This is a genomic window from Lysobacter sp. P5_C4 (genome assembly GCF_054049695.1).
The window spans coordinates 1-112,243 of record NZ_JBFULX010000006.1 but is presented as its reverse complement, the minus strand read 5'-3'; the positions used below and the strand labels follow the sequence as shown (position 1 = coordinate 112,243).

Annotated in this window: 110 protein-coding genes, 5 tRNA genes and 2 pseudogenes (1 of these 117 cut by a window edge); 51 read left to right on the top strand and 66 right to left on the bottom strand. The window is 66.7% G+C overall.

The features are described from left to right. Window positions 1–386: the beginning of a transglycosylase SLT domain-containing protein gene (locus ACXJJ8_RS14345; protein ID WP_499031352.1), read on the bottom strand. 1,168 nt of this gene lie to the left of the window's left edge; only the first 386 of its 1,554 coding nucleotides appear in the window; it begins with the start codon at window positions 384–386; the stop codon falls past the left edge of the window. Window positions 387–555: 169 nt separating this feature from the next. Here ACXJJ8_RS14345 and ACXJJ8_RS14340 point away from each other — a divergent pair, with 169 nt between their 5' ends. The 3 genes from ACXJJ8_RS14340 to ACXJJ8_RS14330 are packed head-to-tail and all read left to right on the top strand — an operon-like array spanning window position 556 to window position 3,835. Next, complete coding sequence (locus tag ACXJJ8_RS14340; protein ID WP_499031349.1) at window positions 556–2,082, top strand: helicase HerA-like domain-containing protein; 1,527 nt, start codon at window positions 556–558, stop codon at window positions 2,080–2,082. Between the two features lie 47 nt (window positions 2,083–2,129). Next, window positions 2,130–2,585, top strand: a complete 456-nt coding sequence (locus ACXJJ8_RS14335) for a hypothetical protein (protein WP_499031346.1) — start codon at window positions 2,130–2,132, stop codon at window positions 2,583–2,585. Next, window positions 2,582–3,835, top strand: coding sequence for a hypothetical protein (locus ACXJJ8_RS14330; RefSeq protein WP_499031344.1), 1,254 nt, complete (start codon window positions 2,582–2,584; stop codon window positions 3,833–3,835). Before ACXJJ8_RS14335 ends, ACXJJ8_RS14330 begins: the two co-directional genes overlap by 4 nt. A gap of 19 nt (window positions 3,836–3,854) precedes the next feature. On the opposite strand, the gene ACXJJ8_RS14325 is transcribed toward ACXJJ8_RS14330, so the two are convergent. Next, a complete protein-coding gene (locus ACXJJ8_RS14325) occupies window positions 3,855–5,321 on the bottom strand; it encodes a rhomboid family intramembrane serine protease (RefSeq protein WP_499031342.1) in 1,467 nt (488 codons plus the stop codon). Window positions 5,322–5,394: 73 nt separating this feature from the next. Here ACXJJ8_RS14325 and greB point away from each other — a divergent pair, with 73 nt between their 5' ends. Next, the gene (greB, locus tag ACXJJ8_RS14320; protein WP_499031339.1) at window positions 5,395–5,892 is read left to right on the top strand and encodes a transcription elongation factor GreB; all 498 of its coding nucleotides are present in this window, start codon (window positions 5,395–5,397) and stop codon (window positions 5,890–5,892) included. On the opposite strand, the gene rimO is transcribed toward greB, so the two are convergent. Next, a complete protein-coding gene (gene rimO, locus ACXJJ8_RS14315) occupies window positions 5,889–7,250 on the bottom strand; it encodes a 30S ribosomal protein S12 methylthiotransferase RimO (RefSeq protein ID WP_499031336.1) in 1,362 nt (453 codons plus the stop codon). The genes greB and rimO overlap by 4 nt on opposite strands. Before the next feature lie 149 nt (window positions 7,251–7,399). Between rimO and ACXJJ8_RS14310 the strand changes: the two genes are divergently transcribed. Genes ACXJJ8_RS14310 through ACXJJ8_RS14300 form a run of 3 tightly spaced genes read left to right on the top strand, consistent with a single transcriptional unit; the run spans window position 7,400 to window position 8,795 of the window. After that, window positions 7,400–8,068, top strand: coding sequence for a dienelactone hydrolase family protein (locus ACXJJ8_RS14310; protein ID WP_499031334.1), 669 nt, complete (start codon window positions 7,400–7,402; stop codon window positions 8,066–8,068). Beyond that, window positions 8,065–8,484: an HIT domain-containing protein gene (locus ACXJJ8_RS14305; RefSeq protein WP_499031332.1), complete on the top strand. Its 420-nt coding sequence runs from the start codon at window positions 8,065–8,067 to the stop codon at window positions 8,482–8,484. Before ACXJJ8_RS14310 ends, ACXJJ8_RS14305 begins: the two co-directional genes overlap by 4 nt. A gap of 20 nt (window positions 8,485–8,504) precedes the next feature. Beyond that, window positions 8,505–8,795, top strand: coding sequence for a hypothetical protein (locus ACXJJ8_RS14300; RefSeq protein ID WP_499031329.1), 291 nt, complete (start codon window positions 8,505–8,507; stop codon window positions 8,793–8,795). 43 nt (window positions 8,796–8,838) lie between these two features. On the opposite strand, the gene ACXJJ8_RS14295 is transcribed toward ACXJJ8_RS14300, so the two are convergent. The 3 genes from ACXJJ8_RS14295 to apbC are packed head-to-tail and all read right to left on the bottom strand — an operon-like array spanning window position 8,839 to window position 11,051. Then, a complete protein-coding gene (locus tag ACXJJ8_RS14295) occupies window positions 8,839–9,330 on the bottom strand; it encodes an RDD family protein (protein ID WP_499031326.1) in 492 nt (163 codons plus the stop codon). Window positions 9,331–9,368: 38 nt separating this feature from the next. Further along, the gene (gene dcd, locus ACXJJ8_RS14290) at window positions 9,369–9,938 is read right to left on the bottom strand and encodes a dCTP deaminase (protein WP_499031323.1); all 570 of its coding nucleotides are present in this window, start codon (window positions 9,936–9,938) and stop codon (window positions 9,369–9,371) included. Between the two features lie 42 nt (window positions 9,939–9,980). Next, window positions 9,981–11,051, bottom strand: coding sequence for an iron-sulfur cluster carrier protein ApbC (gene apbC / locus ACXJJ8_RS14285; protein ID WP_499031321.1), 1,071 nt, complete (start codon window positions 11,049–11,051; stop codon window positions 9,981–9,983). A 140-nt stretch (window positions 11,052–11,191) separates the two neighbouring features. Here apbC and ACXJJ8_RS14280 point away from each other — a divergent pair, with 140 nt between their 5' ends. The 3 genes from ACXJJ8_RS14280 (at window position 11,192) to rnfB (ending at window position 14,200) form a co-directional block, all read left to right on the top strand. Further along, window positions 11,192–11,635, top strand: coding sequence for a DUF2147 domain-containing protein (locus tag ACXJJ8_RS14280; RefSeq protein ID WP_499031318.1), 444 nt, complete (start codon window positions 11,192–11,194; stop codon window positions 11,633–11,635). Window positions 11,636–11,727: 92 nt separating this feature from the next. After that, entirely contained in the window at window positions 11,728–13,776 is a 2,049-nt protein-coding gene (gene metG, locus ACXJJ8_RS14275) for a methionine--tRNA ligase (RefSeq protein ID WP_499031316.1), read from the top strand. 10 nt (window positions 13,777–13,786) lie between these two features. Beyond that, window positions 13,787–14,200 (top strand): Rnf electron transport complex subunit RnfB, encoded by a 414-nt coding sequence (gene rnfB / locus ACXJJ8_RS14270; protein WP_499031313.1) that lies wholly within the window; start codon window positions 13,787–13,789, stop codon window positions 14,198–14,200. A gap of 36 nt (window positions 14,201–14,236) precedes the next feature. Here rnfB and ACXJJ8_RS14265 read toward each other — a convergent pair whose 3' ends face one another. The 8 genes and pseudogenes from ACXJJ8_RS14265 to ACXJJ8_RS14230 form a co-directional block, all read right to left on the bottom strand. Further along, the gene (locus ACXJJ8_RS14265; RefSeq protein WP_499031311.1) at window positions 14,237–14,584 is read right to left on the bottom strand and encodes a VOC family protein; all 348 of its coding nucleotides are present in this window, start codon (window positions 14,582–14,584) and stop codon (window positions 14,237–14,239) included. Next, entirely contained in the window at window positions 14,572–15,006 is a 435-nt protein-coding gene (locus ACXJJ8_RS14260) for a TraB/GumN family protein (protein ID WP_499031500.1), read from the bottom strand. Before ACXJJ8_RS14260 ends, ACXJJ8_RS14265 begins: the two co-directional genes overlap by 13 nt. A gap of 106 nt (window positions 15,007–15,112) precedes the next feature. Beyond that, window positions 15,113–15,358, bottom strand: a pseudogene (locus tag ACXJJ8_RS14255) (TraB/GumN family protein); the annotation flags it as partial. A 176-nt stretch (window positions 15,359–15,534) separates the two neighbouring features. Next, window positions 15,535–16,479, bottom strand: coding sequence for a DUF1684 domain-containing protein (locus ACXJJ8_RS14250; RefSeq protein WP_499031309.1), 945 nt, complete (start codon window positions 16,477–16,479; stop codon window positions 15,535–15,537). Window positions 16,480–16,482: 3 nt separating this feature from the next. After that, entirely contained in the window at window positions 16,483–18,273 is a 1,791-nt protein-coding gene (gene mutL, locus ACXJJ8_RS14245) for a DNA mismatch repair endonuclease MutL (RefSeq protein WP_499031306.1), read from the bottom strand. 40 nt (window positions 18,274–18,313) lie between these two features. Next, window positions 18,314–19,786 carry an N-acetylmuramoyl-L-alanine amidase gene (locus tag ACXJJ8_RS14240; protein WP_499031304.1) on the bottom strand — a complete coding sequence of 491 codons (1,473 nt, stop codon included), beginning with the start codon at window positions 19,784–19,786 and terminating at the stop codon, window positions 18,314–18,316. A 78-nt stretch (window positions 19,787–19,864) separates the two neighbouring features. Further along, on the bottom strand, window positions 19,865–20,350 hold the full coding sequence (gene tsaE, locus ACXJJ8_RS14235) for a tRNA (adenosine(37)-N6)-threonylcarbamoyltransferase complex ATPase subunit type 1 TsaE (protein WP_499031302.1): 486 nt from the start codon (window positions 20,348–20,350) through the stop codon (window positions 19,865–19,867). Then, complete coding sequence (locus ACXJJ8_RS14230) at window positions 20,347–21,840, bottom strand: NAD(P)H-hydrate dehydratase (protein WP_499031299.1); 1,494 nt, start codon at window positions 21,838–21,840, stop codon at window positions 20,347–20,349. Before ACXJJ8_RS14230 ends, tsaE begins: the two co-directional genes overlap by 4 nt. Before the next feature lie 31 nt (window positions 21,841–21,871). Between ACXJJ8_RS14230 and queG the strand changes: the two genes are divergently transcribed. Then, window positions 21,872–22,942, top strand: coding sequence for a tRNA epoxyqueuosine(34) reductase QueG (gene queG, locus ACXJJ8_RS14225; protein ID WP_499031296.1), 1,071 nt, complete (start codon window positions 21,872–21,874; stop codon window positions 22,940–22,942). Here queG and pgi read toward each other — a convergent pair. From pgi to pcnB, 6 genes are all read right to left on the bottom strand, one after another. Beyond that, window positions 22,939–24,459, bottom strand: a complete 1,521-nt coding sequence (pgi, locus tag ACXJJ8_RS14220) for a glucose-6-phosphate isomerase (RefSeq protein ID WP_499031293.1) — start codon at window positions 24,457–24,459, stop codon at window positions 22,939–22,941. The two genes, queG and pgi, sit on opposite strands and share 4 nt — an antisense overlap. Window positions 24,460–24,470: 11 nt before the next feature. After that, window positions 24,471–24,851 (bottom strand): aspartate 1-decarboxylase, encoded by a 381-nt coding sequence (gene panD / locus ACXJJ8_RS14215; RefSeq protein WP_499031290.1) that lies wholly within the window; start codon window positions 24,849–24,851, stop codon window positions 24,471–24,473. A gap of 104 nt (window positions 24,852–24,955) precedes the next feature. Then, on the bottom strand, window positions 24,956–25,798 hold the full coding sequence (gene panC, locus ACXJJ8_RS14210) for a pantoate--beta-alanine ligase (RefSeq protein ID WP_499031287.1): 843 nt from the start codon (window positions 25,796–25,798) through the stop codon (window positions 24,956–24,958). Next, on the bottom strand, window positions 25,795–26,610 hold the full coding sequence (panB, locus tag ACXJJ8_RS14205) for a 3-methyl-2-oxobutanoate hydroxymethyltransferase (protein ID WP_499031285.1): 816 nt from the start codon (window positions 26,608–26,610) through the stop codon (window positions 25,795–25,797). Before panB ends, panC begins: the two co-directional genes overlap by 4 nt. Before the next feature lie 82 nt (window positions 26,611–26,692). Then, window positions 26,693–27,190, bottom strand: a complete 498-nt coding sequence (gene folK / locus ACXJJ8_RS14200) for a 2-amino-4-hydroxy-6-hydroxymethyldihydropteridine diphosphokinase (RefSeq protein ID WP_499031283.1) — start codon at window positions 27,188–27,190, stop codon at window positions 26,693–26,695. Then, window positions 27,187–28,536 carry a polynucleotide adenylyltransferase PcnB gene (pcnB, locus tag ACXJJ8_RS14195; RefSeq protein ID WP_499031280.1) on the bottom strand — a complete coding sequence of 450 codons (1,350 nt, stop codon included), beginning with the start codon at window positions 28,534–28,536 and terminating at the stop codon, window positions 27,187–27,189. The genes folK and pcnB overlap by 4 nt, the downstream gene beginning before the upstream one ends. 112 nt (window positions 28,537–28,648) lie before the next feature. On the opposite strand from pcnB, the gene ACXJJ8_RS14190 reads away from it, so the two are divergent. Continuing rightward, window positions 28,649–28,724: transfer RNA gene (locus ACXJJ8_RS14190), tRNA-Glu, on the top strand. Between the two features lie 141 nt (window positions 28,725–28,865). Here ACXJJ8_RS14190 and ACXJJ8_RS14185 read toward each other — a convergent pair. Then, window positions 28,866–29,033, bottom strand: a complete 168-nt coding sequence (locus ACXJJ8_RS14185) for a hypothetical protein (RefSeq protein WP_499031277.1) — start codon at window positions 29,031–29,033, stop codon at window positions 28,866–28,868. A 143-nt stretch (window positions 29,034–29,176) separates the two neighbouring features. On the opposite strand from ACXJJ8_RS14185, the gene fdxA reads away from it, so the two are divergent. Then, window positions 29,177–29,500, top strand: coding sequence for a ferredoxin FdxA (gene fdxA, locus ACXJJ8_RS14180; RefSeq protein ID WP_499031274.1), 324 nt, complete (start codon window positions 29,177–29,179; stop codon window positions 29,498–29,500). A gap of 63 nt (window positions 29,501–29,563) precedes the next feature. On the opposite strand, the gene ACXJJ8_RS14175 is transcribed toward fdxA, so the two are convergent. Beyond that, window positions 29,564–30,067, bottom strand: a complete 504-nt coding sequence (locus tag ACXJJ8_RS14175) for a hypothetical protein (RefSeq protein ID WP_499031271.1) — start codon at window positions 30,065–30,067, stop codon at window positions 29,564–29,566. A 12-nt stretch (window positions 30,068–30,079) separates the two neighbouring features. Then, on the bottom strand, window positions 30,080–30,985 hold the full coding sequence (dapA, locus tag ACXJJ8_RS14170) for a 4-hydroxy-tetrahydrodipicolinate synthase (RefSeq protein ID WP_499031269.1): 906 nt from the start codon (window positions 30,983–30,985) through the stop codon (window positions 30,080–30,082). Between the two features lie 196 nt (window positions 30,986–31,181). On the opposite strand from dapA, the gene ACXJJ8_RS14165 reads away from it, so the two are divergent. The 12 genes from ACXJJ8_RS14165 (at window position 31,182) to ACXJJ8_RS14110 (ending at window position 41,401) form a co-directional block, all read left to right on the top strand. Then, complete coding sequence (locus ACXJJ8_RS14165; protein WP_156642655.1) at window positions 31,182–31,742, top strand: glycine cleavage system transcriptional repressor; 561 nt, start codon at window positions 31,182–31,184, stop codon at window positions 31,740–31,742. Beyond that, window positions 31,742–32,245, top strand: a complete 504-nt coding sequence (locus ACXJJ8_RS14160; RefSeq protein ID WP_499031267.1) for a peroxiredoxin — start codon at window positions 31,742–31,744, stop codon at window positions 32,243–32,245. The genes ACXJJ8_RS14165 and ACXJJ8_RS14160 overlap by 1 nt, the downstream gene beginning before the upstream one ends. After that, the gene (locus tag ACXJJ8_RS14155; RefSeq protein WP_499031264.1) at window positions 32,245–33,642 is read left to right on the top strand and encodes a PhoH family protein; all 1,398 of its coding nucleotides are present in this window, start codon (window positions 32,245–32,247) and stop codon (window positions 33,640–33,642) included. The genes ACXJJ8_RS14160 and ACXJJ8_RS14155 overlap by 1 nt, the downstream gene beginning before the upstream one ends. After that, window positions 33,639–34,433 (top strand): bifunctional hydroxymethylpyrimidine kinase/phosphomethylpyrimidine kinase, encoded by a 795-nt coding sequence (thiD, locus tag ACXJJ8_RS14150; RefSeq protein WP_499031262.1) that lies wholly within the window; start codon window positions 33,639–33,641, stop codon window positions 34,431–34,433. Before ACXJJ8_RS14155 ends, thiD begins: the two co-directional genes overlap by 4 nt. Continuing rightward, on the top strand, window positions 34,430–35,266 hold the full coding sequence (locus tag ACXJJ8_RS14145; RefSeq protein ID WP_499031260.1) for an alpha/beta hydrolase family protein: 837 nt from the start codon (window positions 34,430–34,432) through the stop codon (window positions 35,264–35,266). Before thiD ends, ACXJJ8_RS14145 begins: the two co-directional genes overlap by 4 nt. Window positions 35,267–35,389: 123 nt before the next feature. Beyond that, complete coding sequence (locus ACXJJ8_RS14140) at window positions 35,390–35,935, top strand: sigma-70 family RNA polymerase sigma factor (protein ID WP_499031498.1); 546 nt, start codon at window positions 35,390–35,392, stop codon at window positions 35,933–35,935. Next, complete coding sequence (locus tag ACXJJ8_RS14135) at window positions 35,932–36,690, top strand: anti-sigma factor (RefSeq protein ID WP_499031257.1); 759 nt, start codon at window positions 35,932–35,934, stop codon at window positions 36,688–36,690. Before ACXJJ8_RS14140 ends, ACXJJ8_RS14135 begins: the two co-directional genes overlap by 4 nt. Before the next feature lie 43 nt (window positions 36,691–36,733). Then, window positions 36,734–36,807: transfer RNA gene (locus tag ACXJJ8_RS14130), tRNA-Arg, on the top strand. A 21-nt stretch (window positions 36,808–36,828) separates the two neighbouring features. Further along, window positions 36,829–38,364 (top strand): L-piperidine-6-carboxylate dehydrogenase, encoded by a 1,536-nt coding sequence (gene amaB, locus ACXJJ8_RS14125; protein WP_499031255.1) that lies wholly within the window; start codon window positions 36,829–36,831, stop codon window positions 38,362–38,364. A 19-nt stretch (window positions 38,365–38,383) separates the two neighbouring features. Next, window positions 38,384–39,439 (top strand): quinone-dependent dihydroorotate dehydrogenase, encoded by a 1,056-nt coding sequence (locus ACXJJ8_RS14120; protein ID WP_499031252.1) that lies wholly within the window; start codon window positions 38,384–38,386, stop codon window positions 39,437–39,439. Beyond that, window positions 39,432–40,484, top strand: coding sequence for a UDP-N-acetylmuramate dehydrogenase (murB, locus tag ACXJJ8_RS14115; RefSeq protein WP_499031249.1), 1,053 nt, complete (start codon window positions 39,432–39,434; stop codon window positions 40,482–40,484). The genes ACXJJ8_RS14120 and murB overlap by 8 nt, the downstream gene beginning before the upstream one ends. A gap of 47 nt (window positions 40,485–40,531) precedes the next feature. After that, window positions 40,532–41,401, top strand: coding sequence for a DMT family transporter (locus ACXJJ8_RS14110; protein ID WP_499031495.1), 870 nt, complete (start codon window positions 40,532–40,534; stop codon window positions 41,399–41,401). A gap of 167 nt (window positions 41,402–41,568) precedes the next feature. Here ACXJJ8_RS14110 and ACXJJ8_RS14105 read toward each other — a convergent pair. The 8 genes from ACXJJ8_RS14105 to ACXJJ8_RS14070 form a co-directional block, all read right to left on the bottom strand. After that, window positions 41,569–41,645, bottom strand: a tRNA-Arg gene (locus ACXJJ8_RS14105). Between the two features lie 84 nt (window positions 41,646–41,729). Then, window positions 41,730–41,822, bottom strand: a tRNA-Ser gene (locus ACXJJ8_RS14100). Window positions 41,823–41,845: 23 nt separating this feature from the next. Then, window positions 41,846–42,055, bottom strand: a complete 210-nt coding sequence (gene csrA, locus ACXJJ8_RS14095) for a carbon storage regulator CsrA (protein WP_499031245.1) — start codon at window positions 42,053–42,055, stop codon at window positions 41,846–41,848. Between the two features lie 169 nt (window positions 42,056–42,224). Continuing rightward, entirely contained in the window at window positions 42,225–44,891 is a 2,667-nt protein-coding gene (gene alaS, locus ACXJJ8_RS14090; protein ID WP_499031242.1) for an alanine--tRNA ligase, read from the bottom strand. Between the two features lie 188 nt (window positions 44,892–45,079). After that, window positions 45,080–45,601 (bottom strand): regulatory protein RecX, encoded by a 522-nt coding sequence (locus ACXJJ8_RS14085; protein WP_499031492.1) that lies wholly within the window; start codon window positions 45,599–45,601, stop codon window positions 45,080–45,082. A 73-nt stretch (window positions 45,602–45,674) separates the two neighbouring features. Beyond that, window positions 45,675–46,712 (bottom strand): recombinase RecA, encoded by a 1,038-nt coding sequence (gene recA, locus ACXJJ8_RS14080; RefSeq protein WP_499031239.1) that lies wholly within the window; start codon window positions 46,710–46,712, stop codon window positions 45,675–45,677. Window positions 46,713–46,887: 175 nt separating this feature from the next. Further along, complete coding sequence (gene lexA / locus ACXJJ8_RS14075) at window positions 46,888–47,520, bottom strand: transcriptional repressor LexA (RefSeq protein ID WP_499031236.1); 633 nt, start codon at window positions 47,518–47,520, stop codon at window positions 46,888–46,890. 45 nt (window positions 47,521–47,565) lie between these two features. After that, the gene (locus tag ACXJJ8_RS14070; RefSeq protein ID WP_499031234.1) at window positions 47,566–48,063 is read right to left on the bottom strand and encodes a CinA family protein; all 498 of its coding nucleotides are present in this window, start codon (window positions 48,061–48,063) and stop codon (window positions 47,566–47,568) included. Between the two features lie 193 nt (window positions 48,064–48,256). Here ACXJJ8_RS14070 and mutS point away from each other — a divergent pair, with 193 nt between their 5' ends. Further along, window positions 48,257–50,794: a DNA mismatch repair protein MutS gene (gene mutS, locus ACXJJ8_RS14065; RefSeq protein WP_499031489.1), complete on the top strand. Its 2,538-nt coding sequence runs from the start codon at window positions 48,257–48,259 to the stop codon at window positions 50,792–50,794. Between the two features lie 2 nt (window positions 50,795–50,796). Here mutS and ACXJJ8_RS14060 read toward each other — a convergent pair whose 3' ends face one another. From ACXJJ8_RS14060 to ffh, 6 genes are all read right to left on the bottom strand, one after another. Beyond that, window positions 50,797–51,213 (bottom strand): RNA-binding S4 domain-containing protein, encoded by a 417-nt coding sequence (locus tag ACXJJ8_RS14060; protein ID WP_499031231.1) that lies wholly within the window; start codon window positions 51,211–51,213, stop codon window positions 50,797–50,799. A 63-nt stretch (window positions 51,214–51,276) separates the two neighbouring features. After that, entirely contained in the window at window positions 51,277–51,690 is a 414-nt protein-coding gene (gene rplS / locus ACXJJ8_RS14055; RefSeq protein ID WP_499031228.1) for a 50S ribosomal protein L19, read from the bottom strand. Window positions 51,691–51,836: 146 nt separating this feature from the next. After that, window positions 51,837–52,604, bottom strand: coding sequence for a tRNA (guanosine(37)-N1)-methyltransferase TrmD (gene trmD / locus ACXJJ8_RS14050; protein ID WP_499031225.1), 768 nt, complete (start codon window positions 52,602–52,604; stop codon window positions 51,837–51,839). A gap of 2 nt (window positions 52,605–52,606) precedes the next feature. Beyond that, window positions 52,607–53,146, bottom strand: coding sequence for a ribosome maturation factor RimM (rimM, locus tag ACXJJ8_RS14045; RefSeq protein WP_499031222.1), 540 nt, complete (start codon window positions 53,144–53,146; stop codon window positions 52,607–52,609). A 35-nt stretch (window positions 53,147–53,181) separates the two neighbouring features. Continuing rightward, complete coding sequence (rpsP, locus tag ACXJJ8_RS14040; protein WP_498961820.1) at window positions 53,182–53,439, bottom strand: 30S ribosomal protein S16; 258 nt, start codon at window positions 53,437–53,439, stop codon at window positions 53,182–53,184. Between the two features lie 90 nt (window positions 53,440–53,529). Then, window positions 53,530–54,894: a signal recognition particle protein gene (gene ffh, locus ACXJJ8_RS14035; RefSeq protein ID WP_499031219.1), complete on the bottom strand. Its 1,365-nt coding sequence runs from the start codon at window positions 54,892–54,894 to the stop codon at window positions 53,530–53,532. Window positions 54,895–54,965: 71 nt separating this feature from the next. Between ffh and ACXJJ8_RS14030 the strand changes: the two genes are divergently transcribed. The 5 genes from ACXJJ8_RS14030 (at window position 54,966) to ACXJJ8_RS14010 (ending at window position 60,518) form a co-directional block, all read left to right on the top strand. Beyond that, window positions 54,966–55,748, top strand: coding sequence for a cytochrome C assembly family protein (locus tag ACXJJ8_RS14030; protein ID WP_499031216.1), 783 nt, complete (start codon window positions 54,966–54,968; stop codon window positions 55,746–55,748). Window positions 55,749–55,827: 79 nt separating this feature from the next. After that, complete coding sequence (locus tag ACXJJ8_RS14025) at window positions 55,828–56,274, top strand: MarR family winged helix-turn-helix transcriptional regulator (protein ID WP_499031214.1); 447 nt, start codon at window positions 55,828–55,830, stop codon at window positions 56,272–56,274. Between the two features lies 1 nt (window position 56,275). Continuing rightward, complete coding sequence (locus ACXJJ8_RS14020; RefSeq protein ID WP_499031211.1) at window positions 56,276–57,733, top strand: efflux transporter outer membrane subunit; 1,458 nt, start codon at window positions 56,276–56,278, stop codon at window positions 57,731–57,733. A 31-nt stretch (window positions 57,734–57,764) separates the two neighbouring features. Continuing rightward, entirely contained in the window at window positions 57,765–58,946 is a 1,182-nt protein-coding gene (locus ACXJJ8_RS14015; protein WP_499031209.1) for an HlyD family secretion protein, read from the top strand. 9 nt (window positions 58,947–58,955) lie between these two features. Further along, window positions 58,956–60,518, top strand: coding sequence for a DHA2 family efflux MFS transporter permease subunit (locus tag ACXJJ8_RS14010; RefSeq protein ID WP_499031207.1), 1,563 nt, complete (start codon window positions 58,956–58,958; stop codon window positions 60,516–60,518). An 18-nt stretch (window positions 60,519–60,536) separates the two neighbouring features. Here ACXJJ8_RS14010 and radA read toward each other — a convergent pair whose 3' ends face one another. From radA to murJ, 20 genes are all read right to left on the bottom strand, one after another. After that, the gene (gene radA / locus ACXJJ8_RS14005; protein ID WP_499031205.1) at window positions 60,537–61,934 is read right to left on the bottom strand and encodes a DNA repair protein RadA; all 1,398 of its coding nucleotides are present in this window, start codon (window positions 61,932–61,934) and stop codon (window positions 60,537–60,539) included. 261 nt (window positions 61,935–62,195) lie between these two features. Then, window positions 62,196–63,269 (bottom strand): polysaccharide biosynthesis/export family protein, encoded by a 1,074-nt coding sequence (locus ACXJJ8_RS14000; protein ID WP_499031202.1) that lies wholly within the window; start codon window positions 63,267–63,269, stop codon window positions 62,196–62,198. A 178-nt stretch (window positions 63,270–63,447) separates the two neighbouring features. Next, window positions 63,448–64,215 (bottom strand): YdcF family protein, encoded by a 768-nt coding sequence (locus tag ACXJJ8_RS13995; protein WP_499031200.1) that lies wholly within the window; start codon window positions 64,213–64,215, stop codon window positions 63,448–63,450. A 1-nt stretch (window position 64,216) separates the two neighbouring features. Next, window positions 64,217–65,377, bottom strand: coding sequence for a glycosyltransferase family 4 protein (locus ACXJJ8_RS13990; protein WP_499031198.1), 1,161 nt, complete (start codon window positions 65,375–65,377; stop codon window positions 64,217–64,219). After that, window positions 65,374–66,552: a hypothetical protein gene (locus tag ACXJJ8_RS13985; protein WP_499031196.1), complete on the bottom strand. Its 1,179-nt coding sequence runs from the start codon at window positions 66,550–66,552 to the stop codon at window positions 65,374–65,376. The genes ACXJJ8_RS13990 and ACXJJ8_RS13985 overlap by 4 nt, the downstream gene beginning before the upstream one ends. A 35-nt stretch (window positions 66,553–66,587) precedes the next feature. Next, a complete protein-coding gene (locus ACXJJ8_RS13980) occupies window positions 66,588–67,940 on the bottom strand; it encodes a lipopolysaccharide biosynthesis protein (protein ID WP_499031194.1) in 1,353 nt (450 codons plus the stop codon). A gap of 177 nt (window positions 67,941–68,117) precedes the next feature. After that, window positions 68,118–69,269, bottom strand: a complete 1,152-nt coding sequence (locus ACXJJ8_RS13975) for a glycosyl hydrolase family 28-related protein (protein WP_499031191.1) — start codon at window positions 69,267–69,269, stop codon at window positions 68,118–68,120. A 211-nt stretch (window positions 69,270–69,480) separates the two neighbouring features. Continuing rightward, a complete protein-coding gene (locus ACXJJ8_RS13970; protein ID WP_499031187.1) occupies window positions 69,481–70,599 on the bottom strand; it encodes a right-handed parallel beta-helix repeat-containing protein in 1,119 nt (372 codons plus the stop codon). Further along, a complete protein-coding gene (locus ACXJJ8_RS13965; RefSeq protein ID WP_499031186.1) occupies window positions 70,596–71,918 on the bottom strand; it encodes an asparagine synthase-related protein in 1,323 nt (440 codons plus the stop codon). Before ACXJJ8_RS13965 ends, ACXJJ8_RS13970 begins: the two co-directional genes overlap by 4 nt. Before the next feature lie 80 nt (window positions 71,919–71,998). Next, complete coding sequence (locus tag ACXJJ8_RS13960) at window positions 71,999–73,477, bottom strand: asparagine synthase-related protein (protein ID WP_499031183.1); 1,479 nt, start codon at window positions 73,475–73,477, stop codon at window positions 71,999–72,001. Window positions 73,478–73,481: 4 nt separating this feature from the next. Beyond that, window positions 73,482–75,743: a polysaccharide biosynthesis tyrosine autokinase gene (locus ACXJJ8_RS13955; protein ID WP_499031180.1), complete on the bottom strand. Its 2,262-nt coding sequence runs from the start codon at window positions 75,741–75,743 to the stop codon at window positions 73,482–73,484. A gap of 137 nt (window positions 75,744–75,880) precedes the next feature. Further along, window positions 75,881–78,202: a UDP-N-acetylglucosamine 2-epimerase gene (locus ACXJJ8_RS13950; protein ID WP_499031179.1), complete on the bottom strand. Its 2,322-nt coding sequence runs from the start codon at window positions 78,200–78,202 to the stop codon at window positions 75,881–75,883. A 245-nt stretch (window positions 78,203–78,447) separates the two neighbouring features. Beyond that, window positions 78,448–78,885, bottom strand: a complete 438-nt coding sequence (locus ACXJJ8_RS13945) for a low molecular weight protein-tyrosine-phosphatase (RefSeq protein ID WP_499031178.1) — start codon at window positions 78,883–78,885, stop codon at window positions 78,448–78,450. A gap of 10 nt (window positions 78,886–78,895) precedes the next feature. Beyond that, window positions 78,896–79,165, bottom strand: coding sequence for a hypothetical protein (locus tag ACXJJ8_RS13940; RefSeq protein WP_499031177.1), 270 nt, complete (start codon window positions 79,163–79,165; stop codon window positions 78,896–78,898). A gap of 111 nt (window positions 79,166–79,276) precedes the next feature. Then, window positions 79,277–79,352, bottom strand: a tRNA-Thr gene (locus tag ACXJJ8_RS13935). 42 nt (window positions 79,353–79,394) lie between these two features. Further along, window positions 79,395–80,348 (bottom strand): 4-hydroxy-3-methylbut-2-enyl diphosphate reductase, encoded by a 954-nt coding sequence (gene ispH / locus ACXJJ8_RS13930; RefSeq protein ID WP_499031175.1) that lies wholly within the window; start codon window positions 80,346–80,348, stop codon window positions 79,395–79,397. Window positions 80,349–80,356: 8 nt separating this feature from the next. Continuing rightward, the gene (gene lspA, locus ACXJJ8_RS13925; protein ID WP_499031173.1) at window positions 80,357–80,854 is read right to left on the bottom strand and encodes a signal peptidase II; all 498 of its coding nucleotides are present in this window, start codon (window positions 80,852–80,854) and stop codon (window positions 80,357–80,359) included. Then, window positions 80,854–83,709 (bottom strand): isoleucine--tRNA ligase, encoded by a 2,856-nt coding sequence (gene ileS, locus ACXJJ8_RS13920; protein ID WP_499031172.1) that lies wholly within the window; start codon window positions 83,707–83,709, stop codon window positions 80,854–80,856. The genes lspA and ileS overlap by 1 nt, the downstream gene beginning before the upstream one ends. Beyond that, a complete protein-coding gene (locus ACXJJ8_RS13915; RefSeq protein ID WP_499031170.1) occupies window positions 83,706–84,647 on the bottom strand; it encodes a bifunctional riboflavin kinase/FAD synthetase in 942 nt (313 codons plus the stop codon). Before ACXJJ8_RS13915 ends, ileS begins: the two co-directional genes overlap by 4 nt. A 55-nt stretch (window positions 84,648–84,702) precedes the next feature. Beyond that, window positions 84,703–86,295, bottom strand: coding sequence for a murein biosynthesis integral membrane protein MurJ (gene murJ, locus ACXJJ8_RS13910; protein WP_499031169.1), 1,593 nt, complete (start codon window positions 86,293–86,295; stop codon window positions 84,703–84,705). A 170-nt stretch (window positions 86,296–86,465) separates the two neighbouring features. Between murJ and rpsT the strand changes: the two genes are divergently transcribed. After that, window positions 86,466–86,735: a 30S ribosomal protein S20 gene (gene rpsT / locus ACXJJ8_RS13905; protein WP_232897862.1), complete on the top strand. Its 270-nt coding sequence runs from the start codon at window positions 86,466–86,468 to the stop codon at window positions 86,733–86,735. Between the two features lie 109 nt (window positions 86,736–86,844). Here the strand turns inward: rpsT and obgE are convergent, their stop codons facing one another. The 3 genes from obgE to rplU form a co-directional block, all read right to left on the bottom strand. Then, the gene (gene obgE, locus ACXJJ8_RS13900; protein WP_499031167.1) at window positions 86,845–87,897 is read right to left on the bottom strand and encodes a GTPase ObgE; all 1,053 of its coding nucleotides are present in this window, start codon (window positions 87,895–87,897) and stop codon (window positions 86,845–86,847) included. Window positions 87,898–87,970: 73 nt separating this feature from the next. After that, a complete protein-coding gene (rpmA, locus tag ACXJJ8_RS13895) occupies window positions 87,971–88,225 on the bottom strand; it encodes a 50S ribosomal protein L27 (RefSeq protein WP_498961733.1) in 255 nt (84 codons plus the stop codon). Between the two features lie 12 nt (window positions 88,226–88,237). After that, entirely contained in the window at window positions 88,238–88,558 is a 321-nt protein-coding gene (rplU, locus tag ACXJJ8_RS13890; RefSeq protein ID WP_499031165.1) for a 50S ribosomal protein L21, read from the bottom strand. Window positions 88,559–88,840: 282 nt separating this feature from the next. On the opposite strand from rplU, the gene uvrA reads away from it, so the two are divergent. Continuing rightward, complete coding sequence (uvrA, locus tag ACXJJ8_RS13885; RefSeq protein WP_499031164.1) at window positions 88,841–91,816, top strand: excinuclease ABC subunit UvrA; 2,976 nt, start codon at window positions 88,841–88,843, stop codon at window positions 91,814–91,816. After that, window positions 91,813–92,226 (top strand): acyl-CoA thioesterase, encoded by a 414-nt coding sequence (locus ACXJJ8_RS13880; protein ID WP_499031163.1) that lies wholly within the window; start codon window positions 91,813–91,815, stop codon window positions 92,224–92,226. The genes uvrA and ACXJJ8_RS13880 overlap by 4 nt, the downstream gene beginning before the upstream one ends. Window positions 92,227–92,229: 3 nt before the next feature. Here ACXJJ8_RS13880 and ACXJJ8_RS13875 read toward each other — a convergent pair whose 3' ends face one another. Beyond that, window positions 92,230–92,682 carry a copper chaperone PCu(A)C gene (locus ACXJJ8_RS13875; RefSeq protein WP_499031160.1) on the bottom strand — a complete coding sequence of 151 codons (453 nt, stop codon included), beginning with the start codon at window positions 92,680–92,682 and terminating at the stop codon, window positions 92,230–92,232. A gap of 42 nt (window positions 92,683–92,724) precedes the next feature. Here ACXJJ8_RS13875 and ACXJJ8_RS13870 point away from each other — a divergent pair, with 42 nt between their 5' ends. Continuing rightward, window positions 92,725–93,480 carry an enoyl-CoA hydratase/isomerase family protein gene (locus ACXJJ8_RS13870; protein ID WP_499031158.1) on the top strand — a complete coding sequence of 252 codons (756 nt, stop codon included), beginning with the start codon at window positions 92,725–92,727 and terminating at the stop codon, window positions 93,478–93,480. Here ACXJJ8_RS13870 and ACXJJ8_RS13865 read toward each other — a convergent pair whose 3' ends face one another. The 3 genes and pseudogenes from ACXJJ8_RS13865 to ACXJJ8_RS13855 all read right to left on the bottom strand — a co-directional run bounded on the left by ACXJJ8_RS13865 (window position 93,481) and on the right by ACXJJ8_RS13855 (window position 95,983). Next, a complete protein-coding gene (locus ACXJJ8_RS13865; RefSeq protein ID WP_499031156.1) occupies window positions 93,481–94,326 on the bottom strand; it encodes a sulfurtransferase in 846 nt (281 codons plus the stop codon). 43 nt (window positions 94,327–94,369) lie between these two features. Beyond that, window positions 94,370–95,205: pseudogene (locus tag ACXJJ8_RS13860) on the bottom strand (NUDIX hydrolase). Window positions 95,206–95,287: 82 nt separating this feature from the next. Continuing rightward, window positions 95,288–95,983: an FKBP-type peptidyl-prolyl cis-trans isomerase gene (locus tag ACXJJ8_RS13855; RefSeq protein WP_499031155.1), complete on the bottom strand. Its 696-nt coding sequence runs from the start codon at window positions 95,981–95,983 to the stop codon at window positions 95,288–95,290. A 176-nt stretch (window positions 95,984–96,159) separates the two neighbouring features. Between ACXJJ8_RS13855 and ACXJJ8_RS13850 the strand changes: the two genes are divergently transcribed. From ACXJJ8_RS13850 to rnt, 13 genes are all read left to right on the top strand, one after another. Further along, window positions 96,160–96,942 (top strand): enoyl-CoA hydratase/isomerase family protein, encoded by a 783-nt coding sequence (locus ACXJJ8_RS13850; RefSeq protein WP_499031154.1) that lies wholly within the window; start codon window positions 96,160–96,162, stop codon window positions 96,940–96,942. Then, complete coding sequence (locus ACXJJ8_RS13845; protein WP_499031152.1) at window positions 96,942–97,307, top strand: hypothetical protein; 366 nt, start codon at window positions 96,942–96,944, stop codon at window positions 97,305–97,307. Before ACXJJ8_RS13850 ends, ACXJJ8_RS13845 begins: the two co-directional genes overlap by 1 nt. A 3-nt stretch (window positions 97,308–97,310) precedes the next feature. Then, entirely contained in the window at window positions 97,311–98,027 is a 717-nt protein-coding gene (gene nth, locus ACXJJ8_RS13840; protein WP_499031150.1) for an endonuclease III, read from the top strand. Between the two features lie 61 nt (window positions 98,028–98,088). After that, window positions 98,089–99,369: an OprO/OprP family phosphate-selective porin gene (locus ACXJJ8_RS13835; RefSeq protein ID WP_499031149.1), complete on the top strand. Its 1,281-nt coding sequence runs from the start codon at window positions 98,089–98,091 to the stop codon at window positions 99,367–99,369. 437 nt (window positions 99,370–99,806) lie between these two features. Next, complete coding sequence (gene pstS / locus ACXJJ8_RS13830; protein ID WP_499031148.1) at window positions 99,807–100,943, top strand: phosphate ABC transporter substrate-binding protein PstS; 1,137 nt, start codon at window positions 99,807–99,809, stop codon at window positions 100,941–100,943. A gap of 113 nt (window positions 100,944–101,056) precedes the next feature. After that, window positions 101,057–102,028, top strand: coding sequence for a phosphate ABC transporter permease subunit PstC (gene pstC / locus ACXJJ8_RS13825; protein WP_499031146.1), 972 nt, complete (start codon window positions 101,057–101,059; stop codon window positions 102,026–102,028). After that, on the top strand, window positions 102,028–102,894 hold the full coding sequence (gene pstA, locus ACXJJ8_RS13820) for a phosphate ABC transporter permease PstA (protein WP_499031144.1): 867 nt from the start codon (window positions 102,028–102,030) through the stop codon (window positions 102,892–102,894). The genes pstC and pstA overlap by 1 nt, the downstream gene beginning before the upstream one ends. 37 nt (window positions 102,895–102,931) lie before the next feature. After that, a complete protein-coding gene (gene pstB / locus ACXJJ8_RS13815) occupies window positions 102,932–103,747 on the top strand; it encodes a phosphate ABC transporter ATP-binding protein PstB (protein ID WP_499031142.1) in 816 nt (271 codons plus the stop codon). Next, a complete protein-coding gene (gene phoU / locus ACXJJ8_RS13810) occupies window positions 103,744–104,439 on the top strand; it encodes a phosphate signaling complex protein PhoU (protein WP_499031139.1) in 696 nt (231 codons plus the stop codon). The genes pstB and phoU overlap by 4 nt, the downstream gene beginning before the upstream one ends. A gap of 116 nt (window positions 104,440–104,555) precedes the next feature. Further along, window positions 104,556–104,990, top strand: a complete 435-nt coding sequence (locus tag ACXJJ8_RS13805; protein WP_499031136.1) for an EF-hand domain-containing protein — start codon at window positions 104,556–104,558, stop codon at window positions 104,988–104,990. 7 nt (window positions 104,991–104,997) lie between these two features. Next, window positions 104,998–105,816, top strand: coding sequence for an HvfB family MNIO-type RiPP peptide maturase (locus tag ACXJJ8_RS13800; RefSeq protein ID WP_499031134.1), 819 nt, complete (start codon window positions 104,998–105,000; stop codon window positions 105,814–105,816). Next, window positions 105,809–106,543 carry an HvfC family RiPP maturation protein gene (locus tag ACXJJ8_RS13795; protein WP_499031131.1) on the top strand — a complete coding sequence of 245 codons (735 nt, stop codon included), beginning with the start codon at window positions 105,809–105,811 and terminating at the stop codon, window positions 106,541–106,543. Before ACXJJ8_RS13800 ends, ACXJJ8_RS13795 begins: the two co-directional genes overlap by 8 nt. Window positions 106,544–106,552: 9 nt before the next feature. Then, complete coding sequence (gene rnt / locus ACXJJ8_RS13790) at window positions 106,553–107,278, top strand: ribonuclease T (protein ID WP_499031129.1); 726 nt, start codon at window positions 106,553–106,555, stop codon at window positions 107,276–107,278. 155 nt (window positions 107,279–107,433) lie between these two features. On the opposite strand, the gene ACXJJ8_RS13785 is transcribed toward rnt, so the two are convergent. Together ACXJJ8_RS13785 and rlmB are read right to left on the bottom strand one after the other, a co-directional pair. Beyond that, window positions 107,434–107,697, bottom strand: a complete 264-nt coding sequence (locus tag ACXJJ8_RS13785) for a CBU_0592 family membrane protein (protein ID WP_499031127.1) — start codon at window positions 107,695–107,697, stop codon at window positions 107,434–107,436. Further along, on the bottom strand, window positions 107,694–108,437 hold the full coding sequence (rlmB, locus tag ACXJJ8_RS13780; protein WP_499031124.1) for a 23S rRNA (guanosine(2251)-2'-O)-methyltransferase RlmB: 744 nt from the start codon (window positions 108,435–108,437) through the stop codon (window positions 107,694–107,696). Before rlmB ends, ACXJJ8_RS13785 begins: the two co-directional genes overlap by 4 nt. A 170-nt stretch (window positions 108,438–108,607) precedes the next feature. Here rlmB and ACXJJ8_RS13775 point away from each other — a divergent pair, with 170 nt between their 5' ends. The 3 genes from ACXJJ8_RS13775 (at window position 108,608) to ACXJJ8_RS13765 (ending at window position 111,873) form a co-directional block, all read left to right on the top strand. Further along, a complete protein-coding gene (locus tag ACXJJ8_RS13775; protein ID WP_499031122.1) occupies window positions 108,608–110,317 on the top strand; it encodes a hypothetical protein in 1,710 nt (569 codons plus the stop codon). A gap of 538 nt (window positions 110,318–110,855) precedes the next feature. Next, window positions 110,856–111,326 (top strand): hypothetical protein, encoded by a 471-nt coding sequence (locus tag ACXJJ8_RS13770; RefSeq protein ID WP_499031119.1) that lies wholly within the window; start codon window positions 110,856–110,858, stop codon window positions 111,324–111,326. A 253-nt stretch (window positions 111,327–111,579) separates the two neighbouring features. After that, window positions 111,580–111,873 carry an XAC0095 family protein gene (locus ACXJJ8_RS13765; protein WP_499031117.1) on the top strand — a complete coding sequence of 98 codons (294 nt, stop codon included), beginning with the start codon at window positions 111,580–111,582 and terminating at the stop codon, window positions 111,871–111,873. The last annotated feature ends 370 nt before the right edge of the window (window positions 111,874–112,243 follow it).

The window sequence follows — 112,243 nt, the reverse complement described above, 5'->3', positions numbered from 1 at the left end:
ATCGCATGGTCGTCGCCCTCGTCGTCGGCGGCGACATCGTCGTCCGCGGACTGGGCTTCGCCGTCGGCCTTCGACTTCAGCAGCCGCTTGTAGGTGGCGAGCATCGTCGGCACGGAGCAACCCTTTTGCTGCATGCAGGCGGCGATGACGTCCTCCATGTCCTCCAGCGCCGCGTCGCTCTCCGCCGTGCCCGAAGGGTCGGCGTTGCCGATCCGCACCAACGCCCCGCGATACCGCTGTTCGGCCGCGCCCATGCGCGCGTTCAACGCCTCGACGGCGGCCTGGTCGCGCTTGGACGCGGCGTGCGCGGGCGAAACGACGGCGGCCAGCGCCACGGCGGTGGCGAAGCAAAGTGCGGCAAGGCGCGGCGAAGCGGAATCGGACATGCGAAATGGCACAAGTTGAGCGAAAGTGCGGTCGAAGGTATCGGCGTGCGTGCTGCACTGCAACCCATCTGCGACGTGAAACTGCGGACCCGTTCGTGGAATGCCCTTCGGTGGCCGACGCACGGCTAGAATCGGCCGACCTACCGACCGACACTGAACAGGCGCTCCCATGGACCCCATCCTCGTCGGCAAGTCGGTCACCACGCCCCAGGGCGGCCCGGTGTTGCTCGATCCCAGGTACGGCAACCGCCATGGCCTCGTCGCCGGCGCCACGGGCACCGGCAAGACGGTCACCCTGATGACGCTCGCCGAAGGCTTCTCGCGCATCGGCGTCCCGGTGTTCCTCGCGGATGTCAAAGGCGACGTCGCGGGGCTTGCGCTGGCCGGCAATCCGGACCAGAAGGTCATCGATCGCGCCGCGCAAATCGGCGTGGCGAATTACGCGCCCGCCGCGAACCCCGTCATCTTCTGGGACCTGTTCGGCAAACTCGGCCACCCGGTGCGCACGACCGCCAGCGAGATGGGCCCCACCCTGCTCGCGCGCATCCTGGAGCTCAACGACACGCAGTCGGGCGTGCTCGACATCGTCTTCAAGCTCGCCGACGACCGCGGCCTGTTGCTGCTGGACCTGGAAGACCTGCGCGCATTGCTCGGCGTGGTCGCCGACGAACGCAAGGACATCTCCACGTCCTACGGCCTGGTCAGCGCGCAATCGATCGGCGCGATCCAGCGCGCACTGCTTCGCCTGGAACAGGACGGCGCCGACCAGTTCTTCGGCGAGCCGGCGCTCGCGCTGTCCGACCTGATGCGCACCACGCCCGAGGGCCGCGGCGTGATCGGCATCCTCGCCGCCGCGCAGCTCGTGCTCAAGCCGCGGCTGTACTCGAGCTTCCTGTTGTGGCTGTTGTCGGAGTTGTTCGAGACGCTGCCGGAAGTGGGCGACCTCGACAAACCCAAGCTCGTGTTCGTCTTCGACGAAGCGCACCTGTTGTTCGACGATGCCCCGCCCGCGTTGCGCCAGCGTGTCGAACAGGTCGTGCGCCTGATCCGTTCGAAGGGCGTCGGCGTGTATTTCTGTTCGCAATTCCCCGACGACGTGCCCGACGAAATCCTCGGCCAGCTCGGCAATCGCGTGCAGCACGCCTTGCGCGCGTTCACGCCGCGCGACCAGAAGGCCGTGCGCACTGCGGCGGAAACTTTCGTCGCCAATCCGAACCTCGACGTGAGCAAGGCGATTTCCGCGCTCGGCGTCGGCGAAGCACTCGTTTCCACGCTGCACGACATCGACGGCGCGCGCGCCGTGCCGATGCCGGTCGAACGCACGCTCATCGCGCCGCCGCATTGCCGCATGGGCGCGATCACCGACGCCGAACGCGCGCCGGTGCGCGCCGGCAGCCCGGTCGGCGCGAAGTACGACACGCGCATCGACCGCGAGTCGGCGGCGGAAAAACTCGCCGCGCATGCGCAGGCCGCTGCAGAACGCGTCGATGCACCGAAGGCGAAGTCGCGCGAGGACGACGAACGCGACGAACCCGGCGTCGGGCAAGCGGTGAAGGACGCCGTGTTCGGCACCAAGCGGCGGCAAGGCATGGTCGAAACCATGGCGAAACAGACCGCACGCACCGTCGGCAGCCAGATCGGGCGGCAGATCCTGCGCGGCGTGCTCGGCAGCATCTTCGGCGGCTCGCGCCGCTGATTCCAGACAGAACGAAAACGCACAGTCCAATCTTCGGGGGAATTTCCATGCGCAAGTCCGTCTCGCTCCTGTTGCCCACCCTGGCCCTGCTCGCGTTGTCCGCGTGCAAGCGCGAGGACAGCGCGCCGGTCGCGCCGGCCGCCACCGCCGTGTCGCCGTCGACGATGCACGCACCCGCGCCGGTCACGGTCGCAACCGCGGTGGGCGTTTCGGAATCCGCGGCGCCGGGCGAACACACGACCTTCGATGCGAAGGCATTCGCCGGATCGTTCTCCGACGATGCGGTCGAAGTGCGATTCGCCGCCGACGGCACTTACGCGATGAGCACGCACGCAGCGGATGCGAGCACCGGCACGTGGTCGCTCGAACCCGATGCGCGCCACGTCCGCCTGGACCCGAACGCGAAGTCCGAAGACGACCGCGTCTACGAACTGGTCGACAACGACCACCTCAAGGCGGCGAACGGCACGCAGGTGCTGCGCCGCGCAGGCAGCGCGCAATGAATTCCGCGCCGCACGCGGCGATGTCGCCGGAACCGTTCTGGCAACGCATTCCCGCGATCATCCTGTATCCGCTGCGCGGCGCCGCGCTCGTCACGCTGGTGATGCTCGCGATCCTCGCGATCGCGCGCGTGATCCCCTTCATCGGGTTCCTGGTCGGCCTGGCGATGTGGCTGGCCGCCTACAAGTACGCCTTCGAAATCCTGCGGCGCTCCGCCGATGGCGACATGGAGCCGCCGGAAGTGATCCTCACCGTCGACAGCGGCGTGGTGTGGCGCTTCCTCGTGCTGCAGATCGTGCTCGGTGCATTGGTGCTCGCGCTGATCCTCACCAAGAGCAAGCTGCTGGTGTTCGGCGGCATCGCGCTGCTGGTGTTCCTGCAGCCCGCGCTCACGATGACCCTGGCGATGACCGGCAGCCTGTCGAGCGCGCTGAATCCGGCGACGGCGTTTTCGATCGTCGGCCGCGTGGGCTGGCCGTACCTGGCGGTGGTCGGCCTGTTGTTCGTCATCCAGGTCAGTGCGGTGACCGCCGGCGCGTGGCTGGGCCACGTGATGCCGTCGTTCGCCGCGAACTGGCTGGCGACGGTGCTCGGGTTCTGGGGCCTGTTTTCCGCATTCCATCTAATGGGCTACCTGATCTACCAGGCGCACGACGCACTCGGCTACGAGCCGGCCTCGCTGCAGGCCGATGCCATGCGCCCGATCGGCGCGGTCGCGGGCGAAGCCGTCATCGCGCAAGCCGAGCCGCTGATTCGCGAAGGCCGCATGGCCGAGGCGATCGCGCTGCTGCGCACGGAAGTACGCACGCGTGCGGTGTCGACCGAAGTGCACGAACTGTATCGCCGCCTGTTGCAGAAGGCCGGCGACGTGCACGCGGTGCAGGAACACGCGCGCCAGTTCCTGCACCAGCTGATGATGGAAAAGCAGGACCGCAAGGCACTGGGTTTGCTGCGCGAAGGCCTCGACACCGATCCCGCATTCGTCCCGCTGTTGCCCGAACACGGCACGCGGCTCGCCGAACAGGCGCGCCTGGGCGGCCAGGCACAACTGGCGGTCGACGCGCTGCACGCGCTGTTCAATGCGCATCCGGGGGATGCGTCGTCCGCGCAATGGGGCCTGACGGCGGCCATGATCCTGCTGGAGCGGTTCCACCGCGGCGCTGAAGCGAAGGTGTTGCTGGAACGCGCACGGACACGCACGAGCGATCCGGCGTTGCTGCAGAAGATCGACGCAGCGCTCACCTTGACCTGACGCGCAACACGGTTCGCGCTCAGGCGTTGTCGAGAAGGAAGCGCGCCTTCGCCGCCTGCGGTTGCTGCGGGTGGCGATCCGCGATCCTGCGCAGGCAGCGGACATGCGCCGCCTGCGCGCCGGCATCGCGATGGCGCAAGGCCAGGTCGAACCACAGTTGCGACTGCACGTCCGGCGCGATGTCGGCGGTGAGCGGTTGCAGGGCGCGCTCGGCGTCGTCGAGTGCGCCGCAGGCGATCGCACGTGCGGCCAAAGCCAGGCGCACGTCCGAGGCAATGGTGCTCGCCTGCGCATCCAGTTCCGCAAGCAGGTCACCCTGCGCACGCGCGCCGGCCAGGTCGGGCGCGTCGATCGACAGAACCTCCAATGCGCGAATCGTCGCCTGGTCGCTGCGTCCGCCGTTGCGCGCAACGCGATAGCGCGCGAGCTGTACGTCGACGCGCCACGGCGCCTCACGCGCGAGTTGCGACAACAGGGCATCGGCTTCGGCCAACTGCATGCGCCCGAGGTGGCGCTGCGCGCGTTCCCAGCGATCGTCGTTTTCCGGCGCGTCGGGCGCCACGTCGCGAATGAACGCCGTGCGCACCTGGCCCGTCGACGCGAGCGCGGCACCCATCAGCGCACCGCACACGAGGCCGCCGGCATGCGCCTCGAACGCGATGTTCGAATCCTCGCGCACCAGCAGGTTGAACACTTCCCACCCGAGCCACGCCGGGAACAACCACAACGCAGGGGCTCGCACGTAGTCGAACCACACGCCGATCCAGTAGAAGAACCGCACCGGCTGCGTGCCCCACACCAGGCAGAAGCACCCCATCAGCGCGGCGATCGCGCCCGAGGCACCGAGCCCGGCGGTCGCATCGCCCCAGTGGAAGGCGAGCGACGCCAGGTTCGCGCCCACCGCGCCGAGCAGGTACACGCCGAAAAACCGCCATGGCCCCAACGCGCCCTCGACGAGCAGGCCGATGATCATCAGGAACACCATGTTTCCGAACAGGTGGCCGATGTCGGCATGCAGGAAGGCGGAGCTCACCAACCGCACGGGATCGAATTCCGAACTGCGCAGCAGGTAACGCAGGGTCCGGATCGATGCGAGGCGCGCGTCGTAAGCAGGGCGCAAGCGGCGCCACTCGTCGCCCGTCGCCTGGTCGGGGAAAAAGCGGCCGGTGCGCAGCGCTGGCGCGAATTCGCGGTCGACCAGCGTGTGCTGCGCGACGAATGCGTGCCGCGCCGCGCCGTCGTCGAGCGCGCGGAAATCGGCGAGGTCCCCGGCCCGCCCACCCCGTTCGATCAGCCATCGTTCGTATGCGGGCGATTCGATCTCCGCCAGGCGCGAGGGCACGTAGCCGGCCAGGGCCTGTTCGACGCGCGCCTGGTCGCCTCCTTGCGCGCCGAAGAACACCAGCACGTTGACCAGGACCAGCAGCGCGGTGACCACGGGAAAGGTCGCGCGCGTCAGCGGGCGATGCAGCGGCAGCAGGAGCATTCGGGACCCGTTGCCCTTGATCGTTGGCCGCGAGCTTGGCATAAGCGTCGGACGTTCGGAACGAAGGAGTGCGATGGGACGCTGGCGGCCACCCGGGGAGAAAGGCACCGCGCTGATCACGCGCGAGGGCCATGCGCGCCTGAAGGCCGAGCTCGACGAGCTCTGGCGCGTGCGCCGCCCCGAAGTCGTGAAAGCCCTCGCTGCCGCGGCCGCCGAAGGCGACCGGTCCGAAAACGCCGAATACACCTATCGCAAGAAGCAGCTCGGCGAAATCGACCGCCGCGTGCGGTATCTGTCCAAGCGCCTGGAGTCGCTGCGCGTGGTCGAGACCGCACCTGCGGATCGCGAAGCCGTGTTCTTCGGCGCGCAAGTCGAAATCGAACATGCAACCACCGGCGAAACGCAACGCTATCGCATCGTCGGGCCCGACGAGACCGATGCGAAACTCGGCTGGATCAGCGTGGACTCGCCGCTGGCGCGCGCGATGTTGAAAAAGCGCGTGGACGATGAATTCGAAGCGACGCTGCCGGGCGGCGTGGCGCGGTACTTCATCGTCGCGGTGTCCTACTAGCGCTCGGCGTTGTACGCGACTTCGCCGTAAAGATCGTGCTCATCGGAACCCAGTATCTCGACGTCCACGAAATCCCCCGGCTTCAACCCCGCTTCGCGGCCATCCTGGATCTGCACCAGTCCGTCGATCTCCGGCGCGTCGAACCGCGAGCGCGCGATCGCAAGATCGCCATCGATCGCATCGACGATGCAGCGCTGCGTCGTGCCGATCTTCGCTTCCAGGCGACCGGCCGAAATCGCGGCCTGCCGCGCCATGAAACGCGCCAGGCGCGCCTGCTTCACCGCTTCGGGCACCGGATCGGGCAACGCGTTCGCCGTCGCGCCGTCGACCGGCGAATAGGCGAAGGCGCCGACGCGGTCGAGCTGCGCTTGATCGAGGAAGTCCAGCAGCGTTTCGAATTCTTCTTCCGTCTCGCCGGGGAAGCCGACGATGAAGGTCGAACGGATCGCAAGCTCCGGGCAGATCTCGCGCCACTTGTGTACGCGTTCGAGCGTCTTTTCCACCGCGCCCGGGCGCTTCATCAGCTTGAGGATGCGCGGCGCGGCGTGCTGGAACGGGATGTCGAGGTACGGCAGCAACTTGCCGTCGGCCATCAGCGGAATGATGTCGTCGACGTGCGGGTACGGATACACGTAGTGCAAGCGCGTCCAGATGCCCAGTTCCGACAGGCCTTCGCACAGCGCCTTCATGCGCGTCTGGTACGCCTTGCCGCGCCAGGTGCGCTCGGCGTACTTCACGTCGACGCCGTAGGCCGAGGTGTCCTGCGAAATCACCAGGAGTTCGCGCACGCCGCCCATCGCGAGCTTCTCGGCTTCGCGCAGCACCTCGTCGACGGGGCGCGAGACAAGGTCGCCGCGCATCGACGGGATGATGCAGAAGGTGCAACGGTGATTGCAGCCTTCGGAGATCTTGAGGTACGCGTAGTGCTTCGGCGTCAGCTTCAGACCGTAGTCGGGCACCAGATCGACGAAGGGATCGTGCGACGGCGGCAACGCCAGGTGCACCGCTTCCATCACCGACTTGTAATCCTGCGGCCCGCTGATCGACAGCACGCCGGGGTGCGCTTCGCGGATCTGTTCGGGCTTCTTGCCCAGGCAACCGGTGACGATGACCTTGCCGTTCTCGGCGATGGCCTCGCCGATGGCCTCGAGCGATTCGGTCACCGCCGAGTCGATGAAGCCGCAGGTGTTCACCACGACGATGTCGGCATCGTCGTAGGTCTGCACGATGTCGTAGCCCTCGACCTTGAGCTGGGTGAGGATGCGTTCGGAGTCGACGAGCGCCTTCGGGCACCCGAGGCTGACGAACCCGACCCTGCCTCCCTGGCTGGCGGACTTGGGCTTGGTGGCGGTGGACATCGCGGGGCGGACCGGGGGGCTGCGGAAGGCCGCGGATTATAGAGGTGCGGCAGGCCCGTACGGCCGCTTGCCGAACGATCCGCGCTTGATGATTCACGCATTTTCCAAGGAGTACGATGCGCGGAGGTCACCGCCAGGAGGCTCGCGCCATGCACGGATGGATCGATATCGAGACCCCGCACGGGCCGGTGCGGGGCTGGCGCGCGGAGCCAGCCGGGCCTTCGAAGGGCGCGGTGGTGGTGATCCAGGAGATTTTCGGCGTGAACGCGCACATCCGCAGCGTCGCCGACCGGCTGGCCGACGCCGGGTTCGTGGCGCTCGCGCCGGCCTTGTTCGACCCGATCGAGCATGGCGTCGAACTGGGCTACGACGATCAGGGGATCCAGCGTGCCCGCGCGCTGGTTTCCGCGCTGGGCACCGAGCGCGCGATGGATGTCATCAACGCCGCTGCCGAGAAACTGCAGATGGAAGGCCTGCGCGTGGGGGCGGTCGGGTTCTGCTGGGGCGGCACCCTCGCCTTCCTGTGCGCGACGCGCCTGTCCTTGCCTGCAGTCGCCTATTACGGCGCACGCAGCGTCCCCTTCCTCGACGAGAAGGCCGGCGCCGCGTTGATGTTCCACTTCGGCGCGGACGACAACAGCATTCCGCCGCACGATGTCGACCTGCATCGGCAGAAGCAGGCGCAGGCGCAAGTGTTCGTCTACGAAGGCGCGGGCCACGCGTTCAACCGCGACGTGGATCCGAAGGTGTACGACGCACGGGCCGCGCAGCTCGCAGGGCAACGCACGCGCGATTTCCTGGAAGCGCAATTGCGATGAACCTCGACGCCTGGCACCTGCATCCGCAACTGGCCGACGACACGCATCCGGTCGCGTCCTGGCCGTTGTGCGAAGTGCGGTTGATGGACGATGCCAACCATCCCTGGCTCATCCTCGTGCCGCGCGTTGCCGAAGCGACGGAGGTCATCGACCTCGCGCCACCGCAGCAGCTCGCCCTGGTCCAGGAAATCGACCGCGCATGCCGTGCGCTGCAGATGTTCCGCCCCCACAAGCTCAACGTCGCCGCACTCGGCAACCTGGTGCCGCAATTGCACGTGCACGTCATCGCCCGCTATCGCGAGGACATCGCCTGGCCGCGCCCGGTGTGGGGCATGGCCGCGGCGCAGCCGTATCCGCCGGAATTGCTGATCGAGCGGATTCAGCTGTTGCGCGCGACAATCGGCGAACGTTCCTGACCGCTCCCACGGAGTTCCGAATGCGCAAGTTGTTCCTGGCCGTTGCACTGGCCGTCCTCGTCCTGCCTGCGCATGCGGGCCTGTTCGGCAAGAAGCCCGACGACGTCGCGGCCGAAGCCGTCCGCAACAACCTGCTCGCGGTGACGATCTGGGTCGACGCGACCTGGGGGTTCCGCAACCAGGGGGCTGCGAATGCGCTCAGCAAGGCGCACCAGGCCTTCGCCATGCACGGCTACAAAGTGCAGAGCGTGGCGCCGTACATCGAGAACGGCGATCTGCAGGGGTTCTTCGTGACCTACCAGAAGCCCTGATCGCAAGCGTCCTCCGCCGCCATCGCGGCGGAGGACGGGGCCTTCAACCCTTCAACACCTGCGTGCCCGCGATCAGATCGTGGCCGCAGCGGCGGTCGGCGCGGAAGATCAGCAGGACGTCGATGAACGTGAGCACGGTCCCGAGCACCGGGATGGAACCGGCCACGTGCACCGGCAGGTAACGCTTGAGGATCAGCGTGCCGAAGGCGGGCTGCGTGCCGTCGAGCAGCGCGATGCGGATGCCCAGGACCTTCTTGCCCCAGGTTTGCGCAGACTGCGCCAGCGGCCAGCCCTGCACGATGAGGAAGACGAGGAAACCTGCGACCGCATACCCCATCAGGGCGGAAAACCCGGTCGATTCGCCGTTCTGGATGCGCGTGAAATAGCCCGTGGCGAACATCATCGGCATCATGATCGCCAGGAGAATGATGCCGTCGATGAACGCCGCGAGGAAGCGCTCCCCGCGCCCCGCGAGTGCTCCTTCGACGCTTTCTGCCACGTTGGCGCCGGGCGCCTGGTACGGATTGTCGTCCATCGTCTTCCCCTTCCCCGGGTTGGTGTGGAACTGCGTTGTTACGTCTTCGGCAGCGTGACGCCGGTCTGCCCCTGGTACTTTCCGCCGCGGTCCTTGTACGAGGTCTCGCACACCTCGTCGGACTGGAAGAACAACATCTGCGCGACGCCTTCGTTGGCGTAGATGCGCGCCGGCAACGGCGTGGTGTTGCTGAACTCCAGCGTCACGTGGCCTTCCCATTCCGGTTCCAGCGGCGTGACGTTGACGATGATGCCGCAGCGCGCGTACGTGCTCTTGCCAAGGCACACCACGAGCGTGTCGCGCGGGATTCGGAAGTATTCGATCGTCCGCGCCAGCGCGAAGGAGTTGGGCGGGATGATGCACACGTCCGATTCGATGTCGACGAAGCTGCCGGAGTCGAAATGCTTCGGGTCGACGATCGTCGAATTGATGTTCGTGAAGACCTTGAACTCGCGCGAGCAGCGCACGTCGTAGCCGTAGCTGGAGGTGCCGTAGCTGACGATGCGGTGGCCATCGGCCGCGTGCTTGACCTGCCCCGGCTCGAACGGCTCGATCATCTTCTGCTGTTCGACCATGCGGCGGATCCAGCGGTCGCTCTTGATGCTCATGCGGTCTCGTGCGGGTAAAGGTTTGCGGGATTGTAGGGCGTTCTACAGCAGCTGCGCGCCCAGCGACACCGGTGCGCGCGGCCGGCCGGCGAGTTCGGCGGCCATGCGGCGCGCGACGGCGCGGTAGGCCGCGGCGGCGGGGGAGTCGGGGGCCGCGACGACGATCGGCGTGCCGGCGTCCCCTTGCTGGCGGATGCCGATCTCCAGGGGCAAGGACCCGAGCAAGGGCGTGCCGTACTGCGCCGCGATGCGCTCGCCACCACCGTGGCCGAACACGTGCTCGACATGCCCGCAGTTCGTGCAGGTGTGCACCGCCATGTTCTCGACCAGGCCGAGCACCGGCACTTCCACCTTCTCGAACATGCGCAGCGCCTTGCGCGCGTCCAGCGTCGCCACGTCCTGCGGCGTGGTGACCACCACGGCGCCGGCGACGGGGATCTTCTGCGCAAGCGTCAGCTGGATGTCGCCCGTGCCCGGCGGGAGGTCGACGAACAGATAGTCGAGCTGGCCGTCGCCGCCCCACAAGGTTTGTTCGAGCAACTGCGTCAGCGCGGAAGTCGCCATCGGGCCGCGCCAGATCATGGGCGTGTCCTGCTCGACCATCAGCCCGATCGACATCGCTTCCACGCCGTGCGCGTGCATCGGTTCGATGGCCTTGCCGTCGGGGCTGTCGGGGCGACCGGTGAGGCCGAGCATCGTCGGGATGCTGGGGCCATAGACATCGGCGTCGAGCACGCCGACGCGCGCGCCTTCGCCTGCGAGCGCCAGTGCGAGGTTCACCGTGGTCGTCGACTTGCCAACGCCCCCCTTGCCCGATCCCACCGCGATGACGTTGCGGATGCGCGCAAGCGGCGCGAGCGTCCCCTGCGGCGCGTGCGCGTCGATGCGGGTCTGCAGTTCGAGGCTGGCGAGCTTGAGGCCTTCGGCCGCGACGGCTTCGGCGACCTGCGCACGCAGCGCCTCGTGCCAACTCGCGGCCGGATAGCCCAGCGTGACGGCGACGGCGGCATGGCCGTCGCTGACGGCGGCGCGAATGCGCGCGCCGGTTTGCGCGAGCGTGAGGCCCGCGGAAGGGTCGCGGAGGGCGGCGATCCGGGATTCGAGCGGGGTCATGGCGGGCACCGCGGGGGAAGCCACGCATTGTAGGCTGAACCGCCGCGCAGGCCCGGCTTCCGTACGCACCCGGATGCGGTATAAAGCCGCCAGTCCGCCGAAATCGCGCGGGCGATTCCAACGATCCCTGGGAGGGGACCATGCGCATCAAGTTCTTCGCGTCCGTAGTGGCGCTTCCGCTGCTCGCGGCTGTCTTCGCGACGTCGGCCCAGACCCCGGACCCGGTCCTCGGCAAGTGGAAGACCTTCGACGACGAGACCGGCAAGCCGATGTCGATCACCGAGGTGTATCGCACCAAGAACGGCGGCATCGCGGCAAAGATCGTCGAGTCGCTCAACAAGCCCAACGCCACGTGCGACGAATGCTCGGGCGACCAGAAGGGCAAGCCCGTCGCGGGCATGCTCGTGTTCTGGAACGTGATGCAGGAAGACGGCGTGTGGTCCGGCGGCAAGGGCTTCAAGCCGTCGACCGGCGACAGCTTCAAGGTCAAGACCGTCAAGGCCACGGCCGACGGCAAGCACCTGGAAGTCACCGGCTGCAAGCTCGTGTTCTGCCGCACCGGCAAGTGGGAACGCGTCGACTGACGTTCGCACGCATGCGCGATGCGAAAGCCCGGCGCAAGCCGGGCTTTTTCGTGTCCGTGCCATAATCGCCGGCCCTGTTCGAAACACGCGCCATGCCCCGCCACGTCGCCGTCTCCTGCGCCCTGCCCTACGCCAACGGCCCGCTGCACCTCGGGCACCTGGTGGGCTACATCCAGGGCGACATCTGGGTGCGCGCACGGCGCATGGCGGGCGATGCGGTGCGCTTCGTTTGCGCCGACGATACGCACGGCACCCCGATCATGCTCGCGGCCGAGAAAGCCGGCACGACGCCCGAGGCGTTCATCGCCGCGATCCAGGCGCAGCACGAACGCGACTTCGCCGCCTTCCACGTCGCGTTCGATCACTACGATTCGACGAACTCGCCGGCCAATCGCCAACTCACCGAAGCGATCTACGCCGCGCTGGATGCACGCGGCCACATCGCGCGCCGCAGCGTCGCGCAGTTCTACGATCCGGCCAAGGGCATGTTCCTGCCCGACCGCTACATCAAGGGGATCTGCCCCAATTGCGGAACGCCCGACCAGTACGGCGACAACTGCGAAAACTGCGGCGCCACGTATGCGCCGACCGACCTGAAGGAACCGCGCTCGGTGCTCAGCGGCGCCACGCCGGAGTTGCGCGATTCGGACCACTTCTTCTTCGAAGTCGGCCGCTTCAGCGACTTCCTGCGCGGCTGGCTCGCGAGCGATGTCGCGGTTCCCGGCGTGAAGGCCAAGCTGCTCGAATGGCTGGATGCCGAAGGCGGCCTGCGCGCCTGGGACATCTCGCGCGACGCGCCCTATTTCGGGTTCCAGATTCCCGGCCACCCGGGCAAGTATTTCTACGTGTGGCTCGATGCGCCGATCGGTTACCTCTCGGCGTTGCAGGTGTTGTGCGAGCGCGACGGCGCGAACTTCATGCAGTACCTGGCGCACGACAGCGAAGCGGAGCTGCACCACTTCATCGGCAAGGACATCGTCAACTTCCACGGCCTGTTCTGGCCGGCGGTGCTGCACGGCGCGGGCTTCCGCGCGCCGACGAAGCTGCACGTCAACGGTTATCTCACCGTGGACGGGGCCAAGATGTCGAAGTCGCGCGGCACCTTCGTCATGGCGCGCACGTACCTGGACGCGGGCCTGGAGCCCGAAGCGCTGCGCTACTACTTCGCCGCCAAATCCGGTGGCGGCGTCGATGATCTCGACCTCAACCTGCACGACTTCGTCGCCCGCGTGAACAGCGACCTGGTGGGCAAGTTCGTGAACCTGGCCAGCCGTTGCGCCGGTTTCATCGACAAGCGTTTCGGCGGACAGCTCGCCGATGCCTTGCCCGATGCGGCGATGTACGCGCGGTTCGTCGACGCGATCCCGCAAGTGGCCGCGGCGTACGAAGCGAACCAGCCGGCCGCCGTGTTGCGCCATGCGATGGCACTCGCCGACGAAGCGAATCGCTACATCGACGAAACCAAACCCTGGGTGCTCGCCAAGCAGGACGGCAGCGACGCGCAATTGCAGGCGGTGTGCACGCAGGGGCTGAACCTGTTCCGCGTGCTCGCCGCGATGCTCAAGCCGGTGCTGCCGTTGTTGTCGCAGCGCGCCGAAGGTTTCCTGCGCGCGCCCGTCGCGGGCTGGCAGGATCTCGCGCAGCCGCTGCTCGCACATCGCATCGACGCCTACGTCCCCTTGTTCACCCGCATCGACCCCAAGCACATCGAACACATGACCGAAGCCAGCAAGGACACCATGGCCCCTGCCGCCGTGCAGCCCGTCGCCGCCACGCAGGCCGCAGCGCCGAAGCCGGCAACCGCCGAAGCAGCGCACATCGGCATCGACGATTTCGCGAAGCTCGACCTGCGCGTGGCAACGGTGCTCGCGTGCGAATTCGTCGAGGGCTCCGACAAGCTGCTGCGTTTCGAACTCGATGCGGGCGAACTCGGCAAGCGCCAGATTTTTTCCGGCATCCGCGCGTCCTATGGCGATCCGGCGGCGCTGGTCGGTCGCAACGTCGTGTTCATCGCCAACCTGGCGCCGCGCAAGATGCGCTTCGGCGTGAGCGAAGGGATGATCCTGTCCGCCGGTGCCGACGGCGGCGGGTTGCACCTGCTCGACGCACCGGGCGCGCCCGCAGGTGCGCCGGTGAAGTGATGCTGCACGCGTGAACGTCGCGATCGATCTCGTCGAGCGTCTCGATCGCGTCCTGCCGCAGACGCAGTGCGGCCAGTGTGGTTTCGCAGGATGCCGGCCCTATGCCGAGGCGATGGCGCGCGGCGAAGCCGGTGTCGAACGCTGCCCGCCCGGCGGCGATCCGGGCGCACGCGCGCTTGCGAACATCCTCGATGTCGCGCCGGTGCCCTACGACCGCGCACGCGGCGAACACAAGCCGGCGATGCTCGCGTTCGTCGTCGAGCCCGACTGCATCGGCTGCACCAAGTGCATCCAGGCCTGCCCCGTCGATGCGATCGCCGGCGGCAGCAAGCGCATGCACACCGTCATCGAGCCCCTGTGCACCGGTTGCGAACTCTGCGTTCCTGCATGCCCGGTGGATTGCATCGTGATGATCGCGCCCTGAGGCTCAGTGGCGGCGCATCGGTTCGCCGAAGGTGAGCTAGAAGCCGTTGTTGTCGCGCAGGATGAACTCGCGCATGCCGTAGAACGTGTCGTGGGGGCTTTCGAACACGTTGATCCCGCGGGGCAGCGATTCGAAGAGCGCATCGACGCCTTCGACCTGCAGGTACAGGTCGGCATCGCGACGCGGCGCATCGCTCGCCCGGCCGCCGCAGTTGAACATGACGCGGCCGTCGCCGTAGCCGAGCAACGCCCAGGTGAGTTCGCCCTCTTCTTCCGCCGAATCGATCAACGCGAACCCGACGGAGACGTACCACGCGATCGTCGCGCGGATGTCGGGGACCTGCAGCATGGGCGTCAGCGTGGCCACGTGCGTTACTTCGCGCACGCCGAGCAAACGCGCTCGACCGTGTACCCCTGCGCCTTCATGCGCTCGACAACGCCGTCCTTCCCGAGCAGGTGCAGCGCGCCGACCACGACCAGCGTGTCGTCGGTGCCCGGCGCATCGAGGCGCTTGCGCAGCATCGGCACCCACGCCGCATTGCGATCGACGTTGATCGTCTTGTACAGCCCCGGGTACTCGTCGCGGAATTCGACGCCGAGCTTCTTCCAAAGGGTGTCGGCATTCCCGCTGCGCCACAGCCCATGCAACTGTTGCAAGGCATCCTTGCCGCCGTCACGCTCGTCGAGCGATTCGGCCATCAGTTGCAGTTGCTCGGCCTTGCTCATGCCTTCGAACATCGCGAGCTGCTTCATGCCGCCTTCGAGCCCGCTCGTGCGCTTGCCATCGGCGGTCGCCTGCTTGCCCAGGTGCGCGTCCAGACCCAGTTCGGAATCGAACCCCCGCTGCGCGCGCCTGCGCGATCGTCACCAGCAGGCTCGCGTACCACGCGTCGACCAACTGGAACATCTCCGGCATCAGGCCCATTTGCTTGAGCGCGGCATCGTTCTCGCGCAGCCACGCCGCCAGGCGCGCGCGCAGCGCGGGCGAGAGATCGTCGTCGAGCTTGCTGCCGTCGGTGCGCAGCGCGGCTTGCGTCATCGCAAGGCCCAGGTCCTTCGACAGCATTTCCCGTGGCGCGAGTTCGAACACCACTTCTTCGGCATCGGCGTAGGCCGCATCGATGTCCTTCGACAGCGGGTAGTCGTCCTTCGTCAGCATGTGGAAGGAACCGAGCAAATAGACGCTGTTGTCCTTGTCCGAGACCTTCCACAGCAGCGGCACGGGTGCGCCGGCGGATCTGGCCACCGGTGCAGTCGTGTCGGTGGCGAACGACGGGAACGCGATGGCGAGCGTGGCGGCGAGCAACCAGTTGCGACGCATGGAAGATCCTCGGGTCAATGCTTTGCGTACACGCGTTCGCCGGCTTCGACCGCAAGGTCCAGGCGGTTGGCGACCGGCGGCAACGGACAGGTGGCGAAGGCGGTGAACGCGCACGGCGGATTCTCGGCGCGGTTGAAGTCGATCGTCATCTGCTGGTTCGCGGTGGGGCGCGCGAGATCGAGATAGCGGCCGGCGGGATAACTCCCGTGTCCGCTCGTGCGATCGGCGTAGACCAGGAAGAGCGTCGGCTCGCCCTGGTCGAGCAATTCCAGGCGATGGGTCTTCCCGCCCTGTACGAACTCCACCGCGCCCGGGTTCGGCACTTGTTCGACCATGTTGACGATGTTCACGATCGGCAGCGTGGTGCCCGCCGGATGCGGGATGAAGCGCCCGTTGACCTTCCACTCGGGGCCGCCCGGCCAATACTGGATGCCGGCGAAATGCAGGCGCGCGGCGGCGTCGCTGTGCTTCACGCGTAGCGCGACGCGATCGCCGCGCTGGATGATCGTCGCCACGCCCTTGCCGTCGTCGAAGCCGATCTTGTTCGGACCACCATCGTCGGCATCGGTCTTCAGGAAGGTCGCGCCTTCCAGCGGCGCGCCGTCGAGCGTCAGCGTTGCGCTCTTGTCCGGCACGAAGCGCACGCGGCCATCGGCACCCAGATCGAACATGCCGAAGTGTTCCGGTCCCATCGCCATGCGCAGGCCGTTGCTGCCCGCGGTGCCGGCGTAATGCGAGCCGCGATCGATCCAGTGCAAACCGACGACCGACGTCCAGCCATCCGGCGCCGTCAATTCAGCCACGCGCGTGTCGCGCCAGGGCTTTTCCGATGCGGCGAATGCGCGTGCGCGCGCTTGCGCCGCCGCACGCGCGGCCGCTTCGTCGTTGCCCTTGTCGCAGGCGCCCAACGCGAGCGTGCCGGCCAGCACGGCCAGCGCGAAACCCTTCGCTTTCCACATCATTCAACGCCCTCGCAGGAACCATTTGTCGATGTCGCCCAGTGCGAAGCGCGTCCATGTCGGACGGCCGTGGTTGCATTGGCCGGAACGTTCGGTCGCTTCCATTTCGCGCAACAGCGCGTTCATTTCGGCGATGGTGAGGCGACGATTGGCGCGCACGGCGCCGTGGCAGGCCATCGTCGACAACAGTTCGTCGCGCGCGGCGGAAACGCGCCGCGATTCGCCATGTTCACGCAGGTCCGCGAGCACGTCGCGCAGCAAGGCCTCGACATCGCCATCGGCGAGCAAGGCAGGCACGCTGCGCAGCAACAGCGAACCGGGGCCGCTGCGCGTGAGTTCGAAACCGAGCGCGGCGAGCGTGTCCGCTTCGCGTTCTGCGACATCGGCCTCGCGCTCGGACACGGCGACGTTCATCGGCACCAGCAAGGGCTGCGTGCGCAAGCCTTCGCCGTCGTGCGCGCCCTTGAGTTTCTCGTAGCCGATGCGTTCGTGCGCGGCGTGCATGTCGACGACGACCAGGCCGTCCGCATTCTCGGCCAGGATGTAGATGCCGTGCAGTTGCGCGACGGCGAAGCCGAGCGGCGGCGCGGTGTCGTCGCGCGCTTCGGGCATCGGCATGGGCCGCGGCGCTTCGGCGAGGGCGACGTCGTCGTTCGCGTACAGGGCCGCGTACGCCGCACGCGCATCGCCCACGCGCAAGGACAGGCCGGACTGATCGGCGCCGGACCACGACCGACCGATCCAGGTGCGTGACGTTGTTTCGGCGGCGACGGGCATCGCCGGCTCCGCCGACAGGCCCGCGCGTGTTTCCGCGAGCGCCGCGTGCAACGTGCGATACACGAAGTCGTGCACCAGGCGCGATTCGCGGAAGCGCACCTCGTGCTTCGCCGGATGCACGTTGACATCGACAGTGCGCGGATCGAGCTCGAGGAACAACACGTACGCCGGTTGACGCCCATGGAACAGCACGTCGGCGTAGGCCTGCTTCACCGCATGCGCGACGTTGCGGTCGCGCACGCTGCGGCCGTTGACGTAGAGATACTGCTGGTCGGCGCTCGCGCGGTTGTAGACCGGCTGTGCGATCCAGCCGTGCAGGCGCAGGCCCGCGCCCGCATGTTCGACGCGCAGCGCGTGTTTCGCGAATTCTTCGCCGAGCGTTTCGAACAGGCGGTCGGTCGAGGCGAGCATGCCGTCGCCGCGATAGCGCCGCGCAGGGCGGCCATTGTGCGAGACGCGCAATTCGACATCGGGGCGTGCGAGCGCGAGAGACCGCAGCCATTCCTCGATGTGGCCGAGTTCCGTGCGCTCGGCGCGCAGAAACTTGCGCCGCGCGGGAACGTTGTAGAACAGGTCGCGCACTTCGACCGTCGTGCCGTGCGGGTGGGCCTTCGGGGAGACCTCCCCGAAGCGGCCGCCGTCGACCTGCAAGGCGGCGCCATGGTCGGCGTCGGCGCGTCGCGAAGCGAGCAGGAAGCGGCTGACGGAGGCGATCGACGGCAGCGCTTCGCCGCGGAACCCGAGCGTTGCGACCGCTTCGAGATCGTCGAGCGAGGCGATCTTGCTGGTCGCATGGCGCTGGACGGCAAGCGCGAGTTCTTCCGGCGCGATGCCGCCACCGTCGTCGCGCACGCGGATCAGGCGGATGCCGCCTTCTTCCAGATCGATTTCCACGCGCCGCGCGCCGGCGTCGAGCGCGTTTTCCACCAATTCCTTGACGACGGACGCGGGGCGTTCGACGACCTCGCCCGCGGCGATCTGGTTGATCAGGGTGTCGGGAAGTTGGCGGATGGGCACTGCGGGCGCTGCGACGGAAGAGCAGCGCCGATCATACCCGTCAGCGGCTGCCGGCCGCCGATGCCGTCGGATTCTCCGAAGCCTCCGCGCGCGCCGCATACAGCGTTCCCGGCGGCGGCTGGCGGGTGAAGTACATGTTGACCCCGTCGAGGATCGCGCGCGCCAGTTCGCCTTGGTGGCGCGGGTCGTTGAGGCGGCGTTCTTCTTCCGGATTGGTGATGAAGGCGGTCTCGACCAGCATCGACGGGACGTCCGGCGAGCGCAGCACGACGAAATTCGCGCGCTCCACGCCGGCCTTGTGCGTCCGGCCCAGTTTCTTCAGGCCGACCAGCACGTGCCCGGCGATGTCTTCGGAGGCCTTCATCGTCGCGCTCTGCGAAAGATCCAGCAGCACCGAGGCCAGCGTGTTGTCCTTGTCCTGCAGGCGCACGCCGCCGACCAGGTCGGCCGCGTTCTCCTGGTTGGCCAGCCAGCGCGCGGCCTGCGAGGAGGCGCCGCGCTGGGAAAGCACGAACACCGACGAACCACTCGCATCGGGGTTGTTGAACGCATCGGCGTGGATCGACACGAACATGTCCGCCTTCGCCGCGCGCGCCTTCTGGTAGCGCTGCGCCAGCGGGATGAACACGTCGGTATCGCGGGTGAGGTAGGCCTTCAGGCCAGGCGTGGCGTTGATCTGGCGTGCGAGTTCGCGCGCGATGGCAAGCGTCACGTCTTTCTCGCGCGTGCCCTTGCCGCCGCGTGCGCCGGGATCCTGGCCGCCGTGGCCGGCGTCGATCGCGATGACGAGCTCGCGCATGCCGCTGCCGCGCAATTGCTGCATCGACTTGGTCGCGCCCGGCGGCGGCGTGGTCGACGCGATCGGCGCGGGGACGACGGTGTAGGTCGGAAGGCGGGTCGAGGCGGCGGACGGCAGCGTGGTCGCGGGCTTGTTCGCGACGCCCTGCCCGTTCGGCAAGGTGGCGACGAGGCGCGAGGTGGCTTCGGCCGAACGTGCGGCGGTTTCCTGCGGCGTGGGTTCGGGCTTGTTTGCGAATGCGCCGATGGGATCGTTGGCGAGCGGTTGCACGACGGCAGGCTGGCTGTCGACTTCAGCGGCCGCAACGGCTTTCCCGTCGCCCGGCCATTCCAGCACCAGGCGGGTGACGCCATCGGTGGTTTCCAGGCGCGGCTTCAGGCCGACGACGGGCGAGGCAAGGTCGAACACAACCCGCACCGTGCCCGGCACCGGTTGGCCGGTGCGAACCGACTTCACGACACCGGCGCCGTCGGGCAGCGCGAAGCGGCCGAGCCGGGAGGCGGGCAGGTCCACGACCAGGCGGTCGGGGCCGGCAAGCGTGAGGGTCGAATAGCTGGCGGGGCCGTCGAGCAGGAGCTCGGCGCGGGTGCCGGTGGCGCCCTCGTCGAGGGTCAGGCCTTTGATTTCACCGGCGCGCGCGATGTTCCAGCACAGCGCAAAGATCAGCGCTGCGCCGAGTGCCCATTGCTGCACGGTGGCCCCCTTGATACGCATGGCCGGGAGTTAAGCACCGGCCGCAGCGATTTGCAACCACTTTTCCCTTAACTATCCGGCACCTGCCGATGGTTGTTCTCAGCGAGGGGGAACAAACGCATGCAAGTCGGGTAAACCGGCCAATCGGCTCAACCATTCGTCGCCCACCGACGACCCCGCGACGGCGTCGAGCGACCGCCCGTCGCCTTCCAGGGCGAGGAGCACGTCGAGGTCCGCCGGCGGCAATGCCCGCCCCCCGCGCTCGGGCCATTCCACCAGCCAGAGGGTGCCTTCGCCTGCGTCCAGGCCGAGGAATTCGAGTTCGCCGGGATCGCCGATGCGATAAAGGTCCAGGTGCAACGCATCGCCCCCGTCCGGGAGCGGATAGCGTTCGACAAGCGTGTAGGTGGGACTGCGAATCGCACCGCGCACGCCGAGCGTGCGCAACAACGCACGCGCGAACGTGGATTTTCCCGCGCCGAGATCGCCACGCAGATGCACCACCGCGCGCGGCGGACGCGTGCGTGCGAAAACGGCGGCGATGCGATCGGTATCGTCGGACGTCGGAAGGAACGCGCGCATCAACGCACCGCGTCGGGATTCGCGAGGCGACGCAAGCGCGGCAGCAGATCCGACGGCAACAGCCCGCGTTCGCCGCCGTCGCGCGCCGCTTCGTCGCCCGCGCTCGCATGCAGCAATGCACCGATGCACGCTGCGTCGAACGACGGCATGCCTTGCGCACGCAATGCCGCGATCACGCCGGTGAGCAGATCGCCCATGCCGCCGACGGCCATGCCGGGATTACCCGCACCGATCACGCCCGTGCGTCGACCGCGTTCGACCACGACGGTGCCCGCGCCCTTGAGCACGACCACCGCGTCGAATTTTTCCGCGATCGCATTCGCAGCACCGTGGCGATCGTTCTGGATTTCTGTCGTCGAAACACCAAGCAAGCGCGCCGCTTCGCCCGGGTGCGGCGTCAGGATCGTGCCCGTCGGCAATGCGACCGTGTCGCGCGTGGCCAGCAGGTTCAAGGCATCGGCGTCGAGCACGAGCGGCTTGCCCGATCCCAACGCCGCGCCGAACAACACGCGCCCCCACATGCCCTGCCCCAGCCCGGGCCCGGCTGCAACGATGTCGGCGCGTTCCAGTTGCCCCGCAAGGTCTTCGCTGCGCTCGACCGCGCGCGCCATCGCTTCGGGCCGGCGCGCGAGCAACGCGCCGACGTATTCCTCGCGCGTGGCGACATCCACCAGCCCGGCGCCCGCGCGCAAGGCGGCTTCGGCGCACAACATGATCGCGCCGCCGCTGCCGTGGTCGCCGCCCAGGCACAACACGCGCCCCGAGTCGCCCTTGTGCGCATCGCGGGGACGCGGACGCAACGCGCCTTTCAGGGCTTCGGGCAACAACAACGCCGAATGTGGATCGATGCCGTCGAACATGTGCGAAGGCATCGACAATTCGGCGAGTTCGAGACGGCCGCGCATCGTCATCGCAGGCCCGGTGTGCAAGCCGGGCTTGGGCACGATGAATTCCAGCGTGCGCGTCGCGGCGACGGCCGCGCCGGGCATCGCACCGGTGTCGGCATCGATTCCGCTGGGGACGTCGATGGACAGTCGCGGCGCCGGCTGTGCGTTGATCGCATCGATCAGGGCCTTCGCCCCGCCCTCCGGCGCGCGCGCCAGGCCGATGCCGAACAGGGCATCGATGATGAGGTCCGCCGGTGGAAGCGTGTCGACGAAGGCTTCCACGCGCCCCTGGCGCTCACGGAATTCGTCGCGCGCCCGCTGCGCGGAGGGCGTGGTCGGCGAATGCTCCGGCAGGCGCACCACGCGCACGTTGCGGCCTGCTTCCAGCGCAAGGCGCGCGAGCACGTAGCCGTCCCCGCCGTTGTTGCCCGGTCCGCAGACCACCACGATGCGTTGCGCCTGCGGCCAGTGGCGCAGCGCACAATGCCAGGCCGCGCGGCCCGCGCGACGCATCAGTTCGAAGGCGTCGCCGCCCATTTCCGCCGTCGCGCGCGCATCGAGCGCGCGCGTGGCCTTCGTGTCGTACAGCGCAAGGGTCGCAAGCATCGTCGGATTCTATACTTGGCAGGTGGCTCCCTTGACGCCGACGCCGTCGCAACCTGCACCCGAGGCCGTTGTCCTGGCGGCGCGGATTCGTGCGCTCGCCCGTGAACTGGGCTTCCAGCGCGTGGGCATCGCCGGCGTGGACCTGTCCGCCGACGAAGGCCACCTGCGCGATTGGTTGACGCAGGGCCTGTACGGCTCGATGGACTGGATGGCGCGCCACGGCGACAAGCGCTCGCGCCCCGGCGAGCTGGTGCCGGGCACGGTCCGGGTGATTTCGGTGGGGCTGGATTACGCGCAGGACGACGAGTCCGCGTGGCGCACCCTCGCCCATGGCGAACGCGCCTACGTCGCGCGCTACGCGCTGGGCCGCGACTATCACAAGCTGATGCGCAACCGTTTGCAGGTGCTGGCCGATCGCATCGCCGCGCTCGTCGGGCCCTTCGGGCATCGGGTGTTCGTCGATTCGGCGCCCGTGCTCGAACGCGCGCTCGCGCGCAACGCAGGCCTGGGGTGGATCGGGAAGAACACGTGCCTGATCGATCGTGATGCCGGCTCGTGGTTTTTCCTCGGCGAGGTGTTCGTCGACATTCCGCTGCCGGTGGATGCGCCCGCCAGCGCGCATTGCGGAACGTGCACGCGGTGCATCGACATCTGTCCGACGCAAGCCATCCTCGCGCCCAATCGGCTGGATGCACGGCGGTGCATCTCGTACCTGACGATCGAGCACGAAGGCAGCATCGACCCCGAATTGCGGCCGTTGATGGGCAATCGCATCTTCGGCTGCGACGATTGCCAGCTGATCTGCCCCTGGAACAAGTTCGCGCGCCGCACCGACGAACCGGATTTCCGCGCGCGCAACGATCTCGACACGGCGACGCTACCGACGTTGTTCGCCTGGACCGAAGACGAATTCCTCAAACGCACCGAAGGCTCGGCGATCCGACGCAGCGGTCATGCGCGATGGCTGCGCAACATCGCGGTGGCATTGGGAAATGCGCCGACGACGCCGGACGTCCTGGCTGCGTTGGAATCGCGCAGGGACATCGAAGATCCCGTCGTGCGCGAGCACGTCGCGTGGGCACTCGCCCAACATCCGCATTAGTCCCGCAGGATCTGCTCGAGCAACGCCCGTGTCACCGGATCGGCGATCTCCGCCTTCTGCCCGCGCATCGCCGGCAGCAACGTGCTCGCGACCTGTTTGCCCAATTCGACGCCGAATTGGTCGAAGGCGTTGATGCCCCACGCGACCGACTGCAGGTAGACGCTGTGTTCGTACAATGCGATCAGCGCGCCGAGCGAGCGTGGCGTCAGCGAATCGAGCAACACCATCGTGCTCGGGCGATTGCCGGCGTAACGACGATGCGGGTCGTCGTTGTCCTGCCCGTTGGCGAATGCTTCGGTCTGCGCGAGCAGGTTGGCGAACAACGCGCGATGACTTTCGCGATGCGGATGGTCGGCCTGCACGGTGCCGATGAAATCGCCCGGAATGATGTCGGTGCCCTGGTGCAATGCCTGGAAGAAGCTGTGCTGCACATCGGTGCCCGCGCCGCCCCACCACACCGGCACGGTGCGTTCTGCGACGGGCGAACCATCGAGGCGCACGGATTTGCCGAGGCTTTCCATCACCACCTGTTGCAGATGCGCCGGCAGCAACTTGAGACGGTCGTCGTACGGGAACACGCCCTGCGAGGCGAACCCCATCGCGTTGCGATTCCACACCGCCGTCAGTGCGTGCCAGTAGCCGAGGTTTTCGCGCGGCGCGGCTTGCAACACGTGCGCATCCATTTCCGCCGCGCCTGCGAGCAAGGGTTCGAACGCAGGCATGCCCAGCGCGAGGCCGATCGGCAGCCCGACCGCCGACCACAACGAATACCGGCCGCCCACCCAATCCCACATCGGCAGGATGCGCGCTTCGGGGATGCCCCATTCCGCCGCGCGCGCGACGTTGGCCGTGACCGCGAGCAGGCGCGTGTCGTCGCCAAGCCACTCGCGCACGATGCCGCCGTTGAGCAGCGTTTCCTGCGTGCCGAAGGTTTTCGACACGATCAGGGCGGCGGTGCGCTTCGGATCCAGCCCCGCGAGCACGCGTTGCACGGCGGCGCCATCGACATTCGAAATGAAATGGACGCGGAAGCGGCCGGATTTGGGCGGCGACAACGCGTCGACGACGAGCCGCGGCCCGAGATCCGACCCACCGATGCCGATGCTGACGACATCGGTGACCGGGGTGTCCTGCAGCGTGTCGGCGACGCGGCGCATGCGCGCGATCGCCGCCTGCGCTTGCTCGCGCGCCGAAACCGCAACGGGCGCTTCGCTCAACGCGCTGCGCAATGCCGTATGCAACGCGGCGCGGTCTTCGGTCGGGTTGACGCGCTTGCCGTCGAACAAATCGCGCACGCGTTCGGGGAATTGCGCCGTATCGGCGAGTGCGAACAACGCATCGATCGCCGCGTCGTCGTAACGCTGGCGCGCGAAGTTGGCGTAGAGCGGACCGACGCGCAACGCAAGGTCCGTGGCGCGGCCGGGCGCTTGCACCAGCGTCCGGATCGGGGTGTCGCCCAGGCGGGCGGCGTGCGCGCGCAGGGCGTCGAAGTGCTGCTTGAAGGGGCTGGCGTCCATGCGCCCCAGTATCACGCAGCCTGCTTCGGCATCGAGTGATTGGTGTGCGTCAGCGCGTTCTGCCGGTCCACGTAGACGCAGGTCGGCTTGTGCTTCGCCGCTTCGGCTTCGTCCATCGCGGCGTAGGCGCAGATGATCACCAGGTCGCCGGGGGACGCGCAGTGCGCGGCCGCGCCGTTGACCGAGATCACGCCCGAGCCTTCTTCGCCCCGGATCGCATACGTCACGAAGCGCATGCCGTTGTTGACGTTGTAGATGTGGATCTGTTCGTACTCGCGGATGCCACTGATGTCGAGCAGGCGGCCGTCGATCGCGCACGAGCCTTCGTAATGCAATTCGGCATGCGTGACCGAGGCGCGATGGATCTTGGCTTTGAGCAGGTTGAGCTGCATGGAACGGCTCCGCGGAAGGCCGGGCGTGGGGCCCGGGAAAGGTGCGCAGTCTAGATAGGGGTTTTGCGCGCCGCAACAAAGGGGGCCGGCGGCCCGCCCGTCGTTCAGAATTCGAGGTTGTCGATCAGGCGCGTGCGGCCCAGGCGGGCGGCGACCAGGGCCACGCGGGGGCCGGGAATGTCTTTGGGTTCAAGCAGTTCCGGCGTTCGAACGACGGCATAGTCGACATCGAAGCCCGCCGACGCCAAGGCCGCCCTTGCCTGGTCCTCGACCGCGAGACGCGGCGTTCCACCGAGCGTGGCGTCGCGCATGCGCAGCAGGGTGCCGTGGATGGTGGCCGCCACGGGGCGCTCCGTCGCCGACAGGTATTGGTTGCGCGAGCTCATCGCCAGGCCGTCGGGCTCGCGCAAGGTTTGCGCGGCCAGCAGTTCGATCGGGAAGGCGAGATCGCGCACCAGGTAGCGGATCACCGCGAGCTGCTGGTAATCCTTGCGCCCGAACGCGGCGACATCCGGCTGCACCTGCAGGAATAGCCGCGCGACCACCGTCGCCACGCCGTCGAAATGCCCCGGGCGGTGCGCGCCTTCCAGGACATCGGTGACACCGGGGACGCGAATGCGCACGGCGTTGTCCGAGCCGAAGGGATACATCGTCGCAACCTCGGGCATCCACAACACATCGCAGCCGGCGGCGGCGAGGCCCGCGGCATCGGCGTCGGGCGTGCGCGGATACCGCGCGAAGTCTTCGTTCGGCCCGAACTGCGTCGGATTCACGAACACGCTCGCGACGACGCGATCGACCTGTTGGCGCGCAAGTCGAACGAGCGAATGATGTCCCGCGTGCAGGTTGCCCATCGTCGGCACGAAGCCGATGCGCAGGCCCGCACGCTTCCACTGACCGACCTGCGCGCGCAGCGCGTCGAGCGCGGTAACGGTCGCGAGCGTCATTCGTAGGCGTGCGCGGCGTCGGGGAACGCGCCGCTGCGCACGTCGTCGGCGAAGGCCTGGATCGCGCCGGCGATCGAACCGCCCTGCGCGAGGAAATCCTTCACGAACTTCGGGCGGCGATGCCCGGTGTTCGCGCCGAGCAGGTCGTGCAGCACCAGCACCTGGCCATCGCACGCGGCGCCTGCGCCGATGCCGATGGTGGGCACCGGGCTCGCAATCGTGATCGCCGCGGCGAGCGAGGACGGCACGCATTCGAGCACGAGCAGCGTCGCGCCCGCTTTCGCGACAGCCAATGCGTCTTCGCAGATTTTCTTCGCGGCCTTGTCTTCGCGCCCCTGCACCTTGTAGCCGCCCAGGCGCAGTACCGATTGCGGCGTCAGGCCCAGGTGCGCACAGACGGGAATTTCGCGATCGACGAGGAAACGGATGACCTCGAGCTTGTGGTCGGCGCCTTCGAGCTTGACCATTGCCGCCCCCGCTTTGAGCAGTTGCAGCGAGGCATCCAGCGCACGCTCGGGCGTGGCATCCGCGCCGAACGGCAGGTCGGCGATCAGCAGCGCACGCCGCAATCCGCGCGCAACGCACGCCACGTGGTACGCGATGTCGGCGACGGTGACCGGCAGCGTGCTGTCGTGCCCCTGCACCACCATGCCGAGCGAATCGCCGACGAGGACCAGGTCGACGCCGTTGTCGTCCATGACGCGCGCGAAACCCGCGTCGTAAGCGGTGAGCATGACGAGCTTGCGGCCGTCGCGCTTGGCGTCGGCGAGCATGGGAACGGTCCAGGGCTTGGCGTCGGTGCTCGTGTACATGCCGCTAGCGTAACGCGTCAGCCCAGCGCGCGGATGTCAGGGGCGCGGATGTCAGGAGCGCGGATGTCAGGGGGCATGGATGTCAGAGGGCATGGATGTCGCCCGTCACCATCGCCGCGACGATGTCGGAGGCTCGGCCGTGGCCGGGGATCACGATGTCGGGCGCGATTTCGACCAGCGGCACGAGCGCGAAGGCACGTTCGTGGAGATGCGGATGCGGAACGCGCAGGCCGGGTTCGTCGATCACCGACGGCCCGTAGAGCAGCAGATCCAGGTCGAGCGTGCGCGCGCCCCAACGGTCGCTGCCGTCGCTGGCGCGGTCGCGGCCCCAATCGCGCTCGATCTGCAGCATCTGGTCGAGCAAGGTGCGCGCGTCGAGCGTCGTTTCGAGCACGGCGGCCGCGTTCACGAATGCCGGCTGGTCGGTCTTGCCCCAGGCCGGCGTGCGATACAGGCGCGAGGCACGCAGCAAGCGCGTGCCCGGCACTCCGTCCAGCGCCTGCAACGCGCCCTGCACCGCGGCCAGCGCATCGCCGAGGTTGGCGCCGAGGCCGACACAGGCCTGCACGGGGCCGATCACTCGGTGGCGCCGCCGCCGTTCACTGGACGCCGGCGACGACGACGGCGGCGCGGTGCTTCGCCCTCGGCCGCTTCGATCGCCTGCGCTTCGAGTTGCGCGGCGACCATTTCGCCGGGTTGGGTTTGCACGTCCGTCCAGAAGGCGATGTCTTCGGCGTGTTCCGGCGATGCGAACTGGCGCAGTTGCAGGAAGTCGAACGCGGCGCGGAACCGCGGATGCGACAACAGGCGGAACACGCGCTTGCGTTGGCGTTGCGAGAAACGCGACTGCAGCAGCCAGATTTCCTGCATCGGCAGCGAGAAGCGACGCGGCAACGCGATCGTGTTGAGTTGGTGGACGGTGACGCGGTCGGCCGCGCGCCGCTGCGCTTCGGCGGCATGCACGCCTTGCGCCTGCAATTGCATCAGGTCGCGGCAATACGCCGGCCACAACAGCACGGCGAAGAGGAAGGCCGGCGAGACCGGCTCATCGTGCTCCACGCGCAGGTCGGTGCTGCGCAGGCCTTCGATCAACATGCGACGCAACGCGCCGCTGCGGTTGGAAGCGAGCGCCTTCGCGGTTTCGGGCAGGAAGACCGGCAACAGGCCGTGGGCTTCGAGCCGCTCGAAACTCGCGACCGCATGCCCCGACAGGAACATCTTCAGCGATTCCTCGAACAGCCGCGCCGGCGCGGATTCGCGCAACAGCGGGGCGAGTGCGGGAATCGGCGCGGCGGTCGCCGCCTCGATGGTGAAGTCGAGCTTCGCGGCCAGCCGGATCGCGCGCAGCATGCGCACCGGGTCTTCGCGATATCGCGTTTCGGGATCGCCGATCAGCCGCAGCACGCGTGCTTGCACGTCTTCGTAACCGCCGACGAAATCGCGCACCGAGAAATCCTCGATCGCGTAGTACAGGGCGTTGGCGGTGAAGTCGCGGCGGATCGCGTCTTCCTCGATCGTGCCGTAGACGTTGTCGCGCAGCAGGCGCCCGCCTTCGTGCGTCTCGCGGTCGCCGCTGCCGTCGTCGGCGTTTGAGCGAAAGGTCGCGACCTCGATGATTTCGCGGCCGTAAACCACGTGCGCCAGCCGGAAGCGCCGGCCGATCAGGCGGCAATTGCGGAACAGCGCCTTGACCTGTTCGGGCGTGGCCGAGGTGGCGACGTCGAAATCCTTGGGATGCCCCCCGACGAGCAGGTCGCGCACGGCGCCGCCGACGAGGTAGGCGCCGAAGCCGCCTTCGCGCAGGCGATAAAGCACGCGCAGGGCGTTGGGGCTGATGTCCTTGCGCGAGATCGGGTGCGCATCGCGCGCGATGGCGCGCGCATGCACGGCGATGGGGGCGGGAGGAGAAACGGTGATGGTAGACATTCAGGGCCGGTGGAAGGACGTTCCGTTGCCTGGGGCCACGGCGGTCCGTATAGTAGCAAGCCTTCGCGCAGGGCCTTGTTTGCGCACGGAAAGCCGCCCTCGCACCCCCTTCGCTCCCATCGTCTAGAGGCCTAGGACACCACCCTCTCAAGGTGGACACACGGGTTCGAATCCCGTTGGGAGTACCAAAAACAAACCCCTCGAATGCTCGGCGTTCGAGGGGTTTTTCGTTCGTGCGGGCCGGTTTTCGGGGGAACAAACCCCCTACCCCCGTCCGTGGAGGCCTCGGATCCGACCGCGCGGGGCGTGCCCGCGCGATCAGCTTCCGATCAAGTCGCCAGTGCGTAGGCCAGGCCGGCGAGCATCACCGCGACCAGCGCGGCGGCCAGCATTTCCATCGGCATGCCCCTCTCGGGCTTGGCGGCGATCGACGGGTCGTGCGAACGCTCGAGCATCGCCTGCGCGAACGCGTCCGGTGAACCGGGCTCATGACTCATGGTGTTTCCCCTTGCGTGATGGCCTGCCCCCCAGGCCAAGGCCAACATACCCCGGTTGTGCACTGCGGCGTGACTGCACGCTCGACGCCCTCATCCGCGGCGAGCCGCTACACTTCCGCTTCCGTATCGCCCGCCTGTCGCCCATGCCCTTCGTCGTCACCGAAAACTGCATCAAGTGCAAATACACCGACTGCGTGGAGGTGTGCCCCGTCGATTGCTTCCGGGAAGGCCCGAACTTCCTGGTGATCGACCCCGACGAGTGCATCGACTGCACGCTGTGCGAGCCCGAGTGCCCGGTGAACGCGATCTACCCGGAGGACGACGTGCCGGCCGGGCAGGAGCAGTTCGTGCAGATCAATGCGGAGCTGTCGAAGCAGTGGCCGGCGATCACGGTGCGCAAGGACGCACCGCCGGATGCGAAGGAGTGGGAAGGGAAAACCGACAAGTTGCCGTTGCTGGAGAAATGAAAAACGGGCGCCCAGGGCGCCCGTTTTCGATTCCGGCGATGCGCGTGCGCGATGCGCGTGCGGTCAGCCGCCGAGCGCCGTCTTCAGCGAGGCCATCAGCTTCACCGGTGCTTCGCCCTCCGCGGGCAGGCCGCGCGGGTCGACCGCACTGACGTACACACCGGCGTCGGTCTTGGTCACGCGGATCAGGAACTTCGCACCTTCGAAGTCCACGTCGTAGGTGCCCAGCAGCTGCGCGCGGCTGGCGATCGTCGCGCCCGTGATGCCGCCCAGTGCGTCGCCGACCTTCGCGAACACCGCATCGCGCTCACCGGCGACGGTGAAGCCCAGCGGCGTCGCGCCCGCGCCGGCGACCGGTGCAGCGGCCGCGGCCGACGCGGTCGGCGGCATCTTCATCGCGGCATCGATGGCCGGCTTGTCGAGGTCCGGCGGCACCTCGAGCGGACGCGCGGCGACTTCGTTCTTGTACAGCTCGCTGTCCTTCTTGAACCAGTGGCAGCCACCGAGCAGGCCGACGAGCAGCGTGGCGGCGACGGCAGAACGGACGAACGTGGGGGTGAGGCGCATTGGAAACTCCTTTCAGGCCGCGAGCGCGTCGCGGATCGCGTTTTCGAGATCGAGGATGGCCGCGGCGACGACCGGCGTACGCACGGCATGTGTCGCGGAAAGAGGCAACAAGGGAAGGCGCAGCCCGTGGCCGATGCCCATGTGCGCGAGCAGCGCCTTGACGGGAATCGGGTTGGGCTCGACGCCGAGGAAATCGTTCGCTTCGCGCAATCGCGCGTCGAGTGCTTCGGCGCGCGCACGATCGCCGGCGCGGGCCAGATCGCACAGGCGGCGGAGCGCGGCGGGCAGGACATTGGACGCGACGGAGATCACGCCATCGGCGCCGGCGAGCATCGCGCGGCAGGCGGTCGGATCATCGCCGCTGAGGATCGCGAAGGACTCGCTGCGCAGCGGAAGCAGCGCGTCCATGCGTTCGGCATCGCTGCGCGCTTCCTTCAACGCGACGATGCGCGCGTGGCCGGCGAGCGCGGCGACGGTTTCCGGCAGCATGTCGCAGCCGGTGCGCCCGGGCACGTTGTACAGGACGATCGGCAGCGCGCCGTCGTCGGCGACCGCGTTGTAATGCGCGATCAAGCCCGCTTGCGTCGGGCGCACGTAGGGCGGCGTGACCACCAGCGCGGCGTCGGCGCCCAGCGCTTTCGCACGGCGGGTGACCTCGATGGTCTTCGCGGTGTTCGACTGCCCGGTGCCCGCGAGCACGGGAATGCGCCCGGCGATGCGCTCGACCGCGGTGCGCAGCAGCGCGTCGTATTCCACGTCGAACAGTGCCGCCGCTTCGCCCGTCGAACCGGCCACGACCACGGCTTGCGTGCCGTGGGAAAGCTGGAGATCGATGAGGCGACGCCAGGCGTCGAGGTCGAGTTCGCCGCTGCCGGTGAAGGGCGTGGCGAGCGCGGTGATGCTGCCGGTCGGTCGCAAGACGGTGGGCTCTGGAGGTGAAGTGGACAAAGATGCCGGAAATCCTCCGGCATTGCGCGTGTTTTGCACGGCAACGGATGAGCGGAAGCGTCGCCGCCCGTCGCGATCTTACTTGCGGCGTGAAACCAGCGGCAAGTATGCTGGCCGCGGCCCCGGAGGATCGTCGGGGTCGTCGTTCAGACCTCGGAAGGCCGCCTTGACCGAAACCCCCACCCGTCCTGCGCCGAACGAGAACCACCTGCTCATCAACGCGTACACGACGCACCCGCAGTCGCCCCTGCTCGCGGTCACCCGCCGCATTTCCGACAGCGGCTGCAATCTCGTCGACGCGCGCCTGAGCACCGTGGGGCGCGATGTCTCGGTCACGGCGCTCGCCACCGGATCGTGGGACGCCGTCGCCAAGCTCGAAACCATGCTCGGCCGCCTCGAACGCGAGGAAGGCCTGAAGCTCGTGTTCTATCGCACCGGCCCCAAGCAGGTGCAGTCCAACCTGTTGCCCTACATCGTCGAAGTGGTGGCGGCCGACAAGCCCGGCATCCTCTTCCAGCTGGCGGATTTCTTCGACCGCCAGGGCATCACCATCGAAAGCCTGCACTGCTCGCGCTACCGTGCGATGCAGACTGGCGCCGACATGTTCTCCGCGCAGGTCACCATCGGGATCCCGTCGGACATGCACATCGCGGCACTGCGCGACGACTTCCTCGAGTTCTGCGACCACCTGAACCTCGACGCCATCATGGATCCGATGAAGTTCTGATGGCGACCGCCAAGCCGCTGCCCCGCAAGGTCCTCGATGCGCCGCTCGCGCTCGCGGGCAAGGACGGCACGCGCGAGGCCACCCTGTCCGACCATGCCGGCCGCTGGCTGGTGCTGTACTTCTATCCGAAGGACAACACGCCCGGCTGTACGACCGAGGGGCGCGACTTCGCCGCGCTGCTTCCGAAATTCCGCAAGCTCGGCGCCGACATCCTCGGCGTCTCGCGCGACTCCGCGCGCTCGCACCAGAACTTCTGCGACAAGCAGGGCTTCGGTTTCGAGCTGGTGAGCGATCCCGACGAAACGCTGTGCAACGCGTTCGAAGTGATCAAGGAAAAACAGCTCTACGGCCGCAAATACATCGGTATCGAACGCAGTACGTTCCTGGTCGACCCCGAATCCCGCGTCGCGCAAAGCTGGCGCGGCGTGAAAGTCCCCGGCCACGCGCAGACCGTGCTCGATGCATTGATCCATCACTCCGACAGCGTGCACAGGAAGCCTTGATGACCCGAAGCAAGCGGATCTACGTGCTCGATACCAACGTGCTGATGCACGACCCGACCGCGCTGTTCAAGTTCGAGGAGCACGACGTGTACCTGCCGATGCAGGTCATGGAGGAGTTGGACAACGCGAAGAAAGGCACGTCCGAGCCTTCGCGCAACGCACGCCAGGTCAGCCGCTTCCTCAACGAATTGATCCAGGCGCAGGATGTCATGGACATCGCCGCGGGCATTCCGCTGGCGAACCCGAACGGCCTGCAATTGCGCGGGAAGGAAGCCGCGGGGCGCCTGCGTTTCCAGATCGCCAACTTCGACGCGGGCAAGCGTTTCGGCGCGGTGATCCCGGACAACCACATCCTCGGTGCGATCCTCGCGCTGAAGGACGAGGAACCCGATACGCCGGTGGTGTTCATCTCCAAGGACATCAACCTGCGGATCAAGGCGGCGATCGCGGGCATCGTGTCGGAGGACTACGAGAACGACCGCGCGCTCGACGATTTCAGCCTCCTCTACACTGGCGCCACCGAACTGCCGGAGGATTTCTGGTCGATCCACGGCAAGGAACTCAAGTCGTGGACGGAGAAGGGCCGCACGTTCTACGAGATCGCGCGCCGCGACGACGATGATTGGTATCCCAACCAGTTCCTCTTCCTGCCCGGTGAAGAAGAAGCGGAGATGAAGGTCGCACGGGTGAACGACGCGAAGGTCGTGCTGCAGATCGTCGACGACTACCGCCACGCCCAGCACGCCGTGTGGGGCATCGCAGCGCGCAACCGCGAGCAGATTTTCGCGCTCAACGCGCTGATGGACCCGGACATCGACTTCGTGTCCCTGCTCGGCACCGCCGGCACCGGCAAGACGCTGCTCGCACTTGCCGCGGGCCTTGCGCAAACCATGGACCAGCAGCGCTATCGCGAAATCATCATGACGCGCGCGACGGTGAGCGTCGGCGAGGACATCGGCTTCCTGCCGGGCACCGAGGAAGAAAAGATGACGCCGTGGATGGGCGCGCTCACCGACAACCTGGAGGTGCTCACGCACAACCAGGAAGGCGGCAGTTGGGGGCGCGCGGCGACCAACGACCTGCTCGCCTCGCGCATCAAGATCCGTTCGATGAACTTCATGCGCGGCCGCACGTTCCTCTCGCGTTACCTCATCCTCGATGAAGCGCAGAACCTCACGCCGAAGCAGATGAAAACGCTGATCACGCGTGCGGGCCCGGGCACGAAGATCGTGTGCCTGGGCAACGTCGAACAGATCGACACGCCCTACCTCACCGAAACGACCTCGGGCCTGACCTACGCCGTGGACCGCTTCAAGGGCTGGACGCACAGCGCGCACGTGACCCTGCGCCGCGGCGAGCGTTCGCGCCTGGCCGACTACGCGTCCGAAGTGTTGTGACCACGCCGGCCGCGCTCACCATCGCCGGATCCGATTCCGGCGGTGGCGCCGGCATCCAGGCCGACCTGAAGACCTTCGCGGCGCACCGCGTGCACGGGCTGTCGGCGCTCGCCGCCCTGACGGCGCAACACACGCGCGGCGTCACCGCGGTGCATGTGCCCCAGGTCGCGTTCCTGCGGGCGCAGGTCGATGCGTGTTTCGCCGACTTCGACGTGCGCGTGGTGAAGCTGGGGATGTTGGCGACGGCGGAGGTGATCGAGGTGGTCGCGTCCTTGCTCGACGCGCATCCGGGCGTCCCCGTCGTGCTCGATCCGGTGATGGTGGCCACCAGCGGCGCGAAGTTGCTGGCCGACGATGCGCTCGATGCGATGCGCACGCGGCTGCTGCCGCGTGCGAGGATCGCCACGCCGAACCTGCCCGAAGCGGAACTGTTGCTGGGCGTTCGCATCGATTCCATCGAAGCGATGCGCGAGGCCGCCGGCGCGCTGCGCGCGAGCGGCGCGGATGCGGTCTTGCTCAAGGGCGGTCATCTGCAGGGCGGAGACGAAGTCGTCGACATCCTGGTCGATGCCTCGGGCACGCACGCGATCACTCACCGTCGCCTCGCACTCGAAGCACATGGCACCGGTTGCACGCTCGCTTCGGCGATCGCCGCGCGCATGGCGCTGGGCGACGACGTGCGCGATGCCTGCATCGCCGCCTCCGACTATGTCCATCGCGCGTTGTCGGGCGGCTATCGCCCGGGGCGCAGCGACATCGTCGTGCTCGATCACTTCGGTGCCGCGCAATGACAGTGCGGACGCTGGACGTGCCCGTCGTCGCCGACGACGGGCATCGCTTCGCATTGTCCGCGCGCATACCGGCCCAACCGCGCGCCAGCCTGTTGTGGCTCGGCGGCATGGGCATCGCCGCGCGGCACTACATGCCCTTCGCAGAGGCACTCGCGTCGAACGGCATCGCCGTGTTCGCACTGGATTGGCGCGGGCTCGGCAGCAGCAGCGCGCGCGCCTCGCGCAAGGTCGACTGGGGCTATCGCGCATTGCTGGCGACCGACTTGCCCGCAAGCGAAGCCGCGGTGGAACTGGCGCTGCCCGGCGTGTCGCGCATCCTCGGCGGCCACAGCCTCGGCGGGCAGTTGGCGTGCGTGCGCGCCGGCCTAGCGCCGGGAAGTGCGCGGGCACTGTGGCTGGTCGCGAGCGGCACGCCGGACTGGCGCGCATTCCCGCCGCTCACCGGCCTGTGGTTGCCGGCGGCCTATCACCTGCTGAACGGCATCGCCCGCGTGGCGGGGAGTCTGCCGGGTCGTCGGCTGGGGTTCGGCGGGCAGGAGGCTCGCGGCGTGATCGCCGATTGGTCGCGCAGCGGGCTCACCGGCCGCTACGCGGCTTCGGATCTGCCGGAGGACCTGGAAGTCGCATTGGGCCGCATCGATGTGCCGATCCGCGCGGTGCGCATGGCACACGACTGGCTTGCGCCGGCGGCGTCGTTGCGGGCGCTGCTCGCGAAAATGCCGGCAGCGCAACGGGACATCACCGAACTCCAGGTCGCGGCGCCCGGCGTGCGCGCCGATCACTACCAGTGGATGAAGCACCCCGGCGCTACCGTGCAGGCGTTGCTGCGCTGACCGCATCCGCCGGGCGCCCCGGCACGTATCTGCCGGGTTGGGCGTAGGATCGACCCGCGCCCCCGCGTGGACCCGTGCATGGAAGACACCCTCGCCCTTCACGACACTGCTGCCGATGCGCCGATGGACCGGCGCGGCCTGGAACGGCTGCTCGCCGCCGTCGCCATCGGCGATGCGCAGGCGTTCGAACGCCTATACCACGCCACCTCCGCGAAGATGTTCGGCGTGTGCCTGCGCTTGTTGTCCGATCGCGACGAAGCCGAGGACGCCGTGCAGGAAGCCTACGCCGCAATCTGGCGCAAGGCCGCGCAATACGATGCGTCGATCGCGAGCCCGATTTCGTGGCTGGCGATGATCGCGCACAACAAGGCGGTCGACCGGTTGCGCAGCGACGGCACGTCGCGCAACACGGTGCCCATCGAATTCGCCGTCGACGTAAGCGACAGCGCCCCCACGGCACCGGCGCTGGCCGAACACGCGGGCGAAACGCGCCAGCTGGATCGCTGCCTCAACCAACTGGAGGCGCGGCGCCGCACGCTCATTCGCACGGCCTTCTTCGAAGGCGCGACGTACGAGGAACTCGCGCGTCGCACCGACACTCCCATCGGCACGGTGAAGAGTTGGATCCGCCGCGGCCTGATCCAACTGCGGACGTGCCTGGAATCATGAGCGCCATCGACGACATCTATGGCCCCGGCGGCGACGACGTGATCGCGGCCGAATACGTGCTCGGCACGATGGACACCGCGTCGCGCGAAGCCTTCGCCGCACGCATCGCCAGTGAGCCCGACCTCGCGCGCGCGATCGATGCATGGCGCATGCGGCTGGCACCGCTGGCCGACGAAATCGCGCCGGTCGTGCCGCCGATGTACCTGTGGCAGCCGGTGCGCGTGCGCGCGGGGCTCGACGCGGCGCCAACGCGCGTGGATGAAGGCGTGCGCTGGTGGGATCGCGTCGCGTTCTGGCGCGGCGCGAGCATGGCCGGCCTGGCGGCGACCGCCGCGTGCGTGATCGCCCTGGTCGCCCTGCCCCGCACGCCCGCGACCCCCGTGCCTGCACCGGTGCATTCGGCGCTGCCGCATCCGGTGCGCCTGATGACCACGATGAGCGACGGAAAGGGCCGCACCACGTACATGGCCGCCGTCGACGACGATGCCTGCACGCTGGTACTGATGCCGCTGGTCAAGAACCCCACGCCCGGCGAAGTGCCGCAGGTGTGGCTGGTGTCCAGCGACGGCGGCGCGCAGTCGCTGGGAGTGGGCAACGGCGCCCCGTTGCAATCGATGACGGTGCCCGATGCCCTGCGCGCGCGCCTGCTACGCGACGACCAGACCCTCGCTGTCTCGATGGAGCCGCCGGGCGGCTCGCGGACGGGGCAGCCTTCGGGCTTCATGATCGGCCGCGGCCAGTTAACCCACCTTTAGTGGGCCTGCCGGCGCTTCCTCTGCGATAATCCGGCGGCCTTTTGGCCCTGTAGCTCAGTTGGATAGAGCGTCCCCCTCCTAAGGGGAAGGTCGCACGTTCGAATCGTGTCAGGGCCGAATCCCCCCATGGAGTCTGTCGTGTCCCTTCATCCTGTCCTCAAAGCGCTCGGCCTCAACCAGACCGAATCCGGCACCTATCTCGGCAACGGCGAATGGTCGAAGACCACGGATGCGGGCGTCATCGAACCCGTCAACCCCACCGACGGCAGCGTGCTCGCCAAGGTGCATGCCTCGTCGCAGGCCGATTACGAAACGATCGTCGAACGCGCGCAGCAGGCCTTCAAGGTGTGGCGCACCACGCCCGCGCCGCGCCGCGGCGAAGCGATCCGCCTGTGCGCCGAAGCGCTGCGCGTGAACAAGGACGCGCTCGGTTCGCTGGTCGCGCTGGAGATGGGCAAGTCCAAGCCCGAGGGCGATGGCGAAGTGCAGGAGATGATCGACATCGGCGAGTTCGCCGTCGGCCTCTCGCGCCAGCTCTACGGCCTGACGATGCATTCCGAACGCCCGGGCCACCGCATGTACGAGCAGTGGCATCCGATCGGCATCGTCGGGATCATCAGCGCCTTCAACTTCCCGGTCGCGGTCTGGGCCTGGAACAGCTTCGTCGCGGCGGTCTGCGGCGACGTCGCGATCTGGAAGCCTTCGCCGAAGACGCCACTGTCGGCGATCGCGGCGATGAAGATCTGCAATGAAGCGCTCAGGAAGGGCGGCTTCCCCGACATCTTCTTCCTGTTCAACGACGCGGGCAGCGACCTGGCCTCGGCCTTCGTCGACGACAAGCGCATCCCGCTGATCTCCTTCACCGGTTCGACGAAGGTCGGTCGCATGGTCGGCGAGCGCGTCGCGCAGCGCATGGGCCGATCCTTGCTGGAACTGGGCGGCAACAACGCGATCATCGTCGACAAGTCGGCGGAGATGAAGCTCGCGATTCCCGCCATCGTGTTCGGCGCGGTGGGCACCGCGGGCCAGCGTTGCACGACCACGCGACGCCTGATCGTGCACGAATCGGTGTACGACGATGTCCTGTCCAAGCTCATCACCGCGTACAAGCAGGTGGAGAAGAAGATCGGCGACCCGACCGATCCGGCCAACCTGATGGGGCCGTTGAACAGCCGCGATGCGGTCGAGGCGTACCTGGACTCGATCGCCAAGGCGAAGGCCGCAGGCGGCAAGGTCGAGACGGGCGGCGCGGCAATCGAAGGCAAGGGGAACTTCGTGCTTCCGACGATCATCACCGGCCTGACCAACGACACGCCGATCGTGCAACACGAGACCTTCGCGCCCATCCTGTATGTCATGAAGTTCGCAACCCTCGACGAGGCGCTTGCGATGCAGAACGCCGTACCGCAGGGCCTGTCCTCGGCGATCTTCACCCAGGACCTCAAGGCGGCCGAAGCCTTCCTCGCGGCATCCGGCTCCGATTGCGGCATCGCCAACGTCAACATCGGTACCTCGGGTGCAGAGATCGGCGGCGCGTTCGGCGGCGAGAAGGAAACCGGCGGCGGCCGCGAATCGGGTTCGGATGCGTGGCGCGCCTACATGCGCCGCCAGACCAACACGATCAACTACTCCGATGCGCTGCCGCTGGCGCAAGGCATCAAGTTCGACCTGTGACGAGGGGTGACTGACAAGGATGTACGGACTCGCCCGCCCCTTTCTCTTCGGCCTGGGCGCCGAGCGCGCGCACGACCTGACGCTCGCGGCGCTCGAGGCGGCGTACCGCAGCGGTGTGAATCCGCTGGTGTCGCGCGCCCCCAGGCCGCTGCCGACTAAGGTGTTCGGGGTGCAGTTCCCCAATCCCGTCGGCCTGGCGGCGGGCCTGGACAAGAACGGCGAACACATCGACGCGCTGCTCGCGCTCGGTTTCGGTTTCGTCGAAATCGGCACGACGACGCCGCGCGCGCAGGAAGGCAATCCGAAGCCACGCATGTTCCGCCTGCCGGAGCAACGCGCGGTGATCAACCGCCTGGGCTTCAACAACACGGGCGTCGACGCGCTGGTGAAGAATGTCGAACGCGCGCGGCGGCGCGGCGTGCTCGGCATCAACATCGGCAAGAACAAGGACACGCCGAACGAGACGGCGGAAACCGACTATCTGTATTGCCTGGAGCGCGTGTATCCGATGGCGGATTACGTCACGGTCAACATTTCCTCGCCCAACACGGCGGGCTTGCGCGAGTTGCAGGAAGAACAACAACTGCGCCGACTCATCGGCACGCTGCGCGAGGCACAGGAACGCCTGGCCGCGCAGCACGGCCGGCGCGCGCCGATGCTCGTCAAGATCGCACCGGACCTTTCGGACGAGGACATCGATGCCGCAGGCCGCGTGCTCTCCGATCTCGAAGTCGATGGCGTCATCGCGACCAACACCACCGTCGGCCGTTTCGGCCTGGAGGGGGTGCGGCATTCGAACGAAGCGGGCGGCCTGTCCGGTGAACCGCTGATGGGCAAGTCGACGCTCGTGCTGCGCCGCCTGCGCACGCGTTTGCCGGAACACATCCCGATGATCGGCGTGGGCGGCATCCTCTCGGGCGCGGACGCTGCGACCAAGCAGGCCGCGGGCGCGTCGCTGGTGCAGATGTACACCGGGCTGGTCTATCGCGGGCCGGCGTTGATCGGCGAATGCGTCGACGCCCTGCGCCGCCGCAAGGAAGCACCGAGCCGCGGGAACCTGCCACCGAATGGGTGAGTCCGTGTCGTCGCAGTACCGCATCGTGGAGAACGCGAAGCTCGATGCGCGCAATACCTTCGGCGTCGCCGCGCGCGCGCCGATGCTGGTCGAGGTGGCGAATGCCGACGCCCTGCCGGAGCTGTTCGACTACGCGATGCTCCGCGACGGGCCCGTGCTCGTGCTGGGCGGCGGCAGCAACCTGCTTTTCGCCGGCGATCCGCAGGGCGTGGTGCTCGCGTTGACCGCGCAGTTCATCGCACGAATCGAAGACGATGGCGACATTGCGATCGTGCGCGCCGACGCCGGCGTGGAGTGGCACGCCCTCGTGTTGTGGACGCTGGGCCATGGGCTTGCGGGGCTGGAAAACCTGGCGCTGATTCCCGGCACCGTCGGCGCGGCGCCGATCCAGAACATCGGCGCCTACGGCGTGGAAGTGCGCGAGGCGATCCACGCGGTGCATGCGTTCGATCGCACGACGCGCACCATGACCACGCTCACGGCCACCGATTGCGCGTTCGCCTATCGTGACAGCGTGTTCAAGCACCAGCCCGATCGTTACATCGTCACGTCCGTGGACTTCCGCCTTTCGCGCGCCACGCGCGTGCGGATCGATTACGCCGGCGTGGCCGACGAGCTTTCCGCGATGGGCATTCCAACGCCGCGCGCCTCGCAGGTCGCCGAGGCGATCTGCCGCATTCGGCGCCGCAAGCTTCCGGATCCGGCAGTGATCGGAAACGCGGGCAGCTTTTTCAAGAATCCGATCGTGCCGCTCGCGCAAGCCGAAGCGCTCGTCGCCACGCATGCGCACGCGCCGGTGTTCCGTGGCGCCGACGAGGGATCGCGCAAACTCTCGGCCGCGTGGTTGATCGACCAGTGCGGGTGGAAGGGTTTCCGCGAAGGCGATGCCGGCGTTGCGCCCTCGCATGCGCTGGTGCTGGTGAACCATGGCCGCGCGACGGGCGCGCAGTTGCTCGCGCTGGCGCGCCGCATCGCGGCCTCGGTGGAGGAACGTTTCGGCGTGGCGATCGAACCCGAGCCCCGCATCGTCGGCGCACGCTGGTGATCGCGCAGGCCGACCACGGCGCGCGGTACTGGCGCGCGGCGTCGCTGATGCTCGGCAGCGCCCTGCTCTTCGGGTTGATGGCGGTGGCGATCCGCCTGGCGTCGAAATCACTGCACACCTTCGAGATCGCCTTCTTCCGCAACTTCTTCGGCCTGCTCGCGGCCACGCCGCTGCTCGCGCGCCACGGCACGCAGATCCTGCGCACCACGCAATTCCCCCGCTACATCCTCCGCTGCGTGATCGGCGTGCTCGGGATGTTCTGCGGCTTCTGGGCCATCGGCCATTTGCCGCTCGCGCAGGCGATCTCCTTGTCGTATTCCACGCCCCTGTTCGTCACCATCGCCGCGGTGTGGATGCTCGGCGAACAAGTGCGTGCCCGACGCTGGGCCGCCGTGCTGGTCGGCTTCATCGGCGTGCTCATCATCGTGCGCCCCGGCAGTTCGAGCTTCACCCTGGGCACGCTCGTCGCACTGAGCGCGGCCGTGCTGAGCGCATTGGTGGCGATCCAGATCAAGCAACTCTCGCGCACCGAACCGGCCGACCGGATCGTGCTGTACACGACGGGCCTCTGGGTCCCGATGTCGCTGTTGCCGGCGTTGTTCGTGTGGGAATGGCCGCAGGGCATCACGTGGCTGTGGGTGGCCGCCGCGGGTGTCCTGGGCACGTCGGCGCACCTGCTGTGGACACGCGGCCTGAAACTCGGCGACGTCTCCGCACTGACCCCCATCAGCTTCATGCAATTGCCGGTGGTCGCAGTCGCCGGTTGGCTGCTGTTCGACGAAGCCCTCGACCGCTACACCGTCCTGGGCGCAACCATCATCTTCGCCGCGAACGCCTACATCGCACACCGCGAAGCAACGCTGCTGCGCAAACACGCAACGACAGCGCCCACAGAAGCAGCGCAACCAAACGAATAGCGGCAGGCGAGCGAAGCGAAGCCGCCGACGAATCCAACTGGTGGAACAGCCCCCTTTTAGTAAAAGGGGGCGCGCGACAGCGCGGGGAATTTGGCATGCCGCCGCGCCCTTGGGCGCGCCAAAACAAAAAGGCCGATGCGTTTAAGCATCGGCCTTTTTGTTTTGCGTGGCGCGCCCGGAGAGATTCGAACTCCCGACCACCAAGTTCGTAGCCTGGTGCTCTATCCAGCTGAGCTACGGGCGCAGGAGCGGAATTATGAAGAACGTGTCGATGTTTCGTCAACGAATTTTTTGATTCGCCGCTGCAACACTCGACGCGTGTTGCAACTGGCGGAGACGGAGGGATTCGAACCCTCGATGGAGCTTTTGACCCCATACTCCCTTAGCAGGGGAGCCCCTTCGGCCTCTCGGGCACGTCTCCGGAGAGCGGCGAAGTCTACAGATTCAGCCTGCGTCCGGCAAACCCGCCTTGCCCGGATCGCCCGGTTCTTCGCCGCGCTGGATGCGCTGGTAAATCTCTTCGCGATGCACGGCGACGTCCTTCGGCGCAGTGATCCCGATGCGGACCTGGTTGCCCTTGACGCCCAGCACCGTGACGGTGACGGAGTCGCCGATCATGAGTGTTTCGCCGACGCGTCGGGTGAGGATCAACATGTTGAGTCTCCTTCGCCAGCGGCCATCCCGCTGGTCCAGTCCGCCACACAAACCGCGCGGCGGGGCACATCCATTGGTGCTCGAAGCTGAACGATCATAGTCGCGGGCCACGTGGGCCCACAACCGCAACTCGTCATGCACCCCGTAAGCGACGCCGGGGACCGGACAATCAGTGTAGGCGCTCGGCCACCCACTGCGGAACCGCCTCCAACGCCGCTTGCAATGCAGGGCCGTCGTCGCCCCCGCCCTGCGCGAGGTCCGGACGCCCACCACCCTTGCCGTTGATACGACTGGCGACATGCGCCAGCAGTTCCCCGGCCTTGACTTTCCCGGCCGCCGAACCGCTCACGCCCGCGACCAGCGCGGCCTTGCCTTCGCTTGCGCCGGCCAGGACGATCACCGCGTCGCCGAGCTGTTGCTTCAAACGATCCATCGCGTCGCGCAGTGCCTTCGCGTCGAACCCTTCCAGGCGCACGGCGAGCACGCGCGTGCCGTTCACGTCGACGGCGCCGCCCGCGAGGTCGGAGGTGGCACCCGACGCGGCCTTGGCCTTCAGTTGTTCGAGTTCGCGCTCCAGCTTCTTTTGCCGATCGAGCAGTGCGCGGAGTTTTTCGTTCACATCGCTGGCGTTTCCACCCAGCAGCCTGGCGGCGTCGTTCAAGCGGCGCTCCTCGTCCGTGACGTAGTCGAGCGCCCCCTGCCCGGTCACCGCTTCGATGCGGCGAACGCCGGCGGACACGCCCCCTTCGGACACGATCTTGAACAGCCCGATGTCGCCGGTGCGTGAGACATGCGTGCCGCCGCACAATTCCGTCGAGGTCTGTCCCATGCGCAGGACGCGCACGCGCTCGCCGTATTTTTCGCCGAACAGCGCCATCGCGCCGAAGTCGAGCGCTTCCTGCATGCCCATGTGGTGGATGTCGGCCGCGTGGTTGCCGCGGATTTCCGCGTTCACCATGCGCTCGATCGTCGCCAGTTCCTGCGCGGTGACCGGCTGGAAATGCGAGAAGTCGAAGCGCAGGCGATCGGGCGCGACCAGCGATCCTTTCTGAGTGACGTGCGTGCCGAGCACGGTGCGCAGCGCCGAATGCAGCAGGTGCGTCGCGCTGTGGTTGAGGACGGTGGCGGCACGGCGCGGTGCGTCGATCATCCCGGTAATGCGATCGCCGACCCTGAGTTGTCCACGTTCCATTTTGCCGACATGGCCGTGGAACTGGCCTGCCAGCTTCAAGGTATCGCGTACGAGAAACTCGACGCCGCCTTTGCCAAGTACGCCGATGTCGCCGACCTGGCCACCGCTCTCGGCATAGAAGGGCGTGCGATCGAGCACGATCACGGCCTCTTCGCCTGCGCGCAAGGCATCGACCGGGCGCCCGTCGCGCACGATGGCCTGCACGACGAGGTCGTCCTGCTCGGTGTTCTCGTACCCTTCGAACTGCGTCGGCGAGAGCTGCGCGATCAATTCGCCCGGCAAGGCGATGCCGCCGCCGAACTTGCCCGCGGCGCGCGCGCGTTCGCGCTGCTGCTCCATCAGGCGTTCGTATTCGGCCGTCGTCTGCGCGGGCAGCGTCATGCCCTTCTCGCGCAGGATGTCGGCGATGAGATCCGGCGGGCAACCGTAGGTGTCGTGCAGCTGGAAGATCTGTTCGCCGGTGAGCGCACCTTCGGATTGGTGCAGGTAGCCATCCAGGCGCTGCATGCCCGCATCGAGCGTCTGCGCGAACGCGGCTTCTTCGGCCCTGAGCGAGCGTTCGACGAGATCGCGCTTGGCGACCAGCTCCGGATAGGCCTCGCCCATCACTTCGCACAAGGGCGCGACCATGCGCCAGAACGCACCGTCGGGCTGCAGCGCGCCCAGCTTCCAGAAATGGCGCACCGCACGACGAATGATGCGGCGAAGCACGTAACCGCGCCCTTCGTTCGAAGGCAGCACGCCGTCCACGATGAGGAAGCTGCACGCGCGGATGTGATCGGCGATGACGCGCAGCGACTTGTGTTCGAGGTCGGCCGTGTGCGTGATCTTTGCCGCGGCGCGGATCAAGTGCTGGAACAGGTCGATCTCGTAGTTGCTGTGCACGTGCTGGAGGACGGCCGCGAGGCGTTCCAGGCCCATGCCGGTATCCACGCACGGCGCCGGCAGCGGCACGAGCGTGCCGTCGGGCTGGCGATCGAATTGCATGAAGACGTTGTTCCAGATTTCGATGTAGCGATCGCCGTCTTCATCGGGCGACCCCGGCGGGCCGCCGGGGATGTGCGGCCCGTGGTCGTAGAAGATTTCCGTGCACGGGCCACAGGGGCCGGTGTCGGCCATCTGCCAGAAGTTGTCCGATGCGTAGGGCGCGCCCTTGTTGTCGCCGATGCGGATGATGCGCTCGGGCGGCAGGCCGACGATCTTGTTCCAGATGTCGAAGGCTTCGTCGTCGGTGTGGTAGATCGTCACGAGCAGACGCTCGGGCGGCAGCTTCCACACTTGCGTCAACAATTCCCACGCCCACGCGATGGCATCGCGCTTGAAGTAGTCGCCGAAGCTGAAGTTGCCGAGCATCTCGAAGAAGGTGTGGTGGCGCGCGGTGTAACCCACCTGGTCGAGATCGTTGTGCTTGCCGCCGGCGCGCACGCAGCGCTGCGAACTCGTCGCGCGCGCGTAGCTGCGCTTCTCCGCGCCGAGAAAGACATCCTTGAACTGCACCATGCCCGCGTTCGTGAACAGCAGCGTGGGGTCGTTTCCCGGCACCAGCGGGCTGGACGGCACGATGGTGTGCCCCTTGGAGCGAAAGAACTCGAGGAAATCGGACCGGATCTGATGGCTGGTGCGAATGGCGTTGGGCGAATTCATGGGTCAACCGGGGGAAGGGGCCGGGAATGTCACGCTCGCGCGTTTCTGGCGTACGCACCTGCCCCGCGTGGCCGGTACCGGCGCTCGCGGAAGCGGCGCTCCCGAAGACGCCAAGCGTATCAGGCCATGCGGAGCAGTGTCCGCAGGCGTATGGGCTGCGCGGCGGGATTCAACCGCGCCCGGGACGCTCAGTCGTCGGGATCCAGGCGCGTGGCGGCGCGCACTTGTGCACCGGTGAAGCCGCGGCGCAGGAGCCAATCGGCCGCCTTGCGCTGGCGGTCGCGGTCATTCGCGAGGTCCTCGCCGAAGCGACGACGCACCAGGTCGCGCGCGTGCGCCTCCCAATTCACCTCTGCCGTTTCCATCGCGGCGGCGACCGCTTCGCGGCCGAGGGAATGCATGCCGAGCTCCGCCCGGATGCGCACTGGCCCGTAACCGGTGGCCGCACGACTGCGGACCAGGAGCTCCGCGAAGCGTTCGTCGTTCTGCCAGCCCGCCGCCTCGAGTTTGTCGATGGCGGCGACGGCTTCCTCGCGTTCGACACCGCGCGCGGTGAGTTTGCGGGTGAGCTCGACGCGAGAGTGTTCGCGACGCACCAGCAAGCCGAGCGCGCGCTGCGCCGGCGTAGGTTCGGGCCGCTTGCGACGGGCCTTGCGCGCCGACGAATCACCGGCGGCGCCCGGCGCTGTGTCGACCGACGCGACGTCGATCGACACGCCGTCACCAGAGGCCCGATCGTCCTCCCCACTGCGCCATCCCATAGCCAGCGGGGAGGACGATGGGTCAGGCTTCCGCGGTGCTTTCCGTCGCATCGCGCGGGGCTTCCGGCGCCGGCGCAAGCTTGGCGCGCAGTTCGGATTCCAGGCGAACTGCCATCTGCGGATTTTCCTTGAGGAACTGGCGGGCGTTTTCCTTGCCCTGGCCGATGCGCTCGTCATACGCGCTGTACCAGGCGCCCGACTTCTCCACCAGTTTGGCATTGACGCCCATTTCGATCAGCTCGCCTTCGCGGCTGATGCCTTCGCCGTAGAGGATTTCGGTGATGACCTGCTTGAACGGCGGCGCCATCTTGTTCTTGACGACCTTGATGCGCGTTTCGTTGCCGATGATCTCGTCGCCCTTCTTCACCGAACCGATGCGACGGATGTCCAGGCGTACGGAGGCGTAGAACTTCAGCGCGTTGCCGCCGGTGGTTACCTCCGGGCTCTGGCCCGGCATCATCACGCCGATCTTCATGCGCAACTGGTTGATGAAGATCACCATGCAGTTGCTGCGCTTGATGTTGCCGGTGAGCTTGCGCAGCGCCTGGCTCATCAGGCGCGCCTGGAGACCGGGCAACTGGTCGCCCATTTCACCTTCGATTTCGGCCTTGGGGGTCAACGCGGCGACGGAGTCGATGACGACCATGTCCACCGCTGCGGAGCGCACGAGCATGTCGGCGATTTCCAGGGCCTGCTCGCCGGTGTCGGGCTGGGAGACCAGCAGGTCGTCGATGTTGACGCCGAGCTTTTGCGCGTAGATGGGATCGAGCGCGTGTTCGGCGTCGATGAACGCCGCGGTGCCGCCGCCCTTCTGGCACTGCGCGATCGTCTGCAGCGTCAGCGTGGTCTTGCCCGAGGACTCCGGACCATAGATTTCGACGACGCGCCCCTTGGGCAGGCCGCCGATGCCGAGCGCGATGTCGAGCATGAGCGAGCCGGTGCCGATGACTTCCGCCGGCTCCACGGCCTTGTCGCCCATGCGCATGACCGAGCCCTTGCCGAACTGCTTCTCGATCTGCCCGAGGGCGGCGGAAAGGGCGCGCTTCTTGTTCTCGTCCATGGTCGTGTCCTGATTGGGATGGTGTTCTGTTGGCGACGACGTTACGGAGCGGCGGTCGCGCGGGTTGAGACGAGTTCGCATGGGTTTGGATTTTTTCCTTTCGCGCTGGTCAGCGGTATCGGGTAATGCCGCGCGCGCGTGTCAGGAAAACACTGATGCGAAGCTGTCATGGGGTTCAACGGTTGGGCCGCACCAGGCCGCAATACAGGCCTTCGATTTCGAAGTCCTGCCCGGGTTGCACCTCGATGGGCGCGTAATCCGGGTTGCGTGGCAACAGGCGGATGCGATCGGCGGAGAGCTTGAGCAGCTTGACGGTGATCGCATCGTCCACGCGCGCCACCACGATCTGGCCCGAGCGCGCGTCGCGCGTGCGGTGCACGCCGATCAGGTCGCCATCGAAGATGCCCTCGTCGATCATCGAATCGCCCTTCACCTTCAACAGGTAGTTGGGCGTGGGCGAAAAGAACACGCGGTCCAGCAGCACGTAGCTGTCGCCGCCGACATCCGCGCCGATGGGCACGCCCGCCGCCACCCGGCCGAGGACAGGCAAGCGCAACATGTCTTCGTTGGCGGCGTGCATCGCCGGCCGTGGCTGCGCGCCATCGACGATGCGGATGCCGCGCGCCACGCCGGGAATCCGCTGGATGGCGCCGGCCTGCTCCAGCGCCTCGAGGTGGTACTGCGCCGCGCGCACGCCCTTGAAGCCGCAGGCGTGGGCGATCTCCGTCTGGGACGGCGGGAGCCCATCGCGCTCGATGCGCTCGGCGATCAGGGCCAGGATGGCTTGCTGGGTATCGGTCAGTTCCATGGTTAGTAGTATTACTGCTAACCGGTGGTGCCCGTCAACTCTTCCTCAGTCGAGCAGTGTCCGCAGGCCCTGCAATGCGGCCGAAACGGTTTGTCGACGCACCGCCTCGCGGTCGCCATCGAAGTGGAACACCTCGGCCTTCGGGTAGCCACCGCGGCGTTTCCACGCCAGCCAGACCGTCCCGACCGGCTTGTCGTGGGTGCCGCCACCGGGGCCCGCGATCCCGGTGACCGCGACAGCCAGCGTGGCCCCGGAGGTCACGAGCGCCCCCGACACCATTTCGATCACCGTCTCCCGGCTCACCGCGCCGAAGCGCTCCAGGGTCTCGGGCCGCACGCCAAGCAGCGCCTGCTTCGCCTCGTAGCTGTAGGCGGCCAGGCCGCAGTCGAACCAGTCCGACGAGCCGGCCACGTCCGTCACCGCCTTCGCGATCCAGCCGCCGGTGCAACTTTCGGCGGTCACCAGCCTGTGGCGCGCGGCGCGCAGGCTTTCGCCAAGGTCTTGCGAAAGCGACTGCAGTGCGAGGTCATCGGGAACGGTCATGGGGGGGGCCGCGGGGGAAGGCGCGTCTTGTAGCGCAATTTCGCGAGGCGCGCAGGAATCGGACACGTACCGCGTCGCTGGCGGACAGCGCGCTGTCATACTGCCGCGGCATCCCGCCCTGCCCGACGCCGTGTCCCTCCACGAATCGATCGACCCGCGCGCCGCCGCGCGCAACGACGCCCACACGCCGCTCATGCGCCAGTTCTTCGCCGCCAAGGCGGAGCACCCGGACGTGTTGCTGTTCTTCCGCATGGGCGACTTCTACGAATTGTTCTTCGACGATGCGCGCAAGGCTGCGCGCCTGCTCGACATCACGCTGACCCAGCGCGGCTCCTCGGCCGGCCAACCGATTCCGATGGCCGGCGTTCCCGTGCACGCGTACGAAGGGTATCTCGCGCGCCTGGTCGCGCTGGGCGAATCGGTCGCCATCTGCGAACAGATCGGTGGCCCGGCTGCGTCGAAAGGCCTCGTCGAACGCAAGGTCGTCCGCATCGTCACGCCGGGCACCGTCACCGACGAAGCGTTGCTGTCCGAACGCCGCGACACGCTGCTGCTCGCGCTCTCGCGCGACAAGCGCGGTTACGGGCTTGCATGGATGGATCTGTCCAGCGGCCGTTTCCTGGTCAACGAAGTCGATGGCGACGACGCGCTCGACGCCGAAATCGCGCGCCTGGAACCGGCCGAAGTGCTCGTGCCCGACGAAGACGGCGTGCGCGCCTCCGTCATGGCGCGCACGGGCGTGCGGCGCCGCGCGCCGTGGCTGTTCGACGCCGACAGCGGCCGCCGCCAGCTCCTGCAATTCTTCGGACTGCACGATCTCACCGGGTTCGGCATCGAAGACCGCCCGCGCGCGATCGCCGCCGCCGGCGCGCTGCTCGGCTACGTCGAGGAAACGCAGAAGCAGCGCCTGCCGCATCTGTCGTCGATCGCGGTGGAAGCCAGCGACGGTGCGATCGCGATGAACGCCGCCACGCGTCGCCACCTCGAACTCGATACGAGGATCGACGGCGACGTGCGCACCACCCTGCTCGGCGTGCTCGATTCGACGATCACCCCGATGGGCGGCCGTTTGTTGCGTCGCTGGTTGCATCGTCCGCTGCGCGATCGGCGCATCGTCGGCGAGCGGCACCATGCCGTCGCCACCCTCATCGACCAGCGCGGCGACGTCGCCTTGCGCGAACGCTTCCGCGCGCTCGGTGACATCGAACGCATCTTGACGCGCGTTGCACTGCGCAGCGCGCGGCCGCGCGATCTGTCGACGTTGCGCGACGGCCTTTGCATGCTCCCCGACGTGCGCAACGTGCTGGCGCCGCTCGATTCCCCGCGTTTGCAGGCGCTTGCCGACGGGCTCGGCGAACACGCGTCGCATGCAGCCCTGCTCGCCTCCGCGATCGTCCCGCAACCGCCGGTGCTCGCACGCGACGGTGGCATTTTCGCCGAAGGCTACGACGGCGAACTCGATGAACTGCGCCGCCTGTCGTCGCACGCAGACCAGTTCCTCGTCGACTTGGAAGCCCGCGAACGCGCCGCCAGCGGCATCGCGACGCTGAAGGTCGGCTACAACCGCGTCCACGGGTATTTCATCGAGATCAGCAAGGGCCAGGCCGAGAAGGCGCCGACGCACTACACGCGCCGCCAGACACTGACCGGCGCCGAGCGCTACATCACCGAGGAACTCAAGCAATTCGAGGACAAGGTGCTCTCCGCGCGCGAGCGATCGCTGGCGCGCGAGAAGCTGTTGTACGAAGGCTTGCTCGATGCCTTGAACCAGGACCTGGATGCGCTCAGGCGTTGCGCGTCGGCGCTGTCCGAACTCGACGTGCTGGCGTGTTTCGCCGATCGCGCGCAGGCGCTCGACTGGTCGCGCCCGGAATTGCGCGACGCGCCGGGCCTGTGCATCGAACGCGGCCGCCATCCCGTCGTCGAAGCGGTGCGCAACGAGCCCTTCGAACCGAACGACCTGGTGTTCGACGACACCGTGCGAATGCGCGTGGTCACCGGCCCGAACATGGGCGGCAAGTCGACCTACATGCGGCAGAACGCGCTGATCGTGTTGCTCGCGCACATCGGCAGCTTCGTGCCGGCGTCGCGTGCGCAGATCGGGCCGATCGACCGCATCCTGACGCGCATCGGCGCCGGCGACGACCTCGCACGCGGGCAGTCGACCTTCATGGTCGAAATGGCGGAGACCAGCTACATCCTCCACCACGCGACGAGCGAGTCGCTGGTGTTGATGGACGAGATCGGCCGCGGCACGTCGACTTACGACGGCCTCGCGCTCGCCGATGCGTGCGCGCGGCACCTGGCGGCGGTCAATCGCAGCTACACGCTGTTCGCGACGCACTATTTCGAACTCACCGCGCTCGCCGAACCGGGCAGCGGCATCGCGAACGTGCATCTGGACGCGGTCGAGCACGGCGATACGCTGGTCTTCATGCATGCCGTCAAGGACGGCCCTGCCAATCGCAGCTTCGGCTTGCAGGTCGCGGCACTCGCGGGCTTGCCGAAGTCGGTCGTGCGGCAGGCGCGCGCGCGCCTGGCGGAACTCGAACAGCAGGGACGCGACGCGCCGTCGATGCCGCTGACGGTGGAAGCGCTGGATTCGCCGCAGCAGTTCGGTTTGTTCGCGCCGTCGTCGGCGGCGCTGGAAGCGTTGGCGGGAATCGAACCCGACGAACTGACGCCGCGGCAGGCGCTGGAAGCCCTGTATCGGCTGAAGGGGTTGCTGTAGCGCTACGACGCGTCGATGTCGCCGAGCGCGCGAATCAGACGACGTGCGCGCTTGTCGGGCTTGGTTCCAGGCGCCTGGTAGCCCGCACGCTCGGCCGCTCGCGTCGCACGCTCCACCGCACGCCGTTCGCGTGACTCGACACTTTCTTCGTACAAGGCCTGCGCCACTTTCGCCGGGCCGCGCGTGTCGGACAGACCGCGCACGCCGATCTCGAAGCGTTCCTCGCCGCGCACGATCGTCATCGCCTCATCGACGTGGACCTGGCGCGAGGCTTTCGCGCGCTGTCCGCCGATCTCGACCTTGCCGGTTGCGATGGCCTGCTTGGCCAGGCTGCGTGTCTTGAAGAAGCGCGCCGCCCAAAGCCAGACGTCGATGCGGACGCCGGGTTGCGGGGCGGTGGCGGGGTGTTCGGTCGTCATGGGTCGATATAAACAAAACGACCGCCAAGAGGCGGTCGTTTCGGGTGCATCCGGCGCGGAAGCTTACTGCTGCGCGGCAGCGGCAGCGGCCGCAGCGGCCTTGGCCTTCGCGTTGCCGGCGAGGTCTTCCTTGATGCGCGCAGCCTTGCCTTCCAGGCCACGGAGGTAATACAGCTTGCCCGAGCGGACGTCGCCACGGCGCTTCACTTCGACCGAGTCGATGGCGGCGCTGTGGGTCTGGAACACGCGCTCGACGCCGTAGCCGTGCGAGATCTTGCGCACGGTGAAAGCGGAGTTCAGGCCGGCATTCTTCTTGGCGATGACCACGCCTTCATAGGCCTGGATGCGTTCGCGGTTGCCTTCCTTGACCTTGACGTTCACCACGACCGTGTCGCCGGGGCCGAAGTCGGGCAGCTTGCGCTGGATCTGGTCGGTTTCGAAGTTCTGCAGCAGCGTGTTGAGCGAGGGCTTGTTCATGGGACGGCCTGTTGGTGTTCGCGCAGGTGCGCGACGCTTGTTATCGGGCGCCGACGCAAGGCCGGTACCGGGGCTGTGGGACGAAGCCGCACATTCTAGCGGCCCATCGGGGCCCAATGCCAGCTTTTCTTTTGAGAAGCCGGGAGTTACGCGTCGCCGTCAGGCTCGTCGATGCCCCGCATGTATCGCGCCCGGAAGTCTTCCAACAGACCGAGATCGGCCTTTGCGAGGGCCTGTTCATCCAGCAGGTCCGGCCGGCGCAGCCAGGTGCGGCCGAGGCTTTCCATCCGCCGCCAGCGGGCGATCTGGGCGTGGTTGCCGGACAGCAGCACCTCGGGGACCTTGCCGAGCGCGTGTTCGACCGGCCGCGTGTAATGCGGGCAATCGAGCAGGCCGCCTTCGAAACTGTCCTGGAGCGCGGATTCGGCGTCGTTCAGCGCGCCCTCCTGCAGGCGGGCGACGGCGTCGACCACGACCGCAGCGGCCAGCTCGCCGCCGGAGAGCACGTAGTCGCCGATCGAGAGTTCCTCGTCGACCTCCGCCTCGATCAGGCGTTCGTCGACGCCTTCGTAGCGGCCGCACAACAGGACCAGGCGCGGCAGCGCCGCGAGTTCGCGCACCTTGGCCTGGGCCAGGCGCGTGCCCTGGGGCGTGAGGTAGACGACGCGCGCCTGCGCGGGATCGGCCGCGCGCGCGGCTGCGATCGCGTCGTGCAGCGGATCGATCAGCATCACCATGCCCGGCCCGCCGCCGAACGGACGATCATCCACGCGGCGGTAATTGCCGGGTGCGTAATCGCGCGGGTTCCAGCCGTGCAGCGACAGCAAGCCGCGTTCCTGCGCCCGCCCGACGACACCGAAGGCCGCGCATTGCGCGACGAATTCCGGGAACAGGCTGACGATGTCGACGCGCATGCTCAGAAATCCGCATCCCAGTCGACGGTGACCAGGCCGCTTTCGAAATCGACGGATTTCACGAAGTCGGGTTCGACGAAGGGAATCATGCGTTCGCGATCGCCCTGCGCCACCAGCACGTCGTTCGCGCCCGTGGAAAACAGGTGCGAAACGGTGCCGAAATCCACGCCTTCCATGTTCACCACGCGCAGCCCCTCGAGGTCGACCCAGTAATACTCGCCGGGCGCCGGTGGCGGGAGCGTGGAGCGCGGGACGTAGAGTTCGGTGCCGCGCAGTGCGTCGGCGGCGTCGCGATCGGTGATGTCGGGAAGGACGGCGACGACGCCCTTGGGCGTGACGCGGCCTTTCGCGCCGGTGCACGCGCGCTCGCGGCCCTGCGCGTCGCGCATCGTCCAGGGCTGGTATTTGAAGATGCGTTCCGGCGGTTCCGTGAAGCTCTCGAGCTTCACTTCGCCCTTGATGCCGAAGCCGCCGTGCAACTTGCCGACCAAAAGCAGACGCCCCGGCAGAATGTCCTTCTGCGGGGCGTCTTGTTCACTCATGAGGTGCGCGTCGCGCGTTGGCGCGACTGCGGAACTCAGGCAGCCGGCGCGGCCTTGACGGCCTGCTTGGCGAGATTGGCGACCTTGTCGCTCATCTGCGCGCCCTGGCCGACCCAGAAATTCAGGCGTTCGGTGTTCAGTTCGACCGACTTCTCGGCGCCCGACGCGATCGGGTTGTAGTAACCCAGGCGCTCGATGTTGCGGCCGTCGCGCGCGCTGCGGCTGTCGGTGACGATGATGTGGTAGAAGGGGCGCTTCTTCGCGCCGCCGCGGGTGAGGCGAATCTTGACCATGGTGCGGAGTTCCTGTGTTGCCCAGTCGGCGGACGTGCCGAGGTAAGCCGGCGATTGTAGACCACACCCCGGCCGGGGGGAAACCCCGGATCAGCGGAACGGCATCCCGCCGCCGCCCATCATGCCCTTCATCCCGCGCATGAGGCCCTTCATGCCGCCGCCGGCCAGCTTGCCCATCATCTTTTCCATCTGCTGGAACTGCTTCAGCAGCTTGTTCACGTCGGCCGGCGAGGTGCCCGAGCCCTTCGCGATGCGCGCGCGGCGCGAGCCGTTGAGCAGGTGCGGGTTGCGGCGCTCCCTCGGCGTCATCGAGCCGATGATCGCCATCATGCGCGGCACTTCCTTGCCGGTGACCTGGTTTTTCAGGTGCTCGGGCACCTGGCCCATGCCCGGCAGCTTGTCCATGAGCCCGTGCAAACCGCCCATGTTCTGCATCTGCTCGAGCTGGTCCCGCATGTCTTCGAGATTGAAGCGCTTGCCCTTGGCGACCTTCTCGGCGAGCTTGGCTGCCTTGTCCTTGTCGACCTGCTGCTCGACCTGCTCGACCAGCGACAGCACGTCGCCCATGTCGAGGATGCGGCTGGCGACGCGATCGGGATGGAAGACGTCGAGGCCATCGGGCTTCTCGCCCGTGCCGATGAACTTGATCGGCTTGCCGGTGATGTAACGCACCGACAGCGCGGCGCCACCGCGCGCGTCGCCGTCGGTCTTGGTGAGCACCACGCCCGTGAGCGGCAGCGCATCGCCGAAATGTTTCGCGGTGACCGCGGCGTCCTGGCCGGTCATCGAGTCGACGACGAACAAGGTTTCGACCGGCGAAACCGCTGCATGCAGCGCCTGGATCTCGCGCATCATCGCTTCGTCGATGCTCGTGCGGCCGGCGGTGTCGACGATGAGCACGTCGGCGAAGGACTTGCGCGCATCGTCGATGGCGGCGCGCACGATCGCTTCGGGCTTCTGCGAGGCGTCGGACGGGAACCACAGCACGTCGACCTGCTGCGCGAGCGTCTTCAACTGTTCGATCGCGGCCGGGCGGTACACGTCGGCCGACACGACCATCACCTTCTTCTTGCGGCGTTCCCTGAGGTGCTTGGCGAGCTTGGCGACCGTGGTGGTCTTGCCGGCGCCCTGCAGGCCGGCCATCAGGATGACGGCGGGCGCGGGGACGTTGAGGTTCAGATCGGTCGCGGCCGCGCCCATCACGGAGGTGAGTTCGTCGCGCACGATCTTGATCAGCGCCTGGCCCGGCGTCAGCGACTTCAGCACTTCCTGCCCGACGGCGCGCACCTTGATGCGTTCGACCAGCGCCTGCACCACCGGCAGCGCGACATCCGCTTCGAGCAGCGCGATGCGCACTTCGCGCAAGGTCTCGCGGATGTTCTCCTCGGTCAGCCGGCCGCGGCCGCGCAGGCGCTCGATGGTGCCGGAGAGTCGCTGGGTCAGGGATTCGAACATGTCGGGGTCTTGGAAACAGGCGCAAAAGCAGGCCGCGCAGTATAGCCCCTGCGCCGTGGCACACTCCCGGCATGACGCTCGCATTCATCGCTGCCCTGTCCTACCTGGTCGCCGCCGGGCTGCTTGCCCGCGACGTCGCGCGCGACGCGCGTGGACGTGCGTGGTTGTTGCCCGCGTTGATCGCTCTGGCCTTGCACGTCGCCCTGCACGCGACGACCTGGCACGGCGCCGGCGCGCTCGACCTGCATTTCTTTTCCGCACTCTCGCTCGTCGGCCTGGGCATGGCCGTGCTCACGACCGCGTTCGGCGCGAGCGGGCGCATGGCGGCGCTGGGCGTGATCGTGTTTCCCATCGCGGCGATCGTCGCCATCGCCTACGCTTCGCGCGGGCACGTCAATGCAGCGCCGCTCGACTGGCGCCTGCAATTGCATGCATGGTGTGCGTTGCTCGCCTACGCGACGCTCGGCATCGCCGCCCTGATCGCCGTCTTGCTCTGGGCGCAGGAACGCGCACTGCGCCGCCGCGAATTCCATGGTTGGCTGCGCGCGATGCCGCCGCTGACGCAACTGGAGTCGCTGCTGTTCCGCACGATCGCGGTGGGCTTCGGGTTGCTGACGGCCACGTTGCTGACCGGCGTGCTCTTCGTCGAGAACCTGTTTGCGCAGCACCTGGTGCACAAGACCGTGTTGAGCGTGCTGTCGTGGCTGGCCTTCGGGGTGCTCCTGCTCGGTCGATGGCGCTGGGGCTGGCGCGGGGCGAAGGCGGTGCGGTGGACGCTGGTGGCCATGGCGCTGCTGATGCTGGCGTTTTTCGGCAGCCAGTTCGTGCTGGAGATGGTCCTCAAACGGGTGTAAACAGGCTGAAATCGTGGGAAGGCTGCTTTAACAATAATTGCCTTGACAACTATTGCGCGTGCATCCAACATGCCGCGCCATGACGACCACCCCTCCCTGCAACGGCTCCTCCCTGGGCCTGCTGTTCCGCCAGGTCCGCGACGCCATGTGGGCCCGGATGGAAGCCGAGCTCGCCGCCAACGGCCACGACCTCAACTTCACCCAATACATCACGCTCAAGACGCTGTCCTACGGACCGGCGGGCGCGACCGAGCTGGCGCGCGCGGCCTACCTGCATCCGGGCGCGATGACGCGCCTGCTCGACAAGCTCGAAGAGCGCGGCCTGCTCGCCCGTGAGGCCGTCCCCGGCGACCGCCGTGCGCTGACGATCATGCTGACCGACGCCGGCCGCGCGATGTGGAACGACATCGCACCCTCGGCGCAACGCGTGCACGACCTCGCGATGGCGCATCTCAGCCCCAACGAACGCGAAGAACTCCTCCGACTCCTCTCCCAGGTCCGCGACAACCTCGCGGCACAGGACTGACATGCGCCTGTCACTACTCCCGCTCGCCCTCGCCGCAACCGTCTCCGTCGCGGGCTGCGCGAGCACGCACGGCCTCACGCCGGAAACGCAGCCGCGCGATGCGAACGCCACGCTGACGTCGAAACAATCCTTCGGCGCCACCTCCGATGCGCAGTTCCCCGCGCACGATTGGTGGGCCGCGTACGGCGATCCGCAATTGAACGCCCTGATCGACGAAGCGCTCGCAGGCACGCCGTCGGTGGCCGCCGCCGATGCGCGCGTGCGCCAGGCCGCCGCGCAAGCGGGCCTGGCCAATGCCGAGCGCAAGCCGACCCTGGGCGCGAGCGCGCAATACATCGGCCTGCTCGTTCCCGAAAGCATCGCTCCCGAAGGCCTCGGCGGCGACTACCAGAACATTTACCTGCTCGGGCTCAACTTCAAGTGGAGCATCGACCTGTGGGGTGCGCACGCGGCGCAATGGCGCGGTGCGCTCGACCAGGCCCGCGCAACGGAAGTCGACGCGCAGGCCGCGCGCCTGATGCTCGCATCGAACATCGCACGCACCTACATCGCCCTCGCACTCGCGCACGACGCCGCGCAGACCGCGGAAGCCGAAGGCGCGCGTGCGTCGAGCCTTGCGGCGCTTGCGGACCAACGCGTCAAGGCCGGCATCGACAATCAATTGCAGCTGCGCAACGCGCAAGCCACCGTCGGCGCGGCGAAGCAACAGGCGCAGGCCGCGTTGCAGCAGGCCGACCTGGCGCGCAACGCCCTGGCTGCGCTGCTGGGCAAGGGCGCGGATCGCGGCCGCGCGATCGCCAAACCAGCAGTGCTGCAAGCGCCGGCACCCGGCGTGCCGGACGTGTTGCCGAGCGACTTGCTCGGCCATCGCCCCGATGTCGTCGCCGCGCGCTGGCGCGTGGAAGCGGCGGGCGAATCCATCCACGTCGCAAAAGCCGCGTTCTATCCGGCGGTGAATCTCAACATCCTGGCCGGGCTCGCGTCGGGACATTTGTCCGATCTGTTCTCCAGCGATGCCGCGCTCGTCAACGGCGGTCCCGCGTTGAGCCTGCCGATCTTCGACGGCGGGCGCCTGCGCAACGCGCTCGCCAAGTCCGACGCGGCCTACGACCTGGCGGTCGCCGATTACGACCAGACGCTGGTCGGCGCGGTACGGGAAGTCGCCGATGCCGTGCAATCGGCGCGCGCGCTCGAAGCACAGCTCGCAACGCTCGCCCAGGCGCGCGAGGCGGCGCAGGCCGCGTACTCGGTCGCCTCGCAACGTTACAAGGCGGGCCTGGGGACGCAGCTCGACGTGCTCGCCGCGCAACGCCCGCTGTTGCAGTTCGACCAGCAGATCGACGCACTTCGAGCGCAACGCCTGCAGGCGACGGTCGACCTGCAGGGCGCGCTCGGCGGCGGACTGCAGATCGCCCATCCGGTCGCGCTCGACGCCAACGCGCAAGCCTCCACCCACTGATCGCCTCCCCCACTTTTCCTCGCGCCCAGCCATGACCCAACAACTCAATCCCAATGCCGCAGCGCCTGCCGACGCACCGGTGAGCAAGCGCAAGCGTGCGCTGCTGATCCTCGCGGCCGTCGTCGTCATCGCCGCGATCGCCTGGATCGCCTGGTATTTCCTCGTCGCGCGCTGGCACGAAGACACCGACGATGCGTACGTCCTCGGCAATGTCGTCTCGATCACGCCGCAGACGCAGGGCAYGGTCGTCAGCATCGGCGCCGACGACGGCATGAAGGTCATCGCCGGCCAAGTGCTTGTGCAACTCGATCCGAACGACGCGCGGGTGGCGTACGAACAGGCCGAAGCCAACCTCGCCAATGCGGTGCGCCAGGCGCGTGGCCTGTACAGCGCGGTCGAAGCGAACCACGCCGACATCGCCGCGCGTCGCGTCGCAGTGCAACAGGCCAAGCAGGACGTCGCGCGCCGCGCGGGCCTGGTCGCGACCGGCGCGGTCGCCGCCGAGGAACTCGCGCATGCGCGCGACGAACTCGCCGCCGCGCAAGCCGCACTCGCCGGGTCGAACGAAAACCTCTCGCGCAATCGCGCGCTCGTCGATGCGACCACGGTGCAAACGCAGCCGCAGGTCGCCGCCGCCGCCGCGCAATTGCGCCAGGCCTACCTCAACCTGCAGCGCATGGCGATCGTCGCGCCGGTGACCGGTTACGTCGCCAAGCGTTCGACGCAGCTCGGCCAGCGCGTGCAGCCGGGTGTCACGCTGATGACGGTCGTTCCGCTGGAACAGGTGTGGGTGGAGGCGAACTTCAAGGAAACGCAGCTCGCCAACATGCGCATCGGCCAGCCGGTGGAACTGCATTCGGACCTGTACGGCAAGGACGTGCGCTTCGATGGCCACCTCGTGAGCCTGGGCCTCGGCACGGGCAGCGCATTCGCGCTGTTGCCGGCGCAGAACGCGAGCGGCAACTGGATCAAGATCGTGCAGCGCGTGCCGGTGCGCATTTCGGTGGACACCGAACAGCTGAAGGCGCATCCGCTGCGCCTGGGCCTGTCGATGCATACCGACGTTTCGATCCGCGATCTCAGCGGCCCCCTGCTCGCCGCGGCGCCGCCCGCCAAGCCGTTGCTGACGACCGATGCCTACGCCAGGCAATTGGCCGATGCCAACGCGCGCATCGCGAAGATCGTGGAAGCGAACCTGGGCCGTCGCGGCTAAGCCACACCCATGTCCGCAACGACCGCAAACGCGGCGCCGCTGCCGCAGGCCGGCTTCCGCCCGCCGAACATGGCGCTCACGACGATCGGCCTGGCGCTCGCCTCGTTCATGCAGGTGCTCGACCTGACGATCGCGAACGTCTCCTTGCCGACGATCTCCGGCAACCTCGGCGGCAGCGCGAACCAGGCGACGTGGGTGATCACGTCCTTCGCGGTGAGCAACGCGATCGCCTTGCCGCTCACCGGTTGGCTGACGCGGCATTTCGGCGAGCGCAAGCTCTTCGTGTGGGCGACGGCGTTGTTCGTCGTTGCCTCCTTTTTGTGCGGCCTTGCCAACAGCATGGGCCTGCTGGTGGCTGCGCGCGCGCTGCAGGGCTTCGTCGCGGGCCCCATGTATCCCATCACGCAGGCCTTGTTGATTTCGATCTACCCGGCGCACAAACGCGGGCAGGCGATCGCGTTGCTGGCGATGGTGACCGTCGTCGCGCCCATCGCGGGCCCGATCCTCGGCGGCTGGATCACCGACAACTATTCGTGGGAATGGATCTTCTTCATCAACGTGCCGATCGGGATTTTCTGCTCGTTCGTGGTCGGGCGGCAGTTGAAGGGCCGCCCGGAGCGGCTCGAAAAGCCGAAGATGGATTACGTCGGCCTGATCACGCTGGTGCTCGGCGTGGGCGCGCTGCAGATCCTGCTCGACCTGGGCAACGACGAAGATTGGTTCCGATCCAACCTCATCGTCGCGCTCGCGATCCTCTCGACGATCTCCCTCGCGGTGTTCGTGATCTGGGAGATGACGGACAAGGACCCGATCGTCAACCTGCGCCTGTTCCGCCACCGCAATTTCAGCGCGGGCACGGCTGCACTCGTCCTGGCGTACGCATCGTTCTTCAGCGCCAGCATCCTCGTGCCGCTGTGGCTGCAGCGCAACCTCGGGTATACGGCCATCTGGGCGGGCTTCGCCACGGCGCCGATCGGCATCCTGCCGGTGATCCTGACGCCCTTCGTGGGCAAGTACGCGCACAAGTTCGACCTGCGGGCGCTGGCGACCGCGGCGTTCATCGCGTTGTCGCTGACGAGTTTCGCGCGCGCCGGGTTCAACCTGGACGTCGACTTCAACCACATCGCGATGGTGCAGCTGTTGCAAGGCTTCGGCGTGGCGTTGTTCTTCATGCCGGTGTTGCAGATCCTGCTGTCGGACCTGCAGCCGCACGAGATCGCGGCAGGCTCGGGGCTGGCGACGTTCATGCGAACGCTGGGCGGTTCATTCGCCGCGTCGCTGACCACCTACATGTGGTCTGAACGCGGCGCCGTGCACCACGCGCACCTGACGGAAAAACTGTCGGCCTACGACCCGGCGACGACCGAGGCGGCCACGCGCCTGGGCAACGGCGACCTGCAACGCGGCGCGGCGGTGCTGGAACGCCTGATCTCCAACCAGGCCGCGCAGATCGGCTTCAACGAGATCTTCCACCTGCTCGGGATCGTGTTCCTGATCGTGATCGCGTTCGTTTGGATCGCCAAGCCGCCGTTCCAGGCGAAGGCCGGGCCGGAAGCCGCGGCCGGCCACTAGCCACTCGCGCGGCGGCGATCAACTCGCCGCCGACAACGCATCCGACAATCGCTCGACGGCGATGACCTCCAGCCCCTTGAACGCGCTGGCCTTCGGCGCGTTCGCCTTCGGCACGATCGCGCGCTTGAAACCATGCGTCGCGGCTTCGCGCAGACGTTCTTCGCCGTTGGGCACCGGGCGGATTTCGCCGGATAGGCCTATCTCGCCGAAAGCGACGGTTTTCTCGGCGAGCGGGCGGTCGCGCAGCGAAGAGAGCACCGCCAGCAACACGGGCAAGTCCGCCGCCGTTTCCTGCAGGCGGATGCCGCCGACGACATTGACGAAGACATCCTGGTCCCCGACGCCCACGCCGCCATGGCGATGCAGCACGGCCAGCAACATCGCCAGGCGATTCTGTTCCAGGCCGACGGCGACGCGGCGCGGGTTGGACAGCGGGGAGGAATCGACGAGCGCCTGCACTTCGACCAGCAACGGCCGCGTGCCCTCGCGCGTGACCATCACCGCGCTGCCGGGCTGCGCGGTGCTGCCGCCGGAGAGGAAGATCGCCGACGGGTTGGGGACTTCGCGCAGGCCCTTTTCGCCCATCGCGAACACGCCGAGCTCGTTGACGGCGCCGAAGCGGTTCTTGAACGCGCGCAGCACGCGGAAGCGGCTGCCACTTTCGCCCTCGAAGTACAGCACCGCGTCGACCATGTGTTCGAGCACGCGCGGGCCGGCGATCCCGCCTTCCTTGGTGACGTGGCCGACGAGGAACACCGTCGTTCCCGTTTCCTTCGCGTAGCGCACCAGGCGCGCCGCACTCTCGCGCACCTGGCTGACCGAACCGGGCGCTGCGCCGAGGGATTCGGTCCAGAGCGTCTGCACCGAGTCGGCGACGATCACCTTCGGGCGCATGGCGACCGCCTGCTCGAGGATGCGCTCCACGCCGGTTTCGGCGAGCGCGTGCAAATGATCGATCGGCAACCCCAGGCGCACCGCGCGCCCGGCCACCTGTGCAAGCGATTCCTCGCCCGTGACGTACAGGCCCGGCAACGTGGCGCCCATTTGCGCGAGCGCTTGCAACAACAGGGTGGATTTACCGATGCCCGGATCGCCGCCGACCAGCACGACCGCGCCTTCGACCAAACCGCCGCCGAGCACGCGATCGAACTCGCCGATGCCGGTGGTCACGCGGGCTTCTTCGCTGTGGCGCACTTCGCGCAACGCGGTGACCTGCGGCGCGTCGACCTTTCCTGCCCAGCCGTCGCGCCGCGCCGCAGGCGCAGCCGTCGATGCGGATTCGAGCGCGATTTCGCTCAGCGAATTCCACGCTCCGCACGCATCGCACTGCCCTTGCCACTTGGCGTAGTCCGCACCGCACTCGTTGCAGACGTAGGCGGAATTCTTCGGTTTCTTGCCGCTGGCGACCTTGGCCATTCGAACTGCACTTGCTTGGGCGATGGCGCATCGTAGCCCGTGCAATCCCACGACGTGCGACAACGCTTCGGCGAAACCCGGACCGTGCCCGGAAAATCGCGCGCATAAAAAAAGGCCGGGGCGGTCCCCGGCCTTGCGACGCCATCCTTGGCGCGCGTCCCTGTCTGAATCCGTCCGCGCGTCCTTGCCCGGAGGCTCGCGCGAACGCCGTCCCTGACGTCGCGCGAGCGTTGGTCGATCTGTTTTTCCCCGCGTTTTGCCTTACAAGTCGCTCCCGGCCTGCGCCGCGTTGCGGATCAGGCCCGAGAAAGGCAGCAGCTGTGTGACATAACGGTTCCAACGCGTGATGCCGGCCGGGCCGATCCACACCACGTCGCCCGCTTTCAGCGTGAAGCGCGATGCCACCGCGAATGCCGCCGGCGACCTCGCATCCAGGTTGAACACCGCCGCCGGATTGCCCTTGTCGTCCATGCCGCGAATCACGTAGACCGCGCTGCCTTTCGACGTCTCCGGGTTCAGGCCGCCCGCACGCCCGAGGGCTTGCGTCAGCGACATGTCGCTGGTCTTGAACGGGATCGCCTTGGGGTCGCGCGCTTCGCCCACCACGTAGACCTCGTTGCGATCGTTGTACGGCAGGTACACGCGGTCGCCGGGCTTGAGGTAGATGTCCTGCGCGACGCCGTCGCGATTGATCGCGTCGAGGTCGATCGGGTAATTCCTGCCATCCCGCGTGAGCACCAGGCCGGAGAGGTTGGCGTTGGCGACATCCACGCCCGCGCGGCCGATCACCTGGGCCAGCGTCTGCGGCACGGTCGTGGTGTCCTGCGGCGCGGTGTTGGAGAAGGCACCTTGCAACGACACGCGGCCACCGAAGCCGACGACGTTGACGTCGACCTGCGGATCCTTGAGGTAACGGGCCAGGCGCTTTTCGAGCGTGTTGCGCACCTGCTCGACCGTCAGCCCGCCGACCTTGAACTTGCCGGCGTAGGGATAGAACAGCGTGCCGTCGGACTGCACCTGGCGGCCGTTGGTGATCGCCTGCTGCTGCGAACCGGCCGGCGTGGTCAGTTCGGGGTGGTCCCACACCGTGATGATCAGCGTATCGCCGGGAGCGACTTCATAGGAGTTGGGCTGGAACGCCGTGAGCTCGGCCGGCAACACCACCGGCTGCCGCTTGGCGGCCACCAGGTCGGCCGTGATCGGGGTCACCGCGATTTCCTGGCCGTTGTCGACGATGGTCGACGGCCCCCTTTCCGACATCGTCTGGCCCGGAATGCAGCCCGTCAGTGCCAGTGCGATCGCGAGCGTGGCGATGCGCGTCAGTTGGGTGTTCAAGGTGGAGCCCTCCTAGCTGGGAAGCGCGCGCCCGCGCGCCGGTGTTTGGGGAATGCTGTTGCGTCCTGACTCGCCCCGTGGATGCCCCGGTGAGCCGAATTCAGGTTGTCCGCGGCAGCCTACGGACAGGGTTATCGGCGCCGCGTGAAAATGATGGGCTTCGCCAACGGCCCCGCGTTCACGCGGTTTTTCTCTCGAAACAAGCGGCCATCAGGCCTGCGTACTCTTTCAACGCACGGCCGCTGCGCCACAGGGCACGGCCGCTGGGCAACCATCGGTCGGCCCAGCGATCGCCGCGGACGGACGGCGGCTCGGGCACCGGCACTTCGATGACCTGCAGCCCGGCGCCGCGGAAGAGCACGCTCGCGCGGGGCATGTGGATGGCCGAGGTGACGAGCAGGACCGAGCGCACGCCGTGGGCGCGGGCGATCTGCGCCGAGTAGCGCGCGTTGGTCGTCGTGTCGGTGCTGCGTTCTTCCAGCAGCAGGGCGTTGTCGGGCACGCCGAACTTGCGCATGCCGCGCGCCATGTTGCGTGCCTCGGTGCGCCCGCCTTCGCCGCCGCCGGAGAGGATCACGCGCGGCGAGCGCCCGGCGATGTACAGCCGCGCGCCCTGTGCGAGCCGGCTGTACTTGAGGTCGTCGAGCGTGACGCCAGACCTGCTGATCCAGGTGTAACCGCCACCGCCGAGCACGACGATGGCATCGGCGTTCGGCAGGACCGCCGGCGACGCCGCGGCGTAGCGATCTTCCAGCGATTCGCGCAGCCACTCGGCGTTGCCGGGCAAGGACCAGAACGCCGACCAGCCGATCGCAAGGACCGCCAGCGCGAACGCAACGCGCTTCCACTTCAGCAGCGCGAACACCACGCCCGCCACTGCGAGCAACACCAGTGTCAGCGCGAGCGGAAAGGTCAGTCCGACGACGATGTCGCGCAGGAATTGCAAATCAGGCCGCCGCCCGGCTCGGCATGCCACGCGAGGGCAGCAGTTCGTCGTACACCTCGATCGTGCGGCGGATGACCATCTGCTCGTCGAAGTGTTCCATCGCCTTGCGGCGCGCCTGATCGCCCAGGCGGCGCACGAGGACGCGATCGTCGTCGAGCAGCGCCAGGCGCTCGGCCAGCGAACGCGCGCAACGCGGTTCGACGTGCAACCCGTCGACGCCATCCTCGCTCACCACTTCGCGACAACCCGGCAAGTTCGTCGTCACGACGGCGAGGCCGCAGGCGGCCGCTTCGATCAGGCTTTTCGGCACGCCTTCGCGGTAGTAGCTCGGCAAGGCGATGACATCCATCGAACGCATCAGCGAGGGCATGTCGTCGACGTGGCCGCGCCAATCCACCAGCCCCTCGGCCACCCAGCCTTCGGCCTGTTCGCGACTGGCCGACCGCGGATTGCCGGGATCGGGCGAACCGGCGATCACGAATTCGATGTTGCGTCCCTGCGCACGCAACATGCGCGCGGCTTCGATGAACTCGCCGATGCCCTTCTCCCACAACAGGCGCGCAGCGAGCAACACGCGCAGCGGACGCGGTTCGATGATCGCATCGACGGGGAGGAAGCGTTCGAGGTTCACACCGGAACTGCGGATCACGCGGATGTGCTGCTGCGGCACCAGTCGCGCGCGCACGAACGCATCGGCGTCGTCGGGATTCTGCAGGATCAGGCGCGATTGCTTGCCGCCGAGCGTGCCACGCATCAGCAGCTTCACCATCGGGCGCAAGGTGCGCGCCAGCATCGCGTCGCTTGCGAACACGTAGCCCATGCCGGCCACCGCGTTGACCACCGCCGGCACGCGCGCCGCACGCGCGGCGAGCGCGCCGTAGATCGCGCACTTCACCGTGAAGTTGTGCAGCAGGTCCGGGCGTTCGGCGCGCAGGATGCGCGTGAGCGCGCTGATGGTCTGCGCTTCGCGCCAGGGATTGAGGCTCGCACGATCCATCGTGAGCTGGATCCAGCGCAGCTGGTGCGCCGAGAAACGCTCGCCGTACTCGCCGGGCGGCGACAACATGACGACGTCGTGCCCCTCCGCCTTCAATCGCAGGGCGGTGGACAGTCGGAAGTTGTAGAGATACCAATCCGTGTTGGCATAGAAGACGAACTTCATCGGGTGGACTCCGCCAGACGATGGTGATGCAGATACGGAACGTAGGGCTTTTCGGCGGCGACTTCGGTCGCCCTCGACGCCACCACCGAACGCAGCATCCACGGGAAGACGAGGAACAGCAGGAAACACGACGCGTAACGAATGCCCGATCCTGGGTTGTACATGCCGAACGGGACATAAGCGACGAGGGTCAGCAGCACTGCGGGCAACCACGCGAGCACGAGGATCTTGCGCCCGGTGGCGTCGGGAACGCGGAACGCCTGCTGGATCGCGTACAGCAGCAGGAAGAACACCGTCAGGCCCGATACCATGAACGGCAGCATCACCGGGCGTGCGAAGACCTCGGCCGGCGTCGGTCCGACAACCGCCAACGGCAGCGTCCACCACAGGCTCGCCAGGTAGGCCTGCGTGGTTTCGATGTTGATCCACAGGCGCGTGGTGCCGGAGTCGATCGTGAAATACAGGCGCGCCTTGGGCAGCACTTCATTGGCGATGTAATCGTCGATCTGCGGCCACAACGCGATGATCAGGACGCCGCCGATCAACACCATCAGGAAAGCCTGCACGCCCAGGCTCAAACCCACGCGCGGGCCGCGCTGCAACATCCAGGCCATCAGGAAGAACAGGCCCATCGCGCCACCGAAGGGCGCGCGGATGAACACCATGCCGGCGATGCACAACACGGCGAACCACCACTTGCTCCACGATGGTTTCCGGAAGTACCCGGCCATCGCACCCATGAAGTAACCGAGCAGGCCGATGTACAAGGATTCGCGCCCGACCACCGAAGCCCAGACGCCGAAGCTCGGAATCAGCAGGATCGCGAGCAGCGGCCAGCGATACGGCCCATGCACGCGCGCCTGCCCGACCAGGTAGGCCACGCCGCTGGCGGCGAACAACGAGAACACCAGGTGCGCCAGCACGTCGACCTTGAGCAGTCCGACCACCGTCGTCGCGAGCTGGGTGACGAAGTACGTGCGCGCCGAGGCTTCGTCGTCGTAGGCGCCGGTCAGATAGGAACGCGCGTCGCCGAGCTGGCTGAAACGGCTGTAGATGAAGACGGCGAACAGCGTCCACGCGATGAAGATCGCGTACACGCTTGCCTTGCCGAGCCGGTTGCGGGCCGGCGGCGCCTGGTGCTCTGCAGCCAGATCGGCGTAGGGGACATCGGTCATGACATTCTGATAACGATTGGGGCGTGAGAGAGAGGTCATGGATGGACGCCCCTGGCCCGCCGGAATTGCCGCACGCCGTGCCAGGTTCCCGCCAACAGCACCAGTTCGGCGGTGACCGTCGCCCAGGCGGCGCCGATCACGCCGAAGTCCGGGATCAAGGCGGCGTTCAGCAAAATCGCCACCCCTGTCGCCCATGCCATCGCGTAGACGCGGTAGCGCATGTGCTTGTCGGTGAGCAGTGCCGAGCCCATCGCCGTGGAGAGGAAGCGGATGGGCGGACACAAGGACAGGATGAGCAGGATCGCGACGACGCCGCGATAGGCCTCGCCGAACACCAGCGGAATCACGAAGGGCGACACGACGGCCAGCCCGATGCTCACCACCACGCCCATCGCGAACATGCCGACGTTGCCGCGCTTGTAGACCATCCAGAACTTGTTCGGGTCGTGCGCGGCCCAGCGATGCAATTTCGACAACAGGAATTTCTGGTAGATCGTCGCGGGGATCAGGTAGATCGCGGTCATCACCGCAAGGCCGATCGCCCAGAAGCCGGCCTGTTTGTCGCCACCCAGGTATTTGAGCAGGATCGTGCTCACTTGGAAGAACACCGGATAGAGAATCGCGACCATGCCGAAAGGCCAGGCCTGCGACCACAGTTCGGACACGCGCGGCTCCTGCACGGGCGTCTGGGCGACCGGCTCCGGCCCGTGGCCGCGCAAGTCGATCTCCCCGCGCATCACCGAGCGCAACAACGGCAGGGCCCACACCACCATCGCCAGGGAAATCACCGCGTAACTGGTCGCGACGAATCGGCCCGTGAGTTGCGGCACGAGCAACAGCGCGAAGGCGACGAGCAGGCGACTGACCGGAATCGCGAGTTGCCACCCCGCCATGCGCGCGTAGCGATCCTCGAGGCGGTACTTCGTGCTCAACATCTCGATGGTCAGGATGTGTAGCACGATGGGGATGAGCACGAGCAGGTCGTAGCGCGTGTCCGCATCGGGCGCGACCAGCAAGGCCCAGCCAATGATGATCGCGATGGCGAGCACGCAGGTGCCGACGGTGAAGCGCAACGACGGTCCGATCCAGCGCCGCGCCGCCCAGCCTTCCACGCCATAGACACGCAGGCGGAACTGCGCGAGGCCGAAGCCCGCGAGCGGTGCGATCATCGTGATGGTGGCGAGCGAGGAGGCGAACAGACCGTAGTCGTTCGGCCCCAGTTCGCGCGCGAGCAGCGTTTGCGTCAGGAACACGCAGACCGCGCCGATCGCGGTCGCCGCGCCCAGCATCGTGATCGTCTTCAACGCCCGTTTCCAACCGGGCATCAGCCATTGCGCGACGCGCGCCGGGCTTTCCATCGTGACGGCGCCTGCCTGCTCCGAATCCATGTGGATGACACTGCCCCCTGCGAATTCGCGGGACCTTATCGTCACTTACGTGAAGACGGGGTTGGACAGGGTCATTCCAGCAAAAAAAAAGGGGGAAGCGCCCCCCAGCGCTTCCCCCCGCGGCGGGCCCGCGCGATGCGCGAAACCCTTCCGTCCTTGCAACCTGGTTGTCAACGACTACCTGTAGTAGTTCGTGCCCACGCTGATGTTCGAGGTGATGCCCCGCACCAGGATGTCGCGTTCCACTTTCTGCGAATAGCCCGCCATCGCGAAGTCGGCGCGGTCGACGATGCCGTTGCGGGCATAGTTGCCGTAGAAAGTATTCTGGCTGATGTCGCACCCGCTTGTGCCGTCCTGGAGGTAGATCCCGGTCGCCGAATTCATGCGGACGCTGCACTGCGTGATCGTCATCGCAGTACTGCCGACGGTCACGATGCCGCAGCTGCCGTTGTTCGTCACCGTACAGCGGCGGATGGTGGTGTTGCGCGACCGCTTGTAGGCCAGCAGGCCGTACTTGCGGTTGCCGCGCAGCACGCAGTTCTCGATCGAGACGTGGTCGGAGATGCCCGGGTCGTCGGGTTCGATGTCGATGCCGCACTCGGGCGCGGTGCCGTTGCTGTAGGAGAACTCGCTGTCGCGGATGGTGATGTTGGTGCCGCGGCCGATCGACAACCCCTGCCGGCGGTTGTTGGTCGAGACGATGTTGGACACCACGATGTCTTCGCACGGGATGGGCGCTGCGCCGAACACCAGTGCGGCGCCGATCGAGATGCCGTCGCCCCAGCAATCGGACAGGCGCATGTCGCGCACGGTGACGCGCTGCGAGCCGCGCACGAACACCCCGTGGCCCCACTCGCCCGTCGAGCCCAGGTGCCCGTAGCGATCACCGATGACCTGCCCGCCCGAGATCTCCACGTCGCTCACCTTGTACGCATAAAGCAGGTAGGCCTTGTCGAGCGCGTTCGGCTTGCAGACCAGCAGGGCCATCGGATCCAGCTGCAGGTGCATGTTGCTGCGCAGGCGGATCGACTTCGTCGCATCCACCAGGTAACGCCCCGCCGGCACGAACACCGTGCCCCCTTCGGCGGGCAATGCCTGGATCGCGGCGTTGATCGCCGCAGTGTCGTCGCGCACGCCGTCGCCCTTTGCGCCGAAGTCGCGCACGTCCAACGCGGCGCCTCCCCGCGCGCGCGGCGCCGGCAGGTACATCGCGCGGGACATCGCAGCGGCGCAGAAGGTCGTGCTCCCCAGCACGACCGGCGTCGCCGCCAACAGCGCGTTGCGCAGGAAACTGCGCCGCGCGAGCTTGCCCTTCCCCGAAGCGTCCATCCCCGACCCTCCCCTTCACGTCCTGCTAACAAGACGTTGCAGGGCGGATGTTGGTCGTGACGCCGCGCAAATACACGCACCGGAGTCGCGAAACGTGGAGGCCGCCGCCAATTCACGGAGCTGACTGGGGGAAATCGGGGATCGAGGCAAGGCCCGATCAGGCCGCGGATCGTGATCACCTCCGCAGCGCGCGCAAGCCTCGGTGCGGTTTTTAGTCCAGGCGGTTGTCGGCGGCGACCTTGGGCAGGTAGGCGCCGTCGGCGACTTCCAGGTTGCGCGCCCAGCGCGGATCGGTGCCGAAGGTCTGTTTGCGCGGGCGGCCGGGCGCGTTGTCCGCGAACGTGTTGCCGGCGATGTCGACGTTGCGCGACTGCTTGCGCAAGGAGATGCCGACCTTCGCATTGCCGCGGATGCGATTGCCGCGGATCGACAGGCCTTGCGTGCCGACCGCGAGGATCCCCGGGTTGCGGTTGTCCTCGATCGTGCAATCGCGGATCAACACCCCCTGCGTGTCGAACCACACCTGGATGCCGGGGCCGCGATTACGACGCACCAGGCAACGTTCGATGCGCACGTCCTTCGCGATGTCGCCCTTGTCGGGCTCGACATCGATGCCCGCCATCGGCGCGGTGCCGCCGGTATCGGCCATCTCGCAATCGTGCACCCACACGCGGCGCGACCGGCCGACGGTGAGGCCCTGCCGGCGATTGCCGATGAACTTCACGTTGGCGATCTCCACGTCCATGCTCGGGCGCAGGTCTTCGCGACTGCGCTTCTTCCCGCCGATGGAAATCCCGTCGCCCCAGCATCGCGAAATGTGCATGTCGGCAACGACCACGCGCACGCCGTCGTAGATCGCGATGCCGTGGCCCCACTCGCCGTCGGTGCCCAGGTGGCGATCGCGATCGCCGACGATGCGGCCACCGCTGATGCGCACGTCCGTGACGGCCTGCACGAGCAGGACGTACGCGCGCGGGGCGGCGTTCGGGATCGCATGCAACTCCGCGCCGCGGGCCATCTTCAGATGGACGCCGCTGCGCAGGCGCACGCTGTGCAGCGGATCGATGCGATAGATGCCGCTGGGCACCTCGACGGTGCCGCCGTCGGTCAACGCGTCGATTGCATCCTGGAAGGCGTGCGTGTCGTCGTTCGCCCCATCGCCGCGTGCGCCGAAGTCGCGCACGCTCACGGTACGACCGGATTTCGCGTACGCCCCGCGCCCCAGCGCGAGCATCGTGCCGGTGCCCGCCAGGCGCGCGAGCAGCGAACGTCGCGAAATCCCGTTTTCGGAATCGACGGGCGACTTCCCGCCCGCCGGTGGCGCCCTCATGCCTTGCTCCCCGCCTCCGCCCGGCCCGTCAACCACGGCAGCAACACCGCGAGCAGGTAGAACTTGGAGGCGTGGTACTTGTTGTCCATGCGCGCGCGATTGCGTTCGAGCCAGTGCGTCGCGCCCGGCAGCATGTAGCGCGCTTCGCGCGACTGCGCATGCACCGCGTCGAAACGCGCCTTCGCCAGCCCGCGCACGTCGAAGCGGAAGCTCCCCTTGTGCGCGACATAGGGCAGGTTCGAGAACCGCGTCGCGATGTGCTCGCGCACGAGCACCTTGCTCATGCCCGTGGCCGGATCCATCTGCAGTTCGGTGGGCACATCGTTGTAGACCCAATCGCAGAAGTGCGGGTCGCAGAAGGGATAGGCGATCTTCAGCGCGGTGGCTTCGGCCGTGTAGATGCCCTTGGCGAAGCCGCCCGCGGCCGCGGCGATCGACAGCGAGATCACGCGGTATTCCTCGTCGCTCGTCGCCGACCGGATTTCCGAAAGGAACGGCAACAACCGATCGCGCGAACGGCGCGCCATGCCGCGTCCGAACAACTCGTCGACTTCGCCATCGGTGAAACGCGACCCCGGGAACACGCGCTCCACGGCGTTCATCTGCAAGGTACCCAGCGCGAAGCACACCTCGAAGTTGTTGCTCACCCACGGCAGTTCGGTCGCCACGCGCGGCAGGCGGATGCCGCGCGCCAGCCACTTGAGCACCTTGTACTGCGAATTGACCGGGATGCCGAAGTACGTATCCGAGCCCAGGCCATCGACCATCCCGTCGCCGCCACCGGCCTGGATTTCGTAGGCCAGGTCGACGTAGGACAGCAGGGCGAAGTCCGCCGTGAGCGAGGGCATGCGCGGCGCGACCGCGAGATACCGGTCGTAGGCGCGCGCCGGATCGCACACCAGGGACTCGTGGCGCAGGCCGAGCGTCGTCGCGACGACTTTCGCCGACTCCACTTCGTTTTCTTCCACGCCGCCGAGATAGGTGATGCACGTGGTGTCCGGGCGCGCGTCGGCGAGCGCGATCGCCAGCGTCGTCGAATCCTTGCCGCCACTTTGCAGCGACCATGGGCCGCGCATCGTCGCGCAGCTGGATTCGATCGCCTGGCACAGGTGCGCGTGATAGGCATCGACCCAGTGCTTGTCCGGCGTGGCCTTCGCGTCGCGGCGCTTGCCGCTATCGCGCCAACGGAAACCGTAGGCCGTCGCACCGTGCGGGTCGCGTCCGGCGAGGTTCGCCGAGAGCGACTGCATGTCCTGCCCTTCGAAGATCGAATGCGGCGGATACACGAAGCCGTTGCGCAGGACATCGGCGACGGACACGTCATCGATTTTCCGTGCACCGGGGTACGCCGGGGGCGGCGGCGCGTGCGCTGCCTGCATGGGTTGCGGAATCACGAGGCTCACGGCGGCGTCGGGCGCGTGCGATGCAGCTGGATCCAGGGGAGCACCACGGCCAGGAGGTAGAACTTCGAAGCGTGGTACTTGTTGCCGAGGCGATGGCGATTGCGTTCCAGCCATCCAGCCGCGCCGGGCAACACATCGCGTGCCTGCACGGCGAAATCGTGGACGGTGTCGAAGCGCTTCTCGGCCAGGCCGCGCACGTCGAAACGGAAACTCCCCTTCTTCTTCACGTACGGCAATTCCGGGAATCGCGTGGCGATATGGTTACGGACGAGCACCTTGTTCACCCTGGTCTGCGGATCGATCATCTGATGCGGGGGTACTTCCCGATACACCCACTCTCTGAAACGCACATCGCAGAACGGATAGGACGCGTGCATGCCAAGTGCGCTGCACGTGTAGAGCCCCTTGGCGAACGCACCGGCCGAACCGGCGATCGACGTCGACATGTCGCGCCATTCGTCCAGGCTGCTTGCCGACGCGATTTCCGCGAGGAAAGGCTGCAATCGCGCCCGCGAGGCCTGCGAGACGGGCCTGCCGAAGATTTCGTCGGTTTCCGCATCGGTGAACCGCGAACCGGGGAACACCCGTTCGATGGAGTTCATCTGCAGCGTGCCGAGCAGGAAGCACAGTTCGAAGCTGTTGGAGACCAGCGGTAGCTCGGAGAGCGTCGTTGGCAGGCGCACGCCGCGCGCCAGGCGCATCAGGGTCTTTTGCTGGCGCGACATCGGCGTACCGAAATAACTGTCGGCGCCCAGCCCATCGATCACGCCGTTGCCGCCCTGGCCCGCGATTTCCGTCGCGAGGTCGACATACGACAGCAACGCGAAGTCAGCAGTAAGCAGGGGCATGCGATCGGCGACCGCCAGGTAACGGTCGTACGCGCGGCCCGGGTCGCACTGGAGCGTTTCGTGGCGCAGGCCGAGCGTGCGCGCGACGAAGGTCGCCGATTCGATTTCGTTTTCCTCGCGTCCGCCGTGGTAGGTGATGCACGTCGTATCCGGGCGTGCGTCGGCGACGGCGATGGCGAGCGTGGTGGAATCCTTGCCGCCGCTCTGCAGCAGCCACGGCGAGGCGACATCGCGGGTGGATTCGGCGACCGCTTCGCACAAAAGGCGGTGGTAGGTGCCGACCCAATCCATGTCGTGGTCGGGGTGGCCTTCGGTGTCGGCGCGCTTGCCCGAATCCCGGAACTTGAAGTGGAACTCCGGCGAGGCCTGCATGTCCTGCGAGGGCGAGAAGCCGAAGGTCACCAGCTTGATGTCTTCGAAGATGGAGTGCGGCGGGTAGACGAAGGCGTTGCGCAGGATGTCGGCGACCGAAATCAGGTCGATGGTGCGCGGCTGCGCATCGCTGCCGGCCACGCCCGAAAAATCCGGGCGCCCGTAGTAAGGCGACATCGTGATCTGCAGCGGTCCCCGGCGGGGCTCCACCGAGGATGCGAAGGTGCGCGTGTCGATCGTGGTCGTGGCGTTCATGGGGTCAGCGATAGGCCTTGTGTGTTCCGGTCTGCTGGCTCGGGAGGTATTCGTAATAGGTGTACGCGTAGTGGCCCCCGCTACGCTTCATCACACCGTTGAAGATGGCGCCCTTCACTTCCACGCCGTTCTGTTCCAGGCGCTGCTTGGCCAGCGCGATCTCGCGCTGTTGGTTCAAGCCGAAACGCACCACCATCAGGCAGGTGCCGACCATGTGGCCGATCACCGCGGCGTCGGTCACCGCCAGCACCGGCGGCGTATCGATGATCACGATGTCGTAGTTCGGGCCGACCTGTTCGAGCAATTCGTTGAACGCCGGGTTCATCAGCAACTCCGACGGGTTCGGCGGAATCGCGCCGCGCGAAATGAACGACATGTTGTCGGCGCCTGCGACCTTGCGGATTGCTTCCTCGAGCGGAATCTGGCCGGCGATCAACTCCGACAGGCCGCCTTCCGAACGCACGCCCACCGCGTGGTGCAAGGTGCCGCGGCGCATGTCGGCATCGATCAGCAGCACGCGCTGGCCGGCCTGCGCCATCGTCACGGCGAGGTTGGCGCAGACGAACGTCTTGCCGACGCCAGGGCTCGGCGCGGAAATCATCAGCAGGTTGTTCTTCGTCTTGAAGCGTGCGAAGTGCAGGCTCGTGCGCAGGCTGCGCAACGCTTCCATCGCCAGGTCCGTCGGCGCGCTGAGCGCAAGCAGGCGCTGGTGCCCATTGGCGAAGCGCTGCGGATTGACCGTGAGTTCGCGGCCGCGTTCGCTGTACGGAATCGAGGCATACACCGGCAGGCCGAGCAGTTCGATGTCGGCCGGGTCTTCCACGCCGCGGCGCATCATCTGGCGCAGCAACACGAAGCCGAACATCAGCAGCGCGCCGAGCAGCGTGCCGCCGGCGATCACCGGGATGGGCTTCGGCCACGCCGGGCTTTCATAGTCGACGGCCGCCGGGTCGATCACGCGTGCATTGCCGATCGCGCTGGCGCGCGCGATGTCGAGCTGCTGCGCTTGGTCGAGCAGGCTGGCGTAGGTCTGGTTGGTGACTTCGACGTCGCGCGTCAGGCGGAACAGGTTCTGCTGCGTTTCCGGCAGCGCTGCGATCTGCCCGCGCAATTGGCCCTTCTGCGCTTCGAACTGGCCGATCTGCGCAAGCAGCGCCTTGTACATCGGGTGGTTCGGCGTGAAGCGGCTCGCCAGGTCCGCCTGCTGGATGCGCAGCTGGCTGATCGCCGAGTCGATCGACACCGTCTGGTTCAACAACGACTGGTTCTGCACGGTGACATCGAGCGTTTGCGTGCGCGTCTGGTAGTCGGTGAGCGCGGACTGCGACTTGTCGAGTTCCTTGCGCACGATCGGCAGCTGGCGCTTGACGAACTGCAGGCGCTTGGCCGCTTCGGCCGAGTTGCGCGCCACGTTCTGGTGCACGTACGCGCGGCTGACCTGCTCGAGCACCGAGCGCGCGAGGATGGGATCTTCGCTCTGGTAGGACATCGCGATCACGCCCGAGTCGCGGCCCTGCTCGCTCGCGCTGATGTCGCGGCGCAACTGGGAGAGGATCGCGAGCGTGTTCAGGCGCGTGACTTCGAAACGCATGCCCGGGTTGGCGGCCATGCCGCGCACCAGCACGTTCACGCCCGCGGCCTGCGCCGGCTTGCCGACGATGCCGTTGACGAGCACGTCGCCATCGGGGTCGTATAGGGTGTAACGGTTCGAATCGCCGGCGACGAGCTTGAGCGGCTGGTCGACGAGCTCGGCCGGCACATCCAGGCGGGAAATCGAAACGCTGTCGCCGCCCCACCCGTAACGCGAGAGACCGAACCACGGTTCGTTGACGTCGTTCGGCCGATCGGAGGAGAAGTTGCGCGCGATGTAATTGCCGAACACCGGGAAGCGCGCGGGCTTGACCTGCACGTCGAGGTCGAGGTTGTCGAGCGCTTCGCTCAGCACGCTGCGCGAGGTGAGCAACTGGATTTCGGTGGTGGCCGGGGATTCGGCGGCGGTGGACTGCGCGGCGGAATTCGCGGACAGGCCCGGGAACGTCGGCGTGCGGCGCTCCACCTGCACCGTGGCATTGGCTTCGTACTTCGGCGTGGCCAACACGCAATACAACACGCTGGCCAGGAAGAACATCAGCGTGCCGAACAGGATCGCTTTCTTGTGGTCGCCCACCGTCGTGAACAGCGTGCGCAGGTCGAGCTCCTCGTCGCGGACCGAGGTGGGCGCGATGTGGGGAGGCGGCGTCGTGCGGTTGGAGAGGTAGGTCGCCATAAATCTCGCTCATGAAAATGGAAGGCATCGGTGCCGCAGGCATCGACGATGGAACATCCTTGCTCCGCGGGTACGGCCGCTTCGTGCCGTCGCCCCGCGTCGTTGCCGGCCCCCTGCCGGCACCCATTCGCGGGCTGTCAGGACACCTCGCGGACCCGTTCGGCGCCGGCCGCGAAGCGCGGCAGTTCGCCTGCCGGCAACAGCGGCACGATCGCGGCCGGGCTGGGCCGCATCGCCGCCAGCGCTTCCACGATCCGCTCGCACGCATCCACGCGCGGCCGCTCGTCGTTGCGCAGGGTCTCCCACGCACGACGATCGGAGATGAGGTTGAGTACGACATCGGAGATGGTCTGCTCGTGAACGTCGATGCGGCGGACGTTCGGAACCTCGCTGGTGAGCGGTCCGGCGAGGCTGGGTTCCCCTGCGGCGTTCAGCAGCAGGACAGGCTTTCCGAGCGGGGCCACCTCGGCGGCGCACTCGCCGGACACGGCGAGCGAGAGGTAGGCGGCGTCGGCCAGGTAGGCGAACCCGAGGTAATCGGCCGGGGAGACGAGGTGGATGTTGGCGAAGGCGCCGAGCATCCCGTCGATGCCGTCCATGTTCCGCGAAGGCGGCAACAGGCAGACGACGTCCAGGTCCGGCCGGCGCAGCGCGATGCGGCGCAGCGCGCGCGCAAGCGGCTCCAGGCGTTCGCCCATCTTTTCGCGGCCGAGCACCAGCAGCATCGGTGCGTTCTCGCGCAGGAAGCCGAAGCGCTGGGTGAGCTCGCGATTCAGCGCGAGGTCTCCGTGCAGTCGGTCGACCGCGGTGTGCAACGTGCGCGCGGCCGGATCGCCGGTGACCACGACACGGTCGGAAGGCACACCGTCGGCCACGAGGGAACGGCTCATCGACTCGGTCGCGGTGAAATGCATCGCGGCGAGCGAGCTCATCACCTTGCGGCCCGCGTCGTGCGATGCGCGCAGCACGGCGCCTGCCGGTTCGACGCATGCGACGGGAATGTGCTGGTAGGTCGCCGCGAGCGTGGTCGCCACGCTGGTCGGCGCGCCGGCGGGCACGACCACGATATCGGGGTGGAAATCGCTGAGGACGCGATCGAGCGTGCCGAGGGCCGCGGACGTCACTTGCGCGACATCGTCGCCTTCGGCCAGCGTGATGCGCACGTCGGCGGCGAGATCGAACAAGTCGAGCACGCCTTCGGAATGGCTGCCGGCCTGTGCGGCGACGCAAACGCGCGTTTCAAAGCGCGCATCGCGCGACATCTGTTCGACGATCGGCGCGATCTGCGCGGCATCGATCGACGCGCTGAGCACGTACAGCGCCTTCATCACGCCCGACTCGGTGGCCTGGTCGTACATCGGCACGCGCTCTTCCACCGTGGCCTGCGGCGCGACGGCGACGGGCGCGAGGCGCTGCGGCAACATCCTTGCGAGCACGGCGATGCCCTGCGGCAACTTCGACAGATACAAGGCGAAGACGAAGCCGAATCCAACCAGGCTCACCATCTCCGGCAGGTCGCGCAGCAGATAGCCGATGCCGCCGAGCGCCAGGCCGGCCGAGACGATGATGCAGAGCGTGGCGCGGGCATGGAAACCGGCATCGCACAACAGGTGGTGCAGATGTTGGCGATCGGGCTCGAACGGCGACCGCCCCAGCTTCTTGCGGCGATACATGACGCCGAGCGTATCCATGACCGGGATCGCGACGCACCACAGCGTGTCGACCGGCGCCAGCACGCCGACCTTGCCGTGGCTCAGGTAGATCAGCGACCACGCCATCAGGAAGCCGATGAGCGTGCTGCCCGCATCGCCCATGAAGATCTTGCGGCCGTCGGGCCAACCCAGGTTGACCGCGAGATACGGAACGAGCGCGGCGAACAACACCTGCAACAGCAGCACGACGCCGAGCGCCGGCCAACCCGAGGCGGCGAACAGCAGGATCGATCCGATGCTCACCATCGCCATGCCCGCGGCGAGGCCGTCGATGCCGTCCATCATGTTGAAAGCATTCACCAAGCCGATCACCGCGACGATCGTGATCGGGATGCCGAGCAGGCCGAGCTGCAGGTCGATGCCGTGGCCGAGCAGGTGGCCCGCGCTATCCAGGTAGATGCCCGTTGCGCCGATGACCAGCCACGCGGTGCTCGCCTGGATGACCAGGCGCGACTTGACGCTCATGTTGTTCAGGTCGTCGACCGCGCCCGTCATGACGATCAGCGCGCACGGGACGAGCAGGCTCGCGACGAACGCGTCCACGTATCCGAGGTAGGTCAGCCCCGCCACCGTGCCCAGGAAGAAGCACAGGCCGCCGATCAGCGGCACGCGACCCTTGTGCGCCTTGCGACCGCCCGGCTTGTCGACGAGACCCAGTCGCTTCGCCACGGGGCGGAGTGAAAAGATCGCGAAGAGGGTGACAGCCAATGCGATCGCACTCGCGGCCACCAGTTTTGCTTCTTCCATGTGCGCCTCTCGATGACCGGGTCATGGGGCGCCGAACCTCCGTTCGCCCCCTTCGCCGCCGCAAGCACTCGTTAACGCCGGGTGCAACGCGACAGGTTCGAAAAGGCTATTGATGAGGACTTGACGAAAAGATGAAGAAAAACCGTTAAATGCCGATCAGGACCGACCGATCGTCGAACCATTCAGCAACGTTGGTCGAGTTGGCCGGTGCCTCGGCCGACGCGCGTTTATCGCAACGAGCAGGGCTAAAGGTGCATTCGCCAGGCGTACAGCATCCGGTCGATCCGGCGGTACGCATCCTCGAAGACCGGCACGGTCTTGCCGTAGGGGTCGGGGACTTCGTCGTCGCCCTCCCATTTTCCGACCAGGAAGGTCTTGCCCCGCGCCTGCGGGGCGATCGCATGGATCGCGCCGACGTGCCGTTTCTGCATCGCGAGCACGAGGTCGGCTTGCGAAATCATCGCTTCGGTGACCTGCCGCGCGGCGTGCCCCTGGCCGGTCAGGCCGTGGTCGGCCAGCACGCGTTCGGCGAGTGGGTCGATCGGATTGCCGACGAGTGCGGCCAGGCCCGCCGATTCGACGCGCACCTCGTCGCCGCCGCCGAGGTGCTTGCGCAACACGACTTCGGCCATGGGCGAGCGGCAGATGTTGCCGACGCAGACGATCAGGATGCGCTGGATCATGGACCGCAGTCTAACCGGCGTGCGATTTCTTCCGCGCACGCAGGAACACCACCTGCCCGATGATCGCGGTGACCAGGATCAGCGTGTTGGTCACGATGAAGACCCAGTTGTGCACGAGCCAGCTGTAGGCGACGAACCCGCACGACGCGGCGATCTGGCCCGCGAACAACCACCTCGAAACACCCCGCGGGTCGGGATCCTTCCATTGGGTCCATGTTTGCCGCCCCAGCGTGGCGATCAAGATCGCCGACGCCGCCCAGCCGATCGCATCGGGTGCCATCGCAACTCCATCGTGTGCAGTGGCGGCGATGGTGGCGAGTCGCGCGTGTCGGCTGTGGCAACGGCAAAACAAAGGGCCTGCAAGGTGATGCCTTGCAGGCCCTTCTTTTACTGGTGCCGGAAATAGGAATCGAACCTACGACCTACGCATTACGAATGCGCCGCTCTACCAACTGAGCTATTCCGGCTGAGCCGTGAATTCTAGGGGCCGGCGGGGGGCCGGGTCAACGTCACTCGACGAGCGTCAGGCGCAATTCCTTCGGCAACGCGAACACCATGTCCTCGGGTTTGCCGTCCAATTCGCGCACGCCGCCGGCGCCGAGCTCGCGCAGGCGCGCGATCACGCCCCGCACCAGCACGTCGGGGGCCGAGGCGCCCGCGGTGACGCCGATGTGGCGGCGGCCGGCCACCCAGCGCGGGTCGATTTCGCTGGCGCCGTCGATCAGGTGCGCCTCCACGCCTTCGCGCTCGGCCAGTTCGCGCAGGCGGTTGGAATTGGAGCTGTTGGGCGAACCCACGACGAGCACGAGGTCGCAGGCCGCCTGCGTGAGTTCGCGCACGGCGTCCTGCCGGTTCTGCGTGGCGTAGCAGATGTCGTCGTTCTTCGGGCCCTGGATCGCCGGGAAGCGCAGGCGCAACGCGTCGATGATGCTGCGCGTGTCGTCGACCGACAGCGTGGTCTGCGTGGTGTACGCGCAATTGGCGGGCTGCGCGATGTCGAGCGTGGCGACGTCGTCGATGTCTTCGACGATGTAGATCCGGCCGCCGCCCGCCTGCGCGTTCCACTGCCCCATCGTGCCTTCGACTTCCGGGTGGCCGGCGTGCCCGATCAGCACCATGTCGCGGCCGGCGCGGCATTGGCGCGCGACTTCGAGATGGACCTTGGTCACCAGTGGGCACGTCGCGTCGAACACCTTCAGGCCGCGGCGCGCGGCTTCCTTGCGCACCGCCTGCGAGACACCGTGCGCGGAAAAGATGACGGTCGCGTTGTCGGGGACCTCGTCGAGTTCCTCGACGAAGATCGCGCCGCGGTGCTTGAGGTCGTCGACCACGAAGCGGTTGTGCACCACTTCATGCCGCACGTAGATCGGCGCGCCCAGCAATTCGAGGGCGCGCTTGACGATCTCGATCGCGCGGTCGACGCCGGCGCAGAACCCGCGCGGATTGGCCAGCAGGATATCCATGTCGGCAATTATCGCCCTTCCGGCGCCCGCTTGCCTTGCAGCAACCCGAACAGGGCGATGCCGATGGCCCCGGCCACGATCGCCGAATCGGCGACGTTGAAGGCCGGCCAGGCGTGGTCCTGCCAGTGCCACTGGATGAAATCGACCACGTGGCCGTGGCGCAGGCGGTCGATGACGTTGCCCAGCGCGCCGCCGATCACCAGCGCGAACGGCAGGGCCGTGCGCCAGTCGCGGCGCGGCGTGCGCGACAGCCAGAACGCCAGCAGGCCGCTGATCACGAACGCGAGCCCCGTGAACATCCACTTCTGCCAGCCGCCGGCATCGCTCAGGAAACTGAAGGCCGCGCCGGTGTTGTAGCTGCGATACCAGTTCCAGAAGCCCTCGACGACGACCACCGGCTGATATTCCGGCAGGCTCGACAGCACCCAACTCTTCGAGAGTTGGTCGAGCACGATGACGGCGACGGACAACAGCAGCCACGGGGTTGCATTGGGGGACGTGCGCATCAGAAATACATCCTTGTTTCGCCGGGGCCTTCGACGTTGCCGACGCAACGCCCGCACAACTGGGGATGCGCCGCGATCGCACCGACATCGCCGCGATGCTGCCAGCAACGCACGCACTTGGTCTTCTGCGTGGGCGCGGCGGTGATCCCGATCTCCTGCGCGTTGTCGTCGGCGACCAGGTGCACGTCGCCGCTGATCAGCAGGAACCGCAGCTCGTCGATGATCGGCGCCAGCCAGTTCTGGTCGGCGACGCCGCAACGCAGGCCGATCTCGGCTTCCAGCGCCGCACCGATCGCGCCGTTGGCGCGCATCGGCTCGAGCACCTTGGCGACATCGTCGCGCAACGTGAGCAGACGCTCCATGTCTTCCTGGCTCAACACGGCGTTCCCGTCGAGCGGCGCGAGCCCGTCGTACCACGTCGCCAACAACACGTTGCCTTCGCGCTGCCCCGGGATCTGCATCCACATCTCGTCCGCGGTGAACGAGAGGATGGGTGCGATCCAGCGCACGAAAGCTTCGGCGATGCGGTACATCGCCGACTGCGCCGAACGGCGCGCCGGCGAATCTTCACGCAGCGTGTAGAGGCGGTCCTTCGTCACGTCGAGGTACAACGCGCCGAGGTCGACACTGCAGAAATTCACCAGGGCCTGCACGATTTCCGCGAAATCGTAACGCGCGTACGCCTCGGCGATCTTCTGCTGCACTTCGTAGGCGCGATGCACGATCCAGCGATCCAGCGCGACCATCGCATCCAGCGACGCGAGGTCGCGCGCCGGATCGAAGCCGTGCAGGTTGCCGAGCAGGAAGCGCGCGGTGTTGCGGATGCGGCGATAGACGTCGCCGTTGCGCTTGAGGATTTCGTCGGAAACCGAGATCTCGTTGCGGTAGTCGGTCGATGCGATCCACAGGCGCAACACGTCGGCGCCCATCTGGTCGATGACCTTGTGCGGGTCGATCACGTTGCCGAGCGACTTCGACATCTTGCGGCCGTTCTGGTCGACCGTGAATCCGTGCGTCAGCACCTGGCGATACGGCGCGACGCCGTCCATCGCCACGCCCGTGAGCAGCGATGACTGGAACCAGCCGCGATGCTGGTCGGAGCCTTCGAGGTACAGGTCCGCCGGCTTGGCCAGCCTGTCGTCCGGACGCTGGGCGAGCACGCATTCGTGGCTCACGCCCGAGTCGAACCAAACGTCCAGGATGTCGCGCACCTTCTCGTACCTGAAGGCATCGGCACCGAGCAGTTCGGACGCATCGAGCGCGTACCACGCATCGACGCCCGATTGTTCGACGCGGTCGGCCACCTGGCGCATCAGCGCCGGCGAATCGGGATGCGGTTCGCCGGTTTCGCGATCGATGAACAACGCGATCGGCACGCCCCAGGTGCGCTGGCGCGAGATGCACCAGTCGGGGCGGCCTTCGACCATCGCGAAAATGCGCGCCTCGCCCCAGTCCGGGAAGAACTGCACGCGGCCGATCGCCGCCAGCGCATCGCGGCGCAGGCCCGCCTGTTCCATCGAGATGAACCACTGCGGCGTGGCGCGGAACGCCACCGGCGTCTTGTGGCGCCAGCAGTGCGGGTAGCTGTGCACGAGCGTCGCGTGCGCGAGCAGCGTGCCGTTGGCGCGCAGCACGTCGACGAGCGTGTCGTTCGCCTTCCAGATATGCAGGCCCGCGAGCGGCGTGTCGCCCGCGGCGGGCGTCGACGGCAGATAGACGCCGCGACCATCGACCGGGTTCACCTGCGCGGCGGTGTATGCGTCGGTGAGCCCGTAACGCAGGCCGACCGCGAAGTCTTCCTGGCCGTGGCCCGGCGCGGTGTGCACGGCGCCGGTGCCGTCTTCGGCCGACACGTGGTCGCCGATGATCAACGGGATTTCGCGGTTGTAAGCAGGCGTGTCGTAGAACGGATGCTGCAGGCGCTGGCCTTCGAGTTCGGCGCCCTGCGCGCGACCGTGCACGATGAAATCGTCGACGCCGTAACGCGCGAGCGCCTTTTCTGCCAGGGCCTCGGCGAGCACGAGCCACACGCGCTTGCCTTCGCGTTGCGGGCCTTCGACCAGGACGTAATCGAGTTCCGGGCCGAGCGTGACCGCGAGGCTGGCGGGCAGTGTCCACGGGGTGGTCGTCCAGATCGGCACCGCGATGTCGACGCCTTCCGGCACCGCGACACCGAACGCCGAGGCGAGCGCCTGCGGCTGGCGCGCGCGATACGCGACATCGATCGCGGGCGAGGCCTTGTCCTGGTATTCGATCTCCGCTTCGGCCAGCGCCGAACCGCAATCGAAACACCAGTGCACGGGCTTCACGCCGCGCGCGAGATGGCCGCGGTCGATGATCTTCGCGAGCGAACGCAACATGTCCGCTTCGTAGCGGAAGTCCATGGTGCGATAGGGGCGCTCCCATTCGCCGACCACGCCCAGGCGCTTGAAGCCCTTGCGTTGTTCGTCGATCTGTTCGGCGGCGTATTCGCGGCACTTCGCGCGGAAGGCTTCGGCATCGAGATTCACGCCGACCTTGCCGTGCTTTTTTTCGACGACCAGTTCGATCGGCAGGCCGTGGCAATCCCAGCCGGGCACGTAGGGAGCATCGAAGCCGGCCATCAGCTTGGACTTCACCACGATGTCCTTGAGGACCTTGTTCACCGCATGGCCGATGTGGATCGGCCCGTTGGCGTACGGCGGGCCGTCGTGCAGCACGAAGCTGGGGCGGCCCTGTGCCTTCGCGCGAATCTGCGCGTAGAGACCTTCGGCCTCCCAACGCTTGAGCGTTTCGGGCTCGCGCTTCGGCAGGTCGCCGCGCATCGGGAAGTCCGTCGCGGGCAGGTGGATGGTGGGCTTGTAATCCTGGGTCACGCGCAAGCCTGTTGCGAGAGGGAAGAGAGGAGGTCGCGCGCCTGGCGCGCGTCGCGATGGATCTGTTCGACCATCGCGGGCAAGTCGGTGAACGTCAGCTCGTCGCGCAGGTGCGCGACGAATTCGACGTCGATGCGGCGACCGTACAGGTCGCCGTCGAAATCGAACAGGTGCGCTTCGAGCAAGGGTTCGACGCCAGCGACCGTCGGGCGCGTGCCGAAGCTCGAGACCGAAGCGATCGGCGCGGCGCCAAGACCATGCACGCGCGTGGCAAAGATCCCTTGCAGCGGCGGACGACGATGTCCGTAGCGCAGGTTCGCGGTGGGATACCCCAGCGTGCGGCCGAGTTGCTTGCCACGCACGACGCGGCCGGCGATGGCATAGCGGCGACCGAGCAGGCGTTGTGCGCCGTCGAAGTCGCCCGACGTCAGCGCGGCGCGGATGCGCGTGCTCGACACGCGCTCGCCGTCGACGACGACCGGATGGATCGCGTGCGCTTCGAATTCGTGGAACTCGCGCAGCAACGCCAGGTCGCCCGCGCGGCCCTTGCCGAAGCGGAAGTCGGGCCCGATCCACACCTCGCGCGCACGCAGGCGATCGATCAGCATCTGGCGCACGAAGCGATCGGCGGACATCGAAACCAGCTTCGCATCGAAACGCAGCAGGCCGACGAGGTCGATGCCGAGATCGCGCAGGCCTTCGAACTTCGCGCGGGCGAGCGTGAGGCGCGGCGGTGGTTGCGCAGGCGCGAAGTATTCGCGCGGCAATGGTTCGAAGCTCAACGCGACCGCCGGCACGCGCAACGCGCGCGCACGCTCGACGGCGCGGCGCACCAGCGCGCGATGGCCGAGATGGAGGCCGTCGAAGGCGCCGATGCAGACCACGCTGCCTTGGGGGCACAAGGGCCCGCCTTCGACGTCACGGAACAGCCTGCTCATGGAACGCGGGAGTATAGCGGCCGCCCTGCCCTGCGCTTCGCCGATGGCAGCGATCTCAATGTTCCTTCAGGTCCGAAAGGCGGAAGCCCATCGCGACCATCACGGCCCCGTACACGGCGGCGCCGCCGCCGACCAGGACGCCGAGCCACAGGATCCGCGTGGCGACGTGGACCGTCGTGAAATCCGGCGCCATGCGCAGGCCGAGCACCAGCGCCACGACCATCGCCCCGCAGGCGATGCCCAGCCGCACGAGGAACCGGCTCCAGCCGGGCTTGCGCTCGTAGACACCGGCTTTCCCGAGCCAGCGCCAGAGCAGCAACAGGTTGAGGTAGCTGGCTGCGGCGCTCGCCAGGCCCAGCGCGAAATGCAGGCCGGGCGTGTGCGCCAGCGCGGCGAGCACCGGGCCCTGCTTCATCGCCGGCGAGACCCACAGGATGTAGAGGATCGCGAGGAACAGGCCGTTGAACACCATGTTCGCCACCAGCGAGGCCACGCCCGCGCGCACCGGCGTCTTCGTGTCCTGGCGAGCGTAGAACGCCGGCAGCACGACTTTCACCAGCGCGAAGGCCGGCAGTCCGAAGCTCAGCCCGAACACCGACAGCGCCGCCATCTTCGTGTCGAACGCGGTGAAGTTGCCATGCTGGAACAGCGTCGAGACCAGCGGGACGCACAAGAGCATCAGGCCGAGCATCGCGGGGGTCGCGATCATCAGCGTGGTGCGCAGGCCCCAATCCAGCGCAGCCGAAAATCCATCACGGTCGGTGTTCACGTGGTGCCGCGCGAGCGCCGGCAGGATCACCGTGCCGAGCGCGACACCGAACACGCCGAGCGGCAGTTCGAGGAATCGGTCGGCCTGCGACAGCCATGTTTGCGAACCGGAGATCAGCAACGAAGCGATCACGGTATCGAGCAACAGGTTGATCTGCGCGACCGAGGAGCCGAACAACGTCGGCACCATCAGCCGCATCACCTTGCGCACGTCCGGATGGCGCGCGCCCCAGCGCGGCAGCGAGAGCAGATCGAGCTTCGCCAACTGCGGCACCTGGAACAGCAACTGCAGCACGCCTGCGAACAGGATCGCCCAACCCAGCGCGAGGATCGGCACCTGCAGCAACGGCGACAGCCACAGGGCGCCGGCGATCATGCAGACATTGAGGATCACCGGGGTCAGCGCCGGCATGCCGAAGCGATGGAAGCTGTTGAGCGCGCCTGCCGCGAGCGCGGTCAGCGAGACGAACAGCAGGAACGGGAAGGTCAGCTGCAGCAGGGTGACCGTGAGGGCGAACTTCTGCGGTTCATCGGCCGCGCCGGGCGAAAACAGCAGGGTGACCTGCGGTGCGAAGAACACGCCGAGCGCCACGATGACCAGCAGCACCCCGCCCAGCGTGCCGGCGGTGCGCGAGACCAGTTCCTTCAGCTCGGCGTGGGTGCGCTTTTCCTTGATCTCCGTGAACACCGGGACGAAGGCGGTCGAGAAGGACCCTTCGGCGAACAGCCGCCGCATGAAATTCGGGATGCGGAAGGCGACCCAGAAGGCGTCGGTCATGGCGTTGGCGCCGAAGACGCTGTTGATCACCATGTCCCGGACCAGGCCGAAGACCCGGCTGACCATGGTCATGCTGCCGAAGGAGAGCAGGCCCCGCAGCATCCGGGGGCGCGGGGAGGACGCACCGGGACCACTCATGCGGCGTGGGCCCCGTGGTTGACGCAAGTGGTTGAAACGCCCATACTTCCGCGCTTCGCCGTGCCGGCTGTCAGGCTGCGCGCGCCCGGATCAATCTTCATTTCCCACATCGTTTCGTTTCCAGGATTCCCGTCGTGGCCAATATCAAGTCCGCCAAGAAGCGCGCCAAGCAGACCGTCGTGCGCAACGCTCGCAACGCCGCTCAACGCTCGATGCTGCGCACCGCCGTCAAGAAGGTGCTGAAGGCGCTCGACGCCAATGACGCCGCCGCCGCCCAGGCCGCATTCGTCGTGGCGCAGCCCATTCTCGACCGCTTCAGCGCGCGTGGCCTGATCCACAAGAACAAGGCCGCCCGCCACAAGAGCCGCCTCACGGCGCGCATCAAGGCGCTGCAGGCCGCTTGATTCGTCAAGCGCAGTAGTAGTCCAGAAAAACCCGGCCTCGGCCGGGTTTTTTGTCAAGGCAAGCACGCACCCGGCCTCGGCCGGGTTTTTTGTTGACTGCGCGCAAGCCTCACGCATCGGCCTGCCCCTGCTCGAGCTGTTCTTCGCGCAGGCGATCGAAGAAGGTCTGCACCGCCAGCATGATCGGCCACGTGCCTTCGCGCGCCAGCGCCGACACCATGTACCAGGGCTGCGTCCATCCGAGTTCGCGCACGACGGCCTCGGCCTGCGCGCGCGCTTCGTCCTCGAACATCAGGTCGGCCTTGTTGAGCACCAGCCAGCGCGGCTTCTCCAACATCGCAGGATCGTACTTGCGCAACTCGTGCTCGATCGCGCGCACCTGTTCGGCGGGCGAGGCTTCCACGCCGCCTTCCATCGGGGCCATGTCGACGAGATGCAGCAGCAGGCGCGTCCGCTGCACATGACGCAGGAACAGGCTGCCCAGGCCGGCGCCTTCGGCCGCGCCTTCGATGATGCCGGGGATGTCGGCGATCACGAAGCTGCGATGGTGTTCGACCGAGACGACGCCGAGGTTCGGATACAGCGTGGTGAACGGATAGTCCGCGACCTTCGGCGTCGCGGCAGATACCGCGCGGATGAAGGTGGACTTGCCCGCGTTCGGGAAGCCGAGCAGGCCCACGTCCGCGAGCAGCTTGAGTTCCAGGCGCAGCGTGCGCTGCTCGCCTTCGTCGCCCGGCGTCGAACGACGCGGCGAGCGATTGGTCGAACTCTTGAAATGCATGTTGCCGAGGCCGCCCTTGCCGCCCTTGGCGACGAGGAGGCGATCGCCGTGCATCGTCAGGTCGCCGATGACCTCGTCGGTCTCGATGTTGTGCACGACCGTACCGACCGGCACCGTGATGATGTGGTCCTCGCCGCCCTTGCCATACATCTCGCTGCCCCTGCCGTTCTCGCCGCGCTTGGCACGGAACGTCTTTTCGTGGCGGAAGTCGACCAGCGTGTTGAGGTTTTCGTCGGCCTGCAGCCAGACGTCGCCGCCGCTGCCGCCGTCGCCGCCGTTGGGCCCGCCCAGCGGGATGAACTTCTCGCGCCGGAAACTGATGGAGCCGTCGCCGCCGTTACCGGCGATCACGGTGATGTCTGCTTCGTCGACGAGTTTCATTGCGTTGCATTCCTTGCGTCAGAAACGACGAACCCCGCCGGAGCGGGGCTCGTCGGACACCGGCGCGTCGAGGTTACTCGACGACGCTGACGGTGCGGCGCTTGTTCGGGCCCTTGGTCGAGAAATCGACCTTGCCGTCGACCAGCGCGAACAGGGTGTGGTCGCGGCCGAGGCCGACGCCCGAACCTGGGTGGAACTGCGTGCCGCGCTGGCGAACGATGATGTTGCCGGCTTCGACGGCCTGGCCGCCGTACAGCTTCACGCCCAGGTACTTCGGATTGGAGTCGCGGCCGTTGCGCGAGGAACCTACGCCCTTCTTGTGTGCCATGGCTGCTTCTCCTTACTTCTTGTCGCCACCGGCGATGCCGGTGATCTCGATTTCGGTGTAGTGCTGCCGATGGCCCATCTGCTTGCGATGGTGCTTGCGGCGGCGGAACTTCACGATGCGCACCTTGTCGGCGCGGCCGTGACCCTTGACGGTGGCGGTGACGCTCGCGCCCTTGAGCGCGTCGCCGAGCTTGACGCCTTCGCCGTCGCCGAGCATGAGCACGTTGTCGAACGTGATCTGCTTGCCGGCTTCGACATCGAGCAGCTCGACGCGGAGCGTCTCGCCTTGCATCACGCGGTATTGCTTACCGCCGGTGACCAGTACTGCGTACATGACCAGGCATTCCTCTGTAGTTATTGTGGTCGCCTGAACGCCATCGAGGGCGAACAGAAGCGGAATTCTAGGGGTTTCAGTCGGTTAGGGTCAACCCTGCCGTGGCTTTTGCCTGGAAATCGCCGGATCGGGCGACCGCCGGGCGCCCTGCCTGAATGGCTTCAGGCCCGGCCCCGCGCAACGGCCGCCCCGGCGGGTCGATTTCCGGCGATTTGCCCCGACCTTGTGACCTCGCTAGGCTCCCCTGTTCGGCTCCGAACGCACACCCAGGTCCCAGACTCGATGGCGATGGATTTCATCCGCATCCGCGGCGCGCGGACGCACAACCTCAAGAACATCGACCTCGACCTGCCGAGGGAGAAGCTGATCGTCATCACCGGTCTGTCGGGGTCGGGCAAGTCCTCGCTCGCCTTCGACACGATCTACGCCGAAGGCCAGCGCCGCTACGTCGAGTCGCTCTCGGCCTACGCGCGCCAATTCCTCAGCGTGATGGAGAAGCCCGACGTCGACCACATCGAGGGCCTCAGCCCCGCGATCGCGATCGAACAGAAAGCCACCTCGCACAACCCGCGCTCGACCGTCGGCACCATCACCGAGATCTACGACTACCTGCGCCTGCTCTACGCACGCGTCGGCACGCCGCGCTGCCCCGACCACGGCTTCCCGCTGGAGGCGCAGACCGTCAGCCAGATGGTCGACCAGGTCATGGCGCTGGCGAAGGACGCCAAGCTCGCCGAGCAGCGCTGGATGCTGCTTGCGCCGGTGATCCGCGAGCGCAAGGGCGAACACGCGCAGGTCTTCGAACAACTCCGCGCGCAGGGCTTCGTGCGCGTGCGCGTGGATGGCGTGTTGCACGAGATCGACGCCGTGCCGCCCCTCGCGCTGCGCCAGAAGCATACGATCGAAGCGGTGATCGACCGCTTCAAGGTGCGCGACGACCTCAAGCAGCGCCTCGCCGAATCCTTCGAGACCGCGCTCAAGCTCGGCGACGGCATGGCGATCGTGCAGGCCATCGACGATGCGTCGCTCGCGCCGCAACTGTTCTCATCGAAGTACAGCTGCCCGGTCTGCGATTACTCGCTGCCCGAACTCGAGCCGCGCCTGTTCTCCTTCAACTCGCCCGTCGGCGCATGCCCGACGTGCGACGGCCTGGGCGTCAGCCAGTTCTTCGATCCCGCGCGCGTGGTCGTGCATCCCGAGCTCTCGCTCGCGGCCGGCGCAGTGCGTGGTTGGGACCGCCGCAACGTCTACTACTTCCAGCTGATCGCTTCGCTGGCGAAGCACTACGGTTTCAGCGTCGATACCGCGTGGGCGGACCTCGCCGAAGACCAGCGCCAGGCCGTGCTGTACGGCAGCGGCAACAACGTCGTCACCTTCAGCTATCTCACCGAAGCGGGCGGGCGCACCTCGCGCAAGCACAAGTTCGAAGGCATCCTGCCGAACCTCGAGCGCCGCTACCAGGAAACCGAGAGCGCCGCGGTGCGCGAGGAACTGGCGAAATACATCAGCGAGCGCCCGTGCGTGGAATGCGGCGGCGCACGATTGAACCGCAGCGCGCGCAACGTGTTCGTCGCCGATCGTCCGTTGTCCGACATCGTCGTGCTGCCGGTCGACGAAGCGCTCACCTTCTTCCTGCACCTGGAACTGCCGGGCTGGCGCGGTGAGATCGCCGTCAAGATCGTCAAGGAAATCGGCGAACGCCTGCGCTTCCTCGTGGACGTGGGCCTGGATTACCTCACGCTCGAACGCAAGGCCGACACCTTGTCCGGCGGTGAAGCGCAGCGCATTCGCCTCGCCTCGCAGATCGGCGCAGGCCTGGTGGGCGTGATGTACGTGCTCGACGAGCCCTCGATCGGCCTGCACCAGCGCGACAACGAACGCCTGCTCGGTACGCTCACGCGCCTGCGCGATCTCGGCAACACGGTCATCGTCGTCGAGCACGACGAAGATGCGATCCGCCTCGCCGACCACATCGTCGACATCGGCCCCGGCGCGGGCGTGCATGGCGGTGAAATCGTCGCCCAGGGCGTGTTCGCCGACATCCTCAAGGCGCCCCGCTCGCTCACCGGCCAATACATGAGCGGCAAGAAGCGGATCGAAATCCCCGCGCATCGCCACAAGCCGAACAAGAAGATGTCGCTGCACCTGCTCGGCGCCAGCGGCCACAACCTCAAGAATGTCGACCTCGAAATCCCGACCGGCCTGTTTACCGCCATCACCGGCGTGTCGGGTTCGGGCAAATCGACGCTGATCAACGACACGCTGTACGCGCTGGCCGCGAACGAAATCAACGGCGCTTCGCACAAGCCGGCCGCCTATCGCGAAGTGCAGGGCCTGGACTTGTTCGACAAGGTCGTCGACATCGACCAGTCGCCGATCGGCCGCACGCCGCGTTCGAATCCGGCGACCTACACCGGTTTGTTCACCCCGCTGCGCGAGTTGTTCGCGTCGGTGCCCGAATCGCGTGCGCGCGGTTATTCGCCGGGCCGCTTCAGCTTCAACGTGCGCGGTGGCCGCTGCGAAGCCTGCCAGGGCGATGGCCTGATCAAGGTCGAGATGCACTTCCTGCCGGACGTGTACGTGCCGTGCGATGTCTGCCATGGCAAGCGCTACAACCGCGAGACGCTGGAAATCCTCTACAAGGGCTACAGCATCCACGACGTGCTCGAAATGACGGTCGAAGATGCGCTGTCGTTGTTCGAGCCCGTGCCCGCGATCGCGCGCAAGCTCGAAACACTCGTCGACGTCGGCCTGACCTACGTCAAGCTCGGCCAACCGGCGACCACGCTGTCGGGCGGCGAAGCGCAACGCGTGAAGCTCTCGAAGGAACTCTCGCGCCGCGATACCGGCCGTACGCTCTACATCCTCGACGAACCGACCACCGGCCTGCACTTCCACGACATCGAGCATCTGCTCGCCGTGCTGCACAAGCTGCGCGACGACGGCAACACGATCGTGGTGATCGAGCACAACCTCGACGTGATCAAGACCGCGGACTGGGTGATCGACCTCGGCCCGGAAGGCGGCCACCGCGGCGGCACGATCCTCGCGACCGGCACGCCGGAAGACATCGCCGGCATCGGCCATTCGCACACGGGCCGCTTCCTCGCGAAGGTGCTCGGCACCGAAGCCAAGCCGACCAAGCCCGCGCCGAACCCGCGTCCGGAAGCGCCGCGCCCGCCGTCGAAGGCTGAAAAACTCGCGGCCAAGAAGGCGGCGAAACAAGCGGCGAAGACGACGCGGAAGTCCGCGGCATGAGCGAAGCGCCGAAAGCGCCGCTGTTCCGCATGGAGATCGCGCCGCGCTGGCGCGATCTCGACGCGTTCAACCACGTCAACAACAGCAACTTCCTGACCTACCTGGAAGAAGCGCGCATCCAGTGGTTCGCGTCGATCGGGCGCGAGTGGCTGAGCGACACGATGATGCCGCTGCTCGCGGCGGTGCAACTCAACTACCGCGCGCCGATTCCGTATCCGTCGAAGATCGCGATCGCGCTGTTCGCCGATCGCGTCGGCAACACCAGCGTGACGGTCGGGCATCGCATCGAATCGACGGATGGCGCGACGCTCTACTCCGACGGCCACGTCGTGCTGGTGTGGATCGATCCGAAGAGCGGCCGTCCGATTCCGTTGCCGGATGGGGTGCGCGAGATGGCCTCGCGCGGCTGAGGCTCAGGGATTACGCACCGCGAACGTGCCGTGCACGACGCGTCCGTCCTGCAGCGCGAAATCGATCGTTACCTTGTCACCGGCCTTCAGCGGCGACGATGGATCCAGCAACATCAGGTGCAGGCCGCCGGGCTTGAACTCGGCGCTCGCGTTCGCAGCGATCGGCAACAGCGGCACCGCACGCATGCGGCTCACCCCGTCGACGAGTTTGGTCTCGTGCAGCTCCACGCTCGCGTAGGCAGCGCTCTTCGCACTGGCGATTGTCGCCGGCACCTTGCACGCGTTCTCGATCCGCCCGAATCCCGCATGCATCGGCATGCCACCCGGCACCAGCCGAATCCAGCCATCGCGCACCACGGGCACGCAAACGGCATCGGGCTGGCCCTTCGCACAAGCGGGCGTTGCGAACACGACGGACATCAACGCAATGGCGGCGATCGAACGAATCGTAGTCATGCGCCTATGATAGCCCCCGCCCCCAATCCCGGACCCGCCCGCATGCTCGTCGAACGCATCCCGCACGGCCCCATCGTCGAACTCAAACTGGCGCGCGCGCCGGTCAATGCGCTCGACCCCACGCTCTGCAACGACTTGCGCACCGCGCTCGCCGATGCGATCGCCGGTGGCGCGCAAGGCATCGTGCTGTCGGGCGGCCCGAAGGTGTTTTCCGCCGGCCTGGACGTGCCGTTCCTGTTGTCGCTCGGCGAGGACCGCACCGCGTTGCTGTCCGCGTGGTCGGCGTTCTTCGACGTCGCGCGTGCGCTCGCCGAGTCGCCGGTTCCCGTCGCCGCCGCCCTCGCCGGCCATGCGCCCGCCGGTGGTTGCGTGCTCGCGTTGTGCTGCGACTATCGCGTCATGGCCGAAGGCCCGTATCGCCTGGGCCTCAACGAAACCCAGGTCGGCCTGGTCGCGCCCGAAGGCATCCAGTGGTTGATGCGCCGCATCGTCGGCCTGCATCGCGCCGAACGCCTGCTCGTCAGCGGGCAGATGCTCGACAGCGCGCAGGCGCACGCGATCGGACTGGTCGACGAACTCGCTGCGATCGACGATGTCGCCACGCGCGCGCGCCTGTGGCTCGAAGGCCTGATCGCATTGCCGCGCGAACCGATGCTGCGCACGCGCGCGATTTCGCGCGCCGATGTCGTGGCCGCGATGCAACCCGAGCGCATCCAGCTCGAACGCTTCATCGACGCGTGGACCGCGCCGGATACGCAACAAGGCCTGCGCGCGCTGATCGCGCGCCTGGGCAAATAATCAGGCGCCTTCGGCGATCGGCCGCGACGGATCGGAGATCCATCCGCTCCACGAGCCGGTGAACAAGCGCGCGCCGCGCAGTCCGGCGCGCTCCATCGCGAGCAGGTGGTGGCACGCGGTGACGCCCGAACCGCACATCACGATCGCCTCGCCCGCCGGCTTGCCGTGCAGCAATGCGCGGAATTCGTCGGCCAGGTCCGCCGGTGGCTTGAACTTCCCGTGGTCGAGGTTCATCGCGAAATGGCGATTGACCGCACCGGGCACGTGCCCGGCGATGCGATCGATCATCTCGTTCTCGCCGCGGAAGCGATCCGCGGCGCGCGCGTCGATCAGCACGTAACCGGCGTCGAGGCTTTCCTGCACCTGTTCGGCGTCGAGCAATCGCGTCGCATCGAACGTGCCCGAGTAGCGCGCGGCGACCGGCTTCTTCGGCGTGGAATCCACCGACAGCCCCAGCGAGGTCCAGCGCGACCAGCCACCGTCCAGCACGGCGACCTTCTCGTGCCCGAGCGCGCGCATCAGGAACCAGAAGCGCGAGGCGTGCGCGCCGTCGCCGTCGTCGTAGGCGACGACCTGGTCATCCGGGCTGATGCCCCACTCACCGAGCTTCTGCGTGAAGCGTGCAGCGTCGGGCCAGGGATGGCGGCCGGCGCCGGTGCGCTTCATGTCGGACAGATCGCGGTCCAGGTGCGCATACACCGCGCCCGGCAAATGGCCGACGAGGAACGCGCTTTCGCCCGCCATCGGGCTGGCCAGGGTGAACCGGCAATCGACGATCTTCACGTCGGGCCTGCCGATGGCGATCGCAAGCGTTTCCGCCTGCACGAGGGTGTTCCAGCCGGACATCGGTTCCTCCGGTGCGGGCGGGGGCCCGCGATCCTTTCTGGGTCTAGCTTGCCGCAGCGATCCGTTCGCGCAGGTTGAAGAGGATCGAAGCGGTGGCGCCCCAGATCCGCTGATGCGGGTTACCCCTATCCACGAATTCCAGCACCCGGCGCGGCCGTCCACCCGGAATCGGCCGACCGAGCAGTGTCGCGACATCGGTGGCGTTGAGGTTGGCCGGGTCCAGCAGATAGGCCAGCGGGACTTCGAAAACCTCCGCCACTTCCCCCGGATCGGGGCGTGGTACGAACTCGGGATCGACCATCGCCACCAGGGGCATCACGCGGAAACCGGTGATGGTGCAGAGCGGATCGAGGAAACCGACCGGCGCGACCTGCGCCGATTCCAGCCCGATTTCCTCGTGGCTTTCGCGCAGCGCGGCGGCGATGGCGTCGCGGTCGTCGGGCTCGATGCGACCGCCCGGGAAACTCACCTGCCCGGCGTGGTGGCGCAATGCGTCCGTACGCCGCGTGAGCAGCACCTGCCAGCCCTCGCGTCGCGTGACCAGGCCGACCAGCACCGCGGCTTCGCGCAAGGGCCCGTCGGGCAGCAGGTCGACGATCTCATCGTGGTTCCAGCCGTGGCCGGCGGGCGGCGCGTCGACGGGATGCAGCACCGCGCGCAGGTGCATCAGGTCCAGGCCCGCGCTCATTTCGGCGCGTAGGGTGGCCGCGCCGGGAGCACGACGTCCATGACGTGCAGGCGTTCTTCATCGCTCATCACGCTCCAGCGCGCGATCTCGTGCGTCGTACGACGGCAGCCCGAACACAGGTCCTGCGTATCGAGTTCGCAGATGCCGATGCACGGGCTGAGGACGGGACGGAAGGTGGGCGCTGGTTGCACGGTGCGATTTTGACCGATTGCGATGCCTGAAAAAGAGAACGCCGGCGCTGGGCCGGCGTTCGTCCTTGCTGCGTTTGCGGAATTACTTCGCCGAAACCAGCTTCACCTCGAACACCACCGCGACATTCGGCGGGTACGGGCTGCGCGGGTCGGCGCCGAAGCCCTGGTCCGGCGGGAGGGCGATTTCCCACTTGGAACCGGCCGGCATGTTGGTCAGTGCTTCACGCATGCCCTTCATCTCGACGGCGGACATCTTGATGCCGGTGAGCTTCTCGGCGGCCGGGGCCGTCGCGGGGCGCTTGTTGAGCGGGAACGGACCGGTGACTTCGAGGTCGACCGTGCTGGCCGCGGTCGGCTTGGCGCCCGTGCCGTTCTCGATCACGCGGTACTGCACGCCGCTCGGCAGGGTCTTCACGCCGGTCTTGGCCTTGTTGGCAGCCAGGAACTGGTCGGACTGGGCCTTGTTGTCGGCCGAGGCCTTCGTGAACTCGGCCTTGCGCTGGTCCGCACGCGCCTGCTGGCGCTTCTGCAGGCCGGCGATCACCGGCTCGAGGTCCTTCTCCGCGACTGCGGGCTGCTTCTTGGCGTAAGCGTCCTGCATGGCCTTGTAGACGGTGGCCATGTCGACCTGCTCGCCGCTGGCGGCGAGATCGCTGCCGAAGCGGTAGCCGAAGTAGTAACTGAGCTTGCCCTTTTCACTCGTGGTCTCCTGGGCGTGGGCGAAGCCCGCGAACAGGGTCAAAGCCGCGACGGTGGCGGCAAGCAGACGCAACTTCATTCGGAACGTACCTCTTGGAATGGGAATGCCCGTCCGTCGGTCCCGGATGGGCGCGCTAGGATAGCGGCGCAAGCGCTGAATCGCCACTGACGACCGGGCCCTGTGACCGGGCCCCGCGGCAGAAGTTCCGCGCCCGGCGAAAGCCGCTTCCATCCCCACTCCCCATGAGCCCGCGCATGCCCGATTCCGTCCTGCTGACCGCCGACCGCGGCGCCGTTCGCACCCTCACCGTGCACCGCCCCGACAAGCTCAACGCCCTGAACGCCGAAACGCTCGACGCCCTCCACGCGGCCTTCCGCGCGGCGGCCGAGGACGCAAGCGTCCGTTGCATCGTCCTGACCGGCAGTGGCCCCAAGGCCTTCGTGGCCGGTGCGGACATCAGTGAAATGAACGCGCTCACGCCGGTGCAGGGCCGCGACTTCTCCCTGCGTGGCCAGCGGATGATGCGCGGCATCGAAAAAATGCCCAAGCCGGTGATCGCGATGGTGAACGGCTTCGCACTCGGCGGCGGGCTCGAACTCGCGATGAGCTGCCATCTGCGCATCGCATCCGACACCGCGAAGGTCGGCCAGCCCGAAATCAACCTCGGCCTCATCCCCGGCTTCGGCGGCACGCAGCGCCTGCTGCGCCTGGCCGGCCGCGCGGCAACGCTGGAACTGTGCCTTGCCGGCGCGCCCATCGACGCGCAGCGCGCGATGCAACTGGGCATCGTCAATCGCGTCGTGCCCGCGGCGGAATTGGAAGCGCAGACGATGGCGCTCGCCGATCAACTCGCGAATGCGGCACCGCTGGCCCTGCGCGGCATCCTGGACTGCATCAACGTCGGCGGCGAGTGCGGCATCGAAGAAGGCCTGGAATACGAAAGCGCGCAGTTCGGCCTGATGTTCGCCACCGACGACATGCGCGAAGGCACCACGGCGTTCCTCGAACGTCGCAAGCCCGCCTTCGCCGGCCGCTGATGTTCGCGTGCGTCGCCTGCGCGTGCGCCTCGTCCGACGGCGAGGCCGCGCATCGCATCCTCGCGGCCTTGCGCGAGGACGATCTGGATCGTGCGATCGAACTCGGGTTGCTGGACGAGACCACGTGCGAACAGTGCAGCCCCGGTTGCACGCTCGCCCTCGCACAGGCACGCGACGTGCGGCGCCGCGCACTCGCCGCCCGCGAACGCCATCGCGACCGTGCCCTGCGGCTGGAACGGCTGCAACGCGAACGCGATGCACGCCGCGCACCCACGCAGGCACGAACCGGCGCACCGGCATTGCCGCCCGCTGCAGCAGCCGCACTCGAACGTGCGAAAGCGCGCGCCGCGCAGAAGAAGGACTGAAGCGTGGCGGTCGCCAGGAAACGCCGTGCGCGCCGCACGCTTCTCACCAAACCCGACATCGTCGAACTCTTCTCGCGCCTGCGCGAACTCAACCCGCACCCCACCACCGAACTCGAATTCAAGACCCCGTTCGAACTCCTCGTCGCCGTCGTGCTCTCGGCGCAATCGACCGACGTCGGGGTAAACAAGGCCACGCGCAAACTCTTCCCGGTCGCCAACACGCCGGCTGCGATCGTGAAACTCGGCGAGGAAACACTCAAGCGCCATATCGCGACCATCGGCCTGTTCAACACGAAGGCGGCCAACGTCATCGCGCTGAGCCGCCGCCTGCTGGAAGAACACGACGGCCAGGTCCCGCGCGACCGCGAAGCCCTCGAAGCGCTGCCGGGCGTAGGCCGCAAGACGGCGAACGTCGTCCTGAACACTGCCTTCGGTGAACCGACGATGGCGGTGGACACCCACATCTTCCGCGTGTCCAACCGCACGGGCCTGGCGCCGGGCAAGGACGTGCGCGAAGTCGAGGACAACCTGCTGCACGTCGTGCCGCCCGAATTCCTGCATGACGCGCACCACTGGCTGATCCTGCACGGCCGCTACACCTGCATCGCGCGCAAACCCCGATGTCCCGCCTGCCCCATCCGCGACATCTGCCGCTACAAGGACAAGACGATCGACATGACTGAAGCGTCCCTGTCATGCGGACGACATTTGTCACAATAACGAAAGATTCACGGCCTACGCTGCGCGGCATTCATCCACAACCCGCCAGAACGGCCCACACATGAACCTGTCCCGCAGCACCCTTGCCCTCGCGCTGCTCGGCGCCATCGGTTGTTTCGCCGCCCCGGCCGCCAAGGCCCAGGTCGCGATCGACGTGATCGGCGATTCGGAAGTGACCTTCGAAGGCCTCGTCCAGGCCGACCTGTACTGGTACGACGCCGACTTCGCGCTCCTCAACGCCGACGGCCCCGACGGCCGCGACGGCGATTACGAGATGCGCCGCGCCGAACTCGTGCTGAAAGGCAAGGGGCCGGGCAACATCGAATGGGTCATGGGTTACGACGCCAAGGCCGACAAGTGGCTCGACGTCAACGCCAAGTACAAGTTCGGCGGCAACGCCAACCACTTCGTGCAGTTCGGCCAATACAAGCAGCTGATGTCGTTGGAAGAGTTGTCCTCGACGAAGAACAACGATTTCATCGCGAAGGCCTCGATCACCAACACCTTCGGCGTCGCGCGTCGCCTCGGCGGCATGTACCAGTACGGCGACACCAACTGGGCGATCGCCGCGAGCATGTTCACGCGCGAACTGACCGAGCATCCCTCGCCGACGCCGCACGGCCCGGGCTGGGGCATCCGGGGTTACTGGGCGCCGATCAACGGCAACGGCAACATCTTCCACGTCGGCGCTTCGTACAACGAATACGACACCTTCGGCGACACCGCGCGCTGGCGCGCCCGCCCGCTCGCCGACCTGTCGAACCGCATCGTCGACACCAGCGACATGAAGAACACCGACCGCAACAAGACCTTCGGTCTGGAATCGTTCTGGGCGCATGGCCCGTTCAAGCTCCAGGGCGAGTACATGAAGACGGAAACCGACCGCTACGGGCTGGGCCCGAATGCGGAGACGTTCTCGGCCGACGGTGCGTACATCTCCGGTCTGTGGAACATCACGGGTGAGTCGTTCGGTTACAAGAACGGCGTGCCGACCACGCCCCTGCCGAACAATCCGGCCGGCGGCATGTGGCAGGTGGGTTTGCGCTACGACACGATCGATTTGAACGACGGCAGCGTCGTTCCGGGCGCCACGCCGACGTCGAGCCCGCGCGTGCTGGGTGCGCTCGGCGGCGAGATGGATTCGTGGACGGTCGGCGTGAATTGGTACTGGCGCTCGAACTTCAAGTTCATGCTCGACTACGTGTTGGTCGATTCTTCGAAGTACATCGGCACGACCTCGTCCTCGTACGCCGAGAACGCGATCAACAACAACCGCACGTTCAACCGCGTCGTCGACGACAGCCCGAACATCCTCGAAGCGCGCGTGCAGTTCTACTGGTAATACTCACTCCCCCCCCATGGGTCATTGAAAAGGCGCGGCCGGAAGGTCGCGTCTTTTTCTTTGCCAGGAGCGTTCCACCCTCCGCTTGCGCGCCGCCCGAACGTCGTGAGTTCCAAATTTTTTCGGGAAAAAAATTTGAAACTCACAACGCTGGGGCATCACCTTTCGGGTCGCTTCGATCAAGGGCTTTCCGCCCGGGCTTTCATCGGGGGCTGCAAAGCAAGCTTTGCAGGAAGCCAATCATTGCTGCCGAAGAAGCAGAACCACCACACCAGGTGAGCCTCGCCGCGTGACGTGGTGTGGTTCACCAGAGCAAGGCCATGGATGGCCTTGCGCTCGCGACTCGGTGGGCAGGGATGCCGCTTCCGGGAGCGACAGGGGAACCACACCACGTCACGTGGCGAGGCGTCCGTCCGAAGAGGCGTTTTGCTTTAGCGGTGTCACACACGTGTCACATCCCCAACATCCACGTGTCACGCAACGGTTATGGAATGCACGCATCCGGGCGGCGTCGCTCGTGCCTATTCCTCCAGGAGACATCCGTGTCCTACTTCGCTCCGCTCCGCACCACCGCGCTGTCGCTGGCGCTCGTCCTGGCCGGCGGTTTCGCCGCGTCCGCCCATGCTGCCGACGTCACGGGCGCGGGTGCGTCCTTCGTCTATCCCATCATGTCGAAGTGGTCGGCCGATTACGCCGCCGCCACGAGCAAGAAGGTGAACTACCAGTCGATCGGTTCGGGCGGCGGCATCGCCCAGATCAAGGCCGGCACGGTGGACTTCGGTTCGTCGGATGCCCCGCTGAAGCCGGAAGAACTCGCGAAGTACGGCCTGGCGCAGTTCCCCTCGGTGATCGGAGGCGTGGTGCCGGTGATCAACGTGCAGGGCGTCGCCGCTGGCGCGATGAAGCTCGATGGCCCGCTGCTGGCCGACATCTTCCTCGGCAAGGTCACGATGTGGAACGACCCGCGCATCGTCGCGATCAACGGTGGCCTGCAGCTGCCGGCGAAGAAGATCACCATCGTGCATCGCTCCGATGGTTCGGGGACGACGTTCAACTTCGTCAACTTCCTCTCCAAGGTCAGCCCGGAGTGGAAGACCAAGGTTGGCGAGGGCACGGCCGTGAAGTGGCCGGGTGGCATCGGCGGCAAGGGCAATGAAGGCGTGGCCGCGTACGTCAAGCAGATCAACGGTGGCATCGGCTACGTCGAGATGTCCTACGCGCTGCAGAACAAGATGACCTACTCGCGCATGAAGAATGCCGCGGGCAACTTCGTCAACCCGAGCAACGACAGCTTCCAGGCCGCGGCGGCGAGCGCCGACTGGGCGAACGCGAAGGACTTCTACCTGGTGATGACGAATGCACCGGGCGAACAGGCCTGGCCGATCACCGCGACCAACTTCATCCTGATGTACAAGCAGCCGAAGAATGCGGCCGGCGCGAAGAACGCGAAGGATTTCTTCGCGTGGGCGTACAGCAACGGGGATGCCTCGGCGACGAAGCTCGACTACGTGCCGCTGCCCGATGCGCTGGTCAAGCAGATCGAAGGCTACTGGTCGCAGAACCTGAAGTACTGAACAAGGTCCGATCCCTCCTCCCGGACCTTAGAGAACGCGGGCGCACTGCCCGCGTTCTTTTTTGTCCGGCGCACTGTCATCCGCGTGTCACGGAACTGCCACACGCTAACGCCATGAATTCGATCGCCCTTCCCGTCGATGTCTCCGACGCGCGCTCCACGCGCGACGTCCGCAACGACCGCGCCTTCGCCTGGCTCGTCGGTACGGCCGGTGTGTTCGTGCTCGTCGCGCTCATCGCGGCGGCGTTCTCGATGTTCTGGGGCGGCCGCCTCGCCTTCCAGACCTTCGGCCTGAAATTCCTCTGGACCGACGCGTGGGACCCGGTGAACCAGGTCTTCGGCGCGCTGGTTCCCATCTACGGCACGCTGGTCACCGCGTTCGTCGCGATGCTCATCGCCGTGCCGGTGAGCTTCGGCATCGCGATGTTCCTCACCGAGATCGCGCCGAAGTGGTTGCGCAGTCCGGTCGGCGCGGCCATCGAACTGCTCGCCGGCATTCCGTCGATCATCTACGGCATGTGGGGCCTGTTCGTCCTGGTGCCCGTGCTCTCCGAACACGTGTACCCGTGGGTCGACGAACACATGGGCACCTTGCCGCTCGTCGGCCGCTTCTTCGCCGGCCCGCCCCTCGGCCTGGGCATGGGCACCGCGGGCCTGGTGCTCGCGATCATGGTCATCCCCTTCATCGCCTCGGTCATGCGCGAAGTGTTCCTCACCGTGCCGGGCCGTTTGAAGGAATCGGCGTACGCGCTCGGCTCCACGCGCTGGGAAGTGGTGTGGGACGTGGTGCTGCCTTACACGCGCTCTGCCGTGATCGGCGGCATCTTCCTCGGCCTGGGCCGCGCGCTGGGCGAAACGATGGCCGTCACCTTCGTGCTCGGCAATGCGCACGAACTCACTGCTTCGCTGCTGATGCCGGGCAACTCGATCGCCGCGACCATCGCCAATGAATTCGCCGAAGCCGATTCGGAAATGTATCGCAGCTCACTCATCGCATTGGGCTTCGTGTTGTTCCTGGTCACCTTCACCGTGCTGACCATCGCGCGCCTGATGCTCCGCCAGCTCGCGCGCAGGGAAGGCAACTGATGGCCAGCATGGAAACCCTCTACAAGTTTCGCCGCGCCAAGAACCTGACCGCGCAGGTGCTCGCCACCGCCGCGACGCTCTTCGGCCTGTTCTGGCTGGCGTGGATCGTCTGGACGACGCTGCGCAACGGCATCGCCGCGCTCGACCTCGACCTCTTCACCAAGATGACGCCGCCGCCCGGCGACGACGGTGGCCTGCTCAACGCGATCTTCGGCAGCGTGGCGATGAGTTTGCTCGGCGTGCTGTTCGGCGCGCCGATCGGTGTCCTGGCCGGTACGTATCTCGCCGAATTCGCACGCACGCGTTTCACCGCGCGCCTCGGCGAAACGATCCGCTTCGTCAACGACATCCTGCTGTCGGCGCCCTCGATCGTGCTCGGCCTGTTCGTCTACACGCTCGTCGTCGCACCGATGGGGCACTTCTCCGCGCTGGCCGGCGCGATCGCGCTCGCCTTCATCGTGCTGCCCGTCGTCGTGCGCACCACGGATGAAATGCTCCGCCTGGTGCCGGCACAGATGCGCGAAGCCGCACTCTCGCTCGGCGTGCCGCAGTGGAAGGTCACCGTGCAGGTGCTCTATCGCGCCTCGCTGCCGGGCATCGTCACCGGCATCCTGCTCGCGCTGGCTCGCATCTCCGGCGAAACCGCGCCGCTGCTGTTTACCGCGCTCAACAACCAGTACTGGACGACCGACCTCTCGCAGCCGATGGCGAACATCCCGGTCGTGATCTTCCAGTACGCCATGAGCCCGTTCGAGCAATGGCACACGCTCGCCTGGGCCGGTGCCTTCGTGCTCACGGTGTTCGTGCTGCTCGTTTCCCTTGCCGCCCGCGCGATCGTTTCCCGCTCGCGCATGGTCCACGACTGATTCCCTTTCCATGACGCTCTTCCAGCGGATCCCGCACATGAACGACGCACGCATCGCCGTCGCCACCCCGCAACGCGACAACACCCTGGCGACACTCTCGCCGATCAAGCTCGCCGCGCGGGGCCTGGACTTCCACTACGACAAGTTCCACGCGGTGAAGAACATCCACCTCGAGGTGCCCGAGCATCGCGTGACTGCGCTGATCGGACCGTCGGGCTGCGGCAAGTCGACGCTGCTCCGCATCTTCAATCGCATCTATGCGCTGTACCCCAAGCAGGTCGCGTCGGGCGAAGTGTTGCTGGACGGGCAGGACGTGCTCGACCCGAAGTACCCGCTCAACCGGTTGCGCAGCAAGGTCGGCATGGTGTTCCAGAAGCCTGTGCCGTTCCCGATGACGATCTACGAGAACGTTGCGTATGGCATTCGCCACCACGAGCGTTTGTCGAAGGCCGACATGGACGTGCGCGTGGAAGAAGCGCTGCGCCAGGCCGCGCTGTTCGACGAGGTGAAGGACAAGATGAAGCAGAGCGCGCTGGGCCTGTCCGGCGGCCAGCAACAGCGCCTGTGCATCGCGCGCGCCGTTGCCCTGCGCCCCGACGTGCTGCTGCTCGACGAACCGACCTCCGCGCTCGACCCGATTTCGACCAGCCGCATCGAACAACTCGTCGAAGAACTCAAGCAGCGCTACACGATCGTGATCGTGACCCACAACATGCAGCAGGCCGCGCGTGTTTCGGATTACACCGCCTTCATGTACCTGGGCGACCTGATCGAACACGACACGACCGAAACCATCTTCTCCGATCCCTCGAAGCAGCAAACCGAGGATTACATTACGGGGCGTTTCGGATGAATCAACTCCACGACCACATCGTCAAGAGCTACGACGAAGACCAACGCCGCCTGCTCGACGAAATCGTGCGCATGGGCACGATGGCCGCGGCCCAGCTGGAGGCCGCGCTCGACGTCGTCGAACGCCGCGACGACAAGGCCGCCGAACGCATCGTCGCCAACGACGAAGCGATCGACGCGATCGAGCGCGAGATCGACCACGGCGTGATGAAACTCGCCCTGCGCGGCCCGATGGCCCGCGACCTGCGCACGATCCTCGCCGCACTGAAGGTGTCGTCGGACATCGAACGCATCGGCGACTACGCCGCCAACGTCGCCAAGCGCTCGTGCGCGCTCAATCTCTCGCCCCCGCTCCCGCACACCCGTGGCCTGGATGCGCTCGGCCGCCTGGCGCTGGAGCAGGTGCGCGATGTCATCGTCGCCTACCGCGACAGCGACGCCGAGGCCGCGCAGCGCGTCCGCAATCGCGATGCCGAACTGGACACGCAGTACACCGGCCTGTTCCGCGAACTGCTGACCTACATGATGGAAGACGCGCGCTCGATCACCCCGTGCACGCACCTGCTGTTCATGGCCAAGAACCTGGAACGCATCGGCGACCACGCGACCAACATCGCCGAGAACATCTGGTTCCTGGTGCATGGGGAAGATCCCCTGCCCCCCCGGGAAAAGCGCGACGCCACGAATCGCTGACCATGACCTGTGGCACGGGCCGCATCCGCGGCCCCAGGCCCCTGCGTATCTCCATCGAGCTCAGGCATCATGCCGCCTGCTCGCCCTGCGGCCTGGCCGCGTCATGGAGATGCGTAATGTCCAGCAAGATGAAATCCCCCCTCGCCCTGGGTGCCGCGCTCGCGGGCGGGCTGGTGCTGACCGGTTCGGCCTTCGCGATGCAGCCGCTCGCCACGGGCTACATGGTGTCGGCCTCCGCCGTGGCCGAAGGCTCCTGCGGCGCGGACTTCAAGGCCAAGCAGGCCGAGAAGACCGCCGACACGAACGCCAAGGCCGAAGAAGGCAAGTGCGGCGTGGCGAAGATGGACAACGACAAGGACGGCAAGGTGTCGAAGGCCGAGTTCGCCGCCGCGCACGACAACGACGACAGCAAGTTCGCCTCGCACGATGCCAACAGCGACGGCTTCATCACCGCCGAGGAAATGCGAGCCCACATGGGCGGCTCCGGCGGCGCGGGCAAGAGGATGCAAGAAGGCAAGTGCGGCGAAGGGAAGTGCGGCGCCGGCGCCTGATCGGCTGATGGCGCTTCCTGCTGCCTCTGCGGGACTCGGCCTGCGGCGCGCCCTGATGGGCGCGCTGCAGGACGCTCCGATGGGCGCGTTCGACTTCCTCGAATGTGCGCCGGAGAACTGGATCGGCGTAGGCGGGCGATTGGGTGATCAATTTGCGTCGCTCGTGTCGGCGCATCCCATCAGGTGTCATGGCTTGTCGTTGTCGTTGGGTGGGCCTTCGGCGCTTGACGACGAATTCGTCGATCGCGTCGGTACGTTCCTCGACCGGCACGCCATTGCCGAGTACAGCGAACACCTGAGTTACTGCAGCGACGACGGCCAGTTGTACGACTTGCTGCCGATTCCCTTTACGGAGGCAGCCGTGCGACATGTCGCCGACCGCATCCGCCGCGTGCAGGATCGCCTCGGGCGCCGCATCGCGATCGAGAATGTCAGCTACTACGCCGCGCCGCATCGCGCGCTCGATGAAGCCGACTTCGTCAATGACGTCCTCGAAGCCGCCGACTGCGACCTGCTGCTCGACGTCAACAACGTCTACGTCAACGCGATCAACCATGGCTACGACGCGCGCGCCTTCCTGGCGGCGATGCCGACGGCGCGCATCACGCAGTACCACATCGCCGGGCATTACGACGAATCGGACGACCTGAAGATCGACACGCATGGCGCGTCGGTGAAGGGCGATGTGTGGGGGTTGCTCGATCATGCGTATGCGTTGCATGGCGTGCGGCCAACCTTGCTCGAACGCGACTTCAACTTCCCCGCGTTCGACGTGTTGCTCGCGGAAGTCGAGCGGATTCGCGAGATTCAGCGCCGCCATGTCTGAAGAATTGCGCGCGCAACAGATGGCCTTCGCCGCGCACCTGCGCGATCCCGAAGGGAATACGGCGCCCGACGGGATCGAAGATCGCCGCCTGAAGATCTATCGCGATCTCCTCTTCGGTAGCATCGAAACCTTACTGGCGTCGAACTTCCCCGTGATCCGGAAGACGCTCGGCGATGACGCCTGGCGTGCGCTGGTCCGTGCGTTCTACGCAAACCATCGCGCGCAAACCCCACTGTTCACGCAGGTCGGCAACGAATTCGTCGAATGGCTCTCCCCCCGCGATGGATGGCTCCCCGAACTCGCCCACTACGAATATGCGGAACTGGCGCTGTCGATCTCCGACGCCCCGGTTCCGCCGCATGACCCGAACGGCGACCTCGTCGACGAAATCCCCATAGCTTCCCCCCACGCCTGGCCCCTCGCCTACACCTGGCCCGTCCACCGCATCGGCCCGGACCACCAGCCGGACGCACCGCCGCCGGAACCGACGCTTCTATTGCTCCACCGCGACCCCGCGGGCGACGTCCACTTCTCCACGCTCTCCCCCGTGACATTCCGCTTGCTGCAACTGATCGAGCCCACCAACGCCACCGGCCGCACCCTCCTGCAAACCCTCGCAACCGAAGCCGCCGCGCCCGACCCAGACGCCTTCCTGCGCGAGGGCGCGTCCATCCTGGAACACCTCCACACCAAAGGCGTGCTGCTGGGAACCGTGCCGCGCTGCTAGGCTGTTCGAATGACGCAGCCCGACACCCCGCCCGTCGCCGAACCCGGCAGTCAGGCCCCACCGTTCCGCCGCATGTCCGACCGCTTCCGCGGGTATCTCCCCGTGGTCGTCGACGTCGAAACCGGCGGCTTCGACTGGCAGAAACATGCGCTGCTGGAAATGGCGGTGATCCCGATCGACCTCGATGCGCAGGGCCGCTACATCCCCGGCGAAGTCGCGAGTTCCCACTTCATCCCCGCACCCGGCCTGGCGATCGACCCCAAGTCGCTCGAAATCACCGGCATCGTCCTCGACCACCCCTTTCGCTTCGCCAAGCACGAGAAAGAAGGCCTGGACCACGTCTTCGCCGCCGTCCGCGCCGCCGTGCGCAAACACAACTGCCAGCGCGCGATCCTGGTCGGCCACAACGCCCACTTCGACCTCAACTTCCTCAATGCCGCCGTCGCCCGCGTGCAACACAAACGCAACCCCTTCCACCCCTTCAGCGTGTTCGACACGGTGACGCTGGGTGGCGTGGCCTTCGGGCAAACGGTGCTGGCCCGCGCAGTGCAGGCCGCGGGCATGGAGTGGAACGGAGAGGAAGCGCACTCGGCGGTGTACGACGCGGAGAAGACCGCGGCGTTGTTCTGCACTGTGGCGAACAAGTGGGGGATCGGCATGGCCGGCCCCGCTGCGCTAGACCTGCGTGACGATGCTGGCGTAGATGGAGAGCGCGAAGATGACCCACGCGCCTAGCCAGGACACGAAATAGCGACGAAACATGCGTCGTTCCGTCGCGTCGAAGTCGCCGTCGCGGAAGAACAAGCGCACAGGCAGCGGGTCGAGCCACATGAAGTTCCGCGGCTTCCCGAAACGCTCGAAACGCCCCGTCGTCTTCAAATGCCCGACCGTCATCGACCGGCCTGCCCCGCGCGCACGCGGCGCGACCGCCACAACCCATACGCACTCACCAACACCCACGCAGTCTCGAGCACGAACACCGAGATGTTGAACGAGCCCATCAACGACACGAGGATGCATGCCGCGCCAAACAGGTTGAGCAACTGATACGCCGCCCCGTCCCCGCGCATCTTCCCCATCTGCTGCGCCGCGAACGCCGCGAGGATCATCAGCGTTCCCGTGAACCCGACGAAGTCGTACCAGGCGAAATTCACAGGCGCTGTCTCACCGCTTCGAACAACGCGACACCGGTCGCGACCGACACATTGAGACTCTCGAACTCACCCGGCATCGGAATGCGCACCAACTGATCGCAGTTCTCCCGCGTCAACCGGCGCAGGCCATCGGCCTCGCCGCCGAGCACCAGCGCGACGTTGCCCTTCATGTCGATCGAATACAGCGACGCCTCGGCATCGCCCGCCAACCCGTAGATCCACACACCCTGCTGCTGCAGATCGCGCAGGCACCGCGCGAGATTGGTGACGCGCACGACGGGAATGTTGTCCGCCGCACCGGCCGAGGTCTTGCGCACGGTCGCGTTGACCTGCACCGCCTTGTCCTTCGGAATCACGACCGCCGTCACCGCCGCCGCCGCCGCACTGCGCAGACACGCACCGAGGTTGTGCGGATCCTGCACCCCATCGAGCACCAACACGAGCGCCTTGCCCGCGGCCGCCTCGACCAACCCTTCCAACTCATCCTCGCCCCAGGTCTTGGCGGCGGCATAGCGTGCGACCGCGCCCTGGTGGCGGAGCCCGCCGGCGACACCGTCGAGCGCGTTCTGCGCCACGCGGCGGACCTCGATCCCGAGGCGCCGGGCCTGGGTTTCGATCTCGGTGATGCGGGGATTCTTGGCGTTGGCCTCGAGGAGGACCTCGCGCACGTTCTCGCCGTCGTGCTCGACGGCGGAAGCGACGGCGTTGATGCCGGCGATCCAGGGGGATTGTTTGTTCATGGGCGGCATTGTGCCCGAAACGATGGCGTGTCCTCGGAAGACTGCCCAACTGCGACGGCGGAGAAATTGGGGGCCTTGCTACCAAAAGTAACGTACCTAAACGCGAATTTGGCCGTAGAGCATATTCATTCACGTGCTATAAGCACGCCGGGGAAAATAGGGCGGGACTTATGGGGCGCGATCTAACTGGCGGCATTGAAGCTGCGTACGCGGAGCGAATTGACCTAATGGTGGTAGCGCTCACGGGGCGCACTGGCAGCGGGTGTACTACGACCGCCAACGCACTCACGAGTGAATTCTCGGCCATTCCGTTTTCCCCGACCGGCCTTTCACCTGCCGAGATTCGCAAATTTGAGATCTGCAAACAGTTCGCAGAGAAGCAGTGGAAACCTTTTAAGGCTATTTCTGTTTCAGCTGTGATCCTCAGCTTTCTCATTCTTGAGCCATGGGATTTGGTTGAGAAGCTTTTGACTGAACAAAAGCTCCAGAGCTTCATCGAACCCTTTCAGACAATACACACTTCGCTTCGTGGCGATGCACACTTCAAGGACTACGAAAGCCTATCGTTGAACCACGATCAAAAAGCATCAGTGGGCGCCTGGGCGTTCTACGCCGGACCTTTAACTGCAGCGGCCTTCGCTACGCGCCAACTCTTCGGAAACAAGTACCCCAGCCTATTTCAAACGCTTGGAGACAACATTCGTCTTAGCGGGTCTGCAGTTTCGAAGGTAGTCAATCCGAAGAAAGTGTTCTCGCTGATCACTCGCGTGAAGCGACTGACGAAGGCAGCCGGTCGCTGGGACCGGGAGCACAACATCGAGAGCACTCGAATCGTAATCGATGCCGTCCGGAACCCCCTTGAACTTGTTTATCTGCGCGATCAGTTTGCAGCTTTTTACGCAATCGCAATCACAACTGATGACGAAGAGCGGCGCGCCCGCCTCACAGAAATCGGGATGGCAAAGCGCGAAATTGAGGCATTGGATTCTAGGGAGTACTCCAAGAAGTCTCTGAACTCTTTCGAAAACTTTGTGTCGCAAAACCTCCAGGAATGCATTCAGAAATCTGACTTGTTCTTCAACAATTCTGGCAAGCCAGGGACCTTTGAGCAGTCACGGACGCATCTAAATAGCCAAGTTGTTCGATATGTAGCATTGATGTTGCGCCCGGGTTTGGTAACGCCCACTCCAGACGAAAGGTGCATGCAGCTTGCCTTTGTCGCAAAGCTCAACAGTGGCTGTATCTCGCGTCAAGTTGGAGCGGCCGTCGCTGACTCCAGCTCCTCGATCAAAGCGGTTGGTTGGAACGATGTTCCGAAGGGACAAGTGCCCTGCTTGCTGCGTGACGTCTCTAGTTTGATGAACGGCTCAGATCAAGCTGCTTTCAGCGACTACGAGCTCAACAACCCCGATCTTCGAAAGCATTTGTCAAAGACTTTTGCAATAGCTCCCGAGATGAAAGCCTCTGCAGGATTGTCTTGCCCTTTCTGCTTCAAAGACGCATACAACAAAATCCAAAACGAGAGAAACCAAGTTCATACGCGTTCCCTGCATGCAGAGGAAAATGCGTTCCTGCAGCTTGCGAAACACGGAAATAGCGGAATTTCTGGTGGCTTCTTGTATACGACGGCCAGCCCGTGTGAATTGTGCTCGAAGAAGGCTTACCAACTTGGCATTCACGAAATTGTCTATGTCGATCCGTACCCTGGGATCTCTTCGACACATGTCCTTCGGTCGGGCGATCCGAAGACGCGCCCAAAGTTGCGACTTTTTAGCGGCGCTGTTGGAAACGCATACCACCGCCTATATGAGCCTCTGCTCCCGGTCAAGGACGAATTGATGGCGCGACTCTCCGGCGACCCAACAGTGACCCTCCTATAGTTCGACGTTCGTCGAACTCGTGGATCAAGAGGCGACCACCACAGAAGCGTTAGCAGACACACTTCAGTGCGACGTTGTAGATCCTTGGCGCAAGATTGCTGACCGCTGTCGCTCAGTCCCGAATCCGTTTCGCAAACAGTTGGCTCCCTTTTACAGCGTCGCGGACCTCTATCGCAGGGTCGTGGACCTCTATCGCAGGGTCGTGGACCTCTATCGCAGGGTCGTGGACCTCTATCGCAGGGTCGTGGACCTCTATCGCAAGGTCGTGGAACCGTTCGCAACCGCCGCAGGCCGTTCGCCCAAGGTTGGGAACCGCTATCGCGGGATTACAGACCCCTCGCACAAGATCGGTAGACCCATAGACAGGGTCGTAGATTGCTAGCGCGGGGTCGCGGACCTCTAACGCAACGTCACAAACGCCTTTCGCAGGGTGCGTTTTCTTTACGAACGCATCTGCGACGCGCGCAAACTTTCCTCTGTTGCCTTCCCTCGCCTTCGGTCAAAAACTCCAAGCGAACTTTCCCCCTGGAGTACCGAAATGACGCAAGACCTCGCTTCGATGACGATCACGCAGGAGACCGAGGACGAGATCATGGCCTTGTTCGCCCGCCTTGAGGAACTGTTGCCCGGGTTGCTCTCCTTGGCCGTCGGCGATCGCAAGAGCATGTCGATCATGGGGCCCACGAGTGAGCGCTACGTGCGCCTGAACCTCGATCTGGCGAACCAGAACGCCGGCCTGATCCCGCCGGACTTGAACCTGGCCGGCGCCAATGCCGACCTGGAGGCGCGCGACCGCATGCTGCGCATCGCCAACCGCGCAAAGCTGTTCGCCGACAAGTGCGAGGACACGGTCACCGCGCTCGGTAGCGACCTGATGGCCTTCTCACACCGTTGCTACGCGATCCTCAAAGTCCTCGGCAAAGCGACGGGACTGGAAGATGCCATCAAAGAACTCAGCTATCGCTGGGCTCGGCGCAAGAAGAAACCCGCGGCGACGAACGAGGGTTAATGGATCGCTGGTGATTCGTCAGACGCATAGCGCGTTCGCGTCTGATTTTTTGAGCGCTCGTTGATCGGCAACATGCAAGCCGGAGCTGAAAACTCCAGTCAACGAAGCAATACAAAGTGGCCCCTCTGCGTCGGGAGGGGACCAATACAAGACCTCGCAAGAGGAAATACGTCCGCCGTCGTTGACCGGTTTTCACCTCCCGACACCTTGCGTCGCATTCGCGACGCAAGTCCTTCCAGTCCAGGAGGTTGCCATGTCCAAAGTCGTCAACGACCCGCGCACCAGCACCGCCGTCCTCGCCATCCCCGAGCCCGCGCACTTCTCGCTGGTGCAGATCGCCTACTTCGTGCGTTTGATGGCGCACCTGACCCAACCCGGCGGTAGCGCCAGCGACCACGATGCACGCCTACGCCCAAGCGCCTTGGGCTGGTGCTTCTCCAACCTGTCGAAGGAACTCGATGCAATCATCGAGGCCACTTACCTTGCGGACGATGCCGCAAAGCAGCCAGGCAAGTCAGCTGCCAGCAGGCGTCGCAAACTGAATTGACGTCGCAGGCTGTGCTTCCGCTTCCCCGCCAATGATCGGCTCCCTGCAAAGCTTGCTTTGCAGCCCCCAATGACAGCTCGGGCGAAAGCCCCCTGATCGAAGCGACCCGCAAGGTGATGCCCCAGCGTGGGGAGTTTCAAATTCATTTTCCCAAAATGGATTTGGAACTACCCACGTTCCGGGCGGCGCGCTAATAGGCTTCCGAGCGGGCCTTACTTGGACACAACAATCAAACAGGCGCGTACGTCAACCGAACCACCTGGTCATCGATATACTTCACCGAGGCCAAGGAAGTCCGGGGCACCCGACCATGAAAACCCATTTGGCTGGACCATGGGAGTTACATCAGCCTACAGCCACGCTGTAAGGT

Coding starts and splice junctions, on each gene's coding strand:
- metG (WP_499031316.1), top strand. CDS start 11,728: ATGCCCCGCCACGTCGCCGTCTCCTGCGCCCTGCCCTACGCCAACGGC.
- ACXJJ8_RS13955 (WP_499031180.1), bottom strand. CDS start 75,743: ATGGCGACCTACCTCTCCAACCGCACGACGCCGCCTCCCCACATCGCG.
- ACXJJ8_RS14335 (WP_499031346.1), top strand. CDS start 2,130: ATGCGCAAGTCCGTCTCGCTCCTGTTGCCCACCCTGGCCCTGCTCGCG.
- murJ (WP_499031169.1), bottom strand. CDS start 86,295: ATGCTGCGGGGCCTGCTCTCCTTCGGCAGCATGACCATGGTCAGCCGG.
- panC (WP_499031287.1), bottom strand. CDS start 25,798: ATGACGCTCGCGACCGTTACCGCGCTCGACGCGCTGCGCGCGCAGGTC.
- ACXJJ8_RS14140 (WP_499031498.1), top strand. CDS start 35,390: ATGGACCGGCGCGGCCTGGAACGGCTGCTCGCCGCCGTCGCCATCGGC.
- ACXJJ8_RS13990 (WP_499031198.1), bottom strand. CDS start 65,377: ATGAAGTTCGTCTTCTATGCCAACACGGATTGGTATCTCTACAACTTC.
- csrA (WP_499031245.1), bottom strand. CDS start 42,055: ATGTTGATCCTCACCCGACGCGTCGGCGAAACACTCATGATCGGCGAC.
- ACXJJ8_RS14250 (WP_499031309.1), bottom strand. CDS start 16,479: ATGTGGAAAGCGAAGGGTTTCGCGCTGGCCGTGCTGGCCGGCACGCTC.
- ACXJJ8_RS13800 (WP_499031134.1), top strand. CDS start 104,998: ATGGCGCTTCCTGCTGCCTCTGCGGGACTCGGCCTGCGGCGCGCCCTG.
- ACXJJ8_RS13855 (WP_499031155.1), bottom strand. CDS start 95,983: ATGAAGTTGCGTCTGCTTGCCGCCACCGTCGCGGCTTTGACCCTGTTC.
- ACXJJ8_RS14020 (WP_499031211.1), top strand. CDS start 56,276: ATGCGCCTGTCACTACTCCCGCTCGCCCTCGCCGCAACCGTCTCCGTC.
- ACXJJ8_RS14175 (WP_499031271.1), bottom strand. CDS start 30,067: ATGCGCCTCACCCCCACGTTCGTCCGTTCTGCCGTCGCCGCCACGCTG.
- ACXJJ8_RS13835 (WP_499031149.1), top strand. CDS start 98,089: ATGAACCTGTCCCGCAGCACCCTTGCCCTCGCGCTGCTCGGCGCCATC.
- rlmB (WP_499031124.1), bottom strand. CDS start 108,437: ATGAACAAACAATCCCCCTGGATCGCCGGCATCAACGCCGTCGCTTCC.
- ACXJJ8_RS14340 (WP_499031349.1), top strand. CDS start 556: ATGGACCCCATCCTCGTCGGCAAGTCGGTCACCACGCCCCAGGGCGGC.
- pstC (WP_499031146.1), top strand. CDS start 101,057: ATGAATTCGATCGCCCTTCCCGTCGATGTCTCCGACGCGCGCTCCACG.
- ACXJJ8_RS13950 (WP_499031179.1), bottom strand. CDS start 78,202: ATGGAAGAAGCAAAACTGGTGGCCGCGAGTGCGATCGCATTGGCTGTC.
- ACXJJ8_RS13795 (WP_499031131.1), top strand. CDS start 105,809: ATGTCTGAAGAATTGCGCGCGCAACAGATGGCCTTCGCCGCGCACCTG.
- uvrA (WP_499031164.1), top strand. CDS start 88,841: ATGGCGATGGATTTCATCCGCATCCGCGGCGCGCGGACGCACAACCTC.
- panD (WP_499031290.1), bottom strand. CDS start 24,851: ATGCAGCTCAACCTGCTCAAAGCCAAGATCCATCGCGCCTCGGTCACG.
- phoU (WP_499031139.1), top strand. CDS start 103,744: ATGAATCAACTCCACGACCACATCGTCAAGAGCTACGACGAAGACCAA.
- ACXJJ8_RS13850 (WP_499031154.1), top strand. CDS start 96,160: ATGCCCGATTCCGTCCTGCTGACCGCCGACCGCGGCGCCGTTCGCACC.
- ffh (WP_499031219.1), bottom strand. CDS start 54,894: ATGTTCGAATCCCTGACCCAGCGACTCTCCGGCACCATCGAGCGCCTG.
- ACXJJ8_RS14110 (WP_499031495.1), top strand. CDS start 40,532: ATGCTCGGCAGCGCCCTGCTCTTCGGGTTGATGGCGGTGGCGATCCGC.
- ACXJJ8_RS14280 (WP_499031318.1), top strand. CDS start 11,192: ATGCGCATCAAGTTCTTCGCGTCCGTAGTGGCGCTTCCGCTGCTCGCG.
- ACXJJ8_RS14135 (WP_499031257.1), top strand. CDS start 35,932: ATGAGCGCCATCGACGACATCTATGGCCCCGGCGGCGACGACGTGATC.
- ACXJJ8_RS13845 (WP_499031152.1), top strand. CDS start 96,942: ATGTTCGCGTGCGTCGCCTGCGCGTGCGCCTCGTCCGACGGCGAGGCC.
- ACXJJ8_RS13870 (WP_499031158.1), top strand. CDS start 92,725: ATGCTCGTCGAACGCATCCCGCACGGCCCCATCGTCGAACTCAAACTG.
- ACXJJ8_RS13775 (WP_499031122.1), top strand. CDS start 108,608: ATGGGGCGCGATCTAACTGGCGGCATTGAAGCTGCGTACGCGGAGCGA.
- dcd (WP_499031323.1), bottom strand. CDS start 9,938: ATGAGCATCAAGAGCGACCGCTGGATCCGCCGCATGGTCGAACAGCAG.
- ACXJJ8_RS13875 (WP_499031160.1), bottom strand. CDS start 92,682: ATGACTACGATTCGTTCGATCGCCGCCATTGCGTTGATGTCCGTCGTG.
- ACXJJ8_RS14160 (WP_499031267.1), top strand. CDS start 31,742: ATGGCGACCGCCAAGCCGCTGCCCCGCAAGGTCCTCGATGCGCCGCTC.
- ACXJJ8_RS13915 (WP_499031170.1), bottom strand. CDS start 84,647: ATGAGCAGGCTGTTCCGTGACGTCGAAGGCGGGCCCTTGTGCCCCCAA.
- ACXJJ8_RS13765 (WP_499031117.1), top strand. CDS start 111,580: ATGTCCAAAGTCGTCAACGACCCGCGCACCAGCACCGCCGTCCTCGCC.
- ACXJJ8_RS14060 (WP_499031231.1), bottom strand. CDS start 51,213: ATGACGACCGAACACCCCGCCACCGCCCCGCAACCCGGCGTCCGCATC.
- mutS (WP_499031489.1), top strand. CDS start 48,257: ATGCGCCAGTTCTTCGCCGCCAAGGCGGAGCACCCGGACGTGTTGCTG.
- pcnB (WP_499031280.1), bottom strand. CDS start 28,536: ATGTCTACCATCACCGTTTCTCCTCCCGCCCCCATCGCCGTGCATGCG.
- ACXJJ8_RS14030 (WP_499031216.1), top strand. CDS start 54,966: ATGACGCTCGCATTCATCGCTGCCCTGTCCTACCTGGTCGCCGCCGGG.
- ACXJJ8_RS13975 (WP_499031191.1), bottom strand. CDS start 69,269: ATGGACGCTTCGGGGAAGGGCAAGCTCGCGCGGCGCAGTTTCCTGCGC.
- ACXJJ8_RS14025 (WP_499031214.1), top strand. CDS start 55,828: ATGACGACCACCCCTCCCTGCAACGGCTCCTCCCTGGGCCTGCTGTTC.
- ACXJJ8_RS13985 (WP_499031196.1), bottom strand. CDS start 66,552: ATGACCGATGTCCCCTACGCCGATCTGGCTGCAGAGCACCAGGCGCCG.
- rimO (WP_499031336.1), bottom strand. CDS start 7,250: ATGTCCACCGCCACCAAGCCCAAGTCCGCCAGCCAGGGAGGCAGGGTC.
- ACXJJ8_RS14325 (WP_499031342.1), bottom strand. CDS start 5,321: ATGCTCCTGCTGCCGCTGCATCGCCCGCTGACGCGCGCGACCTTTCCC.
- ACXJJ8_RS14230 (WP_499031299.1), bottom strand. CDS start 21,840: ATGCTTGCGACCCTTGCGCTGTACGACACGAAGGCCACGCGCGCGCTC.
- rplU (WP_499031165.1), bottom strand. CDS start 88,558: ATGTACGCAGTACTGGTCACCGGCGGTAAGCAATACCGCGTGATGCAA.
- ispH (WP_499031175.1), bottom strand. CDS start 80,348: ATGGATATCCTGCTGGCCAATCCGCGCGGGTTCTGCGCCGGCGTCGAC.
- ACXJJ8_RS14145 (WP_499031260.1), top strand. CDS start 34,430: ATGACAGTGCGGACGCTGGACGTGCCCGTCGTCGCCGACGACGGGCAT.
- ACXJJ8_RS14330 (WP_499031344.1), top strand. CDS start 2,582: ATGAATTCCGCGCCGCACGCGGCGATGTCGCCGGAACCGTTCTGGCAA.
- rplS (WP_499031228.1), bottom strand. CDS start 51,690: ATGAACAAGCCCTCGCTCAACACGCTGCTGCAGAACTTCGAAACCGAC.
- ACXJJ8_RS14310 (WP_499031334.1), top strand. CDS start 7,400: ATGCACGGATGGATCGATATCGAGACCCCGCACGGGCCGGTGCGGGGC.
- ACXJJ8_RS14295 (WP_499031326.1), bottom strand. CDS start 9,330: ATGGACGACAATCCGTACCAGGCGCCCGGCGCCAACGTGGCAGAAAGC.
- apbC (WP_499031321.1), bottom strand. CDS start 11,051: ATGACCCCGCTCGAATCCCGGATCGCCGCCCTCCGCGACCCTTCCGCG.
- ACXJJ8_RS13770 (WP_499031119.1), top strand. CDS start 110,856: ATGACGCAAGACCTCGCTTCGATGACGATCACGCAGGAGACCGAGGAC.
- greB (WP_499031339.1), top strand. CDS start 5,395: ATGGGACGCTGGCGGCCACCCGGGGAGAAAGGCACCGCGCTGATCACG.
- rimM (WP_499031222.1), bottom strand. CDS start 53,146: ATGAGTGAACAAGACGCCCCGCAGAAGGACATTCTGCCGGGGCGTCTG.
- ACXJJ8_RS13880 (WP_499031163.1), top strand. CDS start 91,813: ATGAGCGAAGCGCCGAAAGCGCCGCTGTTCCGCATGGAGATCGCGCCG.
- recA (WP_499031239.1), bottom strand. CDS start 46,712: ATGGACGAGAACAAGAAGCGCGCCCTTTCCGCCGCCCTCGGGCAGATC.
- ACXJJ8_RS13805 (WP_499031136.1), top strand. CDS start 104,556: ATGTCCAGCAAGATGAAATCCCCCCTCGCCCTGGGTGCCGCGCTCGCG.
- ACXJJ8_RS13960 (WP_499031183.1), bottom strand. CDS start 73,477: ATGAACGCCACGACCACGATCGACACGCGCACCTTCGCATCCTCGGTG.
- lspA (WP_499031173.1), bottom strand. CDS start 80,854: ATGCGCACGTCCCCCAATGCAACCCCGTGGCTGCTGTTGTCCGTCGCC.
- alaS (WP_499031242.1), bottom strand. CDS start 44,891: ATGAATTCGCCCAACGCCATTCGCACCAGCCATCAGATCCGGTCCGAT.
- ACXJJ8_RS14300 (WP_499031329.1), top strand. CDS start 8,505: ATGCGCAAGTTGTTCCTGGCCGTTGCACTGGCCGTCCTCGTCCTGCCT.
- rnt (WP_499031129.1), top strand. CDS start 106,553: ATGACGCAGCCCGACACCCCGCCCGTCGCCGAACCCGGCAGTCAGGCC.
- ACXJJ8_RS14155 (WP_499031264.1), top strand. CDS start 32,245: ATGACCCGAAGCAAGCGGATCTACGTGCTCGATACCAACGTGCTGATG.
- lexA (WP_499031236.1), bottom strand. CDS start 47,520: ATGGAACTGACCGATACCCAGCAAGCCATCCTGGCCCTGATCGCCGAG.
- pstA (WP_499031144.1), top strand. CDS start 102,028: ATGGCCAGCATGGAAACCCTCTACAAGTTTCGCCGCGCCAAGAACCTG.
- radA (WP_499031205.1), bottom strand. CDS start 61,934: ATGGCCAAGGTCGCCAGCGGCAAGAAACCGAAGAATTCCGCCTACGTC.
- obgE (WP_499031167.1), bottom strand. CDS start 87,897: ATGAAACTCGTCGACGAAGCAGACATCACCGTGATCGCCGGTAACGGC.
- ACXJJ8_RS13865 (WP_499031156.1), bottom strand. CDS start 94,326: ATGTCCGGCTGGAACACCCTCGTGCAGGCGGAAACGCTTGCGATCGCC.
- ACXJJ8_RS13940 (WP_499031177.1), bottom strand. CDS start 79,165: ATGGCACCCGATGCGATCGGCTGGGCGGCGTCGGCGATCTTGATCGCC.
- trmD (WP_499031225.1), bottom strand. CDS start 52,604: ATGCGCGTCGACATCGTCAGCCTGTTCCCGGAATTCGTCGCGCAATGC.
- ACXJJ8_RS14305 (WP_499031332.1), top strand. CDS start 8,065: ATGAACCTCGACGCCTGGCACCTGCATCCGCAACTGGCCGACGACACG.
- ACXJJ8_RS14185 (WP_499031277.1), bottom strand. CDS start 29,033: ATGAGTCATGAGCCCGGTTCACCGGACGCGTTCGCGCAGGCGATGCTC.
- murB (WP_499031249.1), top strand. CDS start 39,432: ATGGGTGAGTCCGTGTCGTCGCAGTACCGCATCGTGGAGAACGCGAAG.
- ACXJJ8_RS13970 (WP_499031187.1), bottom strand. CDS start 70,599: ATGAGGGCGCCACCGGCGGGCGGGAAGTCGCCCGTCGATTCCGAAAAC.
- fdxA (WP_499031274.1), top strand. CDS start 29,177: ATGCCCTTCGTCGTCACCGAAAACTGCATCAAGTGCAAATACACCGAC.
- ACXJJ8_RS14010 (WP_499031207.1), top strand. CDS start 58,956: ATGTCCGCAACGACCGCAAACGCGGCGCCGCTGCCGCAGGCCGGCTTC.
- ACXJJ8_RS14120 (WP_499031252.1), top strand. CDS start 38,384: ATGTACGGACTCGCCCGCCCCTTTCTCTTCGGCCTGGGCGCCGAGCGC.
- pstB (WP_499031142.1), top strand. CDS start 102,932: ATGAACGACGCACGCATCGCCGTCGCCACCCCGCAACGCGACAACACC.
- pgi (WP_499031293.1), bottom strand. CDS start 24,459: ATGGACGCCAGCCCCTTCAAGCAGCACTTCGACGCCCTGCGCGCGCAC.
- ACXJJ8_RS13945 (WP_499031178.1), bottom strand. CDS start 78,885: ATGATCCAGCGCATCCTGATCGTCTGCGTCGGCAACATCTGCCGCTCG.
- panB (WP_499031285.1), bottom strand. CDS start 26,610: ATGTACACGAGCACCGACGCCAAGCCCTGGACCGTTCCCATGCTCGCC.
- ACXJJ8_RS14240 (WP_499031304.1), bottom strand. CDS start 19,786: ATGCGTATCAAGGGGGCCACCGTGCAGCAATGGGCACTCGGCGCAGCG.
- rpmA (WP_498961733.1), bottom strand. CDS start 88,225: ATGGCACACAAGAAGGGCGTAGGTTCCTCGCGCAACGGCCGCGACTCC.
- rpsP (WP_498961820.1), bottom strand. CDS start 53,439: ATGGTCAAGATTCGCCTCACCCGCGGCGGCGCGAAGAAGCGCCCCTTC.
- ACXJJ8_RS13980 (WP_499031194.1), bottom strand. CDS start 67,940: ATGGATTCGGAGCAGGCAGGCGCCGTCACGATGGAAAGCCCGGCGCGC.
- ACXJJ8_RS14070 (WP_499031234.1), bottom strand. CDS start 48,063: ATGACCGTTCCCGATGACCTCGCACTGCAGTCGCTTTCGCAAGACCTT.